The organism is Nocardiopsis sp. FIRDI 009 (genome assembly GCF_003386285.1).
In the GTDB taxonomy this organism is placed as follows: domain Bacteria; phylum Actinomycetota; class Actinomycetes; order Streptosporangiales; family Streptosporangiaceae; genus Nocardiopsis.
This window is the reverse complement of sequence record NZ_QPNC01000035.1, coordinates 1-106,575: the sequence shown is the minus strand read 5'-3', so window position 1 is coordinate 106,575 and position 106,575 is coordinate 1. Positions and strand designations below refer to the sequence as shown.

The window sequence follows — 106,575 nt, the reverse complement described above, 5'->3', positions numbered from 1 at the left end:
TGGCCGAGTACGCGCGGTTGTTGCTGGACACCCGCGGTGTGTTGCGACGCTCAACCGAGGCGGACACACCCACCTCCGACCCCGAGAACATCTCCGTTCTCTGACCGCCCGGCGGTGACGCACCGATCAGATCCCCGGGGTCGTCGCGGTCCGACGGCCCCGACCGTTCATCCCCCTGACATCCCCTGAAGCACGAGGAAAGCGGCCGTTTCATGACGACCACGAGTCTCCCACCAGAGAGGGGAGCATCCCCACGGGCGGGCGCCGCCGGTGCGCCCACGTCCTCCACTCACGAGCACGCCAAGGGCACGGGAGGCGCATACCGACCCGAGATCCAGGGCCTGCGCGCGATCGCGGTGCTCCTCGTGGCGGTCTACCACATCTGGTTCGGTACGGTTTCCGGCGGCGTGGACGTCTTCCTACTGCTCACCGGGTTCCTCATCACCGGATCGCTGCTCCGGTCGGTGGAGCGACGCGGGCGGATCGGGTTCCCCGCCTTCTGGGCGCGGCTGGCCAGACGCCTCCTGCCGACGATGGCGGTCGTCCTGGTCGGTGTCATGGTCGCGACCTTCCTCTGGTTGCCCGCCGCGCGGTGGCGGGGCGTCCTGCGCGAGGTCGTGGCCTCGGTGCTCTACCACGAGAACTGGGTGCTCGCCCTGAACTCGGTGGACTACCTGGCCGACAACGACTCCGCCAGTCCGCTCCAGCACATCTGGTCCCTGTCCGTCCAGGGCCAGTTCTACGTCATCGCCCCGGTTCTGGTCACCCTGGCGGCGTTCATCGCCGCTCGCGCCGGGCGCGACCCCCGGCGGGTGCTGCTGTTCGTCCTGGGCGGGGTCTTCGCCCTGTCGCTGGCCTACTCCGTCTACATGACGGAGGCCAACCAGCCCTGGGCCTACTTCGACAGCGGCGCGCGGTTGTGGGAACTCGCCCTCGGCGGTCTCTTCGCCCTGGTCCTGCCCTACCTGAACCTGCCCCTCCGCCTGCGCGTCCTGCTGGGCTGGACGGGTCTTGCGGCCTTGGCCCTGTGCGGCGCCCTCGTCCCGGTGTCCACGATGTTCCCGGGGTACGTGGCGCTGTGGCCCACCGGCGCGGCCATCATGGTGATCCTGGCCGGGACGACGGGCAGCAAGTGGGGTGCCGACCGGTGGCTCGTGTCGCGCCCGCTGTCGGTGCTGGCTGACCTCTCCTACAGCCTCTACCTGTGGCACTGGCCGGTCCTGGTGTTCTACCTCCAGGTCACCGAACGGAACATGCCCAGTCTCAAGGGCGGCTGCTATGTCCTGGTCACCTCGCTCATCCTGGCCTGGATCACCAACAAGCTGGTCGGTGACCGGGTGGAGGGCCTCTCCCGGACCAAGCCCGGCACGAGGCGGGACTGGGGGATCGCCGCGGCGTTCCTGGTGCCTGTCCTGGTCGCCTCGTCCCTGTGGTACACCGACCTGACCGTCGAACAGCGGCGCCTGGAGGCGCTGGCCGCCGATCCGGCCAACTACCCGGGCGCCGCGGTGGTGGCCAACCCCGAGTTGGCCGAGAACCTGCCGGAGGCACCCGTCTACCCCGACCCCGCGGGTCGCGCGGACGTCCCGTCGATCTACCCCGACGGTTGCGACGCGCGGCTCTCCGGAAAGCACGCGATCGTCTGCGAGTACGGAGACGAGACGTCAGAGCACACGATCGCCCTCGTCGGAGCCTCGCGCACGGCCCATTGGTTCCCGCCGATGCTGGACATCGTGGAGAAGCACGGCTGGCACCTGGTGAACATCACCAAGAGCGGCTGCCAGTTCGCCACGGAGACTCCGATGCGGGACGGCGAGGTCTTCACCGAGTGCATCCAGTGGCGGGAGGAGGCGATGGTCGAGCTGGAGCGGATCCGCCCCGACGTCGTCGTCACCTCCTCCACCCGCGCGACGGGCGGGGGCGAGAGGGTCCACGACGGGTTCATCGAGCGCTGGGAGCAGCTGCGGGAGATGGGGACCGACGTCATCGGTATCCGGGACCTGCCCCGGCGCAGCGAGCGCATCCCCGAGTGCCTGACCGAGAAGAGCCGTGAGGAGTGCGTGGAGTCCGCCTACCGAACGCAGGCGGAGGTGGACCCCACCCAGAAGCTGGACTACGTCCCGGACAACGTCACCTTCGTCGACCTGACCGAGTACGTCTGCCCCGGTGGTGAGTGCCCCGCTGTCCTGGGCAACGTGATGGTCTACAGCGACGCCACCCACATGACGCAGACCTTCTCGCGGACCCTGACCCCGATGCTGGAGGCCGCCGTCCTGGAGGCGACCGGTTGGTGAGGAGCGGGGGGCGACGCGCGCGTCGCCCCCCGCCACCGGATGTTCCGGGCCGTTGGTACGGTCAGCCGCGCAGACCCACCTTGCGCGCCACCCGCCCGGCCAGGCCCAGGGGGGACCTGGCCAGTCGCCTCTTCAGGGTCCGGACCTGCTCCCTGTACTCGGCGGCCTGCTCCCGGGCCTCGTTGAGCTGTTTCTGCCAGTCCTTGATCGGCTTGTACTCGCTGCCGGGGGTCCGCACACCCAGCTCCTCGGCGTCCACCCGCAGGGTTCCGTGGACCTCCGCCACGACCCGGTCGAGGTCCTCGCCGTCCCGAGCCACTCTCCGGGCACGGGCGAAGGCGGAGTTGCGCTCCAGCCGGGCGGTGGCGCCGTCGGCGTAGTCGATCTCGATCAGTCCCACCCGCTCCTCGTTGGCGGTGTCCGTCAGGATTTGGACGGCGTTACGGGTGGGGCGGCATCCGGACGACAGGCGCAGCCGGAAGGGCACGCGGGGGTCGGGCTCGGGGACGGCGTCCGCGAACCGTACGCGGGGCTCGCACCGGTAGTTCTCCAGGGTCAGTCGGGGCTCGAAGAACGGGTCGTCGAGGAGGTCGCGGCGCTCGCCGTCGTCCTCCGGCCAGTCACCGACGAGGGTGATCCTGATGTCGTCCACGTTCCCGGCGAGCAGACGCACGATGGCGGCGTCGACGTCGTCGGCGGACGAGTCCCCGACCTCCAGCACGACGTCCACGAAGGGGACCTCCCAGTGGCGGCCCTGGAGCTTGCGGCGCGGATCGAACTCGGGCACGAGGTTGGCCACGTAGGGGATGCGGTAGCGCCTGCCCTCGACCTGCCGGGACTGCATCTGGGAACGCCCCAGGTGCCAGCTGCTGCTGTCGAGGTCGGGGACGAACACCGCCCCTTGCTGGGCCACCCGGTAGGCGAACTCGGAGTCGCCGCCCAGGAGCAGTCTGGTGTTCAGCCCGCCCGCCTCGTCGAAAAGCGCGCGGTGCAGCGATCCCGTGGCTCCGACGAAGACCCGGTAGGCGGTGTGGTCCGCGGACCGGAGGTTGTCGGTGGGCAGGATCACCCTGTCCACCCAGTGGGGGTCGGCGCCGTCCCTGTCGAACAGCTCACCGGCCTTCCCGGCCAGCACCGCCTTGTGGACCTCCTCGGCGGTGCGGCACCCGGGCTCGTAGTCGACGAAGAGTTTGTGGCCCATCGCCACGGCGTGGTCGGTCACGTGGTGCCAGCGCATCTGGGACTCGACGTGGTCGTGGTAGACCAGCATGTCGGAGTCCAGCCGCAGTACGACGTCGCCCTCGGAGGCGGCCACGCCCGTGTTGACCGCGTTGGGCGAGCCCCAACCGCCCGGCGCCGGCGGGATGATCCTGGTGCGCTCCGGCCGGATCTCGGGAAGGCTGAGCGGAGGGTTGCTCCCGTCGTCCACCACGATGACCTCCATCAGGTGCGACGGGTAACTCTGGGCGGCCAGGGACGCCAGGACCAGTTCGAGCTTGTCCGCGTGCCCGTGTGCGGGGATCACCACGCTGACACTCAGCCGCGGCGTCCAGGAGCCGAGGGCGGGCACGACCAGAGAACCGTAGTCATTGCGTTTGACCCTGGGGACGGTGCCGTTTCCCGCGACCGCGGAATCGGCGTTCTGGTCGTCTCTGTCCACGAAACTCTCCATTCTGCGCGGCAGTGCTGGGCGGAGCCGTCGGCTCTGCGGCTCGGGTGACGCCGAATCGGCGTTGAGATAGTGCACTGGTCGATGTGGCGGAGGTCTCATCCGTGCCCGCGAAATGCCGTGGCCGCGCTCGCGTGGGCGGTCTCTCCGGGGTTCCGGGAGGCGGGCGGAGGGTGATCGCGCGGTGCACCTTCGTGACCTCGGGCGAAGTCTACTCGACGCGTCCGCTTTTCCGTCCCCGGTGGCGGATGGGGTCTGATCAGCGTCCTTGGCGCCAGGCCCGGGGCGGTTACGGAGACGGGTCGGCGGATGGCGGCAAGGAGGCCGGGCCGCTACGGTCGCCGCTCGGAGGGGTGAGTAGGGTTGGTTCAAACGCATGATCGATGTCGATGGTTATCCAACGCAGTCCACCCTCGGATACCATCGAAGCCCCCCTCGTTCTTCTGCAAGTGCAGGGAATTCCTCCAGAAAATGGAGTTGAATCCCGACGCCGAGTTCTATCGGGTGTCAACCAAACTCGGCGCCTGTCTTTTCCTCGACCGTATCGGGGTCCCCCACGCGAAGGTGCACGGAGTCCTTCGGGGTATCGACAAACTCACGCCGAAGCACCTGAAACGCCCCGTGGCCCTCAAACCCCTCGACGGATGCAGCGCCGTCGGCGTCATGGTGCTCAGACCGAAGGAGGGGGCGTGGTACGACGCGGTCGCGAAGAAGAGCGGGACCTTCGACCAGATCGTGGCCCGTGGTCGTGACGCCTTGGACAGACGCGGCTTCCCCGACGTGTGGATACTCGAGGAGCCGCTGGTCGCGGGCGACGGGGTCCCCGACGACCTGAGATCCTACACTTTCCAGGGGGGATATCGCCCTGGTTCTGCAACGCCGGGGGCGGCCGGGCCGCTCCGGAACCCCGGCCAGTTACCGCTGGTTCGACGCCGACTGGAACCCCGTCGAGACCGGCAGGCACGTCAGGAAGACCAACACCGACCTGGTGCCGCCCGAGCAGCGGGAGGAGCTCGCGGACATCGCGCGCAAGGTCTCGCGGGAGTCCCCCTACGCCTTCACGCGGGTAGGACACGTTCTACACCGACGACGGCCCCCGGGTGGGCGAGGTGAACGCCTGGGTGGGCGCCTACGACCACTTCACCGACGAGTGGGACCAGCGCCTGGGCGCGGCCTGGGAGGCCGCCGAACTCCGGGTCCCCACCCGGGTCAGACCCATCCCCAAGGATGTTCCCGAGGGCGCCTACCCGCTGCCCTGGTGGCGCCTCTGACACGCTGCGGGGCCACCGGTCGCCCGTACCGGTGGCCCCCTCGTCGCCGGATCAGTCCGTCGACGTCTCCGCGGCCCGCGCGGACCCGGCCCGCGCCTCAGGCGACAGCAGTCCCAGGGTCCAGTGGATGAGCAGCGCGGACACGAACCCGACGGCCCACCCGTAGTCGGCCAGCGGGGCCAGGAACGGGATCATCCCGTCCTCGGGGAAGGGGCCCTCGCCCGGCGCCGAGTGGGAACCGCCGACCGCCAGCACCGCGCCCACGGTGAAGGCCGCCAGCGCACGCCAGTTCCACCCGCCCGTGTACCAGTACTCCGAGCCGCGGGTGTACAGCGCGGGCAGGTCCATGCGGGTCCGGCGCAGCAGCCAGTAGTCGGCGACGAGGATGCCGCCCACGGTGCCGAGCACGCCGCCGACCGTGCCGAGCCAGGTGAAGATGTACACGTTCGGGTCCGAGATCAGCTTCCAGGGGAAGATCGCGACGCTGACGACGCACGTGATCACCGCGCCGGTCCGGAAGCTGATCAGCTTCGGCTTCAGGTTGGCCAGGTCGTAGGCGGGTCCGACCAGGTTCGCGGCGATGTTGGTCGACACGGTCGCCAGCAGTACCACGAAGATCGCGAACAGCAGCGCGATCCCGTTCGACATCTCCGCCACGATGTCCACCGGGTCCCACAGCGGAGCCCCGTAGACCGCCTGCGTGCCCGCCGTGACCATCACGGCCAGCAGCGCGAACGCCGCCATCGTGGTGGGCAGGCCGAACGTCTGGCCCAGCACCTGGGCGCGCTGTGAGGACGAGAACCGCGTGAAGTCGCTGATGTTCAGGCTCAGCGTCGCCCAGAACCCGATCATCGCCATCAGGGACGGGAAGAACAGCGCCCAGAACTCCGGGCCCCAGCCGAGATCGGAGTTGACCGCCAGCAGCGGACCGAAACCGCCAGCCTGGACGACCATCCACCCCAGCAGCGCGACACCGCCGACCAGCATGAGCGGGGCGGCCCACACCTGGACCCTGCGCACGCCCTCCATGCCCCACAGGATGATCCCGAGCTGGGCCACCCAGAACAGACCGAAGGACAGCCACATCGTCCACGGCTGGCCGCCGATCTCGGCCGCGCCGCTCCAGCCGTCGCCGAACACGCGGCCCGCGAGGATGTACACGCCCTGGCCGCCGATCCACGTCTGGATGCCGTACCACCCGCACGCCACGGCACCGCGGATCAGCGCGGGCAGGTTGGCCCCGCGCAGCCCGAACGACGCACGCGCGAACACGGGGAAGGGGATGCCGTACTTCGCCCCCGCGTGGCCGGTGAGGACCATCGGCACCAGCACGATGAGGTTGCCCAGGGCGATGGTCAGGACGGCCTGCCGCCAGTCCATCCCCACGGCGATCAGGCCGCTGGCGAGGGTCCAGGCGGGCAGGTTGACCGACATGCTCACCCACAGGGCGGTGAAGCTTCCGGTGCCCCAGGTGCGCCAGGACATGGGCACCGGGTGCAGGTCGTCGTTGACGAAGGGGCCCTCGGGCAGGTTCCGGCCGTCGGGCATGGACACGCGCCCGTCGGGGTGGGTGACGGGGGAGAGGGCGGTGGTGGGTTCGGGGGAGGGGGGAGCGTGGGTCACGTGACACCTGGTTTCGGTGGTGCTGATGGGGGATCGTGAGGTGAACGGCGGGCCCGGGCACGGCGTCGGAGCCGTGCCGACGGGGCCGGTGGAGCCTGTCCGGATGCGTCCGGTCCGCCGGTCATCCTCGCACGTCGGTGAGGGGCTCCGGGGGTAGGGGCCCGGGGACCCCCGGGCCCCCGGGCCGTGGTTCGGCTCGCACGTCGGACAGTCTGCGAGACCCGTGTTGACTCCGTGTTTCAGGGCCGCGTCGGGGCCGCGGACACCGCCGGGATCACCTCGCGGCCGTAGGCGTCGATGACCCCGTCCACGTCGTCGTGCATCGCGTACACCGCGAACTGGTCGACCCCCGCCTCGCGCAGCCGCTCCAGTTTCGCGACGTGCTCCTCCACCGGGCCGAGCAGGCAGAACCGGTCCACGATCGGGTCGGGCACGAACTCGGTGTCCGGGTTGCCCGCCCGGCCGTGGTGGCTGTAGTCGTAGCCCCTCCTGGCGCGGATGTAGTCGGTCAGCTCCTCCGGCACCGCCCCCGAGCGCTCGCCGTACCGCTCCACCAGGTCGGCGACGTGGTTGCCCACCATCCCGCCGAACCACCGGCACTGTTCCCGCGCGTGCGCCAGCCCCTCCGCCGAGCCGTCCGTGACGTAGGCGGGCGCCGCTACGCACACGGTCACCTCGTCCGGGTCCCGACCGGCGTCCGCCGCCGCGGCCCGCACCGCCTTGACCATCCACTCGGTCAGGTACGGGTCGGCCAGTTGCAGGATGAACCCGTCGGCCCGGCGCCCCGCCAGGTCCAGCGCCTTGGGCCCGTAGGCGCCCATCCACACCGGCAGGGCGCCGTCCCGCACCCACGGGATGCGCATCGACGCCCCGTCGACGTCCGCCTCCCGTCCCTCGGCCAGGTCCTTGATCGCCCGCATCGCCCTGTCCAGGCGGGCCAGGGTCGCGGGTCTGCGCCCCGCCACGCGCATCGCCGAGTCGCCGCGCCCGATCCCGCACACCGTCCGGTTCCCGAACATGTCGTTGAGCGTGGCGAAGAGCGAGGCGGTCACCTCCCACGTCCGGGTGCTCGGGTTGGTCACCATCGGTCCGACGACCAGGTTCTCCGTGCGCTCCAGGATGCGGCTGTAGATGACGAACGGCTCCTGCCACAGCACCACCGAGTCGAAGGTCCACCCGTGGGTGAACCCGAGCCCGTCGGCGCGCGCCATCCGCTCCACCAGCAGGTCGGCGGGCGGATCGGTCTGTAGGACGAGTCCGATGTCCATGCTGTTCCTCCTCCTCAGACCAGGTACTGGCAGGTGGACCGGGGCACGTACCGGCCGTGCCCGGCCTCGCCCAGGTAGGTTCCGTCGTCGACCACCACGCGTCCGCGCGACAGCACCGTCCGGGCCCTGCCGGTGACGCGCTTTCCCTCGTAGGCCGAGTAGTCCACGTTCATGTGGTGGGTCTCGGCGGAGATGACCTGTTCGGCGTTCGGGTCGTAGACGACGACGTCCGCGTCCGCGCCCGGAGCCAGGGTGCCCTTCCTGGGGTGGAGTCCGAACATGCGGGCGGGGGTGGCGCAGGCGATCTCGATCCACCGCCGCCTGCTGATGCGGCCGTCCACCACCGCCTGGTGCAGCAGGTCCATCCGGTTCTCCACGCCCGGCATGCCGTTGGGGATCTTGGAGAAGTCGCCCACGCCCAGGTCCTTCTGCCCGGTGAAGCAGAACGGGCAGTGGTCGGTGGAGACCACGGACAGGTCGTTGGTGCGCAGCGCCCGCCACAGGAACTCCTGGTGCTCCTTGGGGCGCAGCGGCGTGGAGCACACGTACTTGGCGCCCTCGAACCCCGGCTCGGCCAGGTTGTCCGTGGACAGGAACAGGTACTGCGGGCAGGTCTCGCCGAACACGTTGAGCCCCTTGTCCCGGGCCCGTGCCAGTTCCTCGACCGCCTCGCCCGCTGACACGTGCACGACGTACAGCGGCGCCCCGGCCACCCGGGCGAGCTGGATCGCGCGGTGGGTGGCCTCCGACTCCAACAGCGCCTTGCGGACCTCGCCGTGGTGGCGCGGGTCGGTGCGGCCCTCGGCCAGGGCCTGCTCCACCAGGACGTCGATGGCGATGCCGTTCTCCGCGTGCATCATCGTCAGCGCGCCGTTGGCGGCGCCGCGCTGCATCGCGCGCAGGATCTGACCGTCGTCGCTGTAGAAGACACCCGGGTAGGCCATGAACAGCTTGAACGAGGTGACACCCTCGTCCACCAGGACGTCCATCTCCTTGAGGGAGGACTCGTTGACGTCGGACAGGATGGCGTGGAAGGCGTAGTCGACCGCGCACCTGCCGTCCGCCTTGGCCATCCACGTGTCCACGCCGGAGCGGACGGACTGGCCGGGGCTCTGGATGGCGAAGTCGACGATGGTGGTGGTGCCGCCCCAGGCCGCGGCCCGGGTGCCGGTCTCGAAGGTGTCGGCCGACTGGGTGCCGCCGAACGGCATCTCCATGTGGGTGTGCGCGTCCACGCCGCCCGGGATGACGTAGTGACCGGTGGCGTCGATGACGGCGGCGTCGCCGCGCGCCCAGGTCTGGGCGGTCTCGGTGCCGCGCAGGGCCAGGGCGGCGACCCGTTCGCCCTCGATCAGGACATCGGCCTCGACCTCCTCCGCCGCGGTGACGACCAGGCCGCCTCGGATGACGGTGCGTGCCATGTTCGCCTCCTATCCCTGGACCAGCGGGCCGTAGGCGTCCGGGCGCCGGTCGCGGTAGAACGCCCACTGCTGGCGGACCTCGTCGATCATGTCGAGGTCGAGGTCGCGCACGACCAGTTCCGCCTCGGCGTCGGAGGCGACGTCGCCGACGAACTGTCCGCGCGGGTCGACGAAGTAGCTCGTGCCGTAGAAGTCGTTGTCGCCGTACTCCTCGACGCCCACGCGGTTGATCGCGGCCACGTAGTAGGCGTTGGCGACGGCCGACGCGGGCTGTTCGAGTTTCCACAGGTAGGCCGAGAGGCCGCGGCTGGTGGCCGAGGGGTTGTACACGATCTGGGCCCCGCCGAGCCCGAGCGCGCGCCACCCCTCGGGGAAGTGGCGGTCGTAGCAGATGTAGACGCCGACCCGGCCGACGGCGGTGTCGAAGACCGGCCAGCCGAGGTTGCCGGGGCGGAAGTAGTACTTCTCCCAGAAGCCCTTGACCTGGGGGATGTGGTGCTTGCGGTACTTGCCGAGATAACTGCCGTCGGCGTCGATGACGGCGGCGGTGTTGTAGTAGAAGCCGGGCTTGTCGATCTCGAAGACCGGCAGCACCATCACCATGCCGAGTTCCTTGGCCAGGGCCTGGAAGCGGGTGATCGTGGGGCCGTCGGGCACGGGTTCGGCCCAGCGGTGGTGCTCGGGCTCCTGCACCTGGCAGAAGTAGGGGGCGTTGAAGACCTCCTGGAACCCGATGATCCCCGCCCCCTGCGCGGCGGCGTCGCGCGCGTACTTCTCGTGGGCGGAGAGCATGGATTCGGTGTCGCCGGTCCACTCGGTCTGGACGAGTGCGGCACGGACGGTGTGCGGCATGTGTTCCCTCGCTCCTCGCTGAGCGCCGCCCGGTCCGGGCGGCCAAGAACGCCTGAAGTGCCCGCGTATCGCCTGTTCGCACGGGGGGTGGGAGCAGGTGCTGCGCGTGCCGTCGCACCTTAGGGAAGGGGGGAATGGCCGGTCAACGTCCGACATTCTTGCGGACGTGATTCTGTCGTGTTGCGTATATTCGCCAATGTGACGGATGGGGAGTAATGTCCGTTGTGCGGGTCTTGGAATTCGGAGGAAGCACCAGGTTTGACGCTGATCTGGCCGCGAATTTCAGAGGTCCCTACATATGCGGGATTCCCCGCACAGCCCTCCGGCGTCCCAGGCGCGGTCACCCTCCGCCACGCCCGCGCTCCCACGGGTACGACCCCCCACCCGGGGCGGGCGGAGGGCCGTACGGGGCGTGCGTCGCGCGCCGCCGTCGGACGGGCCGGGGCCGCGTCCGACCGGCGGGTCAGTCGACCAGGGACACGTAGGTCTCGTTTCCTCCGTAGGTCTGGGTGCTCAGGCCCAGGTAGGTGATGTCGTCCGCGTCGGGCACGTCGAAGGCGATCGTCACGCCGGAGACGGCGCCCCCCGGGTCCAGGACCTGGTAGACGTCGCCGTTGATCTCCTGGGTGAGGTCGTAGGCCTCCTCGTACTGGGTGCCGTCCGCCTCGTACACGTGCTGTTCGTCCATCCAGAACCAGTTGGCGCCCGTGCCGGAGGCGTCGGCCACGTCGATCTCGACCACGAGGAACTCGCCGTCCGCCTCGGTGCCGTTCAGTTCGTCGACGACGTCGACGCCGGTGACGGTGAAGGACATGCCGTCGTACTCGAACTCGCTGCCGACCGTCTCCATGTCGGAGGTGTCGACCCCGGGGCCCGCGGGCTCCTCCGGCTCGACGGGCTCCTCGGGCTCCTCGTCCAGCGGGTCGATGGCCTCGGACTGGTCGCTGGGCTCACGTGCCTCGACGGTCTGCGCGTCGTCTCCGTTGAAGAGGACCGAGACCAGGACCACCACGACGACGCCGATGACGAACAGCGCGGCGCAGCCCAGGCCGAGGAAGAGCCAGGGGGAGGTCTTCTTCGGCTGCTGCTGGCCGTACGGGTTGCCGTAGGGGTCGATCGGCGGGGCGGCCGCGTAGGAGGCGCCCTGGGGTGGGGCTCCGTACGGGTCGGCGCCCTGCTGGGGGTGGGGGCCGCCGGGCGGACCGTAGGGCGAACCGCCCTGGTTGTAGGGGTCGCCGCCGTGGCCGTAGGGGTCGTGGCCGTAGGGGTCGCCGGGGGACCCGGGGATCCCCGGGCCGCCCGGGGGAGGGGGAGGCGGCGGACCCATCGGCGGCTGCCCGCCGGTGGGCGGACCCATCGGGGGCTGTCCACCGGTGTTGTGGGGTCCCTGCGGGGGCATACCGGGCGGAGGCCCCTGGTAGGGGTCGTGCGGAGGAGGCTGGCTCATGGCGGTCCTGGCTTTCTGCCGTGAGCGGGGCGAGCGCCCGAGCCCGGGGGGTGCTTCCCGCCCGCGGGTTCGGGTCGAGGCGTCGGCCGGGGACGCCCGCGATCAGCGGCTGCTCGTTCTCTGTCGGGTCAGACGCCGACGGGAGCGGATCGGTTCCCGTGACGTGCCTACTGTGGGGTCATGGCACGACTGCTCATCGTTCACCACACCGTCTCGCCCGCCACCCAGGAGATGCTGTCGGCGGTGCTCGACGGTGCCCACACCGACGATATCGAAGGAGTGGAGGTGGGGACGAAGTCGGCGCTGTCCACGACCGTCCCCGACCTGCTGGAAGCCGACGCGGTGGTGCTCGGGACACCCGCCAACATCGGGTACATGTCGGGTGCCCTGAAGTACTTCTTCGACAACGTGTACTACCCCGCGCAGGGTGACACGGAGGGACTGCCGTACGCGCTGTACGTCCACGGTGACAACGACACGTCGGGGGCGGTGCGCGCGGTCGAGTCGATCGCCGGGGGGATGGGCTGGCGGCGGCAGCGGCCCCCGCTGTCGGTGACGGGCAGGCCGGACGCCAAGGCCCGGGAGGCGTGCTGGGAGCTGGGGGCGGTGATGGCGCTCGCCGCGCTCGGGGAGGTCTGAGGTGGCCTGTTCCGGCCAGTGCCGCGGCACGCCCTCCCGGCGGCGGCCCCGTGACCGGCGTCGATCCTCCGCCTCCCGCCGGACCGCGTTCCGGGCCTGTGGCGCGGAGGAGACCCACCCCCTACATTCGTCAGACATGGAGATCACGGACATTCTCACCGATCTGCGCGCCCTCCCCACCCGTATCGAGTCGGAGGCGGACCCGATGACCCGCGCGCGCCTGGTCGGGGAGACGCTCGCCGCCTTCGCCGAGATCGAGGCGGCGCTCAAGGAGGTGCGCCGCCCCGCCGTCGTCGAGCTGCGCGGCCAGGGGCTCACACTGCGGGCGATCGGCGAGGAGTTGGGGCTGAGCGCCAGCAGGGTCGACCAGATCTCCCGGGGGCTCAGCGGCTGACCGTTCGCCGACCGGTCCCGGGTCGAGGACGTCCCTTCCGGGTGGGAAGGGGCATCCGAAAACCCGGGGACACGCCGGTCGGGACGAGGGGCGCGGCGCCGTGGAACGGAACCGCCGCCGGGGATGCCGGATTCGTCGGGGGGATTGGCGAGTTTCGTCGGGAACGGAGAGGCCCGCCCCGAAGCCCCCGCGTCTCGCCGGTGGCGACGGGGTTTCCGCGCCGCCGAGTGTGGACACCTTGGGTGGCGTAACGTCACTCAAGGTGAACGGAGCTGATGATGAAGCGTCTTCTCGGTGCTGTGGTCATGGCGGGGGGCCTGGTCCTGGCCACGGTGGCACCGGCCTCCGCCGCCGACGGGATCCTCCTGTGGACCTTCGACGGAGGTGCGTGGTACGTCCACCAGAACCCGGCCGTGGGCTGCTACACGGTGTCCGAGGGGGACCCGACCAGCGAGTTCCAGAACCGCACCGAGGGCCCGGTGGCGGTCTACATGTTCGGTGACTGCGCGGGTCCCCTTCGGGTGGTCGAGTCCGGGGGCGAGACCGGCTTCCCCGCCCGCAGCTACCGCGTGCTGGACTAACTGGACCGGACGCCCTCCTCCGAGCGGTCGGTCCGGCCGGACACGGGTCGCCCGACGGGCGTGACGGAGCGGGAGCCCTTCGCGAGCGCGGGGGGCTCCCCTCGTGTGCGGGGCGGATCGCGGTGCGGCTGACCGGGGCCGGGACGTCGCGGGTGTCGCCGGGGGTTCTGGGGACTCCCCGCCACTTTCAACCTATAGCGCACCCGGGGGCTTGCGGCAAGACCCGGGTCGTGCCGCAGAATCGTCGACCGTCGCCGGAACACGCGGAGCGTCCGGCCGACGGTCGAACTGTCTGAGCGGGGGTTTCATGGTTGACGTGATCGTGGTCGGCGCCGGTCCGACCGGTGCGATGCTCGCCGGTGAACTGCGGCTGCACGGTGTGGACGTGGTCGTGCTGGAGCGGGAGACGGAGCCGACCAGGGTCGTCCGCTCGCTCGGCCTGCACGTGCGCAGCATCGAGGTGATGGACCAGCGCGGTCTGCTGGAGCGGTTCCTCGAACACGGCCGCACGTACCCGGTCGGCGGCTTCTTCGCCGCCATCCCCAAGCCCTCACCCGAGCGGCTGGACACCGCGCACGGCTACGTCCTCGGCATCCCCCAGCCCGTCACCGACCGCATGCTGGCCGAGCGCGCCGCCGAACTCGGCGCCGATATCCGGCGCGGCCGCGAACTGGTCGGACTGAGCCAGGACGACGAGGGGGTGACCGCCGAACTGGCCGACGGCTCGCGGCTGCGCTCACGCTACCTCGTGGGATGCGACGGCGGCCGCAGCACGGTGCGCAAGCTGCTCGGCGTCGGCTTCCCCGGTGAGCCCGCCAGAGTCGAGACGCTGATCGGCGAGATGGAGGTGACAGCGAACCCGGAGACGGTGGCCGCGACGGTGGCCGAGGTCCGCCGGACGCAGAAGCGGTTCGGTGTCGGCCCCGTCGGGGAGGGGGTGTACCGCGTCGTCGTGCCCGCCGAGGGAGTGGCCGAGGACCGCTCCGTCCCGCCGACCCTGGAGGACGTGCGGCGGCGGCTGCGGGCGGTCGCGGGCACCGACTTCGGCGTGCGCTCGCCGCGCTGGCTGTCCCGGTTCGGTGACGCCACCCGGCAGGCCGAGCGCTATCGGATCGGCCGGGTGCTGCTCGCCGGGGACGCGGCGCACATCCACCCGCCGGTCGGCGGGCAGGGGCTCAACCTCGGTATCCAGGACGCGTTCAACCTCGGCTGGAAACTGGCCGCAGAGGTGGACGGCTGGGCACCGGAGGGGCTGCTGGACAGCTACCACGCCGAACGGCACCCCGTGGGCGCCGACGTGCTGGACAACACCCGCGCGCAGACGGAGCTGATGTCCACCGAACCGGGCCCCCGGGCGGTGCGTCGGCTGCTGTCGGAGCTGATGGACTTCGAGGAGGTGAACCGGTACCTCGTCGAGAGGATCACCGCGATCGCGGTCAGGTACGACTTCGGTGCGGGACACGCGCTGCTCGGCGCGCGGATGCGCGACATCGCCCTGGAGCGGGGCCGCCTCTACGAGCTGACACGCGGCGGGCGCGGCCTGCTGCTCGACCAGACCGGACGGCTCTCCGCGGCGGGCTGGGCGGACCGGGTCGACCACGTCGTCGACACCAGCGCGGAACTGGACGCGCCCGCGGTGCTGCTGCGGCCGGACGGCCACGTGGCGTGGGCCGGTGACGACCAGGGGGAACTGCTCGAACAGCTCCCCCGGTGGTTCGGCGCCGCCGTCGACTGACACCGTGGGCGGCCCGCCCTCAGCCCACGGCGGCGGACTGGTGGCGGGCGAGTTGGGCGTGCAGTTGGGCCAGCGCGTAGCTGGTGACCTTGTCGCCGTCGGTGGCCTTGGAACCCATCTGCCTGCGCACCCACAGCAGGGCGTCGGAGGTCTCCTGGCCGTAGACGCCGTCGACCCCGTACTCGGGCAGGCTGGCGCCCGCGTACGTGAGCATCTGCTGGAGCAGGGTGACCCGGCTGCCGCTGTCACCGACCTTGAGTCCGAGCATCTCGTCTCCCGTTCCTGAGGGGGCCCCGGGGGCCTGGGTGAAGGTGCCGTCCTCGACCAGGGCGTAGAGCTCCGAGCCGGGGCACGAGGTGGATACGAAGTCGCGGTGGCCGAGCACGGTCCCGGACACGCCGTGCTCGGCCGTGAGCCAGGCGCGGAGCCGCCGCACCCCGTCGATCTGCGCCGGGGTGGGCCTCTCACCGTCGCCGATCATCAGGGACACGCTGTAGTAGCTGGCGTTCCCGGCGGTGGTGCCCTGGGCGGCCTGGTAGCGGTACAGCCCCCGGCCCTCGAAGACGTGGCCCTCGACCGAGACGCCGAAGCTGTACCCGATGTCGGCCCACCCGCGGCCGGACACGTGGTGGTCGCGGGTGTTCTTCCAGTAGGAGACGCACTCGGCGTGGTCGTCGAGGTGGGTCGCGGCGCCGTTGTAGTGGACGACGAGCCCGGACCCCGGGTCGGCGTGGGCGGCGGGGGAGGACGCGGACCAGCCGAAGTAGGTCCGCCGATAGTCGATCACGGGTGGCCTCCTGCGGGTTGGGAGGGACTCGCCGAGACGGGCCTCTACGCTGGATTACCGCCTGTTACCGATTGTGTGCGCGATCGGCCGAGAACGCCAGCCCCAGCGGGACGAATCTCGGCTGTTCACGCCATCGCGCCGTCCCCGTGCGCCTCCGTGCTCCGTCCCGCGCGGTGGAGGTCGCGGCCTACCGGGAGCCGTCCGGGGCGGCGAGGTTCGGGAGGGGCACCGTGAGCGGGAACCGCGGGTCCGCCCGTCGCAGCGCGTCGGCCGCCCGCCGGAGGTCGGTGACCAGGTCGACCTCCGCCACGAGCAGCCGCCAGGCCGTGGCGATCAGCCGGGCCGTCCCGGGCGGATCCGTCGCGTCGGCCCGCGCGGGGTTCTCGGCCGGATCCGCCTCGGCGTCCAGGAGCACCGTCCACCGCCCGTCGGCGGTCGCGACCGGGGTCAGCCGGAACACCGTCCTCCCGGCCGGGCGGGACACGCGGATCGAGACGGGGGCGGGGCCGGGTTCGCCCCGCAGCCGCGCCGCCCAGCGGTCGGCGTCCACCGTCACGCTCCTGGTCTCCACCTCCCTGTCGCCGGACAGCACGCTGCCCACGAGTCCCAGCCAGGAGAACCCGCGTGGGGTGCGGCGCAGCTCGATCCCCACGGTGTGCGCCCAGTCGCCGTCGAGGAGGGCGACCGTCAGCCAGCTCGTCCCGACCCGGTCCCACGCGTGCACGGTCACCTCGACGTGCGGCTCCTCCTCCGGGCGGTCCTCCCCGTCCGGCCGTCCGACCTCCGGGAGCCGGACGCGGTACACGGCGCCGGGGAGGAGGTGCTCGCCGTGGACCAGTCGCACGACGGCCTCGGCCTCCCCCGCCCGCGCGGCCTCGCCCCGGCGGGCCCCGACCACCCCGGCGATCCCCAGGTCGGCGAACTCCGCCAGCGGCGGCAGCAGCACACGACCGCACTCCACCCGCAGGCTCGCCAGGACATCGTGCAGGGCGGCGGTGAGCTCGGCCAGCCGGGCCTCGGACACGGCGGGGACGACGAACTCCTGGCGCGCGTTCGGCATGGGGGCTCCGAGCGTCGGACCGATGGGATACCGGTTTCGACGCGCCCGGCCCCGTCGTGGTTCACCCCGGGGCGTCCCGGGGAAAGGGGCGTGCCCCCGCCCGGAAGTCGGGGGCGGGGGCACGCGGACCGTGGGACGGCGGGGTCAGAGCCGCTCCCACGCCTCCGTGAGGACCTTGCGCAGGATGCGCTCCATCTCCTCGAAGTGCTCCGGGCCGCAGGTCAGCGGCGGCGAGAGCTGGACGACGGGCTCACCGCGGTCGTCGGCGCGGCAGACCAGACCGGCCTCGAACAGGGCCTGGGAGAGGAAGCCCTTGAGCAGTCGGGTCGACTCCTCGGCGGTGAAGACCTCCTTGGTCTCCTTGTCCTTCACCAGCTCGATGCCGTAGAAGAACCCGTCTCCGCGCACGTCGCCGACGATCGGCAGGTCGAGCAGCTTCTCCAGCGTCGCGCGGAACACCGGGGCGTTCTTGCGGACGTTGTCGAGGATGCCCTCCTTCTCGAACAGGTCGATGTTGGCCAACGCGGCGGCCGCGGCGACCGGGTGCCCGGCGAACGTGATGCCGTGCAGGAAGACGTTGCCCTCCTCCTTGAACGGCTCCATCAGGCGCTCGCGGGCGATCACACCGCCCAGCGGGACGTAACCGCTGGTGGCGCCCTTGGCGAAGGTGATCATGTCCGGCACGTAGCCGTACTTGGTGGCGCCGAAGTACTCACCGAGGCGGCCGAAGGCGCAGATGACCTCGTCGGAGACCATGAGCACGCCGTAGCGGTCACAGATCTCGCGGACGCGCTGGAGGTAGCCGGGCGGCGGCGGGAAGCAGCCGCCGGAGTTCTGCACCGGCTCCACGAAGACCGCGGCGATGGTGTCCGGGTCGTTCTGGAGGATCGCGTCCTCGATCTGGTCGGCGGCCCAGCGGCCGAAGGCCTCGGGGTCGTCCCCGTGGACCGGGGCGCGGTAGAAGTCGGTGTTGGGCACCTGGATGGTGCTCGGCACCAGCGGCTCGAACTGGGTCTTGATGCCCTGGAGGCCGGTGATGGACAGCGCGCCGAGGCTGCTGCCGTGGTAGGCGATCTTCCGGCTGATCACCTTGTGCCGGAGCGGCTCGCCGATCGCCTTGAAGTACTGGCGGGCGAGCTTCCAGGCGGACTCGACGGCCTCGGAACCGCTGGTGGTGAAGAACACGCGGTTCAGGTCGCCGGGGGCGAGGTCGGCGATCCGCGCGGCCAGCTCGGCGGCCTTGGGGTGGGCGTAGGTCCAGATGGGGAAGTACGCGAGCTCCTTCGCCTGCTCGGCGATGGCGTCGGCGATCTCCGTGCGGCCGTGCCCGGCCTGGGAGACGAACAGCCCCGCGAGGCCGTCCAGGTACTTCTTGCCGTTCGAGTCGTAGACGTGGACGCCCTCACCGCGGGTGATGACGGGGACGTCGGCGTCGTCGTAGGCGGCCATCTCCGTGAAGTGCATCCACAGATGGTCCTTGGCGGCCCGCTGAACGTCCTGCGGGCTCAGGCTCGCTGCCACTTGGTGCTCCCATGATCGCTGGGTAGGTGCGGGGACCGTGTGGAAGGTCGGTCGACCCGTGGGTCCCTGCATGGACCCGCTATAGAAATAGTGGCACTAAGACTGATCTTGTCAAGTATCCGTCGCGAAACCGAACCTTTACAACGGAATCACTTGAACTTCTGCTGCGCTGATGGCAACGTGATCCAAGACACGGAAAAACGCGCGCGACGTGCCTGACCAGCCAAGGGAGCAGACGTGACACAGGGCAACGACCTGGAGCACCTCCGGAACTTCGTCGACGGCAAGTACGTCGACACCATCGACGGGATCCGCAGCGACATCGTCGACCCGGCCACGGGCAAGGTCTTCGCCACGGCTCCCGTCTCCTCCGCCGCCGACGTCGACCACGCCTTCCAGGTCGCCCGGCGCGCCTTCGAGGACGGGTGGCGCGACACCACCCCGGCCGAGCGGCAGATCGCCCTCAACCGGTTCGCCGACGCGGTCGAGGCCCGCGCGGACGAACTGGTCGCGGCCGAGGTGCGCAACTGCGGCAAGCCCGTCGCACTGACCAAGAGCGAGGAGATCGCCCAGGTCCTGGACGCGCTCCGGTTCTTCGCCGGGGCCGCGCGCAACCTGGAGGGCCGCGCCGCGGGCGAGTACATGGCAGACCACACCTCGTGGATCCGCCGCGAACCCATCGGCGTCGTCGGCCAGATCTCGCCGTGGAACTACCCGATGGCGATGGCCGCCTGGAAGATCGGCCCCGCGCTGGCGGCGGGCAACACCATCGTGCTCAAGCCCTCGGACACCACGCCGGTCTCCACGCTGCTGCTCGCCGAGATCGCCGCCGAGTTCCTCCCCGCGGGCGTGTTCAACGTGATCTGCGGCGACCGCGACACCGGACGCGCGCTCGTCGATCACAAGATCCCCCAGCTGATCTCGCTGACCGGCTCCACCCGCGCCGGGTTCGAGGTCGCGCAGGCCGGTTCCCGCGACCTCAAGCGCCTCCACCTGGAGCTGGGCGGCAAGGCGCCGGTCATCGTCTTCGACGACGCCGACATCGAGCGCACCGCCGCCGGGATCGCCGAGGCCGGGTTCTTCAACGCGGGCCAGGACTGCACCGCCGCCACCCGCGTCCTCGCCGCGCCGGGCGTCCACGACGACCTGGCCGCCGCCCTCGCCGAGCAGGCCCGCGGCACCGTGACCGGTCCGCCGAGCAACGCCGACGCCCTGTTCGGCCCGGTCAACAACGCCAACCAGCTCGCCCGGGTCAGCGGCTTCCTGGAGCGCACCCCCGACCACGCGGAGATCCTCGCCGGCGGCGAGCGGGTCGGCGACGAGGGCTTCTTCTACGCCCCGACCGTCGTCTCCGGCCTCCGGCAGGGCGACGAGCTGGTGACCGACGAGATCTTCGGCCCGGTCATCACCGTGCAGCGGTTCACCGACGAGGACACCGCCGTGGCCTGGGCCAACTCCGTCGAGTACGGCCTGGCCTCCAGCGTCTGGACCAGGGACCACGCCCGGGCGCTGCGCGTCTCGCGCCGCCTGGACTTCGGCTGCGTGTGGATCAACACCCACATCCCGATCACCGCGGAGATGCCGCACGGCGGCTTCAAGCACTCCGGATACGGCAAGGACCTGTCGATGTACTCCTTCGACGAGTACACGCGGATCAAGCACGTCATGAGCTACATCGGTGACTGACGCCGAACCCGACCCGGCGGCCGCCCCGGACCGCGACCCCGCGGCCGGGCGGCCCGACCGGCATCCCCTTGGAACGCGAGCTGATAGGAACCACCCCGCCATGGCAACCACCACCACCACGTCCGCCCCGGAGGCGGCGGCCGAGCCCCCGACCCGGACGGGGGAACCCGCCATCAGCCTGGAGGGCGTGACCAAGTCCTTCCGTTCGGGCTCGGAGACGGTCACGGCCGTGGCCGGGGTCGACCTGACCATCGGCGCGGGGGAGTTCTTCTCACTGCTCGGCCCCTCGGGGTGCGGCAAGACCACGACCATGCGCATGATCGCCGGGTTCGAGGAACCGACCTCCGGCACCGTCCGGCTCGACGGCCGCGACGTCACCGGGATCCCGGCCAACCACCGCGACGTCAACATGGTCTTCCAGAGCTACGCGCTCTTCCCGCACATGAGCGTCGCCGACAACGTCGCCTTCGGGCTCCGGCGACGCGGTGTCGCCAAGGCCGAGATCCGCACCCGCGTCGCGGAGATGCTCGACCTCGTCGAGCTGGGCCACCGGGCCAAGCACCGGCCCTCCCAGCTCTCCGGCGGCCAGCAGCAGCGGGTCGCGCTGGCCCGGGCCCTGGTCAACCAGCCCGGAGCGCTCCTGCTCGACGAGCCCCTGGGCGCTCTGGACCTCAAGCTCCGCCAGTCCATGCAGGTCGAACTCAAGCGCATCCAGCGCGAGGTCGGCATCACCTTCGTCTACGTCACCCACGACCAGGGCGAGGCGCTGACCATGTCGGACCGGATCGCGGTGATGAACCACGGCCGGGTCGAGCAACTGGGCACGCCCGCGGAGATCTACGAGCACCCGGCCACCCGCTTCGTCGCCGACTTCATCGGGACCAGCAACCTGCTCACGGGCGTGGTCCGGGACCGGTCCGAGGGGGGACCCTGGCGGGTCGAGGTCGGCGAGGGCGCCACCGCCCTGGCCGCCGAACTGCCCGACGGCGCCGAGGCGGGCGGCGAGGTCCACCTGACCGTCCGCCCGGAGAAGGTCCACATCGGCACGGCCGAGCCCGAGGGAACGGTCAGCCGCGTGCCCGGGACGGTCACCGAGACCGTCTACCTCGGTTCGGCCACGCACTACCAGGTCGACATCGGATCCGACCAGCAGGTCACGGTCTTCCAGCAGAACGCCTCGGGGGCGGGCCTGGTCGCCGAACGGGGTGAACGGGTGTGGCTGTCCTGGCCGCCCGAGCACTCCTACGCGCTGTCCGACTGACCCGACCACCGCCGGGTCCCGCGGACAGCGCTCCGGACCGGCCCGGTCACCACAGCCGCATCCCCCGACCAGAAGCAGGGAATACCGACATGAACCACCGTCCTCGCCCGCACCTGTCCCCTGAACTCCTGCGCGGACTGACCCGCCGCCGACAGCGCGGCCCGCTGTCCGTGCCCGGCATCAGCCGTCGCAGCACCCTCCAGGCGGGCGGCGTGGCCGCCGCCGCGCTCGCCCTGTCCGCCTGCGGGGTCGGCGGCCAACAGCGCGACTCCGAGTCCGTCGAGGACTACTGGGGCGGCAAGGAGCGGACCGGCTCCCTGCGGTTCGGCAACTGGCCGCTGTACATGGACTCCGAGCGCACGCAGCTCCAGCAGTTCACCGAGGCCACCGGTATCGAGGTGGACTACAAGGAGGACGTGCAGGAGGCGGCGCAGTTCTTCGGGCAGATCCAGCCCAAGCTCGCCAACGGCGACGACACCGGCTACGACCTGATGGTGCTGCCCAACGGCTTCGAGCTGGCCAAGCTCATCGAACTGGGCTACCTCGTGCAGCTGGACCACACCAGGCTGAACAACTACGCCGACTACGCGGGTGAGGTGTACAGCAACACCGCCTACGACCCCGGCAACCGGTACACGATCCCCTACACCTCGGGCATCACCGGCATCGCCTACAACCCGGACTACGTGGACCGGGAGATCACCAGCATCGCCGACCTGTGGGACCCGGCGTTCGAGGGTAAGGTCGGCATGATGTCCGACGCCCAGGAGATCGCCAACTTCGGCCTCCTCTACAACGGAGTCAACCCCGCCGACTCCACCCTGGAGGACTGGGAGGCCGCCGCCGCGGCCCTGCGCGAGCAGCGCGACGCCGGGATCGTGCGCGCCTACTACGCGCAGGACTTCATCCAGCCGCTGACCAACGGCGACCTGTGGATGACCATGGCCTGGTCGGGCGACATCTACCAGCAGAACGCCGAGGAGGGCACGAACCTCAAGTTCGTCGTCCCCGAGGAGGGCGCCACCCTCTGGACGGACTGCATGATGATCCCCTACACCTCGCAGGCGCCGGTCGACGCGATCGAGCTGATGAACTTCCTGTACGAGCCGGAGATCGCCGCCGGGCTCACCGAGTACATCGCCTACATCACACCGGTCCCCTACGTCCAGGAGGTCTTCCGGGAGTGGGCCGCCGCCGAGGGCGACTCCGAGCGGGCCGAGGCGCTCACGGACATGGCCGAGAGCTCGCTCGTCTTCCCGACCGAGGACGAGTACCAGCGGCTGCACAACTTCGTGAACCTGGCCGCCGAGGACCAGGAGCAGTTCGCCTCCCTCTTCCACGCCATCACGCAGAGCTGACCGCCATGAGTAACCGAAAGAGCACTCCCTACGTGCTGGTGCTGCCAGCCTGGGTCTGGCTGGCCATGTTCTTCGTCGTGCCCATCGGCGGGATGCTGTCGCTGTCGCTGACCACCGGAAACGTGGTCACCGGCTTCCAGCAGACCTTCGAGGTGGGCAACTACGTCGAGGCCGTCGGCACCTACTGGGAGCAGATCGTCCGCTCCCTGTTCTACGGGGGCTGCGCCACACTGCTGTGCATCGTCATCGGCTACCCGATGGCCTACTGGATCGCCTTCCGGGGCGGGGCGCACAAGTCCACGTATCTGCTGCTCATCCTGCTGCCGTTCTTCGTGTCGTTCGTGCTGCGGACCATCTCCTGGCGGTTCCTGCTCGCCGACAACGGCGTCGTGCTGGGCACCCTGAAGTCAATCGGGCTGATCCCGTCCGACGCGGCCGTCCTGAACTCCTCGCCCGCGGTGATCCTGGGCCTGGCCTACAACTTCCTGCCGTTCATGGTCCTGCCGATCTACGCCGTCCTGGAGCGCATGGACCCGCGCCTGGTGGAGGCCGCCCACGACCTGTACGCGGGCCGGGTCCAGGCGTTCCTCCGGGTGATCCTGCCGGTGTCGCTGCCCGGCGTGTTCGCCGGTGTGCTGATGACCTTCATCCCGACCAGCTCCGACTACGTGAACTCGTCGGTCCTGGGCGGCACGCACAACACGATGATCGGCAACGTCATCCAGACCCAGTACCTGGTCAACAACAACTACCCGATCGCCTCGGCGATCACCTTCGTCCTCATGGGGCTCCTGCTGGCCGGCATCTTCAGCTACGCGCGGGCCCTGGGAACCGAGCGGGTCATGGAGGTGCACGCGTGAGCACCGGAGTCCACACACCCACCGAGCCCGCCCCGCGAACCCCGGAGGGCACCGGGCCCGGGCGGCGTCCCGCGCGTGCGCGGCGACGGACCGACTGGGGCCGCCTCTACACGATCGCGGTCCTGGCCTGGCTCTTCCTGCCGATCCTGTTCATGGTCGCGTTCAGCTTCAACGACCCGGCCGGACGGCACAACATCACCTGGCAGGGGTTCACCCTCCGCTGGTACCAGGACGCGCTGGCCTACCCGGACCTGAACCAGGCGATGTTCAACTCGGTGAGCATCGCGCTCCTGACCATGGTGATCTCCGGGGTGCTCGGCACCCTCCTCGGCCTGGCGCTGGGCCGGTTCACCTTCCGGGGCAAGCAGCTCACCAACCTGGTGATGTTCTCCGCGATCAGCGCGCCCGAGGTGGTCATCGGCGCCGCCCTGCTGTCCACGTTCCTCATGATGAACGTGACCACGGGCTACTGGACGACGGTGGTCTCGCACGTGATGTTCTGCGTGTCCTTCGTCGCCATCACCGTGCGGGCGCGCGTCATCACGCTGGACCCGCGTCTGGAGGAGGCCGCCCGCGACCTGGGCGCTGGACCGTTCACCACGTTCCGGCTGGTCACCCTGCCGATGCTGTTCCCGGCGGTGATGTCGGGCGGGCTGTTGGCCTTCGCGCTGTCGATCGACGACTACATCATCACCTCGTTCGTCAGCGGCGACGTGACGACCTTCCCGCTGTGGATCTGGGGCACCACGCGCGTGGGCATCCCGCCGCAGGTCAACGTCATGGGCACGCTGCTCTTCCTGGTCGGTGTCATCCTGGCCGTGGCCAACGTGATCAGCAGCCGGCGCAGACGGTGAGCGGGGCGGCGGCGCACCCGAGGGGACGCCGCCGAGCCCCGACCGACGACCCCGCACCGCGCCGCAGCCGAGGGATCCCGGATCCCGGGTGTGTCGCACGTGCGGAGGGGGAGGAGGTCCGGCACCATCCGTCCATGCCGGACCGCCTCCCCCCTTCCCCGAACGGGGGACCCGTGCCCGCCGGACGTCGGCGGACGCGGTCACGAGAAAGACGGAGTGATAACCCATGGCCGACGGAGCGACCGCGCGAGCGGAGAGGGCGCTGAGGGGCGCTCGCCCGAAGGTCTTCTGGCTGGACCCCGAGATCGAGGGCCACGACGTGCCCGAACCCGCGCCGTCCCTGACCGGTGACGTCCACGCCGACCTCGTCGTGGTCGGCGGCGGGTTCAGCGGACTGTGGACCGCGCTCATCGCCAAGGAGCGCGACCCCGGCCGCGACGTGGTGCTGGTGGAGGCGAGAACCGCCGGGTGGGCTGCCTCCGGGCGCAACGGCGGCTTCTGCGCGGCCAGCCTCACCCACGGGTACGACAACGGCGCCGAGCGCTGGCCCGAGGAGATCGGCGAGCTGGAGCGGCAGGGGCGGGCCAACCTCGACGGGATCGAGGAGGCGGTCCGGCGGTACGGGATCGAGTGCGAGTTCGAGCGCACCGGGGAGATCCTCGTGGCCACCGCGCCCTGGCAGGCGGAGGGCTTCGAGGAGTCCGCGGCGGCCATGCGCGCGCTGGGGTACGAGGCCCAGGTGTGGGACGCCGAGCGGATGCGCCGGGAGGTGGACTCGCCCACCTACGTCGGCGCGCTGTACGAGCCCGACTCGGTCGCGATGGTGCACCCGGCCAAGCTCGCGTGGGGGTTGCGGGCCGCGTGTCTGGAGCTGGGTGTGCGGATCTTCGAGAACACACCCGTGCGGGCGATCCGCTCCACGCACTCCGGACTGCGCCTGGAGACCGGCGCGGGCGCGCTGCACGCGCCGAAGGTCGCGTGGGGCACCGGGGCCTTCCCCGGCCCGCTGCGCCGCCTCAAGCACTACCTCGCCCCGGTGTACGACTACGCGCTGATGACCGAGCCGCTCAGCGATGAGCAGATGGCGTCGATCGGGTGGAAGGGCCGTCAGGGCGTGGGGGACGCGTCCAACTTCTTCCACTACTACCGGCTGACCTCGGACAACCGGATCCTGTGGGGCGGCTACGACGTCGTGCACCACTACGGAGGCAAGGTGCGTCCCGAGTACGACCAGCGGCCGGAGACCTTCCGGAAGCTGGCGGAGCACTTCTTCGAGAACTTCCCGCAGCTGGAGGGCGTGCGGTTCACGCACACCTGGGGCGGGGTGATCGACACGTGCAGCCGGTTCTCCGGGTTCTTCGGCACCGCGCACAAGGGTCGGCTGGCCTACGCGGCCGGGTACACCGGCCTCGGCGTCGGGGCGACCCGGTTCGGCGCGCAGGTGATGCTCGACAAGCTCGACGGACTGGACACCGAACGCACCCGGTTGCGGATGGTGCGGGAGAAGCCGCTGCCGTTCCCGCCGGAGCCGGTGCGGTCGCTGGGGATCGAGCTGACGTTGCGGTCGACGGCCGCCGCCGACCGCAACGGCGGCAAACGCAACCTCTGGCTGCGGACCCTGGACGCGATGGGTCTGGGTTTCGACAGCTAGGAGAGGCCGCCGGGCCCGGGGGAGTGAGGGCTCCCGGGCTCGGACGGGGGCGGCCCGGGCCGATCGTCGGCCCGGGCCGCGGCGTGTCAGGCGTCGGTCGCGGCGGCGCCGGGCCCCGCGGCCGCCCGATCCGCGGCGGGGCGCCGGTCCCGGAGACGGGCGACCAGGAGTGAGAGCGCGAACGCCACCACGCCCGCGCCCGCCGCCCACGCGGGCAGGCGCCCGGGCTCGGTGCCGGAGGAGAGCAGGGCGCTGCCGACGGCGGACCCGACCGCCGAGCCGAGGTAGACGGCGGCCATCTGGAAGGCGACGATCGACGTGGTGCGCCCGGGACGCGTGCGCGTGAGCGCGTCCTGGAGGGTCGGCACGGTCGCCCAGCCGCAGGCGCCCCACAGGACGACCGCGACGACCCACACGGCCGGGCCGTCGAGGAGGGCGAGGGCGAGGAAGGACGCGAGGAGCAGACCGGTGGTGACCGGCAGCACGCGGTGGGATCCGAGCGCGTCGATCGGGCGTCCCACCAGGGCGGAGCCCGCGACACCGCCGGCGCCCCAGGCCCAGACGAGGGCGAAGCCCCAGGCGGCCAGGCCCCGGTCCTGCGCCACGGGCACCAGGTAGGTGTAGAGCCCGAGACTGGACAGACCGGCGACGAACGCCAGGATGACCCCGGCGGCGACCTGCGGGACGGTGACCGAGGACAGGCGGGTCCCGGCGCCGCTCCCGATGGCGGGCAGGGGGCGCGAGCGGGACAGCAGGGCGAGCAGACTCACGGAGCCGACGGCCACGACCAGCCCCACGGTCCAGCGCCAGCCGACCTGGGCGCCGATGAGCATGCCCAGCGGGACCCCGGCCACGGTCCCGGCGGAGAGGCCGAAGGTCACCAGGGACATGGCGCGGCCCCGCTGTTCGGGGGCGACCGTGGCCGCCGCGGTCGCCGTGGCCACGGCGCTGAGCACACCGGCGCCGATCCCGGCGACGACGCGTGCGGCGAGGAAGGTCTCCAGGTTCGGGGAGAGCGCGGTGAGGAGGTTCCCGCCGTTGAACACCGTGAGCGCGAGCAGCAGGCCCCGGCGGGTGGACCCGGCGACCAGCGGGCCGGACAGCAGCGGTCCGGCCAGCGCGTAGGCGCCGGTGAAGGCGGTGACACCGAGCCCGATCGCGCCGACCGTGGTGGTCAGGGAGTCCGCGATCCGGGGGAGCACCCCGGCGAGCACGTAGGCGTCGACCCCGAGCGAGACGGTGGCGACGACCAGGGGCCAGAGCCGACGGATCACTTCGCGTCCTCCCCGGCCGCGGGCGCGTCGTCGGCGTCGTACCCGGCGAGCACCGTCTCGACGAGGCCGGGGAAGCGCGCGGCGAGGTCCTCGGTGCGCAGGCTGATCATGCACTTGCGCCCCTGGGCGCGCACGAACACCACCCCGGACTCCCGGAGCAGTCCCGTGTGGTGGGTCAGCGTCGAGCGCGGCAGGTCGGGGCCGAGTTCGACGCTGTCCACTTCGCCCTCGTCGGCGAGCTTGCGCACCATCGCCAGGCGGAGGGGTTCGCTGAGTGCGAAGAGCACCCGGGGCAGCGCGATGTCCTCCCGGTCGGGATGGACGTAGGTACGGGCAGGGGACATGGCGACCTCGAATCGTTCGACTATTATCGCACGATAATAGTTCGACAATAGTCGCACGATCAATGTGGGGGCGGGCACGACGGAGCGGCCCACGCGGGTCGTCTCCCGCGTGAGCCGTCGGAAAGGGGTGGGTAAGGCCGGGTAAGAGTTGTCCCGGGCGGTACGCGGGGCGGCGTGGCGTCGCCGCCGGAGAGCCGCCCCGTGTCCAGGATGGTGGTGTCTCCCCGATCCAGGTCCACCGCGTGGCCGCCCACCGGCCCGAGTTCCCAGGCCGCGCGGTGTCAGTGTGTGCGGCTCCGGAGCCCCGGCGCGGGTTCCGGAGCGGCCGGAACCTCCGCCCCGCCCCCGGTCAGTACCCGCGCCAGGCACCCCGCTGGTAGTCGATCACGCGCGGGTGCATCAGGGTGGAGCCCTCCACCCCGGGGTCGCGCCGGTCCTTGGGGAACACCAGCGCGGCGGCGAGCAGCTCCTCGTCGAGGAAGCGCAGCGGCGGCGCGTCCTCGGGCAGGGTCGGGGTCGGAGCCGCGTCCTTGGCGGCCAGGTAGAAGCCCCAGTTGCCGAACGAGGGCACGTCCACGTTGTACGGCGTCGCGGCCAGTCCGGCCTCCTCCAGGGTGTGGCCCACGCTCCAGAACGCCTCCGGGGCGAAGAACGGGGAGCCCGCCTGGACGACCAGCCGCCCGTCCTCGGCCACGGCCTCGGCGATCAGCGCGTAGAACTCCACCGAGTACAGCTTGGCGGTGCCCACGTCGTCCCCGTCCGGGAGGTCGGCGACCACCGCGTCGAACTCCCGCCCGTTCTCCTGGAGCCAGCGGAAGGCGTCGGTGTTGACGACCTCCACCCGCGGGTCCTGGAACGAGTCCCCGTTGACCCGGCGGATCACCGGGTCGGTCGACGCCAGCTCCACGACCGCCGGATCGAGGTCGACCAGGGTCACCGAGTCGACGTCGTCGTAGGCCAGGATCTCCCGCAGCGCCAGGCCGTCTCCGCCGCCCAGGACGAGGACGTCCTCGCGGGGGCCGTCCATCACCGGGTGGATCAGCGACTCGTGGTAGCGGTACTCGTCCAGGGTGGAGAACTGGAGGGACCCGTTGAGGAACATCCGCACGTCCTCGCCGTCCAGCGACCGGGTGAGCACGATCTCCTGGTACTCGGAGCGCTCGGCGTGCACGATCGGGTCGCGGTACAGCGCCTGGCGCGCGTCCACCTCGAACTGGTCGGCGTAGGCGAAGGCCAGCCCGAGCACGCCCAGGACCAGGACCAGGCCCGCGGTCAGCCCCGCGTGGGCACGGCGGCCCAGTTGGGAGCGGAACAGCCACAGCACGACGGCCACCCCCACCACGGCGTTGAGCGCGCCGACCATGACCGAGCCCTTGGGCAGGCCCAGGAGGGGGAGCAGGACGAAGGGGAAGGCGAGACCGCCGATGAGCCCGCCGACGTAGTCCGCGGCGAACAGGTCGGCGACCGCCTCGGAGGCGTCCTGCCGCCGGATGCGCTGGATCAGCGTCATCAGCAGGGGGATCTCCACGCCGATGAGCGCGCCGATCACGAACGACAGCGCCACCATCGCGGGCTGGTAGGCGGAGAACCAGGCGAAGGCCCCGTACAGCAGGAGCACCGACAACCCGCCGACCAGCGACAGCAGGCCCTCGACCACCGCGAAGGACAGCGCGGGGTTGCCCTGGAACCGCTTGGACAGCAGCGAGCCCACCCCCATGGCGAACACCATCACCGACAGGACCACGGAGGCCTGGGTGATGGTGTCGCCCAGCAGGTAGCTGCCGATCGCCACCAGCGCGAGCTCGTACACCAGGCCGCACGCGGCGCACACGAACACCGCGGTCAGCACGAGGAACCGCGCCGCGCGGGGCGGAACCGGGAGCCTGGGGGCCGGTCGGGTGGTGGTCTCGGTCAACGGGGCACGCCTCACTGTCGGAAGGGGACCGGCCGGGGTCCCGGGCCGGTCGGTGCGGTGGCCGTCGCTCCTCAGGTGAGGGCGGCCGCGACCACCAGGGCGATGGCCACGTGCGCCGTGGCGCTGACCCAGGTGGCCGGGTGCGGTTCGGGGTCGCTGATCATCCGGGCGATCTTGACCGGGGTGATGAGGTCGATCAGGAGGAAGGACACGGCCATCACGGCCAGACCGATCGCCCCGTAGACCGCGGTGGACAGCAGACCGGCGGCCAGGCCCACCTCGGACTCGCTGCTGAGGATCGCGGAGAGGACGACGATCGCCGTGCCCAGGGTGTTGGCCGAGACCAGCAGCACGGCGTTGGTGTTGCGGTCCTCCCAGATGAGCGTGTGCAGCCTGCCGGGGGTGAGGAGGTCGACCACCAGGTAGCCGACGATCAGGACGGCGATGCCCACACCGCCGTAGGCGAGGGCGGCCAGGGAGTTGAGGAGAAGGTCGTTCATGATCCTTGCCTGCGAGGTTGGGGGAAGGGGGTCGTGATGTCGTGGTAGGTGTCGTGACGTGCCTGAATGCTACTTGCCGAAGCCGGATCCGCCGCCGCGGTAGCTGCTGCCGCCACCGCTGTTGAAGATGAAGACGCCGCCTCCGCCGGAGCCGCTGGAGCCGTTCTCGCAGTCGTCATCGTCGTAGGTCGGGTCCGAGACGTAGTCGTCGTCCGGGCAGTAGTTGGTCGCGCCGTTGTCGCAGGCTGAGATCAGGACCAGGATCACGATGACGGCCGCGACGATCACCAGCACCGTGATCAGGGTGTTCCTGCCGGTGCTGTCGGAGCCGTGCGCTCCGCTGGCGTCTTTCATGTGGGGATCTCCTCATGGGTGGGGGATGGTCACGGTCGGGGGAGCCAGCGCACCTGTGGCGGGGGTGGACGTTCCGTGCCGGGCCGGCGCTCCCGGTCCGTTCCCGTGGCGCATCCGTGCGTCGGGGACGCCCGTATGCCCGAAACCGCAGGGTACCGCCCCTACTTGCCGGAGCTGGGGCCTCCGCCGCGGAAGTCGCTGCCGCCGCCGCTGTACGAGCCGCCGCTGCCACCGGAGATGAAGAGGCCGCCTCCGCCGGAGCCGCTGGAGCCGTTCTCGCAGTCGTCATCGTCGTAGTACGGGTCCGAGACGTCGTCATCGTCGGGGCAGTGCCGAGTGCTGGTGCTGCTGTTGGTACTGGTACTGCTGCTGATGCTGGAGCTGACGTCGCCGCTGTCGTTGCACGAGCCGATCAGCGCCAGGATCAGGAGGACGGCGACGATGATCACGAGCACCGTGATCACCCTGTTCCTGGCGCCGTCCTCGTCGGACTGGTGGACCTCGTCCATGGAGGGGGTCTCCTCGGGGGTGGGGGAGGGTCAGGGGATGGGGCACACGGGGAGATCCTCGGTCAGGGGGTGATGGTCGCCGCCGTCGACACCAGTTCGCCGCTCTGGGGGTAGGCGTGCCAGGTCCGCCAACCGAGGGGGGACTCGGGGGCCAGGTGCAGCGCGGTCACGGCGAGGGGGTCACCCGGGAAGGTGACGTACAGGCCGCCGGGGGAGTCGGCCACCTCCGCGCGGAGACGGTCGATCCGGCGGGACAGGCCGTTGGCGGCGAGCGTCTCGACGGTCGACGTGAAGCGGTAGTCGCCCAGCCCCCAGGAGGGCAGGACGGCGTCACCGGGCAGCCCGCCGGTGAACCCCGGCAGGCAGGCGACCGTCTCGACGAGGGGGGCGGTCCCGTTCCCGGACTCCCGCTCCACGACGACCTGGTGGGACGCTCCGAGGACCCGCAGTTGGACCCGCAGCCCCGGGCGCTCGACGGTGCGGGCGGCCAGCGGCTCGACCAGGGGGTGGTTCAGAGTCCACACCAGGTCCTCGGCCCGGGTGTCGACGAAGGGCGTGCTGATGCTCGCGCGCACGTGCCGATCAGCTCCCGGGGTAGATCGTGAAGCTGCCGGGGAGGATCTTCTGGCCGGTCGCGACCTCCCAGCCGCCGTGGTCGAACCGCTCGAAGGACAGCAGTCGGCCGTCGGCGGACTCGTAGTCGGCGTAGTCCAGGCCGCCCTGGGCCCGCAGCCCCGTGGTGCCCTCGGAGCGGTAGGAGCCGCTGCCCCTCTCCTCCAACCGGTAGGTGACGCCCTCGAACTCCAGGGTCTTGGCGTGCGGGGTCAGTTCGGTGTCGGGGCGGGCGGTCCACAGGACCAGCTCCAGGTCGGGGTCCTCCTCCACGGAGAGCCAGCGCTTGCCGCCGTCGACCTCCAGGAAGTGCTCGGACCAGGTGAAGCCGCCCTCGGACAGCCGCAGGGAGCCGCGGATCCAGGTGCGCTCGTGGCCCCAGTCGAGCATGTCGCCCGCCTTGAGCGTTCGGGGGTCGCCGGTGGTGTCGCCCTCGGGGGCGAAGGGGTCCCGGGGCGTGGGCTGCGCGGACTTCATCGTCGATTCCTTCCCGCGTGAGCGGTTCGACCCGATCACGACGGCGATCAGGATGCCGATGACGATCACCAGGAGCAGCAGTAGGAGTGCGGTGGTCAAGGTTCCTCGCTTGGCTGTGGGGTGGAACTGGTGCCGACGGCGCCCGTGGGCGTCCCTCCTCTGACGTGCCCGGGCGCCGCACGGTTTCGTCCCTGGCCGGAAACGGTCAGGCGGAGCGGCCGTCCGGCGGGGAACCGCGCGGACGGCCGGGCTGTGCGGGGTTGTGACGTGGGCAGGCTACCGGGAGCGGTGGGGGTCGCCGGTCTCGACCGGCAGGCTGTCGTCGGCGCCCCAGCGGCTCCACGAACCGGGGTAGAGCCGCGTGCGCGTGTACCCGGCGTGCTCCAGCGCCAGGAGGTCGTGGCAGGCGGTCACCCCGGAGCCGCAGTAGGCGGTCACGGTGGTGGCGGAGTCCGCCCCGAGCGCGGCGAAGCGCTCGCGCAGGACCTCGGGTGCGGCCAGGCGGCCGTCGTCGTCCAGGTTGGCGGGCCACTCGGCGCTCCGCGCGCCGGGCACGTGGCCGGGACGGGCGTCCACGGGGGCGGGCGCCTCTCCGGTGTAGCGGCCGTACACGCGGGCGTCCAGGATCAGGTGGGCGGGGTCGTCGGTCTGGGCGGAGAGCGTGGGCGTGTGCACGACGCGGTCGGCGGGCCAGGCGCGCGCGGTGCGGTGGACGGGCTCGGGCGTCACCTGGCCCTTCTCCAGCTCGCCCGTCCAGGTCCGCAGACCGCCGTCGAGGAAGGCGGCGGGGGTGCCCAGGACGCGCAGCATCCACACGAGGCGGGCGGCGACGGAACCGTTCGCGTCGTCGTAGACCACGACGGCGGCGTCGTCGCCGATGCCCAGGCGCCCGAGCGCGGCGGCGAAGTCGGTCGGAGAGGGCAGCGGGTGGCGCCCGCCCTCGGGGCTGGCCGGGGCGGCCAGGTCGGTGTCGACGTCGGTGAACACGGCGCCGGGCAGGTGACCGGAGAGGTAGGCCTCGTGCCCGGATCGGCCGTCGAGGTACCAGCGGGAGTCGACGACGACCACGTCGTCGAGGTGGTCGCGGAGCCACTCGGCGGACACGGCCACGGGGAGGGTCAAGGGTTCGGACATGGCCGCCAGCCTAGATCGTGGCGGGGAACGACACGCGGCCGCCTCGCTGGAGAGCCGGCCCGGTCAGCGGTGGTCCGCCCGGTGCACGCGCAGGATCCACCACAGTCCGAGGACGGGCAGGACCAGGGGGACGAACCCGTAGCCGGAGCCGAACCGGGACCACACGGTGTCGTCGGGCAGCAGGCCCGGGACGAACACGCTGAGCGCGCCGACCGTGAGCACGCCGACCAGTTCGACGCCGCACGAGACCAGCGCGACCGTGCGGGAGGTACGTCCGGCCCGGGCCAGGCAGACGGCGGCGACCAGGTAGATCAGGCCCGCGGCCACGGACAGGCCGTACGCCAGCGGGGCCTCGTCGAACCTGGTGGCCAGCTGGTAGGAGCCGCGCGCGGTGGCGGCCAGGGTGAACACGGAGTACACCGCGACCAGGAGCCGTCCGGGGCCGGTGCGCAGGGTCGTGTCGGCGGGCGTCGCGGTGTCAGACAACGGGGTTCCAGAGCTGTTCGAGGCGGACCAGGAGGACCGGGAGCACCAGGCAGGCGAAGGCGATGACGGCCGGGCCCCACTTGCTGCGCTCCATGAACCCCCACACCGCGCAGGCGGGCGGGAGGAGGACCACGGTGGCCAGATAGGACACGAACATCACCGTCTCGGCGGGGCGGTCGCCCCCGATCATCGCCACGGCCGAGACGACCGCCTGTCCGATCACCAGGAGCCACAGGACACCCATGCCGACCAGGTGCGGGACGGTCATCGGTCGGTCGCGGAAGGTCGAGACGAGGCACCACCCGGCCATCGCCAGCGACGCCATCTGAATCGTCATGGTCAGCCAGTCGACCACGGCGCCTCCGCTCACGCTCGCTTCCTGACGTCCGCCCATGTCAGCGGTCCGCCGTCAACGACACAGCGTAGTACTGGCGTGCGACCGCATCGGACCGGCCCCGGGATCAGCCGGAGGGCCGCCGGGACGGCGGGTGCGGGCCAGGGGAACCGGGTGATGACGCTCTGACGCCATGTTGGATATCGTCCTTGTCGGCGCCGTCCTCCCCTGGATACGCGGCCCAGCGCGGCACACCCGCTCCGCCGCCTGTTCACGCCCCAAACCCCCACATCGGAGCGCTCTCATGTCCTACCCTGAGTACCCGCCGAATCCCCAGTACGGTTCTCCGTCCAGCCGACCAGCCAGGCAGGGCATGTCCATCGGAGGTAGGATCGCACTCAGCGCCGGCGGCATCCTCGCGTTCATCATCATCGTGGTGCTCCTCATCGCGATCGTGAACGCCGTTACCGGTGGCGGCGGTGGCGACACCGCGTCAACCCAGCAGCCCGGCCAGACGGACCAGGCCGACCAGGGTCAGGGGCAGAGCACGGCGGAGCCCGACACCGAGGACACCGCGGAACCCGGCGCGGGTGGGTCGGAAGAGGCCGCGGAGGGCGACGGCGACATCGTCATGACGGCCACGAACGCGGGCACCGCAGACGACATCCTGGACAGCACCGTCTACACGGTGGTGGACGTCGAGATCGTCAACAACTCCGACGAGCCGATCGACATCAACCCCATGTACTTCACCCTGATCCTGGACGACGGCCTGACCGTGAGCGCGATGGACAACTACACCGCCGACATCGACTCCTTCGGCATGGTGACGGTGCGGCCCGGGAACAGGGCCTCGGGACAGCTCGCCGCCGAGGGCGAGGTCACCATCGCCCAGGTGGAGTTCAGCGAGTTGTACGGGATGGGAGGGGACCCGATCATCGCCGACGTCGAGTGACCTCGTGCGTCGGGGCCCGAGCCGTTCCGGGAACGGCCGCGGGTGTGGCGGACCCGGCGCGCCGGGTTCCCCGTGCGGCACGATGGGGACGATCCGGCCCCCGGGAACCGTGCCCCGGCGGGCGATCCACACCAGGAGGTGACCCCCGTGCGCTCCGCACACACCGTCAGCGCCGTCCGTGAGGCCGAGCAGGCGCTCATGGCCCGTCTTCCCGAGGGCGCGCTCATGCGCCGCGCCGCGACCGGGCTCGCCGCGGAGTGCGCCCGTCTGCTGCCCCGTGTGTACGGGTCGCGTGTGGTGCTGCTGGTCGGCACCGGGGACAACGGCGGTGACGCGCTCTACGCCGGGGCCGCGCTGGCCGCGCGCGGGGCGTCCGTGCGCGCCCTGCTCGCCGGGCCGCGCGCCCACGAGGGCGGACTGGCGGCCCTGCGCGCGGCGGGCGGCAGGGTCCGGAGCTTCGAGAGCGACCCCGGCGACGGCGCGGAGCTGTTCGACGCCGATCTCGTGGTCGACGGCCTGTTGGGGATCGGAGGGCGCGGCGGACTGCGTGAACCGTACGCGACGCTGGCCGTGCTCGCCGAGAACTCCCCCGCCACCGTCGTCGCCGTCGACCTGCCCAGCGGGGTGGCCGCCGACACCGGCGAGGTGCCCGGCCACGCCGTGCGCGCCGACGTCACCGTCACCTTCGGCGCCCTCAAACCGGGGCTGCGCGTCGACCCGGGCGCCGACCGGGCCGGGCGGGTGCACCTCGTCGACATCGGCCTCACCCCCGAGCTGGGCGGACCCGCACTGGTCGAACCGGGCCCCGGGGACGTCGCCCCGCTCCTGCCCAGGCCGAGCACGGACTCCGACAAGTACCGCCGAGGGCTGCTCGCCGTCCGCGCGGGTTCCGAGCACTACCGGGGCGCCGCCGTCCTGACCGTGGGCGGGGCCCTGCGCACGGGGGTGGGGATGGTGCGGTACGGGGGCGCGGGCGCCGCCGTCGACCAGGTGCTCGCCCGTTGGCCGGAGACGGTCGCCGTCGACCTCGACCCCCTGTCCAGCACCCGCCTCGACCCCGGGCGCGTGGCCGCCGTCGTCATCGGGCCCGGCCGCGGCACGCACCGGGCCAACGCCGACGAACTGCACGCGGTCCTGGAGAGCGACCGCCCCCTGCTGATCGACGCCGACGCGCTGACCCTGCTCAGCGGCGAGGGCGGCGCGCCGTTGGCGCGGATCCTGCGGGAGCGCTCCGCGCACACGCTGTTGACCCCGCACGCCGGTGAGCTCGCCCGGCTCCTGCCCGGCAGCGAGCGGGCCGACATCGAGGCACGCCGCCTGGAGCACGTGCGGCGGGCCGCCGAGGAGTACGACTGCACGGTCCTGCTCAAGGGGTCGACCACGCTGGTGGCCCAGCCCGGCCTCCCCGTGCTGGCCAACCCGACGGGCACCCCGCTGCTGGCCGCGGCCGGCTCCGGCGACGTGCTGGCGGGGGCGGTCGGCGCGCTGCTGGCCGGGGGGCTGCCCGCCTACGAAGCCGCGATGTGCGGGGCGTACCTGCACGGACGCGCGGCCGTCCTGGCCCGGGGCGGGGCGCCGATCAGCGCGTCGGACCTGTTGGAGGGGCTGCCGATGGCCATCGCGGAGGCGGGGCGGTTCGCCTGAGACGGTGGGTCGGCTGCGGGCCCGGTGCCCGGTCCGCGCCCGGCGGCCCGCCCCGGGCCTCCGGTGGACCGGAGCGGGCCCGGGACGGTTCAGCCCCTGCGGGCCCGGTCGAGTCCGCGCTGCACGATGTCGGTGATGAAGTAGTCGCCGGGGTCGCGCTCGTCGCGCAGCACGTGGACGGTGGAGTCGTCCACCCACAGGAACTCGGTGTGCTTGTCGGGCTCCAGACGCGGAGCGGACAGGTCGCCCGCCACCCGGACCAGGTAGTCGACCTCGCGGCGCGTGACGCCGTCGCCGGGGTCCCAGTCGAGGGAGAACAGCTCGGCGAGCACCCCGGTCAGGCGCCAGCCGGTCTCCTCCTCGACCTCGCGGGCCAGCCCCTCCAGCATGGTCTCGCCCGGTTCGACATGGCCGCCGACGATGTCCCAGCAGTGCGGGAACACCTTGCGGGTGGGGGAGCGGCGCTGGGCGAACACCCGGCCCGAGGGGGCGGCGATCACCGCGCCCGCGACCCAGGTCCGCCCGTCGGACGTGTCCGGGAACTCGATCCCCGGCGCCACCTCGATACCGTTCACGCGTCCTCCTCGGCGTCCTCGCTGTCGACCGGCAAGCCTACGTCGCCGCCGCGCCCGCCGCGCCGGGGCAGCCGGAGGGTGAGCAGTCTGGCGCGCGGGGCGAGCTGTCCGGCCAGGTCGAACACCGCCTCGGTGCGGGAGTGGTCCTCGTCCAGGACCGAGAACAGGTTCACCCCGAGGTAGAAGGTGAGCGCCCCGTAGGCCACCTCCCGGGCGGGCACCAGTCTGGCCAGCGGCGACCCCCCGAGCACCCGTTCCCACTCCTGCTCGATGAAGGCGATCCAGGGTTCGGCGCGCTCCTTGATCTCCCGGCGCAGCTCCGGCTTGGTGACGGCGGCCGCCACCAGCTCGGAGAACTCGGTAATGTAGCCGCGTTCCAGGTCGGTGCGGTAGATCCGGGTCGCCGCCGCCACCAGCTCCTCCAGGGTGCGCGCGGGGGCGGTCAGTTCGCGGTACATGGCCAGCCGCTCGGCGCTCGACCGGTCCAGCGCGGCGAGCAGCAGCTGGTCGACCCCGCCGAAGTGGTAGAAGACCAGCGCCGAGTTGGCCTCCGCGCGGGCCGCGATCGCCCGCGCCGAGGCCCCCGCGTACCCCTCCTCGCGCAGGACCTCGCCGGCCGCGGCCAGGAGCCGCTCCTTGGTCTCCTCGCTCGTCCTGCGTCCGCCGCCGCCCTTGGCCATGACCCTCCTTGCGATCCGCGATGGATTCATCATACGGTTTAATCGAGTGATTAAAACGAGTGGTTTAACCATGTGTCGCAAACGAGGAATCGAGCCTTCCGTGTCCGAGGAACCCCACCGCCCCCCGTCCTCCGCACGCGCCCGGCTGGCGCTGCTGCTCCTGGTGCTCTTCGCCCTCCTGCTCCTCCTGCGCGTCACCCACTGGGGGCGCCTGGACCAGACCGCGCTGTTCTACGTCGGCCTCCCCGCCGTCATCGCCCTGCTGGTCGTGTGCACCGCCCGACCGCGCACGGCGGTCGGCGTCGCGATGGCGACCACCACCGTCCTGCTGGCGCTGTCCGGTCCGCTGCTCGGCGAGGGCCTGGTGTGCCTGGTCATCGCCGCGCCGCTGATCTACGGCGTCGTCGCGCTCGTCGCCTGGGTGTGCGTGACGATCCGACGCGACGGCCCCGGGGCCCGGCACGCCCTGTTCGCGGTACCGCTGCTCCTCGGCCTGGCACTGGAGGGTGTGGGCGGGGTCAGCCTTCTGCCCACCGACGACCGCGGTGCGGGCCAGGTCCTGGTCGACGCGGCCCCCGAGGAGGTCGCCGCCGCCCTCGCGGCACCCCCCGACTACGCCTCCCCGGACGCCTTCCTCCTGCGCGTGGTCCCCTTCCCCGAACCGGTCGAGGCGGAGGGGGAGGGGCTGGCGGTCGGCGACACCCGGACCGTCACCTTCACCCGGGCGCGGTCGCTGCGGCCCGGCGCCGACGTCGTCGACCAGCACATGGAGCTGGTGGTCGTCGAGAGCGAGGTGCGGTCCGACGGCGGACGCGTCGTCTTCGAGGTGACCGCCGACACCGCGTTCGCCCGGTGGATGGACATGCGCCGGGCCGAGGCGGTGTGGACGGCGGAGGGTGACCGGACCCGGCTGAGCTGGGCGATCGACTTCGAGCGCACCTACGAGCCCTCGTGGTACTTCGGGCCGCTCCAGTCCTACACGACCGACCTGGCCGCCGCCTACCTCGCCGACACCTTCGCCGCCGCCGCGACGGAGGGGCAGCGGTGAACCCCGAACTCCACGCCGGGCTCGTCCGGGGCCTCGGCCTCCTCGTCCCCCTGCTGCTGTTCACCGGGCTGTGCCTGTGGCGCGCGCCCCGCCAGCGCGAGATCGCCGCGATCATCGTGGCCGGCGCCTGGTCCCTGCTCACCCTCATCCCACTCAACCTGTACGCCCTGCACGCGGGCTGGTGGACCTTCCACACCGACGGGGCCGAGTGGCGCGGCGTCCCCCTCGACCTCCTGCTCGCCTGGGCGGTGCTGTGGGGCGCGCTGCCCGCCCTGCTGCTGCGCCTGCTGCCCGTCCCGCTCCTGGCCGGGCTGCTGGTCTGGATCGACGTGATCCTCATGCCGCTGGCCGACCCGGTCATCGAGCTGGGCCCCCTGTGGCTGGCCGGGGAGCTGACCGGCGCCACCGTGACCCTCATCCCGGCGCTCCTGCTCGCCTACTGGACCCGGAACGGCCAGCTGGTCCACGCCCGCGCGTGGACCCAGGCCACCCTGGCGGGCGGGCTCATGGTGGGGCTGCCGATCCTCGTGCTGGGGCCGGTGCCCCCGTCCGGCCCGGAGACTGCGGCCGGAGTCCAACTCCTCCTCCTGGCCGGGCTGCCCGGCCTCGCCGCCGCGCGCGAGTTCGCCCGGGTGGGCGGCGGCACCCCGCTCCCGTACGACCCCCCGGAACGCCTGGTCACCAGCGGCCCCTACGCCTTCGTGCGCAACCCCATGCAGACGTCGCTGGTCGCGGTGTACCTCCTCCTCGCCGTCCTGCTGCGGGAACCCCTCGCCCTGTTCCTGGCGGTGTCGGCGGCGGTCTACTCCGTCGGGCTGGCCGACTGGCACGAGAGCGCCCAGCTGCGCGAACGGTTCGGGCGGGACTGGACCGCCTACCGGTCGGGGGTGCGGCCCTGGCTGCCCCGGTGGCGACCGTGGCCCGGACGGAGCAGGGGCGTGCTCCACGTCGACGCGAACTGCCCGCTGTGCCTGACCCTCGCCCGCTGGTTCACCGTCCGCACGCCGACCGCCCTCGACATCCGCCCCGCCGCCGAGCACCCCGACGTGCTGTACCGCCTCACCTACGAGACCCCGGACGGGCTGCGCTGGAGCGGGGTCTCCGCGTTGGCCAGGGCGCTGGAGCACCTCAACCTCGGGTGGGCGCTCACGGGATGGGCCCTGGACCTGCCCGGCCTGCGGCACCTCGTCCAGTTGTGCGGGGACGCCTTCGGCGCCGGACCGCACCCGGCCCGCGCCCCGCGTGCCGACCGGGACGGGCCCGGGGTGCCCGCCCCGGCCTGAACCGTTCGGACCGGCGCGGGTCGCGCCGGTGTTCCCGGTGGTGAGAGGCCGCGTGACGCGCCCCACGCGCCGCGCCGTTATGCTCGGTCCGGGCCGCCCCGCCCCACGGGGGCCGGCCCGGACCGCCCCCCGGCACGGCACGAGGACACCCATGGAAGAACAGGCCATGCTCGCGCGCGACCTCGTTCTGCGCGTCTGTGCCGGGCCCACCGAGTTCGACCCCCACTGGATCAGGGACAGAGGCAAGGTCACGACCCCGTTCGTCGTGCCCCGCGACCGCAACCTCATCCACGCGATCGTCGCCGCGGGCCGCGCCGTGGGCGTGTCCCGGCTCCTGGTCTGCCGCACCCGGGCCGAGTTCTCCTACGAACCGGTCACCGAGGTCCCCCTCGACACCGACACCCTCATCGACCTCATCCGCGGCTGGGGACCCCACCCCACCGACTTCCTCGTCTGCGTGGAGGACTTCTCCGCCGCCGTCCTGGTCGCGGCCGACGAACTCACCGTCGCCGCGGGCCCCGCCGACTTCGTCCGCGAACTCGTGGGCGCCGACATCCCCCAGGCCCGTGCCGCCTTCGCCGCCCGCGCGCGGGCCGACGGCGGCGGCCCGCTCACCCGCGCCGCCCAGCTCTACGGCTGCGCCGCCCCCGGCGCCAGGCACACCAGGACCCCCCGCGGACCCGGCCCCGACCTGGCCGAACGCGTCGCGCGCGGGTTCGCGCGGGCCCGCGCGCGCTCACCGCGCACCGTCCGCGCCCTGCGCGCCCTGCGGGGCGCCTGGGGATGGACCGTGGTCGTCGTGCTGCTCGCCGCGCCCCTGGCCGTCCCCGCGCTGGACGCCGTGATCCCGGCCCTGGTCGCCGCCTTCCTGCTGATCCTCCAACTGGCCTGGCTCGCCCGCTCCCGCACGGTCTCCTTCGCCGACCTGCTGCGGACGACCGCCGTCGGCGCCGCCCTGCTCTGGCCGCTCGCCGCCGCCGAGGCCGCCCTCCTCCGGCTCCTGGGCGCCGAGCCCTACGGCGTGGTCGGCTACGCCTACGTCGCCGTGCCGATCGAGGAGCTCGGCAAGCTCACCCCGCTGCTGCTGTTCGCACTGGTCGCGCGGCGCCGGGCCCGCCGCCTGGCCGCCGTCGACCTCCTGCTGCTGGCCGCCGCCTCCGGAACCGGCTTCCAACTGGCCGAACGCCTGCTCACCGAGGTCTCCCTCGGGGCCGCCGACCTGTCCGCCGACGGCGGGATCCTGCTGCCCGGAGGTACCACGGTCACCGCGCCGGACGGGACCGTCCTCGCGGTCTTCGCCGGACACGCCGTCACCACCGGGCTGGTCGGGGCCACGCTCGGCCTGGCGATCGTCGGGCGCCGGTACGGCGCGTGGCTCTGGCTGCTGCCGCCCGTGGCGCTGGCGGTCGCCCTCCTGGACCACCTCAACCTCAACGCGGTGCTCGCCGGGGCCGCCCTCCACCCGGCCACGGACATCGTCTACGGCCTGCTCGGCGGCGGGGTCCTCACCCCGTGGCTGCTCCTCCTCGCCCTGGTGTGCGCCGTCGCCATGGACTACCGCATGATCGGCACCGCCGCCGAGAGCACCCCCGCCCTGCCCGGCCAACCGCCCCTGCCCCGGCTGCGGCGCTGGGCGTGGGGGCGTTCGATCGCGATGCGGGTCCGGGTCCCGGCCGACATCGCTCCGCTGTTCCGGCGCATCGCGCTCTCGTGGGTGGACCTCCCGGTCACCCTCGCCACGACGGTGTCGTCCATCGCGCACGAACTGGCCGTGTCCGCCATCGCCGCCCGGCGGGGTCCGACGGCGCTGTGCGACACGTGGCGGTTCCTGCGGTGGCGCCGGGCGAACGCGATGGGTGAGGCCCGGTCGGAGGGTCGGGCCTGGCGGCGCTACCCCGCGCAGGAGGAGCTGACGAGGAACGCCCGGGACCTGGCCGCGCGGCTCGGGCTGTCCGCGACCGGGGGCGTGACCGGTGCCCGCGCGGCGGGCGCCCTGATCGCGGCGGTCCCGGTGGCGCTGGCCGGGCTGTCGCTGTTCTCCGGAGTCCCGGCGGCCGAGGGCGGGACGGACGGGGCGGCGTACGCGCTGCTGGCACTCGACCGGGCGGACACGTGGCTGGGCGGCCTCGACGCGGGCGGGACCGTGTGGGCGGCGCTGGCCCTCGTCGCGGCGGTGACGCTGCTGGTGTCGGGCAACGGGGTGCCCTACGCCCACCCGCGCATGAGCGCGTTCCTGCGCGCGCCCGGCGCCAACACGGGGGTCGTGCTCGGCATGCTCGCCCCGGGACAGGTCGGGTATGCGCTGCTCGGCCTGGTCGGGATGGCGCTACCCCGGAAGGTGAACCGGCTGCTGGTCCGGTGACTCCTATCCCCGGCCGAGCCGTTCGCGCATCAGGACGGCCATCTCCTCCTCGGTGGTGAACTCCTCGGACACGGCGGACTCGGCGAGGTCCGCGCGTTCTTCGGGATCTCCAAGGAGGCTCAACGTCTCCGCCAGGGACTCGTGTTGGCCCGCAGGCGTCTGGTGCATGGTTTTGGGTCCTTATTCCTGGGGCCGTGCTCCCTGTGGCTGAACGGTGCTCGTCACGACCGAGGGGCCGGGGAAGTCCTCGGGGACGGCGTCCATGAGCAGTTCGTCGACGGGGCGGCCGAGCCAGTAGCCAGCGCCGCGCAGCCGTCCGGCGTGCTTGAACCCGGCCTTCTCGTAGGCGGTCACGCCCGCCGCGTTGGGCTCCAGCACCTTGAGCCAGACCATCCGCAGGGCGGCCAGGTGGAACGCCCAGTCCAGGGTGAGCCGGGTCGCCTCGGTGGCGTATCCCTTGCCGCGCTCCTTTGGGGCGATCAGAAGGACGAACTCCGCCGTGCGCACCATCTGATCGACGTTGAGCGTCGTCATTCCGACGGCGGCGCCGTCCTCCAGGCGTACGACCTCGAACTGGGGGTAGTTGTGGTTGCTCCGCTGGCGCTCCCACCCGTTCGCACGGACCTCCCAGGACTGGGGCATCTGGTTGCCGTACCCCAGGATCGTGCCCGGGTCGTTCTCCCAGGCGTGGTAGGACTCCAGCATCTCCCGGCGCGGCATGCCCAGGGCGAGGGTCTGCCCGGTCAGCAGGATGTGCGGCTCAGTCAACGGTGTTCTCCTCGTGTGTCCCCATGCCCTGTGGCGGGGGCCCGTCGGGTGTGAAGGTCACGATGTACAGGTCCGTGCTCGTCGGCTCGGCGACCGGCATCCCGGACGGGTCAGCGATCCAGGCGTGCAGACGTACCGGATCGGTGGCGATGCCGTGCCGCCACTCCGCCCGCCGACCCGCCATGGCGAGCAGAACCGCCGCAGCGGCGGATTCCTCCAAGCACGCCCACCGCACAGGAGCCCACACCGACACCCATCGCACGGCGTGGACCGCGTACCGAGCCTGAGCGTGCGAGGCAGGCCACAGCTGATGCCCGGCACAGGCGAGTCGTACCATGCGGGCGAACCGCGTGGAGCGGGAACCACAGAACAGTACGGCGGCGGTCATCGCCACGGCGGGAACAGCGGCCAACCGCCAGACCGTCGGAACGGGTTTCGGATTGGTCAGGACAGCGGACGTCTCGGCCGTTCCCCACATCGGGGCGGTGGCACCACACGGAACCGTGTACGCCGATCGTGGGACCGACGATGCCGTCCGTAGCGCGGTACGCCCGGTGTGGTAGTCGATCAGCACATGAACGTGTGGGGCGAGCAGGGCGACGAGAGGAAGTCGGCTCATGGTGTCGCCCCGGATCCGGCCAGACGCTCCCACTCACACGTGGGAGCACCTTCCACGGTGCGCAACCACGTTTCCGCGTCCAGCGCGGTCAGGAGTTCCGGCCACGGGGTCTGTGCCCCCAGAGCGGCGGCTCGGACCGTCGCGCGCAGGGGAGCGGGGTCGATGAGCCCCATGTCGGCCAAACGCCCACCGCACAGCTCCAGCAGCCTCGTGTGGTTGGCGCGGACACCACGATGGAAATCCCCAGCGAAGACACCCTTGGTCGTCCTCTCCCGAACACGTGACGGAAGAAGGTCACCGATCGCATCAACGACCAGGGGCTTGTACCGATAGGCGGAGAAACGTGTCCAGGGTGGTGCCGACACCACCGCGTCGACGACCGCGCCGTCAAGGTAGGGGTTGTGCAGTTCGACCCCCACGGATTCGGCGAGCTGGATCTCGGCGTGGGCGGAACGGGCCACGTAGCGGATGTCGGCGAGTAACGCGGTGTCGGCGCCGTCATGGATGTTCTGGCCCCGGGATTCAGGGATGTGCTCGGACAGCCACGTCGGCCGCGCGGACACGGGACGTGACAGGCCGTCGACATCGGCTCTCCTGACCGCCCGCATGACCGACCACGGGCTGATCCTGCGCAGGCGCGACCAGACCAGCACATCCCTCACGAGGCGTAGCAGGCGTCGATCACGTGCCAGGTCGATGAGGTGTGTCGGAGGGGGCAGGAACAGGTTGTCACCCCCGTCACCGGTCAGGTGGCACCCGGAACCAGCCTCCGCGACCCGCGCCAGTTGAGCACTCAGCTTGGCCCACGCGGCGGTTGACGGGGCCGGTTCGTCCGTCGCGGGGAGCGGGATGTCCGACTCGGTGAAGGGAAGATGGCGGTCATCCACCGGCAGGGTCACCCGGGTGAGGTTCGGGGTGTTCAGAGAGGCCGCATAGTCCATGTCACCGTCCGTCGTGACGCCCGTCGGGTGTGCCGTGACTCCTGTGAGAGGCGTGTAGCGGGAGGCGATGGCGGCGATCGTGCTTGAATCCAGCCCCGCCACGTCACAGGAGACCGCTGTGCTGGTGGCCCTCTTCCGAACACCTCCGACGAGGGCATGGCGAAGCCGGGAAACCGCTTCGTCTGGTTCACGGCGCTTGGGCGTCCACCAGGGAGTTATGGCTACAGATCCTCCCGAGCCAAGCACCATTCGATGTCCGGGCGGTACGGATACGACCCCGACCCACGGGCTCCGTCCTGGAAGGGGATCCTCTCTCTTATGTAGGTAGGAGGCCAGCCACTCGGTGTCGATCCCGGTCCTTGCCAGGCCCGCGAGGGCACGAGAACTGGATCCCCATACCCGTGGTCCCTCGGGGGCGGTCATGGAGTAGAGGGGGAGGGCTCCGGTCACGTCCGTGATGATCTCGGCCGATCCTGAGGCCGTACGTCGCACGACGACGTAGGAACCGGGCCAGGACATGAGGTCGCTGGGCTCAGGAGAGCGAGCGACGCGGGCGAGTTCGTCTCTGATCACCGCACATGTCCCGATGACCGCGACCCGAACCTCCCCGTCATCATGCAGGTGGAGACGGTGCGTGGGGACATCACCGAGCGTCCAGAGCGGCGGGTCGGTCCAGACCAATCGAGCCCCGACCGGGGCGACCACTGCGGAGCCGGGGGCACAGCCACCGAACCACGTCATTCGAAACCTTCTCTTCTCGCCGCGTACATAACGAGAACGACCCGGCCACCCACCAGAGGCGGCCGGGTTCTGGTTATTCGCTGTAGGGGGTTCGCTTGTCCTCGATGCTGCCTGAGGAGCCGCCTCGGGTCAGGTCGGCGGCGTCGCCGAGGTCGATGACGTCAGGGGTGTCCTCGTGCTGCTCTTCCATCGGTCTCCCTTCGAAGTGGAGTGGCACCACGTTAGGCGGCGGGCGCGTTTCCAGCGACGAAGATTCGCGCTTATTCGGTAAGAGCGTTCATCCGGTCGGGGACGAGAATAATGGCGAATACTGGAGGGCGTGCGTCAGGAGCCCATGGTGCGTGTGACCCTGTGCAGCAGTGCCCTGGCTCCGTCATTGAAGCGGGCTCCGGCTGAGGCCATCTCGAAGACGTGCAGGTACTGCTCGATCTCGCTTCGATGCGTCAGCGTCAGCTCGGCGGATGCGGTTTCGATGATGACGGAGGCTTCGTCTTCGATCCAGAAGCCATGCAGAGGAAGATACGGGGGTGGTGTGTCGAAAGGGATAATCCCTACGGAGACATTGGAGAGCTCGGAAACAGAAACCAATCGGTCGATTTGCCCCGCCATGGTGTCCCGGTCCCCACGTCTGTGGTGGAGTGCCGCCTCGGCGATGACGAACTGGAAGCGCTTGTCCCGTCGGTAGAGGATCTCCTGTCGCCGCATCCGCTGTTCGACGGCCTCCGTGATCCCTACGGCGGTCCCGTTCCTTCGACTGGCCATCTCCAGGACGGCGGAGGCATAGCCGGGGGTCTGGAGGAGCCCCGGGATGATCATCGACTCGTAGACCCGGAACAGGGAGACCTGTTCCTCCTCGGCGGCCATCCGTGACTGGATGCCGACCAGGCCACCCCCGAGTTGTTCCTTCCACTCGACCCACATCGACTCCAGGTCCCGCAGCCGGGCCAGGAGATCGGTGCGTGCCTCCGGGGTACCGCAGGCACGCACCCACACGGAGACGTCCTCCGAAGTGGGCGCCTGGCGGCCGGTCTCGATCTTGGAGACCTTGGACTGGCTCCACCCCAGCCGGTCCGCGAGCTGTGTCCCGGTCAGTTCCGCTGACCCGCGCAGCTCGCGGAGGCGTCGCCCCAGGTCTCGTCGGGCTCGTTCGATGCTGTGGGTCACTTAGGTATTGAACCGCCTCGGCGTGCTCGGGTCGTACTCGTGGTGCGGGATCGCGTGACGCCAGGCGATCTCCCACCACTGGCGATGCTGGGTGATGACGGCGGGATCGTCGATCCGTTCCAACCGGTAGGGAACGTCGTCGTCATCGAAGTGCAGGACACAGCTCCATCGACCGTCGAAGAGCCAGAAGTCCAGCTTTGGAAGGCGGTCCGCGGAAGGGTGGTGGCGAGGGAGCCAGCGGATATCCTCCCCCGCTTCGACGTTGAACCGGGTGACCGCGTGTTCCCAGGCGATGTATCCGCTCAGGGGTTCGGACACGACACGCACACGCTGCCAGATCTTGCCCTCCTTACAGCCTCGGGTCACGTTGCGGTGCCACGGTGAGGTGGACGCGTGGTCGGGTGCCCGTCCCGGATCGCCCGTCCTCAGGAACCTCTCGACGTCCTCGTTCTCCCCGTCGACGTTGTACCGGTCGCGTACCTCCAGCTTCCAGGCGGTGTGTTCGAACTCCTCGAACTGTTGGCCGAACTCCTCCTCCGAGAGGGAAACGCCCATGGTTCAGTCCAGTTCTTCCGCGTAGCGCAGCAACTGCCGGGGGATCTCCACGAGGGTCTCGTTGTCCGCCAGGTCCCGGACGTCCCCCATCGCCTCGGGGTCCGTGACCTTGTAGCCCTGCACGACGATGGTGCCCCGATCCGTGCGGTACAGGGTGGGGCACTTGCCGTTCTCGCTGTCGGTGCCGAGGAAGGTCAACCGCATGAGTACCTACTCTCGCCTAGTCGCGAATATTCGCTTCTCTCCCAGGTTCTATGATCGACCGTGTCTCAGCAACCACTCTTGGTGTCCGCTTCCGGCCATCAGGCTGTGGTGCAACTCGGTGAAACATCCTTGACCGTGGGTGACTGCCAGCGTGAGGCTTGGTCCGCCATCACAGGTCCCTTCGAGAGGGAGCGACAGAATGTGGATCACCTTGATGGGCAAGGCCCCTGAGTCATCCTCGAACAGTTCTTCCGGGATGTACCGAACTGGCAGTGGTTTCTAGTGTCGGACCAGGTTCGTCAGGCCAAGGAGGCCTTCGGCTCCCGGCTGCGTGAGATCCGCAAGGACGCCATGCTCTCGGGGCGGCAACTCGCGACCGCCACCGGGATGCACTTCACCAAGGTGTCCCGGCTGGAGCACGGGAAGCAGAACCCCTCTGAACAGGATGTCAGGGTATGGTGTTCGGCCTGTGGTGCTGAGGACCAGATCCCGGAGTTGCTGGCGACCTTGCGAGGCATCGACGGGATGTGGGTCGAGTGGCAGCAGCACCTCAAAGGCGGTCTCAAGTATCTGCAACAGACGTTCGACCGGTTTCACGAGGGGGCGAGCGTGGTTCGCTCCTACGAGTCGATCGTGATTCCGGGCATCCTGCAAACTGCTGAATACAGCAGTGCGGTGCTACGGATCGCGAACGATTTCTATGGGGCTGACGGGCGGATTGACGATGCCGTTGATGTCCGATTGCGTCGGCAGCGGTTCCTTCACGAGGGGAAACAGCGCTTCCTTTTCGTGGTCGAGTACTGGGCTCTCCAGAGCCGGTTCGGCGACGTGGACGTGATGCGTGAGCAGTTGGAACGGTTGCTCGCGATCACGACCTTCCCCCAGGTGTCATTCGGGGTGATCCCGCCGGACGTCGTGCGCAGGATGTGGCCTGGAGAAGGGGCCTGGATCTTCGACGACAAGGTGGCGGTGGTCGAGACGACGACGGCCGAGATGCAGATAACCCAGCCTAGGGAGATCGCGTTGTTCCTGCGTGTGTTCAGCCGACTACAGGAACATGCGGTGTACGGCGCTGAGGCCCGATCGCTGATCGAGAGAGCCATCCGCGAACTCGACTGATCTCTCACCTTTGAGAAGGACGCAGGGGTCCCGGCCGTGGAAGACGGCTGGGACCCCGCTGCGTGTCGCATCAGAGGCCGTGGGTTCGGGCAGCGTCGACGAAGGCGCGCCACTCGGCCTGGCTGAACATGAGCGGTGGCTGCTCCAGCGTCTTGGAGTCACGAACCGCGTGCAGGGCGGGAGCGTCCGCGACCTCCACACACGCCTGCGCGTTGGCGCTGTAGGTGGATTTGCGGAACGGTTCCTGCGTCATGTGTCCGCCTTCGCCTGTAGTAGGAAACGGGTCCACTCGGAGTGCGACAGCAGGAGGGTCGGGCCGTGGGGCTGGGTCGTGTCGCCCATCTCGACCACGTGCTGTTCGGGGTGGCGAGCTTGGACGCACCCTTGAGGTCCGCTGTAGCTGCTCTTTCTCCACGTCTGGCCCGTCAACACGTCATGCTCCCAAGTCTTCGATCGCCTGCTCGATGAGTCGCTGGGATTCTTTGGGGTCCAGCGCCTGAGCCAGGAGATCGTTCCACGCCTGTTGGTAGCGAGCGACATCCGGCTCGCTTTCAACGTAGACGGTGCTGGTCAACAGCTCGACTTGGGCGACCGTCAGGCTTGGCAGCTCCAGAAGCGTGAAGGAACCGGTCATCGCGGAGTGAGGACGGCAGGGCTGGCGCAACGCCTGGAGGGTGATGTTCAGTGCCTCGGCCCGCTCCAGCAGGTGCCGGAGTTGCCTGGCGAAGGCATCCGGGGTGCCGACCGGCTGTCTCAGGATGGCCTCGTAGAGGACGGCGTGAAGCTTGAGGGGGCCGGTTTCCCGGTCCAGGACGCTCTGCCGGTGCATGCGGGCGTCCACGAACTGCTCCAGCTGCCCTCGGTCGTCATGCTGATTGAGCGCCTGTCCGAGGTTGAGCGCGTACTCCCGTGTCTGGAGAAGTCCAGGGATGTACTGGAGCTCCCAGGACTGGGCGGAGAGCGCCGTCGACTCAAGCCGGACCAGGTCGATGTAGCTGGGTGTCAACCCGTCCGCGTACTCGACCCACCAACCGCGACGTTCCTGCTGGATCTCGCTGGCTATCGCGAGGATGCGCTCACGCGTGCGCGTGTCTGTCACGCCGTAGCCGTCGAGGATCGGGGGGAAGTCCCGTACCGGGAGGACGACCAGCCCGTTCTCAAGGCGACTGATCGAGGGGGCTGAGCGCTTGAGCGCCTTGGCGGCGGACGTCAGCGACGTGTGACCGGCGGCCAAGCGCATCTCCGCGAGACGTTCCCCCAGCCAGCGCTGGCGGACGGAGGGACGGGGCTCCGGCTCGTTCACAGGTATCCCTTCTGACAACTGCTCAAGTGTCCCATGGCGTACGGCTCTGACGCTCACTCGGGCGCTCGTATGGTGCATAGATTTCTTCATGAAATTATTGCACGGCGACTGATTGAGGGGCATCATGGTTGCCGAGGGTGACGAATCCGAGTCACCCCGCCACTTTCCTGGGAGGCGTCATGGCTGGTGAACGACGAGGCGTGGGTGGTGTCGGGGGAGAGGGGGCAGGGGAGTCCGAGCGCAGCGAGTGGGAGGTGTTCGGGGAACGGGTCGTCCGCTTCCGCGCGGAGGCTGGGCTCACCCACGACGACCTCGCGATGCGGGAGGTCCTCAGCGCCGGGGAGCTTCGTGAGATCGAACGCGGCGTGACCGCCCCGGCCCGCTGCACCGCCGACTATCTCGACCGACGGACCGGGGCGAAGGGTCGCCTGACGAACGCCTGGGCCCGCGCCACCATCAACACCCACCTGGCCGGTGGCGCGAGCCCGTACGAGCTGGACACCGGCGCCAAAACGATCCGCGAGTTCAGCCCCGGCACCATCCCCGTGCCACTCCAGACCCACGACTACTGCACCGCGCTCGGGCGGTTCACCAGGGACACCGGCCGACGGGGTGGGCTGTGGAACCGTCCGGGTGATCTGCGCGTGGTCGTCAACGAGACCACCGTCCGAACGGTGGTCGGCGGGGCCGAGGTGATGCGGGAGCAGCTCCGCCGTCTTGTCAACGCGATCCGCGGCAGCGGGCTGCGCTTCCAGGTCATCCCGCACGACGTCGCTGACCACCCCTGCCCGATGGGTCCCTTCCGACTCCTGTCGCTGGGACCGGCCTACACCGTCGCCCACGTGGTCGCCCCCTACGGGGACGGGCAGCTCATCACCGCACCCAGCGAGATCCAGGCGTTCTCCGACCTCTTCGAGGACCTGTGCGGGGCGGCGCTGTCGGTGGCCGATTCGCTGGCCTTGCTGACCGAAGCCGCCACCAATGTGGAGCCGACCCCTTCCCCCAAGGCCATCGGCAGCGGGAACGAATCGAGCCACGTCGGTGGCTTCACCACGCTCTCCACGATCGCGCGCTGACGCGGTCACACGAAAAAGCTCTGGTGGGCGCTACGAACACCCCCCAGAGCAGGTCGACACCTCTCCCCAGAACGAAAGGAACCGCCGACATGCCCATTGTGCCGCACCCGACGCCCTCCGTGACCCCGTGGCGGGCACGGATCTACCCCGGAACCCTCGACCGGATGTCCATGATCCGCGCGGACCTGCGCGCCGACCTCACCGGGTTCGACGAGGAACTGGCCGAGCGCATGACCCTGTGCGCCAGCGAGATCACCGCCAACGCCATCGAACACACCCGCTCCGGTGAACCGGACGGTCGGGTGCTGCGCGCCCTCTTCCTCCCGGAGCCGGGCGTCCTGCGGCTGGTCGTCGTGGACGACGGGGCTCGGGAGACCGAACCCCGGATCCCGAGCCAGCGCACCGAGGAGGAGTGGATGAGCGCCGAACGCGGACGCGGCCTGCTCCTGGTCGACACCCTCGCGCGGCGCTGGGGCAGCTATCCGGTGGTCCCGTTCCCCTTCTGTGCCGACCTGGGCACGGCCGTGTGGGCTGAGTTCTCCGTGGAGGCGATCGAGAGCGGGGCGCTTCGATGACTGCGACGGCAGTGAATCCGCGTATGCGCGCGGTGCTGGACGCGCCGAGGGGCCGCCGCTTCTCCCGCCCCGCCGGAGCGCCCCCGCCCACCCGGGAACAGCGGCTGCTGGCCCAGATGGAGGGCAACCCCCGGGTCGCCTACCGTCGCGAACACGGGGTCCTGCCCGGGTGGATGCTCGTGGCCGGGACGAAACAGAGGAACCAGGCCGCGATCGCCCTCGTACGAGAATCGACCCCCACCCCTCGCGGGCGAGGCCGTCACCGGTCCCGGCGTCGCTGGCTGGGAAAGGGCCTGCTGCGCGTCGCCTCCTACACGACCGCGATCGTGGGCGGAACGATGCTCGGCCACGCGGTGACGACTCTGCTGATGTGATGCTCCGCGGTGTCCGGCCCCACCCGCACGCCTGAGGTTCTCGTGGGTGGGGCCGGGCATGCCGGAACTGGCGACCTGAGCGTCCCCCTATATCAAGGAAACCCCGTGGATCCTCCTGCGCGCCAGACCCTCGCCGTACCTGTGGACGGGCGGCGCGCTCGTGGACAGGGGCGCACGTGTGGCCGTCAGGCCGGGGTGACCCCGCACGGCGGCTCGAAGGCCCGCACCGGGGGCAGCGGGCCGGTGAACGGCTCCACGCGCACCCGGGTCAGCTGCCCCGTGCACGCCTGGTCCAGCGACGACGTCCCCACGTCCTCCGTCAGCGCGTTCGGGTTGCCGTGCGCGCAGGTCACCCCGTCCGCCGACGGGTCGTACCAGGCGCCCGTCGACAGCTGCGCCACACCGGGGCGGAGCGCGTCGCTCACCACCAGCCCGGCCAGGCACGAACCACGCGCGCCGACCACCCGCACCACGTCGCCGTCGGCGACCCCGGCGGCCCGGGCGTCGTCCGGGTGCATCCGCAGCGGCGCGCGGCCCCGGACCTTCTGCGACCGGCTGTAGGCCCCCATGTCCTGCTGGCTGTGCAGCCGCCCGCTCGGCTGGTTGGCGAGCAGCACGAGCGGCCACTCCCCGTCCCCGGCGCCCACCGCCGGACCCGGCAGCCACACCGGGTGCCCGGGGCAGTCCTCGTACCCGAAGGACGCGATCGTCTCCGAGTACAGCTCGATCCGGCCGCTCGGCGTCCGCAGCGGCCGCCCCTCCGGGTCCTCGCGGAACTCACCGAGCAGCGCCTCGTCCTCCACCCGGCCGGGGATCTCCACCCGCCCGCGCGCCCAGAAAGTGTCGAAGTCGGGCACCTCCAAGCCCCGGCGGGCCGCCATCGACCGCCAGCGCCCGTAGATGTGCCGCAGCCACCCACCGCTCGTCCGACCCTCGGTGAACTCCTCGCGCACACCCAACCGCTCGGCCAGGTCGGCGTAGGTGTCGTACTCGTCCCGCGCCTGTCCGTGCGGCGGCACCGCGCGCGGCATCGCCCGGATGGTCAGATCGCCCTGGCTCGCGGTCAGGTCGTCGCGCTCCAGCACCGTCGTGGCCGGGATCACGATGTCGGCGTGGCGCGCCGTCGCCGTCCAGTGCGTCTCGTGCACCACCACGGTCTCCGCCCGGCCGAACGCCCGGCTCAGCCGGGGCAGGTCCTGGTGGTGGTGGAAGGGGTTGCCGCCCGCCCAGTACACGAGCCGCACGTGCGGGTAGCGGCGTTCGGCCCCGTCGTAGTGGTAGACCTCGCCCGGGTGCAGCAGCATGTCCGCGACCCGCGCCACCGGGATGAACGAGTCCACCGGGTTGTCGCCCTGCGGCATGCGCGGCAGCCCCAGCGGTGTCGCCCCGCCCCCGTAGTTGCCCATGGACCCGTATCCGGACGCGAACCCGCCGCCGGGCAGGCCCACCTGCCCCAGGCAGCACGCCAGTGCCAGCCCCGCCCACAGCGGCTGCTCGCCGTACCGGGCGCGCTGCACCGACCAGCCCACGTTGACCAGCGTCCGCCGCGCGGCCATCCGCCGCGCCAGATCCCGCGTTCGGTCGGCCGGGACACCGCTGATCCCCTCGGCCCACTCGGGGGTGCGCGCCGTCCCGCCGGGCCGCCCGTGCTCGTCGCGCTCGCCCATGACGTAGGACCGCAGCCGGTCGGCGCCCACCGTGTACCGGTCGAGGAAGCCGGTGTCGGCCAGCCCCTCGTCGAACAGCACGTGGACGAGGGCGAGCAGCACGGCGGTGTCGGCGCCCGGGGCGATCGGCACCCACTCGGCTCGCACGCCCTTGTCGGTGTCGTCCGCCAGCGGCGACACCGACACGAACTCCACACCCGCGTCGGCGGCCTCGCGCATCGCGGGCCCGGCGGTCTGGGCGGCCCGGCCGCCGGACGACGTCCAGGTGTTGGACACCCGCAGCCCGCCGAAGGACACCAGCAGTTCGGTGTGTCTGCGGATCTGGGTCCACGCCGGGGCGCGGTGCAGCAGCCGGTTGGCCGCCGGGGTGCCCAGCAGCCGGGGCATGAGCACCTCCACGGCCCCGTGGCTGTAGGTCGTCCGCGAGCGCGTGTACCCGCCGATCGTGTTGAGGAAGCGGTGCAGCTGGCTCTGCGCGTGGTGCACGCGGCCCGCGCTGCCCCACCCGTAGGAGCCGCCGTAGATCGCGGAGTTGCCGTGCTCGGTGCGCACCCGGTCCAGCTCGCGCGCCAGCAGGTCCAGGGCGGTGTCCCACTCCACCTCGACGTACTCGTCCTCCGGGTCGCCCCGGCGCGGGTCCGGCCCCGGGCCGTGGTCGAGCCACCAGCGGCGCACGGCGGGGCGCGCCACCCGCGAGGTGTGGTGCTGCGCCTCGGGGGTGTTTCCCATGACCGGGGACGGCGCCGGGTCGTCCGGGTCCGGCCGCACCCCCACCACACGGCCGTCGTCGACGACGACCTGGTAGCTGCCCCAGTGGGCGCTGGTCGGGTACCGCGTGGCGGACATGGTCACTCCCGGTCCTTCGTGCTCTCCCAGGGCGCGTCGGCCCCCCGGACCACACCCTACGCACCGCGCGGTGCGATGATGAGCCCCGCGCCCCGGCACCGGGCGGGGCGACGCCACACGGTACGACGCCGGTGGCGGCACGGACGGTCGAGCGGAGCAGGAACGGCGATGGGCGAACTCAGGTCGCGGCGGTCGGTACTCGCGGTGCCGGGGTCCAACCCCCGGTTCGTGGAGAAGGCGCGGGGGTTGGACGCGGACGCGTTCTTCCTGGACCTGGAGGACGCGGTGGCGCCGCTGGAGAAGGCGGCCGCGCGCGAGAACGTCGTGCGGGCGCTCAACGACGGCGGCTGGGGCGGGAAGCTGCGCTCGGTGCGCGTCAACGACGTGTCGACCGAGTGGGCCTACCGGGACGTCATCACCGTCGTGGAGGGCGCCGGAGCCGAACTGGACTGCCTCGTGCTGCCCAAGGTCACCTCCCCGCGTGACGTGCACTGGCTCGACACCCTCCTCACCCAGATCGAACGCGCCGTCGGCCTGGAGGTCGGCCGGATCGGCATCGAGGCCCAGATCGAGGACGCACGCGGCCTGACGGAGGTCGACGCGATCGCCGCCGCCTCGCCCCGCCTGGAGTCCCTCGTCTACGGCCCCGCCGACTTCATGGCCTCGCTCAACATGAAGAGCCTGGTCGTGGGCGAACAGCCGCCCGGATACGACACCGGCGACGCCTACCACTACGTGCTCATGCGCATCCTCACCGCCGCGCGCGCCCACGGGCTCCAGGCCGTCGACGGCCCCTACCTCCAGATCCGCGACGTGGGCGCCTTCCGGCGCTCGGCGGCCCGCACCGCGGCGCTCGGGTTCGACGGCAAGTGGGTCCTGCACCCCCTCCAGGTCGAGGCCGCCAACGAGGTCTACGCCCCTACCCAGGAGGACTACGACCACGCCGAACTCATCCTGGACGCCTACGCCCACGCCACGACGGTCGACCGCCGGGGCGCCGTCATGCTCGGCGACGAGATGCTCGACGAGGCGTCCCGCAAGATGGCGCTCGTCGTGGCGGGCAAGGGGCGGGCCGCCGGACTCCGCCGCACCCGCACCTTCACGCCCGGCTCCTGACACGCCCTCACCCGACTCTTACCACCCTCTCACCCGGATACGGGACCATGTGGGCATGGAAGCCACCTCCGCCGCCGCCACTGTGCTGGTCGCCGACGACGACCGGGCGATCAGGGAGTCGCTGGAACGCGCGCTCCAACTGGAGGGCTACGAGGTGCGCACGGCGGCGGACGGCGTCCAGGCGCTCGCCTCCGTGCACGCCGAGCCCGTGGACCTGCTCATCCTCGACGTCATGATGCCCGGCGTCGACGGCTTGGGCGTGACCCGGGTGCTGCGCGCCGAGAACGACCGCACCCCGATCCTCATGCTCACCGCGCGGGTGGAGACCCCCGACCGCGTGGCCGGGCTCGACGCGGGCGCCGACGACTACCTCGCCAAACCCTTCGAACTGGACGAACTCCTCGCCCGGTTGCGCGCCCTGCTGCGCCGGGCCGCCCCCGTCGGCGAGGAGGGAGCGGCGGAGGGCCCGCTCCAGGTCGGCGAACTGCGGCTCGACCCGCTGGCCCGGCGGGTCTGGCGCGGCGACCGCGAGATCGACCTGTCCAAGACCGAGTTCGACCTGCTCGAACTCCTCGTCCGCAACGAGGGGATCGTCCTGGACCACGCGACGATCTACGACCGCATCTGGGGCTACGACTTCGGCCCCGAGTCCAAGAACCTCGCCGTCTACATCAGCTACCTGCGCCGCAAGCTGGAGGGCGACGGTCCGCCGCTCATCCAGACCGTCCGCGGCGTCGGGTACACCCTCCGGTCATGACCGCCCCGCCGCCGAACCCAGTGCCGCAGGACCCCCGGCGGGGCGCGGACCGCCCCCGGTGGCGCGCTCTGCTGGCCCAGCCGCGCGACTGGCGGCTGGGCACCCGCTTCGCCGTCCTGTTCGCCCTGGTGGCGGCGGTGACGATCGCCCTCGTGGGCACCCTCGCCTACACCACCGCCGCCTCGCTGATCCGGACCGACGCCCGGGAGGAGTTCGACCGCGCCGTCGACGCGCTGTCCGAGCAGCTGGTCGCCCGGCACGCCTCCGGGGAGGGGGAGACGGTCGGCGCCGCCCTCGTCATCATGTCCAGCGGCAGGTACCAGGCGCAGTACCTCGGCCCGGCCGGCAACCTGTCGATCACCGCGGCCAACCCCGACCGGGCCGTCATCCTCCCCTCCGACGAACGGGACCTGGAGGTCGCCCGGGACACGCAGCCGGGGGTCACCGAGGTCCGCCAGGTGAACGCCGAGGGGCGCGACTTCCGCCTGGCCACGGTCTCCGTCGGCGGGCAGCGCGGAGCCATCCAGCTCCTGCAACCCCTGTCGCCGGTGGAGGCGATGATCGACCGGCTCGCCACCCAGATCCTGTGGGTGGGGCTGCTGGTCGCGCTGGCCGCCGCGGGGGCGGGCTGGCTCGTCGGACACCGGACCACCCAGCGCCTCGTCCGTCTCACCGACGCCGCCGAGTACGTCAGCTCCACCGGGCGTCTCGACCCGGTCAGCGACGGCGGGGGCGACGGTGAGGCCGGCCGTGACGAGGTGGGCCGCCTCAGCAGCGCGTTCGACGCCATGCTCGGGCGCCTGGCCCGCTCCAAGGAGGATCAGCGCCGTCTCGTCCAGGACGCCGCCCACGAACTGCGCACGCCGCTGACCAGCCTCTACACCAACGTGCAGGTGCTGGGCAGGGTGGACCGGCTCACCCCCGAGGCGCGTGAACGACTCATCGACGACCTCCGGGGCGAGACGCGCGAACTCACCTCGCTCGTCAACGAACTCGTCGGCCTGGCCACCGGCGAGCACGAGGACGAACCCCGAAGCGCCGTCGTCCTGGGCGACGTCGCCGAACGCGTCGCCGTCCGGACCCGGCGGCGCACCGGCCGCGACATCACCGTGCACGCCGACGACAGCGTCGTGTGGGGCCGTCCCGGCGCCCTGGAACGCGCGATCGCCAACCCGGTGGAGAACGCCGCCAAGTTCGACCCCGAGGGCACCGCGCCCATCGAGGTCCGTGTGCACGACGGCGTCGTGGAGGTTCTCGACCGCGGCCCCGGCATCGACCCCGAGCAGCTCGACCGCGTCTTCGAGCGGTTCTACCGCGCCACCGAGGCCCGCGGCCTGCCCGGCTCCGGCCTCGGGCTGGCGATGGTGCGCGACATCGCCCGCGCGCACGGCGGCGACGTGTTCGCGCGTAACCGGGAGGGCGGCGGCGCGGTCGTCGGGTTCCGCCTACCGCTGTTCACGCCGCGCCGGGAGGACGACTGACCCGGCCGCGCCGGCCGACCCGAACGCGCTGTCCGACCCGACCGCCGCACCGCGCGCGGCGTCGCGGTAGATGCGCTCGAACCGCTCCAGGGAGTCCGCCAACCGGTGCCGCTCCGCCAGGGCCCGGCTGCGCTCGCCCATCCGCAGCCGCCGGTCCTCGTCGGCCACCACGTCCGCCACCCGCAGCGCCAGCGTCTCGTGGTCACCGGGCGGGAACAGGTACCCGTTGCGCCCGACCTCGACCAGGTGCGGCAGGGCCATCGCGTCCGCCGCCACCACGGGCAGACCGCTCGCCATCGCCTCCAGCGTGGCGATGCTCTGGAGCTCGGCGATGCTCGCGATGGTGAACACGTCGGCGCAGCGGTAGACGTCCGGCAGGTCGGCGTGGGCCACGAACCCCAGGAAGACCACCCGGTCCGCGACACCCTCCGCCGCCGCCACCGCCTCCAACCTCCCTCGGCAGCCGCCCTTGCCGACCAGGGCCAACTGGACGTTCGGGGTGCGCGCCACGGCGCGGATCAGCTCCTCGACGCGCTTCTCCCCGTCCAGCCGCCCGACGAAGAGCATCGTCCGGCGGTCCGGCAGGCCCAGGCGGGCACGCCGCCGTCGACGCTCGGAGGCGCCTCCGAGCGGGGGGCTGAAACGGACGAGGTCGATCCCGCAGGAGACCGGTTCGACCGTCCGGGTGAACCCCTGGTCGCGCAGCAGCCGCGCCGCGGCCGGGGTCGGCGTCGTCACGTGTTCGGCGCCGGACAGGACCGAGCGCAGGTCCCACCAGGCGAGCCGGGCCGCGTGCGGCCGCAGGGACTCGGGCACCCGCAGGTAGTCGAAGAGGTTCTCCGGCATGAAGTGGTTGGTGGCCACGACCGGCACGCCGTGGTCGCGCGCCGCGCGGGTGAGCGTCCGGCCGACGATGAAGTGGTTCTGGACGTGCACCACGTCCGGACGCAGGCGGGAGAACAGGCGGTCGAGGTGGCCGCGCGTTCCCGCCGGGATGGTCAGGCGGACGCTCTCGTGGGCGAACGAGGGCATCGACCGCAGCCGGTGCTCCACCACTCCGTCACGCTCGACCACGTACGGCCGCCCCTCGGGTGAAGGGCATACGACGTGCACGGACACACCGCGCTCGGCCAGCCCCCGGGCCAGCCGGGCGGTGAAGTAGGCCGCGCCGTTGACGTCGGGCGGGTAGGTGTCGGTTCCGATGAGGAGCCGGACCCCGCGACCCCGTGTGCCGGAGGGGCGCGGGCCGGTCACCACCCGCGTCGGGATCCGCGGGGTGGAGGGGGCGGGGGAGACGAAGGACGTCGGCATGGGGGTGCTCTCCTGCGGGCGGGGCGGCGTTGGGGGCGCGCCGGACAGGCACGAGTGTGGATCACGTGAGTTGACCGCCACCGACCTTCCGGTGACGGCGGGGCGACCGGTCAGGTAGCACCTGACGCCGCGGACGGCCGGGAGGCCGCCGCGCGACGGCCCCACGGCCACACCTGGACGACGACTGGGAGCATCGGAACCGTGTTGTCGATGACGTGGGTCCACAGCATCGGACAGTGCCGGGCGACGCCCTCGCGGGCGGGGACCCCGGACAGCTCGGGGTCCCTTCCCAGACGGCGCGGGACCGAGCAGGCCCACGATCATCGGCAGTAGCAGCTCGGGGGTCCCTTCCGAGGTGGTGCGGGACCGAGAGGGCCGGGAACACGAGGGTGGCCAGGGCGAGCGGCAGGGTCCAGGGCCGCAGCCACCAGGTGTCCGGGACAGTGGGCGGCGGGTGGGGGTTCCGCGGTCGCTACGAGAGTGCGCGCACCCGGATCCGGGGGTGGGGCGGCGGTGCTCGCACCCGGTGGCACCCGGACCCGTGCCGGGGTGGGTCCGCCACCACCCCGGCACGGTGAGGGGCGGCCCCGGGTCCCCGTACCCGGGGCCGCCCCTGGGAAGGGACGACCGTGGTCGCCTGGTTCAGTCGTTGACACCGTCCGTGCCCGACCTGACCGAGGAGGAGGTCTGCTCCCCGAGCGTCACCTTCACCTCCTGCGGGCTGCCGGTGCCGCCCTCCAGGACCCCGAAGGTCACCTCGTCACCCGGCCGGTGCGAACGGATCAGCGCGATGAGCTGGTCGGGCGAGGAGACCGTCTCCCCGTCGACGGACACCACCACGTCGCCTGCGGACAGTCCCGCCTCCTCGGCGGCGCTGCCCTCGTTGACCCCCACGATCTCCGCTCCGCCCACCGCGCTGCGGGTGATGGTCGCCCCGATCGCGGCGTAGCTGGCGGAGCCCTCCTCGATCAGCTGCTCGGCGATGGGCCGGACCTGGTTGACCGGGATCGCGAACCCCAGGCCCACCGATCCGCTGTCCTGCGAGATCGCGGCGATCGCGGTGTTGATCCCGATGACCTCGCCGTTCATGTTCACCAGCGGCCCCCCGGAGTTGCCCGGGTTGATCGCGGCGTCCGTCTGGATGGCGTTGATCACCGTGGAGGTGGGTCCGGACTCGCCCTCGGTCACGCCCGTGTTCACCGGCCGGTTCAGCGCGCTGACCACACCCGCCGTCACCGTGCCGGACAGGCCCAGCGGCGAACCGATCGCGATCACGTCGGCCCCCACCCCGACCTGGTCGGAGTCGCCGAGCACCGCCGGTTCGAGGCCGGTGCGGCCCTCGGCCTGGATCACCGCGATGTCGGACACCGTGTCCACCCCCAGGATCTCGGCGCGGGCGGAGGTGCCGTCGTTGAACGTCACCTGGAGTGCCCCCTCCCGGGCGGACTCCACCACGTGCGCGTTGGTGAGGATCTGGCCGTCGGAGGAGATGATCACCCCACTGCCGCTGCCGTTGACGGTCTCGATGGACACCACGCTCGGCAGCACGGCCTCGGCGACCTCGCTGACCTCGCCCTCGGTGGGCGTCGACCCCTGCTCGCCGCTGAGCGAGCTGATCGGGGACGACATTCCGCCCGGCAGCAGGTAGGCGGTGCCCGCCGCGGCGATCGGACCCACGATGAGGCTGGTGATCAGGGCGGTGATCGCCGCGACGGTGACGACGCGTCCTCCGCGGGGCCTGTCGGGCTGCGGTACCTGACCCGGAGGAGGCCCCTGGTGGCCGAACGGCGGCTGCCCGGGGCCGCCGGGCCCACCGGGTCCTCCCGGCCCCTGGGTTCCCCCCGGTCCGCCGAAACCGGGGTGGCCGCCGGAGAACGCCGCGCCGTCACCGCCCGGTCCCCCCTGACCGCCGTGCGGCGGCACCGGCCCGCCCGGGTGGTGGGCGTACGCGCCCGGGTGGCCACCGGCCGGGCCCCCGCTCGGGCCGGTGGACCAGGCGCCTTCGGCGCCGTGCGGCTGAGGCGCCGGGTAGGTGTAGGCCGCCTGACCGGACGTCTCGGGGCCGGCCCAGTCGTGTGCGGGACCGGTGGGGACGAACCGAGGCCCGGTCTCCTGACCGGACACGGCGTCCGGCGCGGTGTCGGACACCGCGCCGGGGACGTCGCTCCCCGCCCCCCGGTCGGCGGGTGCGGTCTGCTGGGCGTCGTCGTCCCGGGAGGAGTGCTCCCCGGCCGGGCCGGACGCCTCGGGCTGGTCGGCGGGCTCGGCTGGACGGTACTCGGGCTCCTCGTTCCCGGCCGCCGTGCCTGCACTCGATTCGTTGGGGTTCAACTCAGCCTCCGACTCGCGGGACGATCCCTGCTGACAGGCCCCATGATGGTTCGCGCGGGTTAGAGCAGGGTGAGAGAGCGATATGGCAGGGTTTCGAGTCCGTGTGACGCAGTCCTTCCCGGCACGATAGCGTCCCCTTGCCACCGTGGCGCAAAGGAAGGGCAGTCCTTGATCAAGATCGTTCTGGCGGATGACGAACACCTCGTCAGGGGAGCGATCGCCGCACTCCTCGGGTTGGAGGAGGACCTGGAGGTCGTCGCCGAGGTCGGTCGGGGCGACCAGGTGGTCGACGCCGTCCGCGAACACGGTGCCGACATCGCCGTCCTCGACATCGAGATGCCCGGGGCCACGGGGCTGGAGGTCGCCGGGCGGCTCGGTGAGGAGGCGCCCGGCTGCGGGGTGGTCATCCTCACCAGCTTCGGCCGCCCGGGGTACCTGCGCCGGGCGCTGTCCTCCGGCGCGCGCGGCTTCCTGGCCAAGGACGCCCCCGCCGACCAGCTGGCCGGGGCGATCCGCCGGGTCCACGACGGCGGACGGTACATCGACACCGACCTGGCCGCCGCGGCGATGGTCGGCGGGGAGAGCCCCCTCACCGACCGGGAGACGGAGGTGCTGCGGGCGGCCTCAGACGGGGCGACCGTGGCGCGGATCGCCCGGTCGCTGCACCTCAGCGAGGGGACCGTGCGCAACTACCTGTCCAACGCCATCGGCAAGACCGGGGCGGACAACCGGATGGCGGCCATCCGGACCGCCCAGGACATGGGCTGGCTGTAGCGGATCCCCGTGCCCGCGAGACGGCCTCGCGGATGCTCGGCGGGAGCGTCGGCCGCCCTGGGCCCGGTCATGCGACGAGGTGAGCGGTCGCGCGATCAGCTGCCTTCCGGGGTTCGTGCTTTCTTCCCCCTGACCAGAGGGTCGACGTATTTTTCTGCTTCATCGTGTTCCTGCAGAAATAACCGGGAGAATATGGACAGTCGATGGCGGTGATGATTTCATCAGGTTGACCGGAGAAGCGCCTACCACCGCCGGTCTCGTGCGGAGGAAGTGTGGTGAAAGGCCGTGGAGTTCCTGCTGCTCGTCGCCGTCGTCGGCGTGATCCTGTGGCTGATGATGAAATCCCCGTCTGGCGGCGACGAGGGGGAGGGGCGCCTGGCGCGGAAGGAGTTCGTGACCGCGGACGGCCATCGCGTGGGTGCGGGGGACCGCGTCTGGTCCCAGAACCACATGCCGTGGCTCATCACCCGGATCGGACCGATGACGGGCGACGAGAGGGGCGACGCCGATATCTGGGCCTTCATGGACTTCGACCCTGATTATGAGGTTCCGAACGGTCTGGACGACACCCTCGTCATGTTGAGCGTCGATTTTCCGACCTATATGCACAGGCGTCATCCCGCTGACGGCCGCTGCGCTGCGATGGGGTGTGGGTACCGCCCCTGGGGAGCTCTCTGAGAGCGTGTTTGAGAAGGGTCGGGAAGCGAGGCCCTCGCTCGTCCACGCCCGTTGGCGAACGGCATCGCGTCCTCCCGTGTAGCGGATCGCGTCCACCACCGCGCGGCGGGGTGCTTCTCCGGTCGGCCTCCGGTGTTCGCCGGTGGGAGCAGGGGTTCGATGGGCGCGGTTCCGACACGGTCGGGCCCACCGCTGGAGAGCCCGCAGAGGCTACAGCAGCCGCAGCACCATCATCGCGGTGTCATCGGTGTGCCCGCCGGGCGCGTACTCCTCCAGCTCGCGGTCGATCCGGCTGATCACCGCCTGCGCGGTCAGCCCGGCGCACCCGGAGAAGATCTCCTTCAACCCCTCGTCGCCCAGCATGTCCGAGTTGCTCCGCCGCTCGGTCACCCCGTCGGTCACCGCCAGCACCACCTCGCCGGGCCGCAGGTCCACGCTCTCGGTCTCGAACCCCACGTCCTCGAACGCGCCCAACAGCGGCTGCGACGACCCGAACGAGCTCACCTCGCCCTTCTGGTTCAGCCGCAGCGGCAGCGGATGCCCCGCCGACACCATCCGCACCCGCATCCCGCCGCCGCTGTCGGTGGCCGGGGTCATCTCCCCGTAGAGCATGGTCAGGAACCGGGTCGAGGTGTTCTCGTCCAGGATCGCCATGTTCAGCCGCTGCATGATGTGCGCCGGGGAGAACCCCTCCCTGGCCAGCGCCCGCAGCGTGTGCCGCGCCAGCCCCGTGATCGCGGCGGCCTCCGGCCCCGTTCCGCACACGTCGCCGACCGCGAAACACCACCGGCCGCTGGCGGCGAACACGTCGTAGAAGTCCCCGCCGACCACGTTCTTCTCGTCCGCCGGACGGTAGAACACCGCGTGGTCCACACCCGGGATGACCGGTTCCTTCTCCTTCGCGGGCAGCAGGCTGCGCTGGAGCGCACCGCTCATCGCCGCCTGCCGCTCGTGCAGCCGGGCGTTCTCCATCGCCGACGCCACCCGGCGGCTCAGGTCGTCGGCGACGTCCACCTGGTCGCGGGTGAAGTCGTCCGCCTCGCTGTTGCCGATCGTCATCCGGCCCAGCGCCCGACCGTGCGCCACCAGGGGGATGCTGATCGCCGGACCGTGCGTGAGCTCCCGGGTCAGCTCCTCGGCCAGCCCCTCCTCGGCCAGTTCGGCCGGGGTCCACAGGGGGCGCGGCTCGCGTTGTTCGCGCGGCGGCTCACCGGACAGCAGATCGCGCAGGATGTCGTTGAGGTTCTCGTCCCGGTGCACCACGTGCGTCAACTGGTAGACACCCAGGTCGTTGGTGGTGTGGATGGCGCACCACCGGCCCAGCCGGGACGTGATCAGCTGCGCCGCGAGGGCCCCGGTCATCCGCTCGTCCAGTGTGCCCGCCAACAGGTCGCTCGCCTCGGCGAGGAAGCTCAGCGACGCACGGCGGCTCAGCTCCACCTCGGCCAGACGGGCCCGCTCCACCGGCAGGGCGATGCGGTCCGCCCCGTCCTGGAGCCGCTGCGCCGCCGCCGGGCCGAAGTGCCGCGTGCGCTTCGACGCCACCCCCAGCAGGCCCGTCACCCGGCCGTCCACGATCAGCGGCGCGGTCACCAGGGAGCGCATCCCCGCCCGGGAGAGCCGCCCCCGGTTGGCGCGGGCGATCATCAGGTCGTCGTTGATCGTCGGCCCCGGCTCCGGCGCCGCCGAGGGGAAGGTCTCCTCGGTACGCACACGCAGGGTGCGCCAGGGGGAGCCGTCGACGGTCAGCCCGACCGCCGCGCGCACCTCCCACATCGTCTCGTCCGACGTGGCCAGCGCGATGTAGGCCGCGTCCCCGCCCAGCGCGGTCGCCGCGTACTCCACGGTCCGCTCCAGGAGCTGCCGCAGGCTCAGTCGCGAGTTCAGCGCCGCGTCCAGCGACGACCACGCGCTGCGCGCCGGGCGGCTGTTCGTGGTGCCCCTGCGCACCGGGGGCGACTCCAGCGACGGCGACGACGGCCGCGCGGCGTCCTCGATGCGGAACCACACCGCCTTGTCCTCACGCCCGTAGCTCACCCCCCAGCTGGAGGCGATCGCCGAGGCCAGGGCCAGCCCGAGGCCGCCCTGCCTCCGGTCGCCGCCCGCCGGGGCGGTCTCGATCCTCAGCGGACCGGCCTGCGGCACCGCGCGGTCGGGCGCCGAGTCGGTCACCATCACCTCGATACAGCCGTCGATCCGGCGCACCGCCACCTCCAGCGCCGAGCGCGCGTGGACCACGGCGTTCGTGACCAGCTCGCTGACCAGGAGGATCACGTCGTCGAACGGTTCCGGCGCACCCCACGACAGAAGGGTGTCGTGGATGAACTCCCGCGCCGCGGCGGCCGTCTCCGGGGCGGGCGGGAAGTCTCGTCGGGCGACCTTCGACGCGTCGTGTACTGGCAAGACGTGCAAGTCCTTCGTCACTGGGCGTGGGCGGCGGGGAGTACGCCTGCCACTGCAACGATACGCCGGAGGCGCGCCCCGGGAGGCGCGGATACGGCGGGGTGCCGTCGGGGAGACCGACATGGTCAACCCGACTGTGCCGGGCACCACGGCCAGCTAGTCTAAGTCACCGACACATCCGCTTCTTTCGGGTGGTATGGCGCGGCGGTAGCGTGAGGTGTCGCCGGGCGAAGGGCCACGAGCCCCACTCGGCGGACCGACGCGCGGCCGACTCCGCCCCGGCGGACCCGGGCCGCCAGCGTGCACGGGTGGGAAGCCGAGGTGGAACGACCAGCAGGAGGGGTTCGATGCCCGACGCGGCCAAGGAACTGGCTGAGGAACAACTCGACGAGATTCTCAGTGCCCTGTACCGCATGCGGGACGGCGACTTCAGCGTGCGCCTCCGCCAGCGCGGCAGCGGCACGATCAAGGAGATCGCCTCGGTCTTCAACGAGGTGGTCGACCACAGCGAGCAGCTCAGCAACGAACTGCAGCGCGTCGGCCAGGTCGTCCGCGACGAGGGCAGGCTGCACGAGCGCGTCGCGGTCAACCCCTCCCGCGGGGCGTGGGGCGAGAGCGCCCGCGCCCTCAACGACCTGCTCGACGAGGTCGCCGAACCCGTCACCGACGTCGCCCGCGTCCTCGACTCCGTCGCCGAGGGCCAGCTCAGCCGCCGCGCCTCCACCGAGGGCCGCCGGGGCGAGCTCAAGGGCGACCTGCTGCGCCTGGCCACCACCGTGAACCGCATGGCCGACCAGATGAGCGGCTTCACCGAGGAGGTCACCCGGGTGGCCCGTGAGGTGGGCACCGAGGGCAAGCTCGGCGGGAGCGCGCAGGTCGAGGGGGTCTCCGGAGCCTGGCGCGAGGTCACCGAGTCGGTCAACCAGATGGCCTCCCGCCTCACCAACCAGGTGCGCGACATCTCCGCCGTGACGACGGCGGTCGCGCGAGGCGATCTCAGCAAGAAGATCACCATCGACGTCCAGGGCGAGATGCTCGACCTCAAGGACACCGTGAACACGATGGTGGACCAGCTGTCCACGTTCGCGGACGAGGTGACCAGGGTGGCCCGTGAGGTGGGCACCGAGGGCAAGCTCGGCGGTCGCGCCAACGTGCGCGGGGTCCAGGGCATCTGGAAGGACCTCACCGAGAACGTCAACTCGATGGCGGACAACCTGACCAACCAGGTGCGCGACATCTCCCAGGTGACCACCGCCGTCGCCCGGGGCGAGCTGACGCGCAAGGTCGAGGTCGACGTGCAGGGTGAGATGCTGGCCCTGAAGAACACCGTGAACACCATGGTCGACCAGCTCGACTCGTTCGCCGACGAGGTCACGCGGGTGGCGCGCGAGGTCGGCACGGAGGGCAAGCTCGGCGGCCGGGCCAACGTCAAGGGCGTGTCGGGGATCTGGAAGGACCTGACCGACAACGTCAACTCGATGGCCAACAGCCTCACCTACCAGGTCCGCAACATCTCCCAGGTGACGACGGCGGTCGCCAAGGGTGACCTGAGCAAGAAGATCACCGTGGACGCCCAGGGCGAGATGCTCGACCTGAAGGACACCATCAACAAGATGGTCGACCAACTGGACTCCTTCGCCAGCGAGGTCACGCGGGTGGCGCGCGAGGTGGGCACCGAGGGCAAACTGGCCGGACAGGCCCACGTGCGCGACGTCTCCGGGGTCTGGAAGGACCTGACGGACAACGTCAACTCGATGGCCAACAACCTGACCTACCAGGTGCGGCAGATCTCGATGGTCACCCGCGCGGTCGCGGCGGGCGACCTGACCAAGAAGGTCACGGTCAACGCCAAGGGCGAGATCCTGGAGCTGAAGGACACCATCAACGTCATGGTGGACCAGCTCTCGGCCTTCGCCGACGAGGTGACCAGGGTGGCCCGTGAGGTGGGCACCGAGGGCAAGCTCGGCGGTCGCGCCGACGTCAAGGGCGTGTCGGGGATCTGGAAGGACCTCACCGAGAACGTCAACTCGATGTCGCACAACCTCACCACGCAGGTGCGCAACATCTCCGAGGTCACGACCGCCGTCGCCGCCGGTGACCTGACGAAGAAGATCGACGTCAACGCCCAGGGCGAGATCCTGGAGGTCAAGACGACCGTCAACACGATGGTCGACCAGCTCTCCGCGTTCGCCACGGAGGTCACCCGCGTCGCCCACGAGGTCGGCAGCCAGGGCCAGCTGGGCGGTCAGGCCAAGGTCGAGGGCGTCTCCGGCACCTGGAAGCAGCTCACCGACAGCGTCAACGGCCTGGCGGGCAACCTGACCACCCAGGTGCGGGCGATCGCCGAGGTCGCCAACGCCGTGGCCAAGGGCGACCTGACCCGCCGGATCCAGGTCGACACCCGCGGCGAGATGGAGGAGCTCAAGGACAACATCAACCTGATGGTGTCCAACCTGCGCGAGACCACCGCCACCCAGCAGGACGCCGACTGGCTCAAGTCCAACCTCAACCGCATCTCCGGCCACATCCAGGGCCACCGGGACCTGCACGAGCTGGCCCGCCTCATCATGACCGAGGTGACGCCGCTCCTGAACGCCCAGCACGGCGCCTGCTACCTGCCCGAGGAGCAGGGCGACCAGGACGTCTTCCGCCTCTACGCGGGGTTCGGGTTCTCCCCCGACGAGAGCCGCCGCCGCATCCGCAAGGGCGTCGGCCTGGCGGGCGAGGCCCTGGAACAGCAGATCGAACAGCAGGTCAGCAACATCCCGCCGGGCTACGTCACCGTCCAGTCCGGCCTCGGCCAGGCCGAACCCCGGTACCTGTACATCCTCCCGATCATCTCCGAGGAGCGCTCACTCGGCGTCATCGAGTTCGCCTCCTACGAGGAGTTCCGGGAGATCCACAAGAACTTCCTGCGCCAGCTGGTCGCCCTGCTCGGGACCACGATCAACACCATCCTGGCCAACAACCGCACCGAGTACCTCCTCGAACAGTCCCAGCAGCTCACCAGCCAGCTGCGCGAGCGTTCCAACGAGCTCCAGCGCCAGCAGGAGGAGCTGCGCGGCAAGAACGCCGAACTCCGCCAGAAGGCCACCCAGCTCGCCAACCAGAACCGGGCGATCGAACTCCAGAACCAGCAGATCCAGCGCTCCAGGAACGCCCTGGAGGAGCGCGCCCACCAGCTCCAGGTCTCCTCCAAGTACAAGTCGGAGTTCCTGGCGAACATGTCGCACGAGCTGCGCACACCGCTCAACAGCCTGCTGATCCTGGCCCGCCTGCTGGCCGACAACGCCGAGGAGAACCTCTCGCCCAAGCAGGTCGAGTTCGCGCAGACCATCCACAAGGCGGGCAGCGACCTGCTGCTGCTCATCGACGAGATCCTCGACCTGTCCAAGGTCGAGGCGGGTCGCGCCGAGGTCCAGCCCAGCGAGGTGTCCATCGCCCAGCTCGTCGACTACGTGGAGGCCACCTTCCGCCCGGTCACCGGGGAGCAGGGCCTGGCGTTCGCGGTGGACGTCTCACCCGACATCCCCAGCACCCTGTGGACCGACGAACAGCGCCTCCAGCAGATCCTGCGCAACCTGCTGTCCAACGCGGTGAAGTTCACGCCGCAGGGCGAGGTGCGCCTGCTCATCGAGCCCGCGTGGGCGCTGGAGGACGCCGACCTCGACATGTTCATGGAGGACGAGGAGGTCATCGCGTTCACCGTGGCCGACACCGGCATCGGGATCGCCGAGGACAAGCTCCAGGTGATCTTCGAGGCCTTCCACCAGGGTGACGGCGGAACGTCGCGGCGGTTCGGCGGCACCGGCCTGGGCCTGTCCATCAGCCGGAACTTCGCCCGGCTCCTGGGCGGTGAGATCCGCGTCCAGAGCGTGGCCAACCAGGGGTCGACCTTCACCCTCCTGCTCCCGGTGCGCCTGCCCGAGGACGCGGGCGAGCGCGGTGAGGAGACCACCGGTGTGGACACGGTTCCGGCGCTGGGGTCCGCCGGTACCCAGACTTCGCTCACCGACGGCGGGGGCGACGGCGAGTACGTCATGCCCGACGAGGACTTCGACGCGGCCCTGGCCGCCCTGACCGACATCGGCAACGAGCCGCTGCCCAGCGTCCCGGTGCTCAAGACCCCCGAACCCGCCGCCGAGAGCGAGCAGGAGTCCGACACCGGCGGTGAGCGCGCCGAGGCCCGGACCGACCCCGAACGGCGCGCCGTCCTCAGCGGACAGCGGGTCCTCATCGTCGACGACGACGTCCGCAACGTCTTCGCCCTCACCAGTGCCCTGGAGGCCCAGGGCCTGGAGGTCCTGTACGCCGACAACGGCCGTTCCGGCATCGCCATGCTGGAGGCCAACGAGGACATCTCCCTCGTCCTCATGGACGTGATGATGCCCGAGCTGGACGGCAACGCGACCACGCGGGCGATCCGGGAGATGCCCCAGTTCGAGGACCTGCCGATCATCTCCCTCACCGCCAAGGCGATGCAGGGCGACCGGGAGCGCAGCCTGGCGGCCGGCGCCACCGACTACGTCACCAAGCCGGTCGACCTCGACCACCTGCTGGACGTCATGCGGCGCTGGTTGACCGCCGACCCGTCGGAGACCGCCGCCGGAGCCGCCGCCGACACCAGCGGGTCCGGGGGCGGCGACGCGGCCGAACCCTCCAGAGGGCACAATGGCGCCACGGACGACGACACCCGCACCGGAGGCGGAGACCACCCGCACGGGGACGCCGACGGCGTCGGCACCGCCCCGACAGAGGACCTGGAGTAACGAGCAGTGACCCAGAAGGCCAACATCCTTCTCGTGGACGACCGAGAAGAGAACCTGATCGCGTTGGAGGCGGCCCTCACCTCCCTCGACCAGAACCTGGTCCGGGCGAGCTCAGGTGAGGAGGCGCTCAAGCACCTTCTGGGGACCGACTTCGCGGTCATCCTGCTCGACGTGGTCATGCCGGGCATGGACGGCTTCGAGACGGCCGCGCACATCAAGCAGCGCGACAAGACCAAGGACGTGCCGATCATCTTCCTGACCGCACAGGAGGTCGACCGGCACGAGGTCTTCCGCGGCTACGCCTCCCGCGCGGTGGACTACCTGCTCAAGCCGTTCGACCCGTGGGTCCTGCGCTCCAAGGTGGAGGTGTTCGTCGAACTCCACCAGCTCAAGGCGCAGATGCGCGAGCAGGCGCGCAGCCTGCAACGCGACCTCGGTCAGGAGACCGGCGAGCCCGGCCGGGTCCTGGCCGAGCGGCTCGCCCAACGCTCCCACCAGGTCCAGGGAGACCTGGCCGCGCTGCGGGAGCACATCATGGCCAACTACCAGGACACCGACCAGCCGCTGGTGGACGGGGTGCGGCGGATGGACCGTTCGGTGAGCCAGCTGTCCACACTGGTGGACACGTTGTACGGCCCGGAGTGACGGGCTGTGCCCGTGCGGCCTCGCGGACTCGGCCGGGGCTCGGGGCGTGGAGAACCGGGATTCTTCGTCGTCCCCTTCGCCTGGCTCGTTCCTCCCCGGCGGCTCGGCTCCTCCTGCGGAACCCCGTACGCCCCTCGCTCAGGGGGAGGGGCGCGGGGGGAGCGCCAGGCCGATGTGCTCGCCGATCTCCTCGATGAGGCCCAGGTCGGCGAGGCGGAAGCTGCCCCGGTTGCTGCGCCGTATCAGGGTCAGCGCGCCGCGCACCCCCCGGCTCCCGCGCAGCGGCACCGACAGCAGCGACCCCGCGCCCAGCGCCGCCAGCAGCGGCGCCCCCGACTCCGCGTACCCGAGGACGTCCTCCTCCTCGATCAGCGGGAACAGCTGCGACTGTCCGCTGCCGAGCACCTCGCCGGGGACGGCCGAGTCGCACGGCGCCGCCGCCACCTCCGCCCGCAGCTCCTCCGGTGCGTCGGGCGGCCCGGCCACCGCGGCGCGTCTGGCCGCGCGCGGGCCGGTGGGCAGGTCGCACACGTCCAGGATCACCCAGTCGGCGTAGGAGTCCGCCAGCAGTTCGGCGGCGTCCGCCAGGGCGAGCGGCTCACCCTTGCCGCCCGGCCCCGCACTGCGCAGCAGCAGCCGCGTCATCCGGGTCAGCACGTCCAACCGCCGGGCGGCCAGGACCACGACCTGGTCCTCCACCTCCGGCTCCAGCGGCGCCGGGCCCTCCTCCTCGGAACCGCTCATCGGCGGGGACATCGCGACCAGGACGAGGGGGTGCGCCTCCGTCGGCAGCTCCAACCGGGTCAGGGTCAGGTGCACGTCCTCCGCCCAGCCGCGCTGCGCCAGCCGCGACTCCAGCGAGGCGGTGCCGTCCCCGCGCAGGACCGAGGCCAACCACGACTGCATCGTCGCGCGCTTGCGCAGGTCGACGAAGTGGACGAAGGGTTTTCCGGTGAGGTAGCCGGGAGCGCTGCCCAGCCGCGCGGCCCCCGCGTTGTTGATCCGCCGGATGTAGCCGTCGTGGTCCAGCAGCACCACGGGCACGCTCAGCTCCGCGAACATCGCGCGCAGCAGGACGCGGTCGCCGTCGTCGCCCGACCGGCGCGGGCCGGGCTGTTCCGGGCGTGCCCGGCTGAGCAGTTCGTCCGCCTCGCCCAGCAGGCGTTCGGCGTACTCCAGTTCCGCCAGCGCCGCCTCGGCCGTGCTCTGGGCGTCGTCGGGGTACATGGCGTGGGTGCTGCCGAGGGCGGCCACGCGCTCTCCCAGAGCGGTGATCTCCCTGCGCAGCCCGGCGAGGTTGTCCGACACGCTCAGCTCTCCGGTCGTCGTTGATCGTGTCTTCGGTGGTGCCCGTCAGGTTGCCCCGACACCGTTGTCTCACACCGACGCTAACCGATGTGAGGTGCGGTGCCCGCCACGGTTACCGTTAGAGGCGGGCACGGTGGCGGAAGTGAGGTGGGACGGTGTGGATCGAACGCCTGGCCCGTGACATCGGGGCGCTGGGACAGACCGAGAACACCACCCTCGAACGCGCCCTGGACCAGATGAGCCGGGCCGCCGCGCTGGGCGTGCCCGGATGCTCCGCCGCACTGGTGGTGGTCTGGCGGGAGGTCGCGGGGCCCGACGGGTCCGCCCGGCACGTCGTCACCGACTACGGCGCCTCGCACGCCGACCTGTCCGAGGCGTTCGAGTACCAGTACACCAGTGACCAGGGACCCACGGTCGAGGCGGTGCGCGAGATGCGCCAGGTGCGGGTCGGCGACGTCCTGCGCGAACACCGCTGGCCCCGCTACACCAGCATGGCGGTGCAGTGCGGCGACCGCTCGTCCGTCACACAGCCCAGTCTCATCCCCGGGGACGAGGGCGAGGACGACCGCGTCGTGACCTTCGGCGTGCACTCCGGCCGGGCCGACGCCTTCGACGAGGACGTGGTCGTCCCCCTCACCGCCCTGCTCGCCGAGCACGCGGCGGTGGCCCTGCTCAGCGTGGGCCGCCAGGCCGACGTGGCCCGCGAGACCGCGCACATGCGCCGGGCGATGTCCGCTCGGACAGTGATCGACCAGGCCAAGGGCATCATCATGCACGCGCGTGCCTGCGACGCGGACACCGCCTTCTCGGCGCTGCGCGAGGTCGCCCAGCGCAACCGGATGAAGGTCGTGGACGTGGCACGCGACCTGGTCCGCGAGAACACGGGCACCCCGGCGCGGACACGGAGCCCGCGGTCGGACGGTCGGTGAACACGGAGCCAACCTCACACCGATGAGTCCGGAGCGTGACCGAAAACGGGGATGATGGGCTTCCGGGGCCGTCCCGGAACGACAAGGAGAGCCGAGAGTGACGTCAGACATCTCGATCCGTCGCGAGGATGGCGTCATCGTGGTCACCCCGGTGGGGGAGATGGACGCGGTGACCTCCCCAGCCCTGGCGGAGGTCCTCGACGGGGTCCTGTCCGAGGACCGGACCGGCGGGGTGGTGGTCGACCTCGCCAAGGTCGCCTTCTGCGACTCCCGCTGTATCGGTGTGCTCGTCGCCGCCTACCGGCACGCCCGCGACCGGGGCGTGGGCCTCGTGGTCGCCGAACCCCAGCAGCAGGTCCACCGCCTGTTCGTGATCGCCGGAATCGACCAGGTCATCCCGATCATGGCGAGCACCGGCGCCGCGGCGGACTCGCTCCGACCGTAGACCCTCCGTTCCGGCCCTCTGCCTCGCCGCGGACCGTGGTCGGGCACCCGAAGGCCGGGATCCTCGCCCGCCGGTGGCCCCGACCGCCCTCAGCCGAGGCCCTCGACCCGGGACTCCACCCGGTCGAGGAAGTGCAGCCGGACCAACGACCCCGCCGCGCTTCCGCTGATCTCCAGGAAGTCGCAGGTCTGCCGGGTGATCCACAGCCCGTAGCCGCGCGGACGCGTCCCGTCGGCCGGCCGGTAGCCGGTCAGCGGGTCGATGAGGCCGCCGTCCTCGTCGAAGACGTCGCACACCCACCGCCCCGGCGCGCGCCACAGCGTCACCGTGCCCTTGCCCGCTCCGTGCTCCAACACGTTGGCGGCCAGCTCGTTCACCGCCACGACCAGGTCGTCCACCCTCGCGTCCGGCCAGCCCGCCGCGTGCCCGAGGCCGGTGAGATCCCGGCGCAGCCGCGGCAGGGACTGCCCGATCTCCAACTGGTGGACGGGCCCCGTGACCGGAAGCGGTTCCGGTGCGGTCGGCCGGACCCCGAACGCCGCCGTCCCCAGGTACCCGCCGTTGGGGCGGGGGCCGTCGGGCCCCACCAGCACCGGGTGGGTGGCGCGTACCGCCGACCGCACGGGCGGGGCGAGGCCGCGCGAGTCGTGCACGCACAGCAACCGCAGCGGCATCGGGGCCAACGCGGTGGACAGTACGGACTCCAGGCGGAGCCACTCCCGCAGCTCCATCGCCGAGCCGTCGGTCAGCGGGGGCTCGGCGACCACGACCACGGGCGAGGGGTCGTGCATGAGCGCCAGCCGGTGCAGGAAGGCCAGGGTCCGTCCCGGCGCGGTGTAGAGTTCGGCGCGGTCGGTGACGTGCACCCGGGTCCGTTCCGGGTCGCTGAGGCCCTCGGTCAGCGCGGTCACACGGCGCGGGCTGACGGCGAGCACGGCGTGGGCGTTCTCGCGTACGGCGGAGCGCAACCGCTGCTGGGCCACCTCGTGGAACCTCTGCTCGCGGTGGAAGAGCAGTCCCTGGTGTTCGAAGGTCATCGGTGAGGGTTCGCGTTCGGGGGAGCGGCGCCCTGACGGGTGCGCCGTCGTCTGAGGTGTACCCACTCCGCGCCCGGCCCCCCGGGTGAGACGCCGGGGGACCGCTGGCGTGTGTGCGGAGGGAACGGGGACACGGTTCAGTGGGCGGCCGTCGACAGCAGGACGCCCTCGACCTCGTCCTCGTCGGCCTCCTCGTGCTCCGGCGTCTGGGGCAGGGAGCGCTGGTAGGCGATCTCGGTCTCCACGGCGATGCGCTGCCACGTGAACCGGGAACGGGCGCGGTCGGCGGCGGCGATGCCGTACGCCGAACTCATCGTCGGCGTGTTCAGGACGGCGCGCACGGCGCGGGCCACCTCGTCGGGGCGGCCGAACCGCATCAGGACGCCGCTGGTGCGGTGCAGCACCGCGCCGGGGACCGCGCCCGTGGCGGTGGCGACCACCGGCAGGCCGCACGCCATGGCCTCCACGACGGCCCCGCCGTAGGGGTCGTAGGAGGCCGCCGACACGTACACGTCCGCCGAGCGCAGCAGCCGGGGCAGCTCCTTGCGTTCCACGGGGCCGGTCAGGTGGACGCGGTCGTCCACGCCCGCCTCCTTGGCCAGCAGCTCGATGTCGCGGGCGTCCTCGTCCAGGGCCACGTCACGGTCCTTGGCGGTGGACACGATCAGGAGTTCGGCCTCGGGCAGCCGGGTCATCGCCTCGACGAGCCGGTCGGCGCCGCCGGGCCCGGACAGGGACGTGACCGAGACCAGCCGGGGCCGCTCCTCGCGACGGGTCTGCCAGGGTTCGGAGGAGGCGCTGCCCTCCACGCTGAAGTGGTCGGTGTCCACGCCGAACGGGACGACGCTGACATGGTGGCGGGGCACGCCGAGCCGGGCCAGCTCGCCCTGCTGGTCGGTCGAGTTGACCAGGACGTGGTCGGCGCGCGACGCCAGGATCGTCTCCATGCGGGCGCGTTCGGGCCGGTCGGCCAGACCGGAGCGCTGCTCGCTGGCGTTGAGCGAGTGGAAGGTCTGGACGATCGGGGTGTCGCTCTGGTCCCGGTCGCTGTGCGCCTGGGCGTGCAGGGCGGCCAGCCCGCTGGTCCACCCGACGGCGTGGAGGACGTCCGGGACGTCCTCGTCGAGGGCGGCGGCGAGGGCGGTCCCGAAGGCTCCGGTGTGCTCGGTCTCCTCGTCACCGGCGAGGGACCGGGCCGGTCCCGCGTCGAGGTAGACGACGGACACCCCGCGCGACATCCGGGTGCGGCCGTCGGGCTGGTCGGGGTCGCTTCGGCGCGAGTACACCGTGACCTTGTGGCCGCGTTTGGCGAGCTGCCGGGACACGGCGCAGGCGTGCAGGCTCGCTGGGCAGGCCGGTTCCCCCCGGTGGGCGGGGAGGGGATTGGCGTGTTCGGCGACCATGGCGATCTTCACTGATCTGGACTCCTTGGACAAAGAGAGGGTGTCCGTCGTGGATGGGCCCGAGGGGACTCCGGAGCGGGGTCGGAGCCACCCGGGAGGGAGAGGTGGTCGACGGGCCGTCCTTCGGGCCCGTCCTGGAGCGGAGCGCGTCGGCGGGGCCGGGCGCGTCAGGGAGCGGTGGGGCGGTCGCGTGACGCGGGCGGGGGCCTGCGGGCAGCACTCATCACCGCGCGCACGGAGGGCACACGGGAGCCAGGCGGTGGAGAGGAAGGAAGAAGGGAGGGCAGACGCACGGGAACCACACCAAACGACCGGTAGGGAGAGCGAGCCACCGTGCGAACCCGGATTCGGGTCAACGCTCGGGGCGGGGCCGTGTGTGTCTGCGTCTTAGACACCCAACGGCACCCATTCTGCCAGACGGTCAGGTGAGTCACAACGTGACAGGGGGTCCCTGACCGCGCCAAAGGGGGCTTCGGGGCTGCCCGTAACCCCGGAGGGGCTCTCTGTACTGTGGCTTCCCGTTCTCGTCCGATCCCCACTGTCGCGGTGGGGGCCGCGCCGCTACTGTCGGACAGGAACAACAGGACTGGACCTCGCTCACCACCGGCTCATCGGCCACGACACTTTCGGCGGCGACAATCCGCGTGGGAACTGCGTATCCGGGTGTTTTCCGCCATGATGTACGCGGATTTTGACCGTCTCCGCCGGTACCTCGGTACGGTTACAGAATCCACACGTTGAACGGGACTCGAGCAACGTCCGGCGCCGTGCGCCGGGCAACCGGCCACGGCCGACGAAACGGAGGAAGGGCGTATGGGTGTCGCTGGTGGGGAAGTCATTGTCACGGCCCTCACGCACCGGGGCGCTGTCCGTCCCGCCAACGAGGACTCCGTCGTCATGGGTGCGCTCACCGTCGCCAGCGCCAATATGACCTCGCCGGTCCGCTGCGTTCTGCCGGTGAGCGAGCCCGTCATCCTCGCGGTCGCCGACGGGATCGGCGGCCAGGCCGCGGGTGAGATCGCCTCCGAACACGCCGTGCACCGCATGGCCGAGGTCGGGCCACGGCTCAAGGGCCCGGACGAGATCGCCCAGTTGCTGACCAACATCGACGAGGAGATCAAGGACCACGCGACCCAGCACACCGAGTTCTCCGGCATGGGGACCACGGTCGCCGGTGTCCTGCTCAACAACGACGGCAACTTCTGGTTCAACGTCGGTGACTCGCGGACCTACCGCCTGGAGGGGCGCCACCTGCGCCAACTCTCCGAGGACGACTCGCCCGCGCTCCCGCCCTCCGAGGACGGCCGTCCGGTCACCACCAACTTCATCACCCAGTCCCTCGGCGGCAGCGCGGGCGGCGCGATGGTCCCGCACGTGGGTCGGGACGAGGGTGCCGACCCCAGCGCCTGGCTCATGTGCAGCGACGGTCTGTCCGATCTGGTCCTCCCGGAGGAGATGGAACGGATGATCGCCGAGGCGGGCAGTGACGAGGCCGCCGTGCACGCGCTCTGGCAGGCCGCGATGGAGGCGGGCGGCAAGGACAACATCAGCATCCTGCTCGCGCGTCGCAGGTGACCGGCGGTCCAGTGCGAGAACGACGGTGGGGCCCGGACGCGATGTCCGGGCCCCACCGTCGTGTTCCGGGCCTCCGCCGGGCCCGGGGCCGCGGTGCCCGATCCCGCCGCCGGGTCAGCCCTGGTCGCCGCGCGACCTGGAGCGCAGCAGCACCGCCAACAGGACGATCGCTCCGAGGGCGATGACCGCTGCGGCGACGGCGCCCACGATCACGATCGTGGTCGCCGACGAGCCGTCGGACTCGGCCGCCGCCTCGTCGGCCGCGATCGAGGTCTCCTCCGCGGGGCCGGTCGGCTCGTCACCGCTCTCGGCGCCCTCGTCGGCGCTCTCCGCGGTCGGGTCAGCCGCCGGCGCCGCCTCGGCTGCGGCCTCCTCGGTCAGGGTGAAGGTGAGCGTGTCCTGGATGGGGTGGCCGTCGGAGGAGACGACCCGGAACCCGATCGTGTACTCGCCCGCCTGGTCCAGAGGGAGCAGGCCCGTGGTCACGTCCAGCTCGTCGAACCCCAGGGGCTCGTCGTCCTGGTACTGCTCGCCGTCGGGGCCGGTGACGATGATGTCGCTCGCGCTGTCCGAGGCCATCGGGGCGTTGTTGAAGGTCAGCACGATCTCCTCGGGCGCGGCGTCCAGGGTGGCGCCGTCCTCCGGCGAGGATCCGGTGAGCACGTCGTGGGCGAGGGCGGGCGCGGGGGCCAGCGCCAGCCCGGCCGCGGTCAGCGCGGCCGCGGCGATCAGGCGGGGGAGGCGGCGAGGTGCCGTGCCGTCGTGGGTGTTCGTGGTCTCGGTGGACGCCATCTCTTCTCCCAGTGCTCGGGGTCGGTACGCGCACCGGCGGAGAAGGCCGGGTCGCACGTGTTCGAAACTAGGGCATGTTCCGCACACACCCTGGGCGTGTTCTGCGGATCCCCGCCCGGCCGCGCGACCCTCGGCACGACCCCCGCGGTGCTCTCCCCACGTAGTCGACCGCATCCTCGGGCGAGTTCCCTCTCCGTCCTTGCGGTGACCGTGTCGGGGGCGCTGTCGCGGGCCCGGAAGGGCCGGGTACGCGGTAAAAAGGGGGCCGCCGGGTGCGATCCCCCTCGCACCCGACGACCCCCGCCATCGCCTCAGGAGGCCGGGACCAACTCGCGCCGCATGTAGCGACGCTGCTCCGGGGTCGTACCGCCCCAGACGCCGTGGGCCTCTCCGGCTCGCAGGGCCCACCGCAGGCACTCTTGGCGAACAGTACAGCTGCGGCAGACGGCGACGGCCCGCTCGGTGTCGGCGCGCCCGATCCCGGTGCTGCTCACCGGGAAGAAGATCTCCGGGTCATGGGAACGGCAGTTCCCCTGCTCGACCCAGTCCTCGCTCTCGTGGTAAAGGCGGTTCACGTGCGCCTCCGATCCGTGGCTGCGATCCGTGGTCAGTGGCCGCACCGTGGGTCGCACGGCGGGCGAGTCCTCGTCCTCACCACGGCTGTCGGGTTCTCGACCCCTCTGGTCTGCGGCGAAGCGATGCGACTAAGTGTAGTACGACCTGATGTAGTACTACACGGAGTCTGGTGGAAAGTCGGCGAGACATCAAGGGTGTCGAGCGGTCGCGTCGGCGCGGCGGGGTGTGCGCCGGGGTGGCGCGGGCGGGGCGCCGGAGGGGTGTCGGGCGGCGACGCGGAGGGGAAGTCCCTGTCCAGGGCCGGTTTTCGGGGGAGTCGGCGCGCGGTTCCGGGGCGGGGGGTGCGCGCCGGAGGCGTTATGTCGCGAGGTTTCCACCGAATTGATGTGACTTAACGCACTGTTAATATTGCTTGATGAGGCTCTATGTTTGACCCTGAGTGCTGCCCGCCACACGGAGTGGGCCGAGTGGGCGCACATCGGGTCCCACCCCCGGCCGGAGGGTCGAAGTCCCAGATGGGCGGGGGGCTCGCGGGTGCCGGGCAGCCCGCTCTCCCTTCCGCGAAAGCCCTGGTCAGGGCGGTTGTATGCTGATAAATGAACGAACCATACCCGATGTTGATCTGATGAAACATCTAGGCGGAGTCTCTCTGAAACGTCATTGACATTCGTTCGCTAAATTCGATCGACGTGCCACATCTACGAACGAACCTCCAAGCACACGACCGAACTGACGGCGGGGCCACCGGCTCCGGCACCACAGGGGCCGTGAGCCGTGGGGACGTGCGTCTGACGCACCCCACCGCGGAGGACGGGCCGCGCATGTGGCGGCTGGCGGGGGAGGCGGGGATGGACGTCAACTCCCCGTACGCCTACACGCTCTGGTGCCGTGACTTCGCGAAGACCAGTGTCATCGGCTACGACGACGCCGGTCGTCTCGCCAGCTACGTCACCGGATACGTGCGACCCGACAGCCCTGACACGTACTTCCTCTGGCAGGTCGCCGTGGACTCCGCCTTCCGCGGACAGCGGCTGGCCCGCCGGATGCTCGACTTCGTCGGCGACGGGTTCGCCGACATGGGACTGCGTTATCTCGAAGCGACCGTCACACCCGACAACACCGCCTCACGCGCGCTGTTCGCCTCGTTCGCCCGGGACCGGGACGCGGAGATCGAGTGGAGTCCTCTGTTCACCGGAGAGCACTTCCCGCAGGAGGGCGGGGCTCCCCACGAACCCGAGGAACTCGTGCGTATCGGCCCCTTCGGGGAGGGGACGAGTCAAGAGCGTGCCTGACCGTCCGCACCGGATCGACCGATCCTGAACCACCCCGTCGTCACAGCCCTGAGCCCACGAACCTGGGGAAAGGAACCAAGGAACCCACGATGGAGACCTTCCAGCGCCTCGAGTCCGAAGTCCGCGGATACTGCCGGAACTGGCCGGTCGTCTTCGACAAGGCCCTCGGAAGCCACGTCTACGACGAGAACGGCCGGCCCTACCTGGACTTCTTCGCCGGGGCCGGGTCCCTCAACTACGGGCACAACAACCCGGAGTTGAAGAGCTCGCTCATCGAGTACCTGACCGACGACCGGATCGTGCACAGCCTCGATGCCTACAGTGTCGCGAAACGGGAGTTTCTGGAAACCTTCGAGGAGATCATCCTCAAACCCCGGGGCCTGGACTACAAGGTCCAGTTCCCCGGCCCCGCCGGCAACAACGCGGTCGAGGCCGCGCTGAAGCTGGCCCGCAAGTACACCGGTCGCCAGACCATCGTCAACTTCACCAACGGCTTCCACGGCATGACCCTGGGCGCCCTCGCGGTGACCGGCAACTCCATGAAGCGCGGCGGCGCCGGAGTCCCGCTGGACCACGTCGCCACCATGCCGTTCGACAACTACCTCGACGGCCAGACGCCGGACTTCCTCTGGCTGCGCAGCCTGCTGGAGGACAGCGGCAGCGGCCTCGACAAGCCCGCCGCGGTCATCGTCGAGACCGTCCAGGGCGAGGGCGGCATCAACGCCGCCAGCGCCGGCTGGCTGCGGGGACTGTCCGAGCTGTGCCGCGAGTACGACATCCTCATGATCGTCGACGACATCCAGATGGGCTGCGGCCGCACCGGCGACTTCTTCAGCTTCGAGGAGGCCGGGATCACCCCGGACATCGTCACGCTGTCGAAGTCCATCAGCGGTTACGGTCTGCCGATGGCGCTCACGCTGTTCAAGCGCGAGCTGGACGTGTGGGGCCCGGGCGAGCACAACGGCACGTTCCGCGGCTTCAACCCGGCCATGGTCACCGGCACCGAGACGCTGCGCCGCTACTGGAGTGACGACTCCTTCGCCCGCGCCACCAAGGCCAAGGGCGACATGGTCGCCGCCCGCCTGACGGAGATCGCGGGCGAGTTCCCGCAGGTCGGCGCGCACGTGCGCGGCCGCGGCCTGGCCCGCGGTCTGGGCTTCGAGGACACCTCGATCGCCAAGCGGGTCGCCGCCGAGTCCTTCGAGCGCGGTCTGCTCCTGGAGACCTCCGGTCCCGAGGACGAGGTCGCCAAGCTCCTTCCCGCGCTCACCACGACCGAGGAGGAGCTGACCGCGGGGCTCGACATCATGGCCGACGCCACCCGCGCGGCCGTGAAGGTCGCCCAACCGGTGTAGTACCCGCCCTCTGCGGGGCGAACGGTCACGGGGGCGGTCGGCCTCCCCGATTCGGGAAGTCGACCGGCCCCCGACCGTGTTCAATGGACCAGACAGCGACGGCGCAGGAGCGCGTTAAGGAGAATGCAGTGATCGTTCGCAGCGTGGATGACGTCAACGACACCGACCGCGACGTCAAGCACGGCAACTGGCGCAGCCGCCGGATGATTCTGGCGAAGGAGGGCGTCGGCTTCTCCTTCCACGAGACCGTCCTCTACGCGGGCACCGAGACCACGATGTGGTACGCCAACCACGTCGAACTCGTGCACTGCATCGAGGGCGAGGCCGAGCTCACCAACGAGGAGACCGGGGAGAAGTACACCATCACCCCGGGCACCCTCTACCTGCTCGACGGTCACGAGAAGCACACGCTCCGCATCAAGGAGGACTTCCGTGTGCTGTGCGTGTTCAACCCGCCGGTGACCGGGCGCGAGGTGCACGATGAGAACGGCGTGTACCCGCTCATCGTCGAGGAGCCGGAGTCGGAGGGCACCCCGGTCTCCTGACGACCGAACGTGAACACGTGGGCGGGGTCCGTGGTTTCGGGCCCCGCCCACAGTCGTGTGCGGCACCGGGTCCCCTGGGTGACCGGATTTCGCACCCAGGGTCACAAGTCACAGGTGACCCAGCATGAACACCTCTCCGGGGTGTTCATCGCGCGGCCGATTGCTCATAACCAGTGCATAACGGACTAAACCTGCTTCGTTACTGGCGGGCGGGCCCGGGGAGGGAGAAACCCGTATCTGCGCCGTCGGTCCGTGTCCCGGTCGGCGGCCGGATCCCGCGGAGTGACTCGGCCGCGGACACCAGCCCGCACAGGCGTCCCCATCCGAACGCGCGGTGCCGTCGTCCCCTGGACGCGGCGCCGCTCTCAGTTACACGAGGAGCAGTCGTGAAGAAGCAGGTATCAGCGGTCACCCGAGGAGCCCTGGGTCGCCGGGACGCATTCCGTCTGGGTGGCGTCGGACTGGCCGTGGCCGGACTCGCCGCCTGCAGCCGCGTCGAGAACGGCGGTGGCACGGAAGGGGGTACCTCGACCCTGGAGCAGCTGCGCGAGCAGGGCTTCGTCCGGATCGGCCTGGCCAACGAGATCCCCTTCGGCTTCATCGACGACTCCGGGGAGCCCGCCGGACAGTCCCCGGCCGTGGCCGCGGCGGTCTTCGAGGAGCTGGGCGTGCCCGAGGTCCAGGCATCCCCGGTCGCGTGGGACGGCCTGATCCCCGGTTTGCAGGCCAACCGCTTCGACGTCATCGCCGCGGGTATGTTCATCACCCCGGAGCGCTGCGAGCAGGTCGCCTTCAGCGAGCCGACCGCGACCTCGCCGGAGGCCTTCCTCGTGAAGGAGGGCAACCCCGAGGACATCTCGCACTTCACCTCGTTCGTGGACAACTCCGACCTGAAGCTGGCGGTCCTCAACGGGTCCGTGGAGCAGACCTACGCGGAGCACTTCGGGATTCCCGAGGACCAGTTGGAGCTGATCTCCAACCAGACCGCCGGGTACGAGCTGCTGGAGTCCGGCCGGGTCGACGCGGTCTCCATGCTGAGCGTGTCCCACACCTACCTGCTGCTCGACCGCGGCGGCCCCTTCGAGGTCACCGAGGCGTTCTTCCCCGAGATCGACGGGAAGGAACAGCGCGGTTGGGGCGGTCTGGCCATGCGCCAGGAGGACACCGAGCTCCTGGCGGAGGTCAACCGCGTGATCGGCGAGTTCAAGGAGAGCAACCGCCTTCTGGAGCTGGGCGAGGAGTGGGGCTTCACCGAGGCCGACCTGCCCGACGACACCACGACCGCCGAACTCTGCGAGGGTTGATACCGCCGTGCAGTTCCTGATCGAGCGGCTTCCGCTCTATCTCGACGGCGCGTGGGTCACGATCCAGCTCACCCTCGGCGGCAGCGCCCTGGCCTTCGTCCTGGCTATGGCCTTCGGCATCCTGGGCACCATCAACCACTGGTTGCCCAGGGCCGTGGCCACGGTCTACGTCGAGGTGTTCCGGGGCGTCGCCGCCCTCGTGCTGATGTTCTGGATGGCGTTCGCGCTGCCGCTCATCACCGGCTTCCAGCTGGAGGACCGGTTCGCCGCCATTCTCGCCGTGGGGCTCAACGTCGGGGCCTACGGCGCCGAGGTGGTCCGCGCGGCGATCAACGCCGTGCCCAAGGCGCAGGTGGAGGCCACCGTCGCGCTGAACCTGTCCTGGTTCCAGCGCCTGCGGCTGGTCGTCCTGCCGCAGGCCTGGGCGCAGATGCTGCCCACGTTCGGCAACCTGATCATCGAGCTGATGAAGGCGACCGCCGTGGCCTACCTCATCGGCGTCGTCGACCTGACCGCCGTCGCGCAGCAGATGCGCCAGGCCACCGGTGAGACGATCGTGGCCTTCTTTGGCGCCCTTCTCTTCTACTTCCTGATCGCGCAGGTGCTGATCTTCGGCATGCGTCTCCTCGAACGTCGCGCCAACCGCAAGCTCGGCCGGACACCGCCCGGCGGCACCGGTCTGAAGGCGCTCCTGAAGCACCCGGCCGTCTCCGGTTCCGGGGGTGCGGGCATATGATCTGGGATTTCGAGTTCACCGTCGAGGCCATGCCCGACCTGCTGTCCGGGCTGTGGGTCACCGTTCAGGTCACGATCCTGGGCTATCTCATCGCGCTCTCCCTCGGCCTGCTGATCGCCGTCGTCCGCCGTGTCCGCGTGGTCGGTCCCCTCGTGCACGGGGTCATGGAGTTCATCCGGACGACCCCCCTCGTGGTCCAGTTGGTCTTCGTCTTCCTGCTGACCCCCTCCGTCATCTCCGGGATGACCGTCGGCATCGTCGTGCTGGGCGTGCACTACTCCGCCTACACCGCCGAGGTCTACCGCTCGGGTATCGAGGGGGTGGCCAAGGGGCAGTGGGAGGCGGCCCGCGCGCTGAGCCTGCCCGCGAGCCGGACCTGGGGCGCGATCGTGCTGCCACAGGCCATCCGCAAGGTCATCCCGGCGCTGGGCAACTACCTGATCGCGATGTTCAAGGACACACCGCTGCTCCTGGCGATCGGTGTGGCCGAACTGCTCACCCAGGCCAGGAGGATCGGCAGTGCCAGCTTCCAGGTCGTGGAGGCCTACACCCTGGTCGGTTTCCTCTTCCTCGCGGTGAGCATCCCCTCCGCGATTCTGATTCGACGACTGGAGCGACGCTATGCCGCCGTCTGACACCCCGTCCGCAGAAACACCCCAGGGGGGCTCGGGGCAGCCGCAGATCGTCTTCGACCAGGTGGTCAAGCGGTTCGGGGACCTCACCGTCCTCGACCACCTCGACTTCTCGGTCGAACCCGGCGAGCGGGTCACGCTCATCGGCCCCAGTGGTTCGGGCAAGACGACCATCCTGCGCCTCCTCATGACCCTGGAGAAGGTCACCGAGGGCCACATCCACGTGGCCGGGGAGCCGTTCAGCCACATGCGGCGGGGCGGCCACCTGGTCCCCGCCAGCGAGAGCTACCTGCGGCGCCGACGCAGGAGCATCGGCATGGTGTTCCAGCAGTTCAACCTGTTCCCCAACATGACGGTGCGCAAGAACGTCATCGAGGCGCCCGTGCACGTCCTCGGCCTGTCCAAGGACGAGGCGAACCAGCGGGCGGAGGAGCTGCTGGACCTGGTCGGCCTCGGCGACAAGATCGACGCCCACCCGACGCAGCTGTCCGGCGGCCAGCAGCAGCGCGTGGCCATCGCCCGCGCGCTGGCGATGCGCCCCGACATCCTGCTGTTGGACGAGGTCACCTCCGCCCTCGACCCGGAGCTGGTGGCGGGGGTCCTGGACGTGCTGCGCCAGGTCGCCGAGACCACGGACATCACGATGCTGTGCGTGACCCACGAGATGGGCTTCGCGCGCGACGTGTCGCACCGCGTCCTGATGTTCGACAAGGGCCAGATCGCCGAGGAGGGTCCGCCGGAGCAGATCTTCGAGGACCCGCGCGAGGACCGGACCAAGTCCTTCCTGCGGTCGGTGCTCGACAACGGGTTCTGAGGGCCCGACCGGCCCGACCCGGCCCCGGTCACCCCGACGGGGGCCGGCGGGGTTCCGGTGGTCGGTGCGTCGGCCCGGGGCGCGCGGCGTCCCGGGCCGACGTGCGCGCTTCCAGCCACACTGACGACATACCGTAGTCATTAGGTCACTTTTAGTTTCCCCTTGGGCAGAATGGGTGCTCTGAGGCTGGGGGGACTCTTGTGACCAAGGTGCGAAGTTGGGGGCTCATCTCGTGGGGCGTGTTCTTCGCCCTGCTCCTCGTGGCGCTGGCCGCCCGCCCCGAGCTGATCGCCGACGTCATGGGCGAGGCTCGTCCCGTCTACGTGGCCGTCTGGGGCCCCATGCTGATCGCGGGCGTGGTCGCCTGGCTCCTCGTCCGCTGGTTCGGGGAACGCGACCAGCTCGACCGGCGGGTCGCCGCCGCCCTCGACGGGCACCCGATCCACCGCGAGGTCGGCTGGCTCATGGTGTTCCTCGGCGGGTTCGTCCTGGCCATGTTCGTGCTCTCCTGGGTCTCCTCCCTGTACGGGGAGGAGATCGGCATGGACCTGCGGATGTCCGTCTCCCTGGTCTCCCGGCTGCTGTTCCTGTTCACCCTGCCCATGCTCGTCATGGACCGCTCCGGCGTCACCATCGACGGCAAGGGCACCGCCATGCCCGCGCTCGCGCTGGCCGCACGCGAGCCCTGGCGGTGGCTCGGCCTGGTCCCCGTGGCCCTCGCCGTGGGTCTCATCGCCCACCGGCTCGTCCCCGTCTTCGGCCTGCCCTCGCTGTCCCTGGCCGTCATCGGCTTCTTCCTGGCCTTCGCCCTGGTCTCCCTGTGTGAGGAGATCTTCTTCCGCGCGATGCTGCAGACCCGGCTGGAGTTCATCCTGGGCCGTTGGGGAGGGATCGGGGCGACCTCGATCGTCTTCGCCCTGGCCTACGCGGTCACGCAGCCCCACGACGCGGTCACCCAGATCCGCGGCCAGGGCTTCCTGGACGACCTCGGTCTGTCCCTGCTCAGCTACGGGGTGGGCGGCGTCCTCTACGGCTACCTGTGGACGTGCTTCCGCAACGTGTGGATCACCGTGTCCCTGCGCCTGGCGCTGTTCGTCCTCGTCCTGCCGCCGGGACTCGAGGCCCTCCTGCACTGAGCCCCCGTGCGGTCCGCGACCCACCGTGTTCACCGTGGGTGCGTCGCCGTCTCACCGTGTGAAGTCCGCGCAAACTCTCCGCTCGGAGTTCGGGTGAAGATGTTCGAATGGGTACAGAAGCTCCATAGCAGTCGTACTGCGGTCATATTCTCCTCACGGGGAGGTCACCGTACAGTCATGAACGGGGGGGAGTCTGCCACCTGTGAGCACGGAATCAGCACCGACACCAGTGGATCCCACGATCGCCGACCTGCCGCCGGACAGGTTCATGGACCGGGAGGAGGGCTGGCTCCGGTTCAACCAACGCGTCCTCGAACTCGCCGAGGACGAGGCCATTCCCCTGCTGGAACGTGCTCGGTTCCTCGCCATCTTCTCCAGCAACCTGGACGAGTTCTTCATGGTTCGGGTGGCCGGACTCAAGCGGCGCATCGCCACCGGCGTCTCCGTGACCTCCTCCGGTCACCACCCGCGCGCCGTCCTCGAACGCGTCTCGGAGTTCACCCGCGAACTCGTGCTCCGCCAGGCCGCCTGCTACGAGGACAGCGTCGCCCCCGCCCTGCGCGAGGTCGGCATCCGCATCGTGCGCTGGAACGAGCTCGACGACGCCGAACACGAGTACCTGCACGGTTACTTCCGCCGTTCCGTCTACCCCCTCGTCACCCCCTTCGCCGTCGACTCCGCCCACCCCTTCCCCTACATCTCCGGACGCTCGCTCAACCTCGCCGTCACCGTCCGCGACCCGCGCGACGAACGCTGGATGTTCGCCCGCGTCAAGGTGCCCGGCTCCCTGCCCCGGTTCATCGAACTCACCGCCGGAGCCGGTGGCCGCTTCGTCCCGGTCGAGGACGTCATCGCCGCCCACCTGCCGCAGCTGTTCGAGGGCATGGAGGTCGTCGAACACCACGCCTTCCGCGTCACCCGCAACGCCGACCTGGAGGTCGACGAGGACGAGACCGACAACCTCGTCCAGTCCCTCGAACAGGAACTCCTGCGCCGCCGCTTCGGCCCGCTGGTGCGCCTGGAGGTGGAGCAGTCCATCAGCGACGAGGTGCTCGGCATCCTCACCCGGCACCTCGGCGCCGAGGAGGAGGAGATCTACCGGGTCCCCGGGCCGCTCAACCTGGCCGGACTCTCCCAGATCGCCGACGTCGACCGGCCCGAGCTGTGCTTCCCGCCCCTGGTCCCCGTCGAGCCGCGCGCCCTGACCTCCGGCGACCTGTTCGCCTCGATCCGCGAGCGCGAGATCCTCGTCCACCACCCCTACGAGTCCTTCGCCACCACCACCGAGCGGTTCCTCTCCCTGGCCGCCTCCGACCCCAAGGTCGTGGCGATCAAGCAGACCCTCTACCGCACCAGCGGTGACTCCCCCATCGTCGAGGCGCTCATCGAGGCGGCCCGCGCGGGCAAGGAGGTCGTGGTCCTGGTCGAGGTCAAGGCCCGTTTCGACGAGCAGAACAACATCCAGTGGGCCCGCAAACTGGAGGACGCGGGCTGTCACGTCGTCTACGGCGTCGTCGGGCTCAAGACCCACTGCAAGCTGTCCATGGTCATCCGCCAGGACGACGACGGCCTGCTACGCCGCTACTGCCACGTCGGCACCGGCAACTACAACCCCGCGACCGCGCGGATCTACGAGGATCTGGGCCTGTTCAGCGCCTCCCCGGAGGTCGGAGAGGACGTCAGCGACCTGTTCAACAGCCTCACGGGCTTCTCGCGCAAGAAGCACTACCGGCGCCTGCTCGTGGCCCCCAGCGCGTTGCGGGAGGGTCTCCTCAACCAGATCGCGGGCGAGATCGACAACTGTCGCAGGGGCGAACCCGCCCACATCCGCATCAAGGTCAACTCCCTGGTCGACCGCGAGATCGTCGACGCCCTCTACCGCGCCTCCCAAGCCGGTGTCAGCGTCGACCTGTGGGTGCGCGGGAGCTGCGTCCTGCGCCCGGGCGTCCCCGGGCTGTCCGAGAACATCCGCGTCCGCAGCATCCTGGGCCGGTTCCTCGAACACTCCCGTGTCTTCGTTTTCGCCAACGGCTGGCGCCCCCAGGTGTGGATCGGCAGCGCCGACCTCATGCCCCGCAACCTCGACCGGCGCGTGGAGGCCCTGGTGCGCGTCTCCGACCCGGAGCAGTGCCGCCGCCTGGTCGGGCTCATGGAACTGGCCATGTCGGACGGCACCTCGTCCTGGCGGCTCCGGCCCGACGGGACGTGGGAGCGGGCCACCCACGACGCGGACGGTGACCCGCTCCTGGACCTTCAGGACACCCTGAGGGGGGACCGGCACCTGAGGGTCGTGGAAGGCTGATGGACATGGACATGGATCTCACGGACGGAAGCGACAGCGCCGGGGCCGTCCCCGGCGAACCGCGCGTCACCAGTGCCTTCCCCCCGCGTGACACGGCCGTCGGCGGCTACCTGGAACCGATCCGCGCGGGCGGCGCCGTCCTGTGGCGCACCGGCCCCGGCGGCGGAGCCGAGGTGGTGCTGATCAGGCGGCCCGACCGCGACGACTGGACCCTGCCCAAGGGCAAGCTCAAGAACGGTGAACACCTCATCACGGGCGCCGTCCGCGAGGTGCGGGAGGAGACGGGCCTCACCCCGGTCCTCGGCCGTCGGCTTCCACCGCAGCGCTACCTCAAGGACGGGTGGCCCAAACAGGTCGAGTGGTGGGCCGCCACCCCCGCCGAGCCCGGCGGCCCGATCGACTACGAGGCCAACGAGGAGGTCGACGCCGTCGAGTGGGTGCCCGTCGAGGACGCCCTGGTCCGCCTCACCTACGACCACGACGTCCAGGTCCTCGACAACTTCCGTGCCGGGCCCGCCGAGACCTTCCCGGTCATCGTGCTGCGGCACCTGTCGGCGGGGGAGAAGCGCGCCTGGCGCGACAACGACCTGCTCCGCCCCCTGGACGAGTCCGGCCGCGCCGACGCGCTGGCCCTGCCGCGTGTGCTGGCCGCCTACGGGCAGCCGCGCGCGGTGTCGTCGGCGGCGGCCAGATGCACCGAGTCCCTGCTGCCCTACAGCGTCGAGGCCGACGTGCCGGTGCGCACCGAGCGGGCCTTCACCGTGCGCGGGACCGCGCGGGGCGAGTCCCCGGAGTTCGACGTGGAGGCGGCGCGGGAGGCGTTCCACGACATCCTCGCCGAGGGGCGCCCGACCGTGGTGTGCACGCACGGCGAACTCGTCCCGCACCTGATGCGGGAGGCGTTGACCAGGCTCGACGCGCCGGTCTCCCAACAGTTGGGGCTGCGCAAGGGTTCGTTCTGGGTGGTGCACGTCGCCGCGGGCGGCGCGCTGGCGGGGGTGGAGCGGCACGGTATCCGGGGATGATCCGGGGCCGGTTCGGCGGGTCGGCCGGGCGGTGACATCATCGGACGATGGCCACTCACAGGATCTCGCGGAGTATCACCGTCAAGGCTCCCGCCAGGCGCGTCTTCGACATCATCGCCTCGCCGGCGCGGCACCCGGAGCTCGACGGGTCGGACACCGTGCGGGGCGTCCGGTCCGGTCCGGAACGGTTGTCGCCCGGCTCCCGGTTCGGGATGACCATGCGGATGTTCGGACTGCCGTACCGGATGTCCAACCGGGTGGTGGAGTTCGAGGAGGACCGGCTGATCGCCTGGCGGCACGTCGGCCCGCACCGCTGGCGGTACGAGCTGGAGGAGACCGACGAGGGTGTGACGAGGGTCACCGAGACCTTCGACTACACCCGCGGCCCGTCGGCGTTCTACATCCTGCTCGGCGCGCCCGCCAGGAACGCCCGGGGCATCGAGCGGACGCTGGTGCGGCTCCGGGGCGTGGCCGAGGCGGCCGAGCGGGACTGAACGGAACACGGACGCGCCCCCGCCGCGACGCCGGTTGGTCCGGCGGCGGCGGGGGCGCGGTTCCGTGCCCGTCCCGGCCCTCCGTCTGGCTTCGGGCCGTGACCGGGCGCCCCCTGGGGTGGTCACCGCCAGGGGTGGCGCCTAGTGCCAGAAGTAGCCGTCGCGCCAGTCGTGGTGGCCGTGGTAGCCGCCGGTGTCCTTGCCCTGGTCGCGCCAGTGGTGGTAGCCGTCCTTGTCCATCATGCTCGACTCGCCGCGGTGGTCGTTGAAGTAGTGGTCGGCGGCGGCGGGAGCGGCGGCCAGGCCGATGGCGGCACCGGTCGCCATGGTCACGAGCGCGAGCGCAGCAGTACGTTTCACGTGCGAATCCTCACTTTGTGTAGTCAGTTAACTACCATCAGTGGTGACTTTAGGGTGGCGCTCCCCGTTTGGCCAGTACTTCGACGCACTTGGCGTCGATTGGCCTCGGAGCGGCCGGCTTCCCCACGACAGGTACGCCCCGGACGCAAATGTCCTAAAGTTCGGCGAGGGCCCGCGTCCCCCAGACCGGCCGCCTCCCGGAGGAGACTGAGCGCCGGAGGTGTCCCGCACGGGCCCGTGACGGAACGCCGACGAGTCGGGAGCAGCGGTGGGAACAACCTTCGGTGACGTCTGGCGTGAGGTGCTGTCCGTCCAACCCGCCCCCGACCAGTGGATCGTCGTCGCCGCCGCCGTCCTGGCGTTGGCCGCCGTCCTGCTCGGGTCGGCGTGGCGGGTGGCCCGCAACGTCGTCACCATCGCGCACGAGGGCGGACACGCCCTGGTGGCACTGCTCAGCGGACGCCAGCTCACGGGGATCCGTCTGCACTCCGACACCTCCGGAGTGACCGTCTCCCGGGGCAGGCCGACCGGTGTCGGGATGATCCTCACCGTCTTCGCGGGCTACGTCTCGCCGTCCGCGGTCGGGCTCCTGGGCATCCTCATGCTCATGTCCGACCGGATCACGGCCCTGCTGTGGCTCAGCATCGTCGTTCTCGCCGCGATGCTGCTGATGATCAGGAACGTCTACGGCGTGGTGTCGATCGTGGGCACCGGTGCCGTCGTCTTCGGGGTCAGCTGGTTCACCCCGCCGGAGGCGCAGGCGGCCTTCGCCTACCTGTTCACCTGGTTCCTGCTCTTCGCGGGGGTCCGCCCGGTGTTCGAACTCCAGGCCCAGCGGATGCACCAGCCCTCCCCCCACTCCGACGCCGACCAGCTGGCCCGTCTCACGGGCGTGCCGGGCATCTGGTGGGTGGTGGTCTTCGCCCTGGTCAACATCGCGGTGACCGTCCTGGGCGTGTGGCTGCTCCTGCTGAGCTAGGTTCGGTGGGCCCGGCTCAGGAGTGCGGTGCGGAGAGCGCCTCGGCGACCGAGGAGAAGACCGGGATCCGGGTGTCCAGGGCGGTCACCCGTAGAGTCTGCAGCACCCGGTCGGACGGGGCTGCGATGGCCAGCAGCGCCCGCTGCTCCCGAGCGGCCTTGTGCGCGCGGATGAGCACACGCAGCCCGCTGGAGTCGATGAACCGCAGATCCGAGCAGTCCAGGACCACGCGCCCGGACGGCTGGGTGGTCAGCGCCTCGATCACCGCGTCCTGGAAGCGGTGCTCGGTGGCCATGTCGATCTCCCCGTCCAACGACAGGACGCGCGCCGTGTCGTTCAGGGTGGAGGCGATGGTCAGGTCGGGCATTGCCACTCCGGCGAACTCGGGCCGTGCCAGACGGGTGGGCGAGGCGGGCCGCGCGCCACCCCGGAAGCGGGTGCCACCCGGTGTGTCCGTTGCCTTACGGCGGTAGCGAAGCTGCTGGTTCATCAAGTTCCTTGCCTGGTGCCCCGTGCCGGGGCCGGGGATGAGACGCCCTTCTCGCATGACCTGCTCAGGAAAGCGCGTCAGTACCTCGAACGCGCGAGGACGGCGCGAAAGTTCCGTGGACACCGGGTCCCGCGGCCGGGACGGGGGCGGGACCCGCGCCGTGGCGGGTGCCGCCGTGGGGTTCCTCGTCTCCCGTGCGGTGGAGCGGGCTGGTCGGTGGAACCGGTCGGCCGCATCGATGATCGTTTCCGCGAGGGCCGCCCAGCCTCGGACTTTACCACAGGCCCGTAGCCGATTCGTGACGTGAGCGACGCAAGGTCGTGCTCGTGTGCTTTGTGCCCACGTGATGCCCGGGGCGCGTGTCACGTCCCTTGGGCGGTTCGGGCCGGTTCGGCGAGCTCCGGCGGGGTCAGATCCTCCTGCTGGAGCGCCCACACGCACGCCGACAGCGCGAGCGGGACCGCCACCGTCAGCGCGATCGCCGGGATCGCCACCCCCGAGTCGTTGACCGCGAACCCCACCAGGGCGGTCACCAGCGAACCGGTCAGACCCGCCCGGAGTGTCGGCGCGTACTCGTAGGCCCGTTGGAGCGCACCGATCCGCCAGTTGGTCGGCCGGTTGAGCACCGCGAACAGGAACACCAGGGCGCACGCCGCGAGCAGGGTCAGCTGCCAGTTGCCGAAGGTGCCGAGCATGGCCGACAGCTTGCGGCCCAGCACCGTGCCCGCCTCCCCGCTCAGCACCTGGGCGGCGAACGCGCCGACGTGGCTGCGCGCCTGCACCGGGCGCTGGAGGTCCAACCAGGCCAACGCGGTGATCGCCGCCACGGCGACGACCCCCACGACGGCCAGTCGCGATGGGGTGACCCGCACCCCCGCGATCATCATCGCCGTCACCGCCAGCCCCGGGATCAGGGCGATCACCCCGCCGAAGTCGGTGCCCAGCCCGGGCCAGCCGACGATCAGCACCGTGGCCGCCCCCACGGCGAGGGTGGTGGCCACGGCGGCTCCCCGCCGCCCCCGCGTGACGAGTTCGTGCGAGATCCCCGCCACCGCCATGAGCATCCCGGTCGCGAACGTGGCGAAGGCGATGTTCCCGATCCCGTAGAACCGGCCCGCGACGATCGGCGAGTACCCCGTCGGCGAGTTCATCTGGAGGTTGGCGCCGAAACACAGGTCGAGGAAGAGCACGGCCGTGGTCGCGCCCGCCACCACGGTCATCGGACCGAGGATCGACCGCCGCCACGGACCGGCCACGGCGGCCGCCACGACCAGCGCGTCGGCGGCGACCACGCAGGTGAGGAGGGCGAGGAACGGGACGGTGGAGGCCCACCAGGGGACCAGGTTGGCGAGGTAGCTGGCCACCGGGAAGGCGGCCCCGGCCAGCGCCACGATCCGCGTGACGGAGAACACCAGCGACCGTTTGGCGGGCTGGCCGTTGGAGTACCGGTGCAGGGCGAAGGCCGCCGCCGCGTAGATGAGGAGCTGGAAGGTCACCAGGCCGCTGTAGAACCCGGGGAGCGCGGTGCCCACGACGGTGGCCGCGGTGTTGAAGGCCACCAGCTCGTCCACCGCCGCCGCGGTCGTCGCCGGGCGAGCCGTCGTGTGCCAGGCGCGACCACCGGTCGGGTCCGGCGGGTCCACGCCGAGCGCGCCCATGACGCTCGGCGTGGTGTCGGTGAGCGCCACCAGCCCGGCGCGCCGGGTCGACTCCGAGGCCAGGAACCCCTCCCGGCCCGCCACGCCCTCGTCGGTGACGCGGCCCGACATGGCGACGGTGAGTTCGGAGGGGCCGGTGTCCATGGACACGCCGACCACCATCAGGGTCGTGCCCTCGGGCAGGAGGCGGGTGATGGCGCGCACGTGGCCGTCGATCTCGGCCAGCGCCTGGTCGCGCTCCCACTCCGGCACGTCGTCGGGGTCGGTGCGCTCCCCCCCGTCATCACTGCCGCCGTCGCCGTCACTGTCGTCGGCGCCGGGGGCGAAGACGGGGCGCGGACGTGTCAGGTCGGGGTAGAGGCGGGTCAGCTCCGGAAGTTCGACCACGGCCAGCGACGCCTTGCGGAGATGGTCGGATGTCAGGTCCTCCACGTCGCGCAGGTAGCGGTCGACCGCCCCGGAGGTGTCGGCCGCGCCGACGGCGGCCCCCGGGCCGATCGCGAGGGTCGTTCCGCCCGCGTCACGCACGGCCTGGCCGAGCAGGCCCACGGGCGCGGCGAAGACCGACTCCGCGTTCTGACGCACGTACGTCTCGAAGTCGGTGACCCGGGCCCCCATCCCCCTCCGCTGGGGCTTGGGCGCGGGCTCGCACACCGTGAAGTGCTCGCGCACGGACAGCGCACGCTGTCCCGCCGACACGGAGAGCCAGCCGTCGGTGGGGCACGTGCGGGAGGTGGCCGTGCGGATGGACACGTTGGCGATCGAGGTCCGACCCGCCAGCCCCCAGAGGGCCGGTGTGGACTCGGGTGTGACGTCCCGCCACAGCAGCCCCGGAATCCCCACCAGGACCACGGGGCCACCGTCCGTCGTGGTGAGGGGGGAAGCGGTGGCCCCGCGCGTGTCGGCGGTGGCGGGCGGTCCCGTGCACACCAGGGCCGACGCCGCGGCGGTGAGGAGGACCGCCAGGAGCGCGAGAACCCCCGGGCGGGTGTTCCGGTCCCGCGTCCCCAGCGGTCCCGTCTCCCTTCGCTTCCCCGTCATGGCCGCCCCCCGTCGTGTTCGGTCGAACACCCTAGTGACCAGGGGCGTCGCGGTGGGGGACCCGGCGTCCGGGCGGGGGTTGTGTCCGCCACGGCCTAACTCTTCAGACCCCACCGCCTGAGGGTCTCGTCCGTGTCCGGCAGCTCCCGTCCCCGGGTGACACCGCCGGGGGTGCGGCCGAAGCGGGGCGCGGGTCCGGACAGCACGCGCTCGCCGTCGCGGACGAGCGTTCCGCGGGCCCGCACGTGCGGGTGGTCGGGGGCCTCCGCCAGCGACAGGACCGGAGTCACGCACGCGTCGGTGCCCTCGAAGACCTCGGCCCACTCGTCGCGGGTGCGGCCGCGCAGGACCTCGGCGAACCGCTCGCGCAGCCGGGGCCATCCCTGGCGGTCCCACTGGTGGGGCAGGTTCTCCTCGGTCAGGCCGGTGCCCTCCAGGAAGGCCGCGTAGAACTGCGGCTCGATGCACGCGACCGACACGTGGCGGCCGTCGGCGCACGCGTACACGTCGTACCAGGGGGCGCCGGTGTCGAGGTAGTTGGTGCCGCGCTCGTCGCTCCAGGAACCGCGGGCGCGGTCCTCGTGCACCATCGACATGAGCAGCGAGCTGCCGTCGACCATCGCGGCGTCCACCACCTGGCCCAGGCCCGACCCCTGGCGCTCGACCAGGGCGCTGAGGATGCCCGTGACCGCGAACATCGTTCCGCCCGCGAAGTCCCCGAGCAGGTTGATCGGGGGGACGGGCGGGCCGTCCGCGCGGCCGATCGAGTGCAGCGCGCCGTTGACGGAGACGTAGTTCATGTCGTGCCCGGCGGTGTGCGCCAGGGGTCCGTCCTGTCCCCAGCCGGTCACCCGGGCGTAGACCAGACGCGGATTGAGTTCCAGGCACGTGTCGGGGCCGAGGCCGAGCCGCTCCATGACCCCGGGGCGGAAGCCCTCCAGGAGGACGTCGGCGCGTGCCACGAGGTCGAGCGCGAACTCGCGGCCCTCGTCGGACTTGAGGTCGGCGCCCAGGACGGTGCGTCCCTCGCTCATGTGCGGGCCGCTCGCCCCGGAGCGCATCGCCTCGGCGGCGGCGGGCCGGTCGAGGCGGATGACGCTGGCTCCCAGGTCCGCGAGGAGCATCCCGGTCATGGGGGCGGGGCCGATACCGGTGAACTCGACGACACGGATTCCGTTGAGGGGTCCCATGGGTGGCCTCCTGAACCTGGGGTGGACTGTGCGCGGGCGAGCGCCGACCGTTCGACTAGAACGACGTTCGGTTCATTGTGCAGTCTCAGCGGTCCGGGTGCCACACGGGGGAGGGGTTCCCGCCCCGGTGGTTCGGTGATACGCCGGGCCGCGGCCCCGTGCGCGAATTTCGGTCGAGTTTCATGGGTCATTCTTCAATGAGTGTTAATGTGACGATGGCCGCTGGGCACAAGAACTGCGGAGCGCGCTCCGCACTGGTTTTCCGTTGTGCCGGAAATCTTCCGCCGCCAGCGTGAACCCTCGCCATCCCCAGGAACGGCGAGGGGCGAACCGTCGCGTGGGCCGTCCGGCCTTCGGAGACGCGACGGACGGTCGTCCGGGCCGTTTCCCCCTCAGAAAAAGGGCCTCCCTCAGAAAAAGGGTGAATCCACCATGAGTCGTGTTCCGAGGAATTCCTCCCGCGGCGCCCGGAGCGGGCGCCGCCGCGCCCGCCGTGCCACGCCCCTCCCGCTCCTCGCCGCGGCCGCCGCCGGGCTCCTGGCGGCCGCCGCCGGAGTGACCGCCCTCACCCTGGACCGGAGCGTCGTCCTCGACGCCAACGGTGAGGAGCGCACGATCCGCACCTTCGGCGGGACCGTCGCCGACGTCCTCGACGCCGCCGGGATCACCCTCGCCGAGGGGGACGTCATCGCCCCCGCCCCGGACGCGCCGGTCGCCGACGGGGAGCACGTCGTCCTGCGCTCGCCCCGGGACCTCACCGTCGAGCTCGACGGCCACGCACTCGACCACAGCGTCCACGCCGCCACCCTCGGAGAGGCCCTCCCGCAGATCGGCCTCGACCCCGAGGCCGTCGAACTCTCCCAGGACCGGGACACGCCCCTGCCCGACGACGGACTCACCGTCAGCGCCGAACGGGCCCCGCGCATGGTGGTGATGTACGACACCGTCCGGACCGAGACGCGCACCGCCGGCACCACCGTCGCCGACGTCCTCGACGCCGCCGGGGTCACACCCGGCGAACACGACGTCGTCACCCCCGGACCCGACGAGCCCGCCGAACCCGACATGGTCGTCCGGATCCTCCCAGTCATCGGAGAACCCGTCACGGAGGAGATCGTCATCGAGGCGCGGACCGTCGAGGAGGAGGACCCCGAACTCCCCGAGGGCGAGCGCGAGGTGGTCACCGAACCGGTCGACGGCCTCAGGGAGGTCGTCACCGCCACCGTGCTGCGCGACGGGCGGGAGGTCGAACACGAGCTGTCCGAGACGATCGTCACCGAACCGGTCGACGGCCTCGTCCGCGTCGGCACCCGGCCGCCGGAGCCGACGGCCCCGGTCGGAGGAGGGCCGGCGGCCGGACTCAACTGGGCCGCGCTCGCCGAGTGCGAGTCGGGCGGCGACCCCACGGCCGTCAACCCCGCGGGCTACTACGGTCTCTACCAGTTCAGCCCCAGCAGTTGGAGTTCGGTCGGCGGCACCGGGCTGCCCTCGGAGGCCAGCGCGGCGGAGCAGACCCGACGCGCCCAGCAGCTGTACGCCGACGTCGGCGGGAACTGGCGGAGTCAGTGGCCGCACTGCGGTGCGCGACTGTTCGAATGAGTTCCGCTGCTCCGACGATGGCAAGATGTGGGGGTGACACAGACACCCGCACCCGACCCGACCGACCCGTCCGAGCAGTCCCGACTGCTGACGCCCGCCGACGTGCGCGCGCTCGCCGAACGGTTCGGCGTCCGGCCCACCAAGACCCTGGGCCAGAACTTCGTCATCGACCACGGCACCGTCCGCCGGATCGTCAGGGTCGCGGGGGTCACCGCCGACGACGTGGTCGTCGAGGTCGGACCGGGCCTCGGCTCGCTCACCCTGGCCCTGCTGCCGCACGTGCGCCAGGTCACCGCGATCGAGATCGACCCGACCCTGGCCGAGGCACTGCCCGGAACCGTCGCCGCCCACGCCCCCGACCTCGCCGACCGGCTGCGCGTCGTCCCCGGCGACGCCATGCGGGTCGCGGAGGTCCCCGGTCCCGCGCCCACCGCGCTCGTGGCCAACCTGCCCTACAACGTGTCCGTGCCGGTGCTGCTCCACCTGCTCGACCTGCTCCCCAGCCTCGGACGGGCGCTGGTCATGGTGCAGGCGGAGGTCGCCGATCGGATCACCGCCACCCCGGGCGGCCGGATCTACGGCGTCCCCTCGGCCAAGATCGCCTGGTACGCCGCGGCCAGGAGAGCGGGGTCGGTCGGGCGCAACGTCTTCTGGCCCGCGCCCAACGTCGACTCCGGGCTGGTCGAGCTGATCCGCCGTCCGCCCCCCGTCACCGAGGCCACCCGCGAGGAGGTCTTCCGGGTCGTCGACGCCGCCTTCGCCCAGCGTCGCAAGACCCTGCGCGCCGCCCTCGCCGGGTGGGCGGGCTCGGCCCCGGCCGCCGAGAAGGCCCTGCGCGCGGCGGGGGTCGACCCGACCGCGCGGGGCGAGTCGCTCGGGATCGAGGAGTTCGCGGCCATCGCGGAACACCGGCCGCGGGACTGAGGGCTGTCCGCCTCGGGTCCCTCAGCTCCGCGGCTCGGCGCGGTCGCCGTGGCCGCGCGACCGTGTGAGCGCACGCGCCACACCGGCCACACCCAGTCCCGCCGCCAGCACCGGCAGCACCCACACCACGTTGAACTCCCAATCGCCCGTGCCCCGGACGACGAACGCCAGCGCCAGCCCCAGGAACAGCAGCCCCGCGACGAACGACCCCCAGTCCGTCCTACGCCTCGCCATGCCGTACCTCCACAACCCCGACCAGCCCGTCGGTGTCCACGCTGATCGACGGGGGGGCGTCCTCGCCGTTCCCGCCACTTCCGTCCGCCGCGACCGGCGGGAGGACCTCCCGGTGGTCGAGAGGCGTTCCGCTCCTGTCCCGGCCGCCCCCCAGGTCCACCAGGCCGACGCCCAGGTGGGAGTCCACCTCCACGTGCGCCTCCTCGGGCAGGAGCAGCGTCGTCACCCCGTTCACCCGGACACTCAGGTCGAGCGTGTCGCCGGGACCCAGATCCGCCAGACCGGTGAGATCTAGCGTGGCCATCCCCGCCGTCAACCGGTAGTCGCCCGACTCGGCCTCGGCCACCGTCTCCGGCCGCCACACGGTCTCGCCGACACGCAGCCGGGTCAGGTCGGTCGACAGCGCGGCGGTCGCCGCCAGCGCCAGGACCAGACCCAGCGCCGTCAGGCCACCGGTCCGACCCGCCCACGTGCCGACCAGGGCGTACACACCCACGATCGCCAACGCTCCGGCCAGGAAGAAGACCCCGGTCTCCGGGCCGAACACCAGTTCGGCGGTCTCCCGGCTCCACAGTGACGAGTCCCACCCCCGGGCCACGACCGACACGGCCACGGCGAGGCCGAGGATCGTCCACAGGGCGAGGGAGGCCAGCCGCACCCCGCCGCGGCGGGACTCCCCGCCGCAGGGCCGCTCCCCGGATTCTGGCGCTCCGCTCCCGGGAGGCGCCGCACCGCCGCCGTCCGCTCCGGGCACACGCGGCCCGTCGCCCGTCCCGGCGGTGCGCTCGGCGACCACGGCCAGGTCCACCGGGCCCTGCGGGGCCGAGGCCCAGGGCTGCGCCGGGTTGAAGTAGCTCGGTGCCGGCTCCGGGGCGGGTGTGGTCGGGGGCGGCCGCCGCCGACGGAGTTCGTCGCGCAGACCCAGGAAGCTCGCCCGCAGGTCCACACCCCGGTTGCGCGCGGCCAGCAACCCCAGGACCAGCGGGACGGTCAGGACCAGGGTCGTCCAGCCGAACCCGCCGACCAGGCTGAGCGCGGTCGCCGTCGCCAGCCCGACCGCGAGCAGCTTCACCACCGTCCGGGACGGGATGCTCCGGTCCAGCATCTGCTCGAAGGTCGCCGGTCCGCCCCTGTCGTCGCGCATGAGCATCCAGGCGCCGACGTAGAGGAGGAGACCGGTCGCCCCCGCGAACGCCGTCAGCGCGAACGCGGTGCGCCACACGATCGGGTCGGTGTCCGTGTAGCGGCCGAGCCCCGTGCACACACCCGCGAGCACACGGTCCTCACCCTTGCGGAGTTCACGCTCGGGTTCGAGCGTGGCCGCCTCCGCCGCCGGACCGTCAGTCATCGTCGATCACCGCACCCTCCTCGTCTCCCCATCGTCGCCCGGACACGCCGGTCGCCGGAATCCGGGACGACCCTGAACCCACCCTGACCGGCACCCGGGCCCGACCGGGGGTGCCACCCGATGGTGCCCGATCCCGCACACCGTGCATCCTGGTCACACGGGAAACGCGGGGGCGGCGCGCCCACCCGCGACGCACACGGACGGAAGCGGTGATCGGGCGGTGGCAGGAACGGTGGCCGACCAACCGAGGCTCACCCGGGCTGTGGACGGTCGGCTCCTCGGCGGGGTCGCCGCCGGGCTGGCCCGGCACCTGGGCGTCGACCCCGTCGTGGTCCGGCTCGCCTTCATGGCCCTGTCCGTCGGCGGTATCGGCGTCGCGGTCTACATCGCCCTGTTCTTCTTCGTGCCCAAGGAGGAGGCGGAGGCCGCGGAGGAGGGCCGGGACGGGGCACTGCGCAAGGGGCGCGACGTGTCCCAACTCCTGGCCTACGTCGGTCTCGGCGTCGGACTGGGCACCCTCTTCCTCGTCTTCGGCGGCGTCTTCGACCCGCTCCTGTGGTTCGTCGTCTTCGGCGCGCTCGGCGCCACCATCCTGTGGCAGCAGGCCAACCCCGCCCAGCGCGACGAGTGGATGTCCACGACCGTGCGGCGCCCCGGAAGCAAGGGGCTCATGCGCACGGGCGCGGGCGTCCTGCTCATCGTCGTCGGCGTCATCGGCTTCCTCGCCTTCCAGCAGCAGCTCCAGGACGCCCGTGCCGGGCTCACCTTCGCCTTCACCCTGCTCGCGGGCATCTCGCTGGTCGTCGCCCCGTGGATCATCGGCCTGGTCCGCGACCGCGACCAGGAGCGTCGCGAGCGCATCCGCAACGCCGAACGCGCCGAACTCGCCGCGCACATCCACGACTCCGTCCTGCACACCCTCACACTCATCCAACGCCGGGCCGACGACCCCCGCGAGGTCCAGCGCCTGGCCCGCGTCCAGGAGCGGGCCCTGCGCAGCTGGCTCTACCAGCGCCCCGCCGACGCCGAGACCACCGTCTCGCCCGGTCTGGAACGCGTCGCCGCCGAGGTAGAGGAGGAGCACGGCGTCCCGATCGAGGTGGTGTGCGTGGGCGACTGCCCCATCGACGACGCGCTGGGCGCGATGCTCCGCGCTGCTCGGGAGGCCATGGTCAACGCCTCCAAGTACGCCGGGTGCGACAGCCTGTCGGTGTTCGGGGAGGTCGACCAGGAGGAGGTCCTGGTCTTCGTCCGGGACCGCGGCGCCGGGTTCGACCTCGACGAGGTGCCCGGGGACCGCATGGGCGTGCGCGGCTCCATCATCGGCCGCATGGAGCGACACGGCGGTTCGGCGCGGATCCGTACCGCCCCGGGTGAGGGAACGGAGGTGCAGTTGCGCATGCCCAGAATCCCGCAGTACTAGCTTCCGGAACCGGTTGCGGACACGACCGGATGCGGACACCCTTCGAACACGGGTACCGGGAGGCCGAGGGTGCTGGATAGAGTCCAGGATGTGGCAGACGAGAGCATGCGCTTCAGTGACGGTGACGCGGTCCCCCGTGTCGTGATCGTGGACGACCACCGGCTGTTCCGCAGCGGTGTGCGGGGCGAGCTCGGCGACGCCGTCGAGGTCGTCGGGGAGGCCGGAGACGTCGACGGCGCGGTACGCGTCATCGGCGAGCAGCTCCCCGACCTCGTTCTCCTGGACGTCCACCTGCCCGGCGGCGGCGGAGTCGAGGTCCTGCGCCGCGTCCTGGCCCAGCACCCGCAGATCCGCTTCCTGGCACTGTCGGTCTCCGACGCGGCCGAGGACGTGATCGGGGTCGTGCGGGGCGGAGCGCGCGGCTACGTCACCAAGACCATCTCCGGCCGGGACCTCGCCCAGGCGATCGTCCGGGTGGCCGACGGCGACGCCGTCTTCTCACCGAGGCTGGCCGGGTTCGTGCTGGACGCGTTCTCCGCGACCGACGCGCCGCCGGTGGACCCGGAACTGGACCGGCTCACCCAGCGCGAGCGGGAGGTCCTGCGCCACATCGCCCGCGGCTACGCCTACAAGGAAGTGGCCAAGGAGCTGTTCATCTCGGTCAAGACCGTCGAGACCCACGTGTCCTCGGTGCTGCGCAAGCTCCAGCTGTCCAACCGGCACGAGCTGAGCCGGTGGGCGACGGCGCGCCGACTGGTCTGACCCCGGTCCCCCGGCGGGGCCGCGACACGCGTCGGCCGCCGCCCCGGCGGGGGCGACGGCCGACGGACGTGCCGGGAAGGCGTCTCAGCGCAGGGCGTCGAGCATCCGGCCGAGGAACTCGGCCTCGGCGACCTCGGTGACCACCCGGGCGGGGCGGCGGTCGTCCGACGAGGGGCGCGGGCGCAGGTCGGCGACGGTCATCCCCCGGGTCAGGTTCCCGGAGAGCTCCACCCGCAGCGGCTCCTCGAAGGAGTCCGTCACCAGGTGCGGGTCGACCAGGACGGCGGCGGCCAGCGGATCGTGCATCGCGCACTGGCGGACGCCGAAGATCCCCGTGTAGAACTCCGCGTAGAAGTCGAGGAAGGCCGAGGTGCGTTCGGCGCGCTCGCCGCGGACCTCCTTGAGCTCCGCCAGCCACTCGGGCGTGGCGACCGTCTTCATGGTGATGTCCAGCGCGATCAGGTCCAGGTCGAACCCGGCGGCGAACACCGCCTCGGCGGCCTCGGGGTCGTTGTTGATGTTGGCCTCGACGTGCGAGGCGACGTTGCCCGGAACACGGACGGCGCCGCCCATCACCACCAGGCGGCGCACCAGCCTGGGCAGCTCCGGCTCCAGGCCCAGGGCGATCGCCAGGTTGGTCAGCGGGCCCACGGCCAGTACGTCGATCTCGCCGGGCGACTCGCGCACCAGCCGCACCAGCAGCTCGGCGGCGGTCTCGTCCACCGGCTTGCCGGTCGGGGCGGGCAGCTCGACGTCGCCGAGCCCGTTGCGTCCGTGTACGTGCTCGGCCAGGCGCGGCGCCTGGACCAGCGGACGCCCCGCGCCGACCGCCACGGGCACGCCGGGGCGCCCGTACAGGTCGAGCAGCCGCAGCGCGTTGTCCGCCGTGACCTCCACGCTGTTGTTGCCGAACACCGCGCCGACGCCGACGATCTCCACCTCGGGCCGGGCGGCGAGGTAGGCGAGCGCGACGGCGTCATCGATGCCAGGGTCACAGTCGACGAACACACGCATGGTCAAGGAACTCCCCCGAAACGTCGAACGGTCCCGGAAGGGACCCGTACCAGAACAGCCTAATTCGCCCAAAGGGCCTCATCGGACCATCGATGCGGGGGCGGTACCCGTGTCGCACGGGGGCCGTAACCTGGTAGTCGTGTCCTCCCAAGAACAGCTCCTCGAAGGTCTGAACGGTCCCCAGCGCGAGGCGGTCACCCACAGCGGCGCTCCGCTCCTGATCGTGGCGGGTGCCGGTTCGGGCAAGACCCGTGTCCTCACGCACCGCGTCGCCTACCTCATGGCCGAACGCGGGGTGCGGCCCGGCGAGATCCTCGCCATCACCTTCACCAACAAGGCCGCGGCCGAGATGAGGGAGCGTATCGAGGCGCTGCTCGGCGCCCGGGCGGCCAACACCATGTGGACGATGACCTTCCACTCGGCGTGCGTGCGGATCCTGCGCCGGGAGGGGCACCGGCTCGGCTACCCGAGCAGCTTCACGATCTACGACTCCGCCGACGCCGCGCGCCTCATGCAGCTGGTCTGCAAGGAGATGGACCTGGACCCCAAGCGGTTCCCGCCCAAGTCCTTCTCCGCCCAGGTGTCCAACCTCAAGAACGAACTCGTCGACTACGACACCTTCGCCGAACAGGCCCAGAGCGAGCAGGAGAAGAAGCTCGCCGAGGCCTACCAGCTGTACCAGCGCCGCCTGCACGAGGCGGGCGCCATGGACTTCGACGACCTGATCATGCTCACCGTCAACCTGTTCCAGATGTATCCGGACGTGGCGGAGTACTACCGGCGCCGGTTCCGGCACGTGATGGTCGACGAGTACCAGGACACCAACCACGCGCAGTACGTGTTCGTCCGTGAGCTGGTCGGGGTGGCGGACGCGGACGATTCCGGGGCGGGGGACCCGGCGGTGGTCGCTCCGGTCCCGCCCGCCGAGCTGTGCGTGGTCGGTGACGCGGACCAGTCGATCTACGCGTTCCGCGGCGCGACCATCCGCAACATCCTGGAGTTCGAGCGCGACTTCCCCAACGCGCGGACCATCCTGCTGGAGCAGAACTACCGTTCCACCCAGACCATCCTGTCGGCGGCCAACGCCGTCATCGACCGGAACGAGGGACGCCCGGCCAAGAACCTGTGGTCGGAGAAGGGCGAGGGGCCCGCCATCACGGGTTACGTCGCCGACAACGAACACGACGAGGCCGCGTTCGTCGTGGGCGAGATCGACAGGCTCACGGACGACGGGACGGTCACGCCGGGTCAGGTGGCGGTCTTCTACCGGACCAACGCGCAGTCCCGTGTGTTCGAGGACGTGTTCGTCCGGATGGGGCTGCCGTACAAGATCGTCGGCGGGGTGCGCTTCTACGAGCGCAAGGAGATCCGGGACATCCTGGCCTACCTGCGTGTGCTGGCCAACCCGGAGGACACCGTCAGCCTGCGGCGCATCCTCAACGTGCCCAAGCGCGGTATCGGGGCGCGCGCGGAGGAGGCGGTCGAACTCTTCGCCGCGCGGGAGCGGATCTCGTTCGCCCGGGCGTTGCGGAGGGTGGACGAGATCCCCGGCATCGCCACCCGGTCGGCGCGCGCGGTGGGGTCGTTCACCGCACTGCTGGACGAACTGGCCGAGATCGTGCCGACGAGCACCCCGGCCGAGATCGTCGAGGCCGTGCTGAACAAGACGGGTTACCTGTCCGAGCTCACCGAGTCCAAGGACATCCAGGACGAGAGCCGGGTGGAGAACCTGGAGGAGTTCGTCGACCTGGCGCGCGAGTTCGAGCACACCTTCGCGGCCCTGCTGGAGGAGGAGCCGCAGGACGTCGACGAGCCCTTGGCGGAGGCCGGGGGCGGACCGGCGGACGAGTCCGGTCCCGGTGAGGGGACACGGAGCGGAGCCGTGGATCCGGGTGAGCCGACGCTCGTCGACTTCCTGGAGCGGATCTCGCTGGTCGCCGACACCGACCAGATCCCCGACGCGGACGACGAGGGCGGCGTGGTCACGCTGATGACGCTGCACTCCGCCAAGGGACTGGAGTTCCCGGTGGTGTTCCTGACCGGCATGGAGGACGGGGTCTTCCCGCACATGCGTACGCTCGGGGACAAACAGGAGTTGGAGGAGGAGCGGCGGCTCGCCTACGTCGGGCTCACCCGTGCCCAACAGCTCCTGTACGTGAGTCGTGCCGCCGTGCGCAGCGCCTGGGGGTCGCCCTCGTACAACCCGGCCTCCCGGTTCATCGACGAGATCCCGTCGTCGCTCGTGGAGTGGCGCCGGGCGGAGTCGACCCTGGCGGCTCCGCCGAGCCGGAGCATCGGCGGGTCGTCCTGGAGCTCGGGGGGGCTCGGGGGTGGCTCCGGGTTCGGCGGCGGCTCGGGCGGGACGAGATCGCGCGGCGCGGGCGGGGGCCCGAAGAAGGACGCTCCGACACTGAGCGTGGGGGATCTGGTCAACCACGACTCGTTCGGCATGGGCCGTGTCCAGCTGGTCGAGGGCGCGGGCGACAAGACCAAGGCCCGGATCGACTTCGGCGCGGACATCGGGGAGAAGGACTTCCTGGTCAAGTACGCCCCAATCGAGAAGCTGTAGCCGTTGGGGCGGTGCCCGCACCGGGTCAGGCGCAGGACACGACACCGCCACGTTCGTGGAAACGTGTCACGAACACTCTCCCACGGGGGTAGAGTTGGGGACGACCGAGCGAACCGGACGCGACATCTTCGCGGACGTGCCGGTCGTTCCCCAGGATTCCGGACGGTTCATCATCGTCCGTGCGATCCGCCCGGACGCGGTTCGAGCAGGTGCTCGGGGCGTGTACGATCGGGGAGTTGCCTCGGAGCGGAGAGATCCACGAAAAGGCGAAGCAGGACAAGCGGGTGCTTTACCCCGTTCGGTTGATCCGAAACCGCCGGTTTGGCGGGACACGGAACACCTGATAAAG

97 protein-coding genes are annotated in these 106,575 nt (G+C 71.2%); 48 read left to right on the top strand and 49 right to left on the bottom strand.

The genetic code is table 11. From position 1 onward, the window contains the following. Positions 1-212 precede the first annotated feature (212 nt). Positions 213-2,294: an acyltransferase family protein gene (locus DVR05_RS24560; RefSeq protein ID WP_116248282.1), complete on the top strand. Its 2,082-nt coding sequence runs from the start codon at positions 213-215 to the stop codon at positions 2,292-2,294. Positions 2,295-2,355: 61 nt separating this feature from the next. Here DVR05_RS24560 and DVR05_RS24555 read toward each other — a convergent pair whose 3' ends face one another. After that, entirely contained in the window at positions 2,356-3,954 is a 1,599-nt protein-coding gene (locus tag DVR05_RS24555) for a glycosyltransferase family 2 protein (protein WP_232832297.1), read from the bottom strand. Between the two features lie 1,109 nt (positions 3,955-5,063). Here DVR05_RS24555 and DVR05_RS26805 point away from each other — a divergent pair. After that, a complete protein-coding gene (locus DVR05_RS26805; protein ID WP_157982538.1) occupies positions 5,064-5,234 on the top strand; it encodes a hypothetical protein in 171 nt (56 codons plus the stop codon). A 51-nt stretch (positions 5,235-5,285) separates the two neighbouring features. Here the strand turns inward: DVR05_RS26805 and DVR05_RS24550 are convergent, their stop codons facing one another. The 5 genes from DVR05_RS24550 to DVR05_RS24530 form a co-directional block, all read right to left on the bottom strand. Continuing rightward, on the bottom strand, positions 5,286-6,857 hold the full coding sequence (locus DVR05_RS24550; RefSeq protein ID WP_116248280.1) for an NCS1 family nucleobase:cation symporter-1: 1,572 nt from the start codon (positions 6,855-6,857) through the stop codon (positions 5,286-5,288). A gap of 239 nt (positions 6,858-7,096) precedes the next feature. Then, positions 7,097-8,125: a TIGR03842 family LLM class F420-dependent oxidoreductase gene (locus DVR05_RS24545; protein WP_116248279.1), complete on the bottom strand. Its 1,029-nt coding sequence runs from the start codon at positions 8,123-8,125 to the stop codon at positions 7,097-7,099. Between the two features lie 14 nt (positions 8,126-8,139). Then, a complete protein-coding gene (gene hydA, locus DVR05_RS24540) occupies positions 8,140-9,546 on the bottom strand; it encodes a dihydropyrimidinase (protein ID WP_116248278.1) in 1,407 nt (468 codons plus the stop codon). Positions 9,547-9,555: 9 nt separating this feature from the next. Then, on the bottom strand, positions 9,556-10,398 hold the full coding sequence (locus tag DVR05_RS24535) for a nitrilase-related carbon-nitrogen hydrolase (protein WP_116248277.1): 843 nt from the start codon (positions 10,396-10,398) through the stop codon (positions 9,556-9,558). A 463-nt stretch (positions 10,399-10,861) separates the two neighbouring features. Beyond that, positions 10,862-11,845 carry a DUF4352 domain-containing protein gene (locus tag DVR05_RS24530; protein ID WP_157982537.1) on the bottom strand — a complete coding sequence of 328 codons (984 nt, stop codon included), beginning with the start codon at positions 11,843-11,845 and terminating at the stop codon, positions 10,862-10,864. A gap of 180 nt (positions 11,846-12,025) precedes the next feature. Here DVR05_RS24530 and DVR05_RS24525 point away from each other — a divergent pair, with 180 nt between their 5' ends. From DVR05_RS24525 to rox, 4 genes are all read left to right on the top strand, one after another. Further along, positions 12,026-12,484 carry a flavodoxin family protein gene (locus tag DVR05_RS24525; RefSeq protein ID WP_116248275.1) on the top strand — a complete coding sequence of 153 codons (459 nt, stop codon included), beginning with the start codon at positions 12,026-12,028 and terminating at the stop codon, positions 12,482-12,484. A gap of 136 nt (positions 12,485-12,620) precedes the next feature. Next, positions 12,621-12,878: a sigma factor-like helix-turn-helix DNA-binding protein gene (locus DVR05_RS24520; RefSeq protein WP_116248274.1), complete on the top strand. Its 258-nt coding sequence runs from the start codon at positions 12,621-12,623 to the stop codon at positions 12,876-12,878. Between the two features lie 275 nt (positions 12,879-13,153). Next, on the top strand, positions 13,154-13,459 hold the full coding sequence (locus DVR05_RS24515; RefSeq protein ID WP_157982536.1) for a hypothetical protein: 306 nt from the start codon (positions 13,154-13,156) through the stop codon (positions 13,457-13,459). Between the two features lie 307 nt (positions 13,460-13,766). Then, on the top strand, positions 13,767-15,194 hold the full coding sequence (rox, locus tag DVR05_RS24510) for a rifampin monooxygenase (RefSeq protein WP_116248272.1): 1,428 nt from the start codon (positions 13,767-13,769) through the stop codon (positions 15,192-15,194). A 19-nt stretch (positions 15,195-15,213) separates the two neighbouring features. On the opposite strand, the gene DVR05_RS24505 is transcribed toward rox, so the two are convergent. The 3 genes from DVR05_RS24505 to DVR05_RS24495 form a co-directional block, all read right to left on the bottom strand. Beyond that, the gene (locus DVR05_RS24505; RefSeq protein WP_116248271.1) at positions 15,214-15,981 is read right to left on the bottom strand and encodes a peptidoglycan recognition family protein; all 768 of its coding nucleotides are present in this window, start codon (positions 15,979-15,981) and stop codon (positions 15,214-15,216) included. A 187-nt stretch (positions 15,982-16,168) separates the two neighbouring features. Further along, entirely contained in the window at positions 16,169-17,041 is an 873-nt protein-coding gene (locus DVR05_RS24500; protein WP_116248270.1) for a hypothetical protein, read from the bottom strand. A gap of 144 nt (positions 17,042-17,185) precedes the next feature. Then, the gene (locus tag DVR05_RS24495) at positions 17,186-18,562 is read right to left on the bottom strand and encodes an aspartate aminotransferase family protein (protein WP_116248269.1); all 1,377 of its coding nucleotides are present in this window, start codon (positions 18,560-18,562) and stop codon (positions 17,186-17,188) included. 237 nt (positions 18,563-18,799) lie between these two features. Between DVR05_RS24495 and DVR05_RS24490 the strand changes: the two genes are divergently transcribed. The 6 genes from DVR05_RS24490 (at position 18,800) to DVR05_RS24465 (ending at position 26,232) form a co-directional block, all read left to right on the top strand. After that, positions 18,800-20,248, top strand: coding sequence for a gamma-aminobutyraldehyde dehydrogenase (locus DVR05_RS24490; RefSeq protein WP_116248268.1), 1,449 nt, complete (start codon positions 18,800-18,802; stop codon positions 20,246-20,248). Positions 20,249-20,348: 100 nt separating this feature from the next. Continuing rightward, on the top strand, positions 20,349-21,509 hold the full coding sequence (locus tag DVR05_RS24485; protein WP_116248267.1) for an ABC transporter ATP-binding protein: 1,161 nt from the start codon (positions 20,349-20,351) through the stop codon (positions 21,507-21,509). Positions 21,510-21,598: 89 nt separating this feature from the next. Continuing rightward, positions 21,599-22,867 carry a spermidine/putrescine ABC transporter substrate-binding protein gene (locus DVR05_RS24480; protein WP_198659337.1) on the top strand — a complete coding sequence of 423 codons (1,269 nt, stop codon included), beginning with the start codon at positions 21,599-21,601 and terminating at the stop codon, positions 22,865-22,867. A gap of 5 nt (positions 22,868-22,872) precedes the next feature. Next, positions 22,873-23,727, top strand: coding sequence for an ABC transporter permease (locus tag DVR05_RS24475; protein ID WP_116248266.1), 855 nt, complete (start codon positions 22,873-22,875; stop codon positions 23,725-23,727). Then, entirely contained in the window at positions 23,724-24,581 is an 858-nt protein-coding gene (locus DVR05_RS24470; protein ID WP_116248265.1) for an ABC transporter permease, read from the top strand. Before DVR05_RS24475 ends, DVR05_RS24470 begins: the two co-directional genes overlap by 4 nt. Positions 24,582-24,807: 226 nt before the next feature. Further along, positions 24,808-26,232 (top strand): FAD-binding oxidoreductase, encoded by a 1,425-nt coding sequence (locus DVR05_RS24465; protein WP_116248264.1) that lies wholly within the window; start codon positions 24,808-24,810, stop codon positions 26,230-26,232. An 86-nt stretch (positions 26,233-26,318) separates the two neighbouring features. On the opposite strand, the gene DVR05_RS24460 is transcribed toward DVR05_RS24465, so the two are convergent. The 11 genes from DVR05_RS24460 to DVR05_RS24410 all read right to left on the bottom strand — a co-directional run bounded on the left by DVR05_RS24460 (position 26,319) and on the right by DVR05_RS24410 (position 34,192). Beyond that, positions 26,319-27,506 (bottom strand): MFS transporter, encoded by a 1,188-nt coding sequence (locus DVR05_RS24460; RefSeq protein WP_116248263.1) that lies wholly within the window; start codon positions 27,504-27,506, stop codon positions 26,319-26,321. Further along, positions 27,503-27,850, bottom strand: coding sequence for a helix-turn-helix transcriptional regulator (locus DVR05_RS24455; RefSeq protein ID WP_116248262.1), 348 nt, complete (start codon positions 27,848-27,850; stop codon positions 27,503-27,505). Before DVR05_RS24455 ends, DVR05_RS24460 begins: the two co-directional genes overlap by 4 nt. Before the next feature lie 349 nt (positions 27,851-28,199). Beyond that, positions 28,200-29,765 carry a polyamine aminopropyltransferase gene (locus tag DVR05_RS24450; RefSeq protein WP_116248261.1) on the bottom strand — a complete coding sequence of 522 codons (1,566 nt, stop codon included), beginning with the start codon at positions 29,763-29,765 and terminating at the stop codon, positions 28,200-28,202. 71 nt (positions 29,766-29,836) lie between these two features. Further along, the gene (locus DVR05_RS24445) at positions 29,837-30,265 is read right to left on the bottom strand and encodes a DUF350 domain-containing protein (RefSeq protein ID WP_116248260.1); all 429 of its coding nucleotides are present in this window, start codon (positions 30,263-30,265) and stop codon (positions 29,837-29,839) included. 69 nt (positions 30,266-30,334) lie between these two features. Further along, positions 30,335-30,619 (bottom strand): hypothetical protein, encoded by a 285-nt coding sequence (locus tag DVR05_RS24440; protein WP_116248259.1) that lies wholly within the window; start codon positions 30,617-30,619, stop codon positions 30,335-30,337. Between the two features lie 161 nt (positions 30,620-30,780). Beyond that, on the bottom strand, positions 30,781-31,128 hold the full coding sequence (locus DVR05_RS24435; protein WP_116248258.1) for a hypothetical protein: 348 nt from the start codon (positions 31,126-31,128) through the stop codon (positions 30,781-30,783). Between the two features lie 62 nt (positions 31,129-31,190). Further along, complete coding sequence (locus tag DVR05_RS24430) at positions 31,191-31,703, bottom strand: DUF2617 family protein (protein WP_116248257.1); 513 nt, start codon at positions 31,701-31,703, stop codon at positions 31,191-31,193. A gap of 7 nt (positions 31,704-31,710) precedes the next feature. Next, positions 31,711-32,316 (bottom strand): DUF4178 domain-containing protein, encoded by a 606-nt coding sequence (locus DVR05_RS24425; RefSeq protein ID WP_116248256.1) that lies wholly within the window; start codon positions 32,314-32,316, stop codon positions 31,711-31,713. 177 nt (positions 32,317-32,493) lie between these two features. Then, positions 32,494-33,351 carry a sulfurtransferase gene (locus tag DVR05_RS24420; protein ID WP_198659336.1) on the bottom strand — a complete coding sequence of 286 codons (858 nt, stop codon included), beginning with the start codon at positions 33,349-33,351 and terminating at the stop codon, positions 32,494-32,496. Between the two features lie 63 nt (positions 33,352-33,414). After that, complete coding sequence (locus DVR05_RS24415) at positions 33,415-33,837, bottom strand: hypothetical protein (RefSeq protein ID WP_116248254.1); 423 nt, start codon at positions 33,835-33,837, stop codon at positions 33,415-33,417. After that, on the bottom strand, positions 33,830-34,192 hold the full coding sequence (locus tag DVR05_RS24410; protein ID WP_116248291.1) for a hypothetical protein: 363 nt from the start codon (positions 34,190-34,192) through the stop codon (positions 33,830-33,832). Before DVR05_RS24410 ends, DVR05_RS24415 begins: the two co-directional genes overlap by 8 nt. Before the next feature lie 283 nt (positions 34,193-34,475). Between DVR05_RS24410 and DVR05_RS24405 the strand changes: the two genes are divergently transcribed. Together DVR05_RS24405 and DVR05_RS24400 are read left to right on the top strand one after the other, a co-directional pair. Beyond that, positions 34,476-35,126, top strand: a complete 651-nt coding sequence (locus tag DVR05_RS24405; protein WP_198659335.1) for a DUF4352 domain-containing protein — start codon at positions 34,476-34,478, stop codon at positions 35,124-35,126. Between the two features lie 147 nt (positions 35,127-35,273). Then, positions 35,274-36,770 carry an NAD(P)H-hydrate dehydratase gene (locus DVR05_RS24400; protein ID WP_116248290.1) on the top strand — a complete coding sequence of 499 codons (1,497 nt, stop codon included), beginning with the start codon at positions 35,274-35,276 and terminating at the stop codon, positions 36,768-36,770. A gap of 89 nt (positions 36,771-36,859) precedes the next feature. Here the strand turns inward: DVR05_RS24400 and DVR05_RS24395 are convergent, their stop codons facing one another. Then, positions 36,860-37,345 (bottom strand): NUDIX domain-containing protein, encoded by a 486-nt coding sequence (locus tag DVR05_RS24395; protein ID WP_116248252.1) that lies wholly within the window; start codon positions 37,343-37,345, stop codon positions 36,860-36,862. Next, the gene (locus DVR05_RS24390) at positions 37,342-38,025 is read right to left on the bottom strand and encodes a TetR/AcrR family transcriptional regulator (protein ID WP_116248251.1); all 684 of its coding nucleotides are present in this window, start codon (positions 38,023-38,025) and stop codon (positions 37,342-37,344) included. Before DVR05_RS24390 ends, DVR05_RS24395 begins: the two co-directional genes overlap by 4 nt. Positions 38,026-38,095: 70 nt before the next feature. Between DVR05_RS24390 and DVR05_RS24385 the strand changes: the two genes are divergently transcribed. The 3 genes from DVR05_RS24385 (at position 38,096) to DVR05_RS24375 (ending at position 42,718) form a co-directional block, all read left to right on the top strand. Continuing rightward, a complete protein-coding gene (locus DVR05_RS24385; protein WP_116248250.1) occupies positions 38,096-39,073 on the top strand; it encodes a hypothetical protein in 978 nt (325 codons plus the stop codon). After that, on the top strand, positions 39,070-40,356 hold the full coding sequence (locus DVR05_RS24380) for a methyltransferase (RefSeq protein ID WP_116248249.1): 1,287 nt from the start codon (positions 39,070-39,072) through the stop codon (positions 40,354-40,356). Before DVR05_RS24385 ends, DVR05_RS24380 begins: the two co-directional genes overlap by 4 nt. A 151-nt stretch (positions 40,357-40,507) precedes the next feature. After that, positions 40,508-42,718 carry a PrsW family intramembrane metalloprotease gene (locus tag DVR05_RS24375; RefSeq protein WP_116248248.1) on the top strand — a complete coding sequence of 737 codons (2,211 nt, stop codon included), beginning with the start codon at positions 40,508-40,510 and terminating at the stop codon, positions 42,716-42,718. A gap of 3 nt (positions 42,719-42,721) precedes the next feature. Here DVR05_RS24375 and DVR05_RS26800 read toward each other — a convergent pair whose 3' ends face one another. From DVR05_RS26800 to DVR05_RS24340, 8 genes are all read right to left on the bottom strand, one after another. Beyond that, positions 42,722-42,886 (bottom strand): hypothetical protein, encoded by a 165-nt coding sequence (locus DVR05_RS26800; RefSeq protein WP_157982534.1) that lies wholly within the window; start codon positions 42,884-42,886, stop codon positions 42,722-42,724. A 12-nt stretch (positions 42,887-42,898) separates the two neighbouring features. Next, positions 42,899-43,486, bottom strand: coding sequence for a GNAT family N-acetyltransferase (locus DVR05_RS24370; protein WP_116248247.1), 588 nt, complete (start codon positions 43,484-43,486; stop codon positions 42,899-42,901). Then, positions 43,479-43,964: a lasso peptide biosynthesis B2 protein gene (locus DVR05_RS26795; protein WP_255423124.1), complete on the bottom strand. Its 486-nt coding sequence runs from the start codon at positions 43,962-43,964 to the stop codon at positions 43,479-43,481. The genes DVR05_RS24370 and DVR05_RS26795 overlap by 8 nt, the downstream gene beginning before the upstream one ends. Positions 43,965-44,101: 137 nt before the next feature. Beyond that, positions 44,102-45,787, bottom strand: a complete 1,686-nt coding sequence (locus tag DVR05_RS24360; RefSeq protein WP_116248245.1) for an albusnodin/ikarugamycin family macrolactam cyclase — start codon at positions 45,785-45,787, stop codon at positions 44,102-44,104. Between the two features lie 73 nt (positions 45,788-45,860). Continuing rightward, complete coding sequence (locus tag DVR05_RS24355; protein ID WP_116248244.1) at positions 45,861-45,977, bottom strand: albusnodin family lasso peptide; 117 nt, start codon at positions 45,975-45,977, stop codon at positions 45,861-45,863. A 134-nt stretch (positions 45,978-46,111) separates the two neighbouring features. Further along, complete coding sequence (locus DVR05_RS24350) at positions 46,112-46,951, bottom strand: helix-turn-helix transcriptional regulator (protein WP_116248243.1); 840 nt, start codon at positions 46,949-46,951, stop codon at positions 46,112-46,114. Continuing rightward, positions 46,952-47,506, bottom strand: a complete 555-nt coding sequence (locus DVR05_RS24345; protein WP_116248242.1) for a DUF6879 family protein — start codon at positions 47,504-47,506, stop codon at positions 46,952-46,954. A 3-nt stretch (positions 47,507-47,509) separates the two neighbouring features. Then, entirely contained in the window at positions 47,510-47,710 is a 201-nt protein-coding gene (locus DVR05_RS24340) for a hypothetical protein (protein WP_116248241.1), read from the bottom strand. Between the two features lie 282 nt (positions 47,711-47,992). Between DVR05_RS24340 and DVR05_RS24335 the strand changes: the two genes are divergently transcribed. Continuing rightward, entirely contained in the window at positions 47,993-48,829 is an 837-nt protein-coding gene (locus DVR05_RS24335; RefSeq protein WP_116248240.1) for a helix-turn-helix transcriptional regulator, read from the top strand. A 70-nt stretch (positions 48,830-48,899) separates the two neighbouring features. Here DVR05_RS24335 and DVR05_RS24330 read toward each other — a convergent pair whose 3' ends face one another. Genes DVR05_RS24330 through DVR05_RS24320 form a run of 3 tightly spaced genes read right to left on the bottom strand, consistent with a single transcriptional unit; the run spans position 48,900 to position 50,132 of the window. After that, positions 48,900-49,082 (bottom strand): DUF397 domain-containing protein, encoded by a 183-nt coding sequence (locus DVR05_RS24330; protein WP_116248239.1) that lies wholly within the window; start codon positions 49,080-49,082, stop codon positions 48,900-48,902. After that, positions 49,079-49,369 carry a DUF397 domain-containing protein gene (locus DVR05_RS27185; RefSeq protein ID WP_116248238.1) on the bottom strand — a complete coding sequence of 97 codons (291 nt, stop codon included), beginning with the start codon at positions 49,367-49,369 and terminating at the stop codon, positions 49,079-49,081. The genes DVR05_RS24330 and DVR05_RS27185 overlap by 4 nt, the downstream gene beginning before the upstream one ends. Then, positions 49,263-50,132, bottom strand: coding sequence for a helix-turn-helix transcriptional regulator (locus tag DVR05_RS24320; RefSeq protein WP_157982531.1), 870 nt, complete (start codon positions 50,130-50,132; stop codon positions 49,263-49,265). Before DVR05_RS24320 ends, DVR05_RS27185 begins: the two co-directional genes overlap by 107 nt. 179 nt (positions 50,133-50,311) lie before the next feature. Between DVR05_RS24320 and DVR05_RS24315 the strand changes: the two genes are divergently transcribed. From DVR05_RS24315 to DVR05_RS24305, 3 genes are all read left to right on the top strand, one after another. Next, positions 50,312-51,208 carry a Scr1 family TA system antitoxin-like transcriptional regulator gene (locus tag DVR05_RS24315; RefSeq protein ID WP_232832295.1) on the top strand — a complete coding sequence of 299 codons (897 nt, stop codon included), beginning with the start codon at positions 50,312-50,314 and terminating at the stop codon, positions 51,206-51,208. A gap of 89 nt (positions 51,209-51,297) precedes the next feature. Beyond that, positions 51,298-51,783 carry an ATP-binding protein gene (locus tag DVR05_RS24310; RefSeq protein ID WP_369974577.1) on the top strand — a complete coding sequence of 162 codons (486 nt, stop codon included), beginning with the start codon at positions 51,298-51,300 and terminating at the stop codon, positions 51,781-51,783. Next, positions 51,780-52,157 carry a hypothetical protein gene (locus DVR05_RS24305; RefSeq protein ID WP_157982530.1) on the top strand — a complete coding sequence of 126 codons (378 nt, stop codon included), beginning with the start codon at positions 51,780-51,782 and terminating at the stop codon, positions 52,155-52,157. Before DVR05_RS24310 ends, DVR05_RS24305 begins: the two co-directional genes overlap by 4 nt. Before the next feature lie 185 nt (positions 52,158-52,342). Here the strand turns inward: DVR05_RS24305 and DVR05_RS24300 are convergent, their stop codons facing one another. Continuing rightward, entirely contained in the window at positions 52,343-54,670 is a 2,328-nt protein-coding gene (locus tag DVR05_RS24300) for a molybdopterin-dependent oxidoreductase (RefSeq protein WP_198659334.1), read from the bottom strand. 168 nt (positions 54,671-54,838) lie between these two features. Between DVR05_RS24300 and DVR05_RS24295 the strand changes: the two genes are divergently transcribed. The 3 genes from DVR05_RS24295 to DVR05_RS24285 are packed head-to-tail and all read left to right on the top strand — an operon-like array spanning position 54,839 to position 58,024. Beyond that, positions 54,839-55,786 carry a CoA ester lyase gene (locus tag DVR05_RS24295; RefSeq protein WP_116248234.1) on the top strand — a complete coding sequence of 316 codons (948 nt, stop codon included), beginning with the start codon at positions 54,839-54,841 and terminating at the stop codon, positions 55,784-55,786. A 55-nt stretch (positions 55,787-55,841) separates the two neighbouring features. Beyond that, positions 55,842-56,543 (top strand): response regulator transcription factor, encoded by a 702-nt coding sequence (locus tag DVR05_RS24290; RefSeq protein ID WP_116248233.1) that lies wholly within the window; start codon positions 55,842-55,844, stop codon positions 56,541-56,543. After that, a complete protein-coding gene (locus DVR05_RS24285; protein WP_116248232.1) occupies positions 56,540-58,024 on the top strand; it encodes a HAMP domain-containing sensor histidine kinase in 1,485 nt (494 codons plus the stop codon). The genes DVR05_RS24290 and DVR05_RS24285 overlap by 4 nt, the downstream gene beginning before the upstream one ends. Here DVR05_RS24285 and DVR05_RS24280 read toward each other — a convergent pair. Further along, positions 57,989-59,335 carry a glycosyltransferase gene (locus DVR05_RS24280; protein ID WP_116248231.1) on the bottom strand — a complete coding sequence of 449 codons (1,347 nt, stop codon included), beginning with the start codon at positions 59,333-59,335 and terminating at the stop codon, positions 57,989-57,991. The genes DVR05_RS24285 and DVR05_RS24280 overlap by 36 nt on opposite strands. 642 nt (positions 59,336-59,977) lie before the next feature. Beyond that, positions 59,978-61,666, bottom strand: coding sequence for a S1C family serine protease (locus tag DVR05_RS24275; protein WP_116248230.1), 1,689 nt, complete (start codon positions 61,664-61,666; stop codon positions 59,978-59,980). Between the two features lie 168 nt (positions 61,667-61,834). On the opposite strand from DVR05_RS24275, the gene DVR05_RS24270 reads away from it, so the two are divergent. Then, positions 61,835-62,440: a response regulator transcription factor gene (locus DVR05_RS24270; RefSeq protein WP_116248229.1), complete on the top strand. Its 606-nt coding sequence runs from the start codon at positions 61,835-61,837 to the stop codon at positions 62,438-62,440. 285 nt (positions 62,441-62,725) lie between these two features. Next, on the top strand, positions 62,726-63,118 hold the full coding sequence (locus tag DVR05_RS24265) for a hypothetical protein (RefSeq protein WP_116248228.1): 393 nt from the start codon (positions 62,726-62,728) through the stop codon (positions 63,116-63,118). Positions 63,119-63,328: 210 nt separating this feature from the next. Here the strand turns inward: DVR05_RS24265 and DVR05_RS24260 are convergent, their stop codons facing one another. Next, positions 63,329-65,521, bottom strand: coding sequence for a SpoIIE family protein phosphatase (locus DVR05_RS24260; RefSeq protein ID WP_116248227.1), 2,193 nt, complete (start codon positions 65,519-65,521; stop codon positions 63,329-63,331). Positions 65,522-65,868: 347 nt separating this feature from the next. Between DVR05_RS24260 and DVR05_RS24255 the strand changes: the two genes are divergently transcribed. Together DVR05_RS24255 and DVR05_RS24250 are read left to right on the top strand one after the other, a co-directional pair. Further along, entirely contained in the window at positions 65,869-70,290 is a 4,422-nt protein-coding gene (locus DVR05_RS24255; protein WP_116248226.1) for a HAMP domain-containing protein, read from the top strand. Positions 70,291-70,296: 6 nt separating this feature from the next. Then, entirely contained in the window at positions 70,297-70,935 is a 639-nt protein-coding gene (locus tag DVR05_RS24250; protein ID WP_116248225.1) for a two-component system response regulator, read from the top strand. A 138-nt stretch (positions 70,936-71,073) separates the two neighbouring features. Here DVR05_RS24250 and DVR05_RS24245 read toward each other — a convergent pair whose 3' ends face one another. Next, complete coding sequence (locus DVR05_RS24245; protein WP_116248224.1) at positions 71,074-72,243, bottom strand: GAF domain-containing protein; 1,170 nt, start codon at positions 72,241-72,243, stop codon at positions 71,074-71,076. A 155-nt stretch (positions 72,244-72,398) separates the two neighbouring features. On the opposite strand from DVR05_RS24245, the gene DVR05_RS24240 reads away from it, so the two are divergent. Next, a complete protein-coding gene (locus DVR05_RS24240; RefSeq protein ID WP_116248223.1) occupies positions 72,399-73,172 on the top strand; it encodes an ANTAR domain-containing response regulator in 774 nt (257 codons plus the stop codon). Positions 73,173-73,269: 97 nt separating this feature from the next. Continuing rightward, positions 73,270-73,617: an STAS domain-containing protein gene (locus DVR05_RS24235; protein ID WP_116248222.1), complete on the top strand. Its 348-nt coding sequence runs from the start codon at positions 73,270-73,272 to the stop codon at positions 73,615-73,617. Positions 73,618-73,706: 89 nt separating this feature from the next. Here DVR05_RS24235 and DVR05_RS24230 read toward each other — a convergent pair whose 3' ends face one another. Both DVR05_RS24230 and DVR05_RS24225 read right to left on the bottom strand, forming a co-directional pair. Further along, positions 73,707-74,654: an anti-sigma factor RsbA family regulatory protein gene (locus tag DVR05_RS24230; protein WP_116248221.1), complete on the bottom strand. Its 948-nt coding sequence runs from the start codon at positions 74,652-74,654 to the stop codon at positions 73,707-73,709. A gap of 137 nt (positions 74,655-74,791) precedes the next feature. Next, entirely contained in the window at positions 74,792-76,069 is a 1,278-nt protein-coding gene (locus DVR05_RS24225) for a glycosyltransferase (RefSeq protein WP_116248220.1), read from the bottom strand. An 801-nt stretch (positions 76,070-76,870) separates the two neighbouring features. On the opposite strand from DVR05_RS24225, the gene DVR05_RS24220 reads away from it, so the two are divergent. Further along, a complete protein-coding gene (locus DVR05_RS24220; protein ID WP_116248219.1) occupies positions 76,871-77,632 on the top strand; it encodes a PP2C family serine/threonine-protein phosphatase in 762 nt (253 codons plus the stop codon). A 114-nt stretch (positions 77,633-77,746) separates the two neighbouring features. On the opposite strand, the gene DVR05_RS24215 is transcribed toward DVR05_RS24220, so the two are convergent. Beyond that, entirely contained in the window at positions 77,747-78,424 is a 678-nt protein-coding gene (locus DVR05_RS24215) for a copper resistance CopC family protein (RefSeq protein ID WP_116248218.1), read from the bottom strand. A 311-nt stretch (positions 78,425-78,735) separates the two neighbouring features. Further along, entirely contained in the window at positions 78,736-78,999 is a 264-nt protein-coding gene (locus DVR05_RS24210; RefSeq protein ID WP_116248217.1) for a WhiB family transcriptional regulator, read from the bottom strand. 768 nt (positions 79,000-79,767) lie between these two features. On the opposite strand from DVR05_RS24210, the gene ectA reads away from it, so the two are divergent. The 11 genes from ectA (at position 79,768) to DVR05_RS24155 (ending at position 90,635) form a co-directional block, all read left to right on the top strand. Beyond that, positions 79,768-80,292 (top strand): diaminobutyrate acetyltransferase, encoded by a 525-nt coding sequence (ectA, locus tag DVR05_RS24205; RefSeq protein ID WP_255423121.1) that lies wholly within the window; start codon positions 79,768-79,770, stop codon positions 80,290-80,292. An 89-nt stretch (positions 80,293-80,381) separates the two neighbouring features. Continuing rightward, the gene (gene ectB / locus DVR05_RS24200; protein ID WP_116248215.1) at positions 80,382-81,647 is read left to right on the top strand and encodes a diaminobutyrate--2-oxoglutarate transaminase; all 1,266 of its coding nucleotides are present in this window, start codon (positions 80,382-80,384) and stop codon (positions 81,645-81,647) included. Positions 81,648-81,775: 128 nt separating this feature from the next. After that, positions 81,776-82,192 carry an ectoine synthase gene (locus DVR05_RS24195; RefSeq protein WP_116248214.1) on the top strand — a complete coding sequence of 139 codons (417 nt, stop codon included), beginning with the start codon at positions 81,776-81,778 and terminating at the stop codon, positions 82,190-82,192. Positions 82,193-82,659: 467 nt separating this feature from the next. Beyond that, positions 82,660-83,496: an ectoine/hydroxyectoine ABC transporter substrate-binding protein EhuB gene (gene ehuB, locus DVR05_RS24190; protein ID WP_116248287.1), complete on the top strand. Its 837-nt coding sequence runs from the start codon at positions 82,660-82,662 to the stop codon at positions 83,494-83,496. A gap of 7 nt (positions 83,497-83,503) precedes the next feature. Beyond that, entirely contained in the window at positions 83,504-84,232 is a 729-nt protein-coding gene (ehuC, locus tag DVR05_RS24185) for an ectoine/hydroxyectoine ABC transporter permease subunit EhuC (RefSeq protein ID WP_116248213.1), read from the top strand. Further along, positions 84,229-84,867, top strand: a complete 639-nt coding sequence (gene ehuD / locus DVR05_RS24180) for an ectoine/hydroxyectoine ABC transporter permease subunit EhuD (RefSeq protein WP_116248212.1) — start codon at positions 84,229-84,231, stop codon at positions 84,865-84,867. The genes ehuC and ehuD overlap by 4 nt, the downstream gene beginning before the upstream one ends. Beyond that, positions 84,854-85,678: an ectoine/hydroxyectoine ABC transporter ATP-binding protein EhuA gene (ehuA, locus tag DVR05_RS24175; RefSeq protein ID WP_116248211.1), complete on the top strand. Its 825-nt coding sequence runs from the start codon at positions 84,854-84,856 to the stop codon at positions 85,676-85,678. Before ehuD ends, ehuA begins: the two co-directional genes overlap by 14 nt. A 200-nt stretch (positions 85,679-85,878) precedes the next feature. Then, positions 85,879-86,814: a CPBP family intramembrane glutamic endopeptidase gene (locus DVR05_RS24170; protein ID WP_198659332.1), complete on the top strand. Its 936-nt coding sequence runs from the start codon at positions 85,879-85,881 to the stop codon at positions 86,812-86,814. Positions 86,815-87,043: 229 nt separating this feature from the next. Beyond that, on the top strand, positions 87,044-89,116 hold the full coding sequence (locus DVR05_RS24165; RefSeq protein WP_116248210.1) for an RNA degradosome polyphosphate kinase: 2,073 nt from the start codon (positions 87,044-87,046) through the stop codon (positions 89,114-89,116). Between the two features lie 11 nt (positions 89,117-89,127). Continuing rightward, positions 89,128-90,141: an NUDIX hydrolase gene (locus DVR05_RS24160; protein ID WP_116248285.1), complete on the top strand. Its 1,014-nt coding sequence runs from the start codon at positions 89,128-89,130 to the stop codon at positions 90,139-90,141. Positions 90,142-90,188: 47 nt separating this feature from the next. After that, positions 90,189-90,635, top strand: coding sequence for an SRPBCC family protein (locus DVR05_RS24155; protein WP_116248209.1), 447 nt, complete (start codon positions 90,189-90,191; stop codon positions 90,633-90,635). 141 nt (positions 90,636-90,776) lie between these two features. On the opposite strand, the gene DVR05_RS24150 is transcribed toward DVR05_RS24155, so the two are convergent. After that, a complete protein-coding gene (locus tag DVR05_RS24150) occupies positions 90,777-90,995 on the bottom strand; it encodes a hypothetical protein (protein ID WP_157982529.1) in 219 nt (72 codons plus the stop codon). A 268-nt stretch (positions 90,996-91,263) separates the two neighbouring features. Here DVR05_RS24150 and DVR05_RS24145 point away from each other — a divergent pair, with 268 nt between their 5' ends. After that, positions 91,264-91,974: a M50 family metallopeptidase gene (locus DVR05_RS24145; RefSeq protein ID WP_116248207.1), complete on the top strand. Its 711-nt coding sequence runs from the start codon at positions 91,264-91,266 to the stop codon at positions 91,972-91,974. Positions 91,975-91,990: 16 nt separating this feature from the next. Here the strand turns inward: DVR05_RS24145 and DVR05_RS24140 are convergent, their stop codons facing one another. From DVR05_RS24140 to DVR05_RS24130, 3 genes are all read right to left on the bottom strand, one after another. Continuing rightward, positions 91,991-92,341 carry an STAS domain-containing protein gene (locus tag DVR05_RS24140; RefSeq protein WP_116248206.1) on the bottom strand — a complete coding sequence of 117 codons (351 nt, stop codon included), beginning with the start codon at positions 92,339-92,341 and terminating at the stop codon, positions 91,991-91,993. Between the two features lie 485 nt (positions 92,342-92,826). After that, positions 92,827-95,163 carry a hypothetical protein gene (locus DVR05_RS24135; protein ID WP_232832294.1) on the bottom strand — a complete coding sequence of 779 codons (2,337 nt, stop codon included), beginning with the start codon at positions 95,161-95,163 and terminating at the stop codon, positions 92,827-92,829. A gap of 95 nt (positions 95,164-95,258) precedes the next feature. Next, positions 95,259-96,353 carry a CaiB/BaiF CoA-transferase family protein gene (locus DVR05_RS24130; RefSeq protein WP_116248205.1) on the bottom strand — a complete coding sequence of 365 codons (1,095 nt, stop codon included), beginning with the start codon at positions 96,351-96,353 and terminating at the stop codon, positions 95,259-95,261. Positions 96,354-96,785: 432 nt separating this feature from the next. On the opposite strand from DVR05_RS24130, the gene DVR05_RS24125 reads away from it, so the two are divergent. Both DVR05_RS24125 and rsmA read left to right on the top strand, forming a co-directional pair. Continuing rightward, positions 96,786-97,952 (top strand): resuscitation-promoting factor, encoded by a 1,167-nt coding sequence (locus DVR05_RS24125; protein ID WP_232832293.1) that lies wholly within the window; start codon positions 96,786-96,788, stop codon positions 97,950-97,952. Between the two features lie 27 nt (positions 97,953-97,979). Continuing rightward, positions 97,980-98,876: a 16S rRNA (adenine(1518)-N(6)/adenine(1519)-N(6))-dimethyltransferase RsmA gene (rsmA, locus tag DVR05_RS24120; protein WP_116248204.1), complete on the top strand. Its 897-nt coding sequence runs from the start codon at positions 97,980-97,982 to the stop codon at positions 98,874-98,876. Between the two features lie 21 nt (positions 98,877-98,897). On the opposite strand, the gene DVR05_RS24115 is transcribed toward rsmA, so the two are convergent. After that, positions 98,898-99,110, bottom strand: coding sequence for a hypothetical protein (locus DVR05_RS24115; protein WP_116248203.1), 213 nt, complete (start codon positions 99,108-99,110; stop codon positions 98,898-98,900). Next, entirely contained in the window at positions 99,097-100,458 is a 1,362-nt protein-coding gene (locus tag DVR05_RS24110) for a PspC domain-containing protein (protein ID WP_116248202.1), read from the bottom strand. The genes DVR05_RS24115 and DVR05_RS24110 overlap by 14 nt, the downstream gene beginning before the upstream one ends. A gap of 220 nt (positions 100,459-100,678) precedes the next feature. On the opposite strand from DVR05_RS24110, the gene DVR05_RS24105 reads away from it, so the two are divergent. Then, positions 100,679-101,881 carry an ATP-binding protein gene (locus DVR05_RS24105; protein ID WP_116248201.1) on the top strand — a complete coding sequence of 401 codons (1,203 nt, stop codon included), beginning with the start codon at positions 100,679-100,681 and terminating at the stop codon, positions 101,879-101,881. 105 nt (positions 101,882-101,986) lie between these two features. Then, on the top strand, positions 101,987-102,643 hold the full coding sequence (locus DVR05_RS24100; protein ID WP_232832298.1) for a response regulator transcription factor: 657 nt from the start codon (positions 101,987-101,989) through the stop codon (positions 102,641-102,643). Between the two features lie 84 nt (positions 102,644-102,727). Here the strand turns inward: DVR05_RS24100 and DVR05_RS24095 are convergent, their stop codons facing one another. Further along, a complete protein-coding gene (locus tag DVR05_RS24095; protein ID WP_116248199.1) occupies positions 102,728-103,657 on the bottom strand; it encodes a nucleoside hydrolase in 930 nt (309 codons plus the stop codon). A 139-nt stretch (positions 103,658-103,796) separates the two neighbouring features. On the opposite strand from DVR05_RS24095, the gene DVR05_RS24090 reads away from it, so the two are divergent. Continuing rightward, positions 103,797-106,226: a UvrD-helicase domain-containing protein gene (locus tag DVR05_RS24090; RefSeq protein ID WP_116248198.1), complete on the top strand. Its 2,430-nt coding sequence runs from the start codon at positions 103,797-103,799 to the stop codon at positions 106,224-106,226. Positions 106,227-106,575: the final 349 nt, after the last annotated feature.

What these genes read in the sequence shown, in the direction of transcription:
- DVR05_RS24420 (WP_198659336.1), bottom strand. Translation starts at nt 33,351, where the DNA reads ATGTCCGAACCCTTGACCCTCCCCGTGGCCGTGTCCGCCGAGTGGCTC.
- DVR05_RS24230 (WP_116248221.1), bottom strand. Translation starts at nt 74,654, where the DNA reads ATGACCTTCGAACACCAGGGACTGCTCTTCCACCGCGAGCAGAGGTTC.
- DVR05_RS24220 (WP_116248219.1), top strand. Translation starts at nt 76,871, where the DNA reads ATGGGTGTCGCTGGTGGGGAAGTCATTGTCACGGCCCTCACGCACCGG.
- DVR05_RS24440 (WP_116248259.1), bottom strand. Translation starts at nt 30,619, where the DNA reads ATGAAAGACGCCAGCGGAGCGCACGGCTCCGACAGCACCGGCAGGAAC.
- DVR05_RS24280 (WP_116248231.1), bottom strand. Translation starts at nt 59,335, where the DNA reads ATGCCGACGTCCTTCGTCTCCCCCGCCCCCTCCACCCCGCGGATCCCG.
- hydA (WP_116248278.1), bottom strand. Translation starts at nt 9,546, where the DNA reads ATGGCACGCACCGTCATCCGAGGCGGCCTGGTCGTCACCGCGGCGGAG.
- DVR05_RS24375 (WP_116248248.1), top strand. Translation starts at nt 40,508, where the DNA reads ATGGAAGAACAGGCCATGCTCGCGCGCGACCTCGTTCTGCGCGTCTGT.
- DVR05_RS24360 (WP_116248245.1), bottom strand. Translation starts at nt 45,787, where the DNA reads ATGACGTGGTTCGGTGGCTGTGCCCCCGGCTCCGCAGTGGTCGCCCCG.
- ectB (WP_116248215.1), top strand. Translation starts at nt 80,382, where the DNA reads ATGGAGACCTTCCAGCGCCTCGAGTCCGAAGTCCGCGGATACTGCCGG.
- DVR05_RS24390 (WP_116248251.1), bottom strand. Translation starts at nt 38,025, where the DNA reads ATGGCCAAGGGCGGCGGCGGACGCAGGACGAGCGAGGAGACCAAGGAG.
- DVR05_RS24095 (WP_116248199.1), bottom strand. Translation starts at nt 103,657, where the DNA reads ATGCGTGTGTTCGTCGACTGTGACCCTGGCATCGATGACGCCGTCGCG.
- DVR05_RS24405 (WP_198659335.1), top strand. Translation starts at nt 34,476, where the DNA reads ATGTCCTACCCTGAGTACCCGCCGAATCCCCAGTACGGTTCTCCGTCC.
- DVR05_RS24300 (WP_198659334.1), bottom strand. Translation starts at nt 54,670, where the DNA reads ATGTCCGCCACGCGGTACCCGACCAGCGCCCACTGGGGCAGCTACCAG.
- DVR05_RS24560 (WP_116248282.1), top strand. Translation starts at nt 213, where the DNA reads ATGACGACCACGAGTCTCCCACCAGAGAGGGGAGCATCCCCACGGGCG.
- DVR05_RS24285 (WP_116248232.1), top strand. Translation starts at nt 56,540, where the DNA reads ATGACCGCCCCGCCGCCGAACCCAGTGCCGCAGGACCCCCGGCGGGGC.
- DVR05_RS24100 (WP_232832298.1), top strand. Translation starts at nt 101,987, where the DNA reads ATGCGCTTCAGTGACGGTGACGCGGTCCCCCGTGTCGTGATCGTGGAC.
- DVR05_RS24435 (WP_116248258.1), bottom strand. Translation starts at nt 31,128, where the DNA reads ATGGACGAGGTCCACCAGTCCGACGAGGACGGCGCCAGGAACAGGGTG.
- DVR05_RS24530 (WP_157982537.1), bottom strand. Translation starts at nt 11,845, where the DNA reads ATGAGCCAGCCTCCTCCGCACGACCCCTACCAGGGGCCTCCGCCCGGT.
- DVR05_RS24480 (WP_198659337.1), top strand. Translation starts at nt 21,599, where the DNA reads ATGAACCACCGTCCTCGCCCGCACCTGTCCCCTGAACTCCTGCGCGGA.
- DVR05_RS27185 (WP_116248238.1), bottom strand. Translation starts at nt 49,369, where the DNA reads ATGTCGCTCGCTACCAACAGGCGTGGAACGATCTCCTGGCTCAGGCGC.
- DVR05_RS24520 (WP_116248274.1), top strand. Translation starts at nt 12,621, where the DNA reads ATGGAGATCACGGACATTCTCACCGATCTGCGCGCCCTCCCCACCCGT.
- DVR05_RS24485 (WP_116248267.1), top strand. Translation starts at nt 20,349, where the DNA reads ATGGCAACCACCACCACCACGTCCGCCCCGGAGGCGGCGGCCGAGCCC.
- DVR05_RS24445 (WP_116248260.1), bottom strand. Translation starts at nt 30,265, where the DNA reads ATGAACGACCTTCTCCTCAACTCCCTGGCCGCCCTCGCCTACGGCGGT.
- DVR05_RS24140 (WP_116248206.1), bottom strand. Translation starts at nt 92,341, where the DNA reads ATGCCCGACCTGACCATCGCCTCCACCCTGAACGACACGGCGCGCGTC.
- DVR05_RS24385 (WP_116248250.1), top strand. Translation starts at nt 38,096, where the DNA reads ATGTGTCGCAAACGAGGAATCGAGCCTTCCGTGTCCGAGGAACCCCAC.
- DVR05_RS24115 (WP_116248203.1), bottom strand. Translation starts at nt 99,110, where the DNA reads ATGGCGAGGCGTAGGACGGACTGGGGGTCGTTCGTCGCGGGGCTGCTG.
- DVR05_RS24500 (WP_116248270.1), bottom strand. Translation starts at nt 17,041, where the DNA reads ATGCCGAACGCGCGCCAGGAGTTCGTCGTCCCCGCCGTGTCCGAGGCC.
- DVR05_RS24155 (WP_116248209.1), top strand. Translation starts at nt 90,189, where the DNA reads ATGGCCACTCACAGGATCTCGCGGAGTATCACCGTCAAGGCTCCCGCC.
- DVR05_RS24535 (WP_116248277.1), bottom strand. Translation starts at nt 10,398, where the DNA reads ATGCCGCACACCGTCCGTGCCGCACTCGTCCAGACCGAGTGGACCGGC.
- DVR05_RS26800 (WP_157982534.1), bottom strand. Translation starts at nt 42,886, where the DNA reads ATGCACCAGACGCCTGCGGGCCAACACGAGTCCCTGGCGGAGACGTTG.
- DVR05_RS24475 (WP_116248266.1), top strand. Translation starts at nt 22,873, where the DNA reads ATGAGTAACCGAAAGAGCACTCCCTACGTGCTGGTGCTGCCAGCCTGG.
- DVR05_RS24305 (WP_157982530.1), top strand. Translation starts at nt 51,780, where the DNA reads ATGACTGCGACGGCAGTGAATCCGCGTATGCGCGCGGTGCTGGACGCG.
- DVR05_RS24135 (WP_232832294.1), bottom strand. Translation starts at nt 95,163, where the DNA reads ATGACGGGGAAGCGAAGGGAGACGGGACCGCTGGGGACGCGGGACCGG.
- DVR05_RS24255 (WP_116248226.1), top strand. Translation starts at nt 65,869, where the DNA reads ATGCCCGACGCGGCCAAGGAACTGGCTGAGGAACAACTCGACGAGATT.
- DVR05_RS24330 (WP_116248239.1), bottom strand. Translation starts at nt 49,082, where the DNA reads ATGACGCAGGAACCGTTCCGCAAATCCACCTACAGCGCCAACGCGCAG.
- DVR05_RS24465 (WP_116248264.1), top strand. Translation starts at nt 24,808, where the DNA reads ATGGCCGACGGAGCGACCGCGCGAGCGGAGAGGGCGCTGAGGGGCGCT.
- DVR05_RS24525 (WP_116248275.1), top strand. Translation starts at nt 12,026, where the DNA reads ATGGCACGACTGCTCATCGTTCACCACACCGTCTCGCCCGCCACCCAG.
- DVR05_RS24295 (WP_116248234.1), top strand. Translation starts at nt 54,839, where the DNA reads ATGGGCGAACTCAGGTCGCGGCGGTCGGTACTCGCGGTGCCGGGGTCC.
- DVR05_RS24310 (WP_369974577.1), top strand. Translation starts at nt 51,298, where the DNA reads ATGCCCATTGTGCCGCACCCGACGCCCTCCGTGACCCCGTGGCGGGCA.
- ehuA (WP_116248211.1), top strand. Translation starts at nt 84,854, where the DNA reads ATGCCGCCGTCTGACACCCCGTCCGCAGAAACACCCCAGGGGGGCTCG.
- DVR05_RS24455 (WP_116248262.1), bottom strand. Translation starts at nt 27,850, where the DNA reads ATGTCCCCTGCCCGTACCTACGTCCATCCCGACCGGGAGGACATCGCG.
- DVR05_RS24110 (WP_116248202.1), bottom strand. Translation starts at nt 100,458, where the DNA reads ATGACTGACGGTCCGGCGGCGGAGGCGGCCACGCTCGAACCCGAGCGT.
- rox (WP_116248272.1), top strand. Translation starts at nt 13,767, where the DNA reads ATGGTTGACGTGATCGTGGTCGGCGCCGGTCCGACCGGTGCGATGCTC.
- DVR05_RS24125 (WP_232832293.1), top strand. Translation starts at nt 96,786, where the DNA reads ATGAGTCGTGTTCCGAGGAATTCCTCCCGCGGCGCCCGGAGCGGGCGC.
- DVR05_RS24130 (WP_116248205.1), bottom strand. Translation starts at nt 96,353, where the DNA reads ATGGGACCCCTCAACGGAATCCGTGTCGTCGAGTTCACCGGTATCGGC.
- DVR05_RS24315 (WP_232832295.1), top strand. Translation starts at nt 50,312, where the DNA reads ATGGCTGGTGAACGACGAGGCGTGGGTGGTGTCGGGGGAGAGGGGGCA.
- DVR05_RS26795 (WP_255423124.1), bottom strand. Translation starts at nt 43,964, where the DNA reads ATGTGGGGAACGGCCGAGACGTCCGCTGTCCTGACCAATCCGAAACCC.
- DVR05_RS24290 (WP_116248233.1), top strand. Translation starts at nt 55,842, where the DNA reads ATGGAAGCCACCTCCGCCGCCGCCACTGTGCTGGTCGCCGACGACGAC.
- DVR05_RS24515 (WP_157982536.1), top strand. Translation starts at nt 13,154, where the DNA reads ATGATGAAGCGTCTTCTCGGTGCTGTGGTCATGGCGGGGGGCCTGGTC.
- DVR05_RS24345 (WP_116248242.1), bottom strand. Translation starts at nt 47,506, where the DNA reads ATGGGCGTTTCCCTCTCGGAGGAGGAGTTCGGCCAACAGTTCGAGGAG.
- ehuD (WP_116248212.1), top strand. Translation starts at nt 84,229, where the DNA reads ATGATCTGGGATTTCGAGTTCACCGTCGAGGCCATGCCCGACCTGCTG.
- DVR05_RS24545 (WP_116248279.1), bottom strand. Translation starts at nt 8,125, where the DNA reads ATGGACATCGGACTCGTCCTACAGACCGATCCGCCCGCCGACCTGCTG.
- DVR05_RS24160 (WP_116248285.1), top strand. Translation starts at nt 89,128, where the DNA reads ATGGATCTCACGGACGGAAGCGACAGCGCCGGGGCCGTCCCCGGCGAA.
- DVR05_RS24355 (WP_116248244.1), bottom strand. Translation starts at nt 45,977, where the DNA reads ATGGAAGAGCAGCACGAGGACACCCCTGACGTCATCGACCTCGGCGAC.
- DVR05_RS24215 (WP_116248218.1), bottom strand. Translation starts at nt 78,424, where the DNA reads ATGGCGTCCACCGAGACCACGAACACCCACGACGGCACGGCACCTCGC.
- DVR05_RS24340 (WP_116248241.1), bottom strand. Translation starts at nt 47,710, where the DNA reads ATGCGGTTGACCTTCCTCGGCACCGACAGCGAGAACGGCAAGTGCCCC.